The sequence below is a fragment of the Hydrogenophaga sp. ZJX-1 genome (assembly GCF_048590325.1).
GTDB lineage: Bacteria > Pseudomonadota > Gammaproteobacteria > Burkholderiales > Burkholderiaceae_C > Hydrogenophaga.
Genome location: NZ_JBMBRA010000001.1, coordinates 1 through 109,417, shown reverse-complemented (window position 1 = coordinate 109,417; position 109,417 = coordinate 1). Strand labels below are relative to the sequence as shown.

The window sequence follows — 109,417 nt, the reverse complement described above, 5'->3', positions numbered from 1 at the left end:
CACCAAGCCGTTGGCGTCGTACTTGCCGGTCAGCAGGCCGAAGCCCAGCGGCGAGTACGCCAGCAGCGACACGCCCAGGCGGTGGCAGGTTTCGTCGAGCCCGTTTTCGTAGCTGCGGTTGATCAGGCAATACGGGTTCTGCACCGTGGCCACGCGCGGCAGGCCGTGCTGCTCGGCCAGGCGCACGAACTCGTGCACGCCGTAAGGTGTTTCGTTCGACAGCCCCACCGCCCTCACCTTGCCTGCCTGTACCAGCTCGGCCAGGGCCTCCAGCTGCTCGTGCACGGAAACGCCGGGCTTGTCTTTGGCCGGATCAAAATACAGCGCGCCGAAGGCGGGCACGTTGCGCGCCGGCCAGTGGATCTGGTACAGGTCGATCACTTCGGTCTGCAGGCGGCGCAAGCTGGCCTCGCAGGCCTCGATGATGCCTGCCTTGCTCACCTCGGGGCGCAGCCAGGGCATGCCGCGGGCGGGTCCGGCCACCTTGGTGGCCAGCACGAGTTTTTCGCGCGCGCCCGGTCGCTTGGCAAACCAGTTGCCGAGAATGGTCTCGGTGGCGCCGCAGGTTTCGGCCCGGGCTGGGACGGAATACATTTCGGCCGCGTCGAGGAAGTTGACACCGCGCTCCAGCGAGCGGTCCAGAATCTGGTGGGCATCGGCTTCGCTGACCTGTTCACCAAAGGTCATGGTGCCGAGGCAGATGGGGGTGACTTGCAGGGCGCTGGCGCCCAGTGAAACAGTGTTCATGAAAAAGTGTGCAAATGCGTATGGTGTGAAACCGGAAGACCGAAACGGTCTATAAGTTTAGAGCCGCGGGAAAATCCCGTGTGTCGCCCGTGAACCCGCCCGCCCTGGAGTTGCCCCATGCACCGATTCAAGCCCCGGCACCTGCTCGCCGCCTTCGCCTTGTGCATCACCCTGACGGGTTGCGGCACACCCGACCGGGGCGGTGGTCCGCGGCCTGACCGGGCTGGCCCGGCCCCGGGAATGGTGCTCGAAGTGCCCGTCATGGAAGCGTTTGCCCCAGGGCGATCGGCCGTCAAACCCGCCCTCGCCCGCCAGCTCAACGGCCTGGCGCGGCGGCTGCAGGGGCAGGGCTATGCGCGCCTGCGCATCGTGGGTCCCGGCGACGAAACGGACCGCGCATCGTCCAACCGGATGCTGGCACTGGACCGCGCGCACAGCGTGCGCGACTACCTGATCGCGCGAGGTCTGTCGGTGACGCGGCTGCAAGCCGAGGGCCAGGCCAGCAACCGCAGCCTGGAAATCCACGTCACCGTGCCGCCGGGGCGCGGCGCCCGCTGAGGGTCTTCAAGACAACGCTCGGGCCCGCGCTTCCTCTTGCAGCCGCAGCACGCGGCGCTGCACCTTGCCGGTGGTGGTCATGGGCAGGGACTCGACGAATTCGATCTCTTTCGGATATTCGTAGGGCGCGAGCTTGCCCTTCACGTGGGCCTGCAACTCGGCTGTGAGACGTGCTTCGAACCCGGCATCACCCAGGCTTCGACCGGGCTGCGCCGTGAGGTATTCCTGCGCCAGCACCACATATGCCTTGACCACCGCACCGCGCTCGGCGTCGGGCTTGGGCACCACCGCCGCGTTGGCCACGGCCGGGTGTTTGACCAGGCAGTTTTCGATCTCACCCGGTCCGATGCGGTAGCCCGCGGCCTTGAACACGTCGTCGGCCCGACCCTGGTACCAGAGGTAGCCCTCAGCGTCGCGCACCGCGATGTCCCCGGTGCGGCACCAGCTGCTGGCCATGTCGCCGGTGAACTTGGCGCGCGTGGCAGCTTCGTTTTTCCAGTAGCCCAGAAAGAAGATCGGGTCGGGATCACCGTGCACATCGAGCCGGTGCACCGCCACATCGCCCGGCACACCGACCGGGCATTCGTGGCCTTCGTCGTCGATCACCGACACGCGGTGGCCGGGGTAGCCTTTGCCCATCGATCCCGGCTTGGCAGGATACAAACGAGCGCAGTTGCCCACGATGTAGTTGATCTCGGTCTGGCCAAACATTTCGTTGACCGTCACGCCCAGCTGTTTGCGGCAGTAGGCAAACACCGCGTCGCCCACGGCCTCGCCCGCGCTCATGATGGCCTGCAGTTGCACCCGGAACTGCTTTCGCGGCTGGGGGTAGGCTTTCATCATGGCCTTGAGCGCGGTCGGGAACAGGAAGGTGTGCGTGACGCCGTGGCGCTCCATCAGCTCAAACGCGGCCTGCGGACTGAAGCGGCCGTTGAAGGCCACGATCGGGCGGCCGAAATACAGCGAGGGCAGCAGCGCGTCCATCAGGCCACCGGTCCAGGCCCAGTCGGCCGGCGACCAGAACACCGCCTGCGAAGGCTTCGTCGCATCGAAGGGATCAAAGCCGAACCAGTTCTGGCTGCAGACAAACCCCGTGAGGTTGCCGATGAGCGCGCGGTGCGGAATCAGAGCGCCCTTGGGGTTGCCGGTGGTGCCGCTGGTGTAGATCAGCACCGCGGCCTCGTCCGCCAGCGTGTCCACCGCCTTGAATCGCGCCGGAGCCGAGGCCAGCAGATCGTTCCACACCCGCGCACCCGGCGCCGGCGCGTCGACCGCGATCAGGGCGCGCAGCTGCGGACAGTTGCCGCTGACCGACTGCACCGCGGTCAGCGTGCTGCCATCGCAGATGGCCGCTACGGCCTCGCTGTCTTGCAGACGGAATTCCAGCGCCTCGGGGCCGAACAGCTGCGACAGCGGCATGCCCACCGCGCCCATCTGCAGCACGGCCATGTAGGCCACCGCGGTCTCGAAGCGCTGCGGCATCACGATGGCCACCCTGTCGCCGCGCCGCACGCCGAGCGCCGTCAGGGCGCTGGACAGGCGGTTCGCCTGCTGCTGCAGTTCGGCGTAACTGTGGTGGCGGTCCGGTTGTCCCGGCGCGGTAGCGATCACCGCGGTCTGCTGCGCCGTGGCCGGATCGGTGGCCCAGCGGTGCGAGCAAACCGCCGCCATGTTGAAGCGGCAAGGCACCTGCCAGCCGAAGCGGCTGTGCAGATCGGCGTAGTGGTCGGGGGTGTCGCTGGCTTGACGCTGGCGCATGAAGGGTCTCCGTCTCGTCTTTATGATGAATCGAATGTACCAAGCCCTGAAAGCCTCGCGCAGCACGTTTGTGCCGATCCGCCACCTGCCCTACCACGTGCGTCAGTGGGGCGAACCGGTGCCCGGACAGGCGCCGCTGGTGCTGGTGCACGGCTGGATGGACGTGTCGGCTTCGTGGCAGTTCATGGTGGATGCGCTGAAGACCGATCGATGGATCATCGCGCCCGACTGGCGCGGCTTCGGCCTGACCCGCAGCGGCGACCCGGCCCCCGACAGCTACTGGTTCCCCGACTACCTGGCCGACCTCGACGCCCTGCTCGACCACTTCGCGGGCGAACAGGCGGTCGATCTGGTCGGCCACAGCATGGGCGGCAACGTGGTCATGATGTATGGCGGCGTGCGGCCGCAGCGCATCCGCCGGCTGGTCAACCTGGAAGGTTTCGGCCTGCCGGCCACGCGCCCGACCCAGGCGCCCGAGCGGTACGCCAAGTGGATGGACGAGATCAAGGCCCTGCACCGCGGCGAGATGGACCTCAAGCCCTACGACTCGGTCGAAGGCGTGGCCCGCCGACTGATGAAGACCAACCCGCGGCTGCTGCAAGACAAGGCCGACTGGCTGGCGCAGCACTGGGCCGCGCCCGATGCCCAGGGCCGCTGGCAGATCCTCGGGGATGTGGCCCACAAGGTGGTCAGCGCCCACCTCTACCAGGTGGAAGAAGCGCTGGCGATCTACCGCCGCATCAGCGCACCGGTGCTCAGCGTGACCGCCAGCGACGACAGCCTGAGCCAGTGGTGGAAGGGCCAGTTCACGCTGGCGCAATACCTGGAGCGCCTGCAGGCGGTGCCCAACCTGCAGAGCGCCGTGGTTCAGGACGCGGCCCACATGCTGCACCACGACCAGCCGGAAGAACTCGCCCGGCTGATCGAGAGCTTCCTGATCTGAGGCGATGTCGGACCCGCCGAACCAAGGGCCGGCGGACATGAGAAAATCAGGGATTGTGTCAACGGCGGCTTCCTGCCTGTCCGGCTGATTCCCATCCCCGAATTCCGATTGAGGCCCCATCATGGAAGCAGAACGCGTCAACACCATCCGTAGCCAGCTCGAAGACCTGACCACCCGCGTGGTCGAGTTACGGAGGTATCTTTGACTACGATGCCAAAGCATCCAAACTGAAAGAAGTCGAATCCGCGCTGGAAGACCCGACGGTCTGGAACGACCCCAAACGCGCCCAGGACCTGGGGCGTGAAAAGAAATCGCTCGAAGACGTGGTGCTGGTGCTCGACCGCCTCACCGGTGAGCTCTCGGACAACACTGAGCTGTTCGAGATGTCGAGCGAAGACGGTGACGACGCCGGGCTGATCACCATCGAAGGCGAAGCCGCCAAGGTCGCGGTCGAGGTGGAGAAGCTCGAATTCCGTCGCATGTTCAACAACCCGGCCGATCCGCTGAACTGCTTCCTGGACATCCAGGCCGGCGCCGGCGGCACCGAAGCCTGCGACTGGGCCAGTATGCTGCTGCGCCAGTACCTGAAGTACTGCGAGCGCAAGGGCTTCACGACCACCATCGAAGACGAGACCGCGGGCGACACCGCCGGCATCAAAGGCGCCACGATCAAGGTCGAGGGCGACTACGCCTTTGGCCTGCTGCGCACCGAAACCGGTGTGCACCGTCTGGTGCGCAAGAGCCCGTTCGACTCGTCGGGCGGGCGCCACACCTCGTTTGCCTCGGTGTTCGTGTACCCCGAGATCGACGACTCGATCGAGATCAACATCAATCCGGCCGACGTGCGCACCGACACCTTCCGCGCCTCCGGCGCGGGTGGCCAGCACATCAACAAGACCGACTCGGCCGTGCGCCTGACCCACATCCCCACCGGCATCGTGGTGCAGTGCCAGGACGGCCGCAGCCAGCACAGCAACCGCGACGTGGCCTGGAAACGCCTGCGCTCGCGTCTGTACGACTTTGAGTTGCGCAAGCAGCAGGAAGAGCAGCAGAAGCTCGAAGACACCAAGACCGACGTGGGCTGGGGCCACCAGATCCGCAGCTACGTGCTGGACAACAGCCGCATCAAGGACCTGCGCACCAACGTCGAAATCTCCGCCACGCAGAAAGTGCTGGACGGCGACCTCGACGCCTTCATCGAAGCGTCTCTCAAACAAGGAGTCTGAGCATGAGTTCACTGCGTGAAGGCCCCACCACCGTGGTCCGCCGGGAAGACTACACCGCCCCCGCCTACTGGATCGACACCGTCGAACTGAGCTTCGACCTCGACCCGGCAAAGACCCGGGTGCTCAACAAGATGCGCCTGCGCCGCAACCCGGATGTGGCCGCGCAGGCGCTGCGGCTCGATGGCGAAGACCTGAACCTGGCGCGCGTACTGGTCAACGGCGCGGGCTGCTCCTTCAAGATGGACGGCAACCAGCTGGTGCTGGAAAACCTGCCCGACGGCGACGCGCCGATCGAGCTCGAAATCTTCACCACCTGCGCGCCCGAGAAGAACACGCAGCTCATGGGCCTGTACGTGAGCCAGGGCACCTTCTTCACCCAGTGCGAGGCTGAAGGTTTCCGCCGCATCACGTATTTCCTCGACCGTCCGGACGTGATGGCGAGCTACACCGTGACGCTGCGCGCCGACAAGAAGCTCTACCCGGTGCTGCTGTCCAACGGCAACCTGGTTGAAGAAGGCGCGCTGCCCGATGGCCGCCATTTCGCCAAATGGGTCGACCCGCACAAGAAGCCCTGCTACCTGTTTGCGCTCGTGGCCGGCCAGCTGGTGGCGCGCGAGCAGCGCGTCACCTCGCGCAGCGGCAGCAACCACCTGCTGCAGGTCTTCGTGCGTCCCGGTGACATGGACAAGACCGAACACGCGATGAACTCGCTGATCGCCAGCGTGATCTGGGACGAAGCCCGCTTCGGCCTGCCGCTCGATCTGGAGCGCTTCATGATCGTCGCCACCAGCGACTTCAACATGGGCGCGATGGAGAACAAGGGCCTCAACATCTTCAACACCAAGTACGTGCTGGCCAACAGCGCCACCGCGACCGACACCGACTTCGCCAACATCGAGTCGGTCGTGGGCCACGAGTACTTTCACAACTGGACCGGCAACCGCGTCACCTGCCGCGACTGGTTCCAGCTCTCGCTGAAAGAAGGCCTGACCGTCTTCCGTGACCAGGAGTTCAGCATGGACCTGTGCGCCGAAGTGTCGGCGCGCGCGGTCAAGCGCATCGAAGACGTGCGCGTGCTGCGCACGGCCCAGTTCCCCGAAGACGCCGGCCCGATGGCGCACCCGGTGCGACCCGACAGCTACGTCGAGATCAACAACTTCTACACCGTCACCGTCTACGAAAAAGGCGCCGAGGTCGTGCGCATGATGCAGACCCTGGTGGGCCGTGCGGGTTTCGCCGCGGGCATGAAGCTGTACTTTGAGCGCCACGACGGCAGCGCCGTCACCTGCGACGACTTCGCGCAGGCCATGGCGGACGCCAACCCGGACAGCGACCTCGCCCGTCTGCTGCCGCAGTTCAAGCGCTGGTACAGCCAGGCCGGCACGCCGCTGGTGAGGGCCCGCGGTGTGTATGACGCGGCCTCGCGCAGCTACACGCTCACGCTCACACAAAGCTGTGCGCCCACGCCCGGCCAGGCAGCGAAAGAGCCGTTCGTGATCCCGGTCGCCATCGGCCTGCTCGACGCCCAGGGCAATCAGCTGCCGCTGCAGCTCGCGCACTGGACCCAGCCCGAAAACGGCACCCGCACATTTGTGCTGACGCAGGACAGCGAAAGCTTCACCTTCGTCAACGTGGACGCCGAACCCGTGCCCTCGATCCTGCGCGGCTTCTCGGCGCCGGTGGTGCTCGACGCCGAGTACACCGACGCGCAACTGCTGAGCCTGCTGGCCCACGACACCGACCCCTTCAACCGCTGGGAAGCCGGCCAGCGCCTGGCCCTGCGCCGCGCAATCGGCGCCATCCGCGCAGAAGGCCCGGTACCGCACGAGCCGCTGGACGCGGCCTACCTCGGCGCCATGCGTGACGTGCTGCGCCACTCCACGCTGGACGCGGCGTTCAAGGAACTGGTGCTCACGCTGCCCAGTGAAACCTACATCGCCGAGCAGCTCGACGTCGTGGACCCGCAGCGCATCCACGCGTTGCGCGAGACCATGCGCGAGCAACTCGCCGAAGCCATGCTCGACGACTGGGCCTGGGCCTATGAGACCCACAAGGATAACGGCGCCTACCGCCCCGACCCGTTGAGCACCGGCCGGCGCGCCCTGGCCGGCATGGCCCTGACCATGCTCTGCCTGGCCGCGCGCGAAACCGGCGATGCGGTCTGGCCCGGCAAGGCCTACCAGCGTTTCAAGGACGCCGGCAACATGACCGACCGCTTCAACGCGCTCTCGGCCCTGGTGGTCAGCGGCCAGCCGCTGGCGCAGGACGCACTCGCCCGCTTCCACGCCATCTTCCGCAACGAAGCCCTGGTCATCGACAAGTGGTTTGCCCTGCAGGCCGGCGCGCCCGACCGCGGCGGCAACGTATTGCCCGCCGTGCGCCAGTTGCTGAACCACCCGGACTTCAACCTGAAGAACCCCAACCGCGCGCGCAGCGTGATCTTCAGCTACTGCAGCGCCAACCCCGGTGCCTTCCACCGCAACGATGCATCGGGCTATGTGTTCTGGCGCGAGCGCGTGATCGAACTCGACGCCTTCAACCCGCAGGTCGCTGCCCGCCTCGCGCGTGCGCTGGACCGCTGGAAGAAGCTCGCCGAACCCTACCGCAGCGCAGCGCGCGAAGCCATCGCCCGCGTGGCCGCCAAGCCCGATCTGAGCAACGACGTGCGCGAGGTTGTCACCCGCGCTCTCGCCGACTAAGGAGGAACCATGACCAAACGAATCTCCCTCACCCGCTACCTCGTCGAACAACAGCGTGTCGACGGCCACATTCCCGGCGACCTGCGCCTGCTGCTGGAAGTGGTGGCCCGCTCGTGCAAGAGCATCAGCCAGGCCGTCAACAAGGGCGACCTGGGCGGCATCCTCGGCGCTGCCGAGACCGAAAACGTGCAGGGCGAGGTGCAGAAGCAGCTCGACATCATCGCCAACGAGGTGCTGATCGAAGCCAACGAATGGGGCGGCCACCTCGCCGCCATGGCCAGCGAAGAGATGGACAGCATCTATGTGGTGCCCAACCGCTTCCCGCAGGGCGAATACCTGCTGATGTTCGATCCGCTCGACGGCTCGTCGAACATCGACGTGAACGTGTCCATCGGCACCATCTTCTCGGTGCTCAAGAAGGGCAACGACGACCCCGACACCATCGAGCCGGTCAGCGAGCAGGATTTCCTGCAACCCGGCACCCAGCAGGTGGCCGCCGGCTACTGCGTCTACGGCCCGCAGACCACCCTGGTGCTCACCGTGGGCGACGGCGTGGCCATGTTCACTCTCGACCGCGAACAGGGCTCGTTCGTACTCACCCGGGAGAACGTTCAGATTCCGGCCGACACCAAGGAATTTGCCGTCAACATGAGCAACATGCGTCACTGGGCCGAACCCGTGAAGCGCTATGTGGACGAATGCCTGGCCGGCAAGGAAGGGCCTCGCGGCAAGGACTTCAACATGCGCTGGGTGGCCAGCATGGTCGCCGACGTGCACCGCATCCTCACCCGCGGCGGCGTCTTCCTGTACCCCTGGGACAAGCGCGAACCCGAGAAGCCAGGCAAGCTGCGCCTGATGTACGAAGCCAACCCCATGAGCTGGCTGGTCGAACAGGCGGGCGGCGCCGCCACCAACGGCCACCAGCGCATCCTCGACATCCAGCCGACCAAGCTGCACGAACGCGTCAGCGTGATGTTGGGCTCAAAGAACGAAGTCGACCGCCTGACCAGCTACCACAGCACGCTATAATCTTGGGCTACAAGCCGGTGTAGCTCAGTCGGTAGAGCAGCTCATTCGTAATGAGAAGGTCGGGTGTTCGATTCATCTCTCCGGCACCACTCTTAAAAAGCCCCTCGCTGTCATGGTGAGGGGCTTTTTCTATGTAGCTTGTGCGTAACCTCAAGAAATTATGAGGCACGGTACGCGCTCGCGCAATGTCTTTGCCGACAAGTAGCCGTGCTTCCCCCAACACCCGTCACACCATTTTCTTCGCTCATAATGAGCAGCCGCAGGGCATTTCACTCACTTCAAGGGAATTCGAAAATGGCAGAAAAAATGTCGGTTAGTGGTCCAGTTACCGTGCGCTCCGATAGCAAAGAACGGGTGGCATACGATCTGATGAACCTCATTGCTGGTTATGAACACTCCCCAAACATGCACGACCGCAACTACTGGTTAACGCTGTATCGCCAGTGCCAAAAAGCGGCTGACGGTCACTCATTGAAATCTGTCATCACGCAAGACTGACAGCTGATTTCGGACTTTTAACACCCCGGTGCAGCGCAGACAGCGCTTCATCGGGGTGTTTTCCTTGGTACTGAGAATATCTCTTGCTCTATTGAAAAATCCCGTGAGTTGCGACAGTCGCTCACGGTAACGACAATAGCTGGTCAATTCTGCTTGCAGCGAATGCCAGGCCCTCGGGGGCTATGTGTGCGTACCGCTCCACCATTGATTGCGTTTTCCAGCCCCCAAGCCGCTGAAGTTCGTGGGTTGGTGTTCCTGCCTCGCGGTGCCAGGACGCAAATGTGTGCCGGAGGTCATGCCAGCGGAAATCGACAATCTCAGCCCGCTCCAACGCTTTACGCCACGCCTTGGTGTTGACCTGAACAATAGGATTTCCCTCATAGGTAAATACATGCGTCGGGTGATGACCCTTTCGCTTGAGTAAAACTGCCATTGCGGCTTCATTCAATGGGACTGCATGAGCGCTTCCATTTTTGTGCTGATCAGCCCCCACCCAAAGATGGCGCCGCTCCAGGCTGATTTGGCGCCAATGCAGGCGGGTCACATTCGCCTGCCGCAAACCTGTAGCCACCGAAAACTGAGCCATATCTGCCAAGTGCTCGGGCAACTCAGCCAGCAAGCGTGTGAACTCTTCCCGCGTCAAAGAACGCAACCGACCGCCACTGTCTCGCATCATGCCGACCTTGGGTACACGGTCGAGCCACTCCCATTCATTGCACGCACGACGCAAGATTGTCCGAACCAGCGCCATGTAGCGATTGGCTGTCGCGGGTGCCATGCCCTTTGCCCGAACTGCTCTGACCTGGTCAAGAAGAGCCCGATTGATATCGACCAGGTCTTTCCCCCCTAGATGAGGGTGGAACCAGCGCAGCATCGACTTGTCCCATTCGTGGGTGCGCTTATGACTGGTCTCCTCCAAGAACTTCGTCGCTGCTTCGTCCCACGTCCGGCGAGGCTTCACGCCCAGCTTGTCTTGCTCCCATCGCTCCCCCTGCAGCTTGTCGTGGTACTGCTGCGCCTGGCGCTTGTTGGCAGTGCCAGTGCTTTGCATCAAGGCTTTCAGCTCCCCCTTGATCGGTGAAAACTTGACCCAGTAGTACGGCGAATCTTTGCGCTTGTAGAGGGTCATGACAACGCCCCGTTGAGCTGGTGATCCAGCATCATCGGATCTTGCCGAACGTGGTAGCTGTACGGCTCAATGCGCGTCGGGATGCCCGGTCGAATGAGTTGTTTGACTACCTCGGCATAGTCGCCACCAACCACGGCCAACATCAGGTTGACGATCTTGCCGCAGTGCAATTTGGCGTTTTCGACAGCACGGTCGTAGGCGATCTGCGCTGCCTTGGCTACCGTCTTGATGGTGGACTGCAATTCGTTGAGTACCACGAGGCAGGGGTAAGCGCCTGCGAGGTACTGCCCAGGACGAGTGAGGATGTCGTAAGGGATGTGACGATCTTGCGCACGCCATTCGACTTCTATGCGCGTCCACGAGCTCGCTGGATCGCCGAGTTGCTTTCCCTTCTCATAGCACCGTGCGTATTTGCCGCTGGCCCTCGAACCGATGCCGACTGTTCGTCCCTTTGTAGAGTCCTCACCATCGAGCCAATCCCCGAAGCATTCGGCACGCGGCTTGCGCCCACCAGCGTTGAAGCCATCGTTCTGATACTGCTCGACCGCCCAGGCGATGCTTACCAGCCTGCCCTCGTAGTCGTCATACGCGACGTCGGCACGTTTGATAGATGCCCGATGCTGCTCCAACCAGGACTGCAATGCCGGCCAGTCCTTGACCATTGAGCAGCCCTGCCCCATCAGCGAAAAGAACACCCGCCCGCGCTGACTTTCCCCACCCCAGGCCACCACACCCACCCCGTCGCCGATGCGCGCGGAATACCGAAAGCCGAACAGGCCTCTACGGTATTCGATGGTCTCGATTGCCAGGAACTGCTGCATCTGTTCCAGGACCCAGGTGTAGGACTTTTCATCGGGTGGGACGACCGAGAATGCGAGCGCATCGAGGAAGGCCACGTTCGCGGGTGCAGCGTCAACGGCATCAAGGTGTCGGGTGACGCGAACGCCCGATGGTCCACCGGCTTCAAGCTCTACCCGTTCACCGGTCCCGTAAATTTCACCGCTATCGACCGGATGCCTCTCGGCAACTTTCTTTCTCCCCGTGGTTACTACACGGGGCGCAACGCGCGACGCAGCAGCGGTCCCGCTCGTGCGAGCATCCGCTTCGCCCGGCTGGCCCGCCGCAGCGTCGCCATCTGAACATTCATCAATGGATTGTGTGGAAAACATGCGAACTCCGAAGATGGGGTTCGCTTGGGTGCATCCATGCAGCAGCGAACCCGGTTGAAGGGATTCGCAAACGCATAAGTAGCTAATCGTCGGCCTCAGGCATTTGTGCCACACGAGGAAGTTGTCGCGACGGGGCGTTTTGTGACCAGGACGCCAGACCCGTTATTTGCTACGTGGATGCTACGCGAACCACTCAAAGATGGTCAATCAGGTGTTGTCAAATCACGTCGGGACCGCGTCTGAATCACCTGGATCAACGTCTTCCGGTCCACGGAAGGAGTACGTCACACGCCGGGCTTCGGTGTCGTAGCTCACGACAACCTTGAAGCGAGGACCGATCAGGCGCAGCAGCATCGGATCATCCGAAAGCTGATCGGCAATGCCCATCACATACGGCTTTGCCCGATGAGGTGTGAGTGGAATCGAAGCCTTCTTTTTCATCTCACACACCCCGCGCCATCGATGCAGCGACCAGGTGCACGAAGCACTTTTTGTCGATCAAGGCGCGCAGCCACCGCCCGGACTCGCCACGTTTTCTCCACGCGTCCAGCACCCGAGAACGCTTCCACCGTAGTAGCCGCAGCGCTTCGCTTCATGGGGGCCACAGCCCCCATCCCCCCTATGCAAATCGCCATGCAAACATGTTTGATCATGCGTAACTCCATCGTTGCCAAGTGACAGCAAAAACGAGTCACGCGCTAGAGCCTCCGCTAGGAGGACCGCCGGGAGAGCCCTTCGTAATGAGAAGGTCGGGTGTTCGATTCATCTCTCCGGCACCACATAGAAACCCCGCACGCTGTCATGGTGTGCGGGGTTTTTCTTTTCGTGCTGCAGGTACGCGATTGGCAGGCAAATCGCGTCAAACCCGTTGTGTTTCCCCGGGTTGGGCGATCACCACGATGGGGGTGTTTTCAGGGCCAAAACACACGCTGTGTTCGGAGCAGGCCTCGCAGGTGGGCGAGCGGCAGATCGACAACTCTTCGCGCAGGCAGAGCTGCTTGTAGAGGAACTTCTTCCACCGCATGTGCTGCGTGTTGCGGGCCGCCAGGGCCGGGAACCAGTGGGCGATCAGCTGCGACAGGGCCTCGCGCGAGGGCAGGCCCATGTCCTGCCACAGGTGCCCATCGCCCAGCGTGGCACAGGCCATGGCCCACGACACCTGGCGCAGTTCGTCGGCCGGGCCCGCCGCCATGTCGGCGTGCTCCAGCAGCAGGCTCAAGACATCGTCGACCTCATCGCGCCGGCGTTGCATGCGCTCGGCCAATGCGCGCCAGTCGGGTCGGGGAGTGGCCAGCTCGGGCATGGGGGTTCAGGCCGGTGCGGCGGCGTGCGTGTAGCACTTCTTCGGGCAGATCTTCGAGCAGGCGGTGCAGCCGATGCACAGCTCCTGGTGCGCGATCGTCATGACCTTCTTTTCGTATTCCTCGTCGTCGTCATCGTCGTCGAGGTTGACCGAGATGCGCTCGCCTTCGTCGGTCAGGCCCACGAGTTCGAGCACGCCGCGCGGGCAGACCTTGAAGCAGCGACCGCAGCCGATGCATTTTTCTTCGTCCAGGGCGGCGACAAAGGACGGCGTCCAGGTGGCGCCGCTGGGCAGGGTGACGCTGAAATGTTCGCTCATGCGGTTCTCCTTCAGCTTTCAGCGGCCGCGGCAACGGCCTTGCGCAGGTCCATCAGCAGGGCGTGCGTATCGTGAGCGCGCTGTGCCACCGAGAGGATGTTTTCCCAGTTGGTGGGCAGCTCCTCGGACAGGTCGTGCAGGTCCATCTTGGCTTGCGTGGCCTGCGCGTTGGCCTTCTTCAGGCGCGCCTTGAGTTCGTCGGCTTCGGTGCTCATGGTCAGGCTCCGTACTGGGCGACTGCGGGAAACTCGCGGATCATCGCGACGGCTTCGGTCAGAAACTTGCTGCCGGCGTCGGACAGTTTGGCCAGCGACGGGAAACCGAAGCGGTGCACGTCGCGCAGCTGCTTGTTGACCACCACCAGGCGGCCGGCGATCAGCACCATGCGGCCAAAACCTTCGTGGCTCATCTTCATCATGGGCGAGACCATCTGGCCGGTTTCGCGCTCGATCGCAACCGCGATCGCGTTGTAGAAAATCTCCAGGTGCCACAGGGTCTCGGGGTCCGGGTCGCCGAGGATGGGCAGGGCGCGGCGCTCTTCGGCGGTGTGGATGAAGGGCTTGAGCAGCTGCAGGTCGGTCTTGCCTTCCCAGCTGCCGTGCGTGTCCTGCGCGCGCATCTGCTTGATCAGCTGCTGCACGAAGGGCGTGGAGAGAAAGGCCTCGTCGCTCTCGGGCGCGAGTTCGGGGGTGGCGGTGGCGTTCATGGGGTGACCTCGTCGTCTTCAAAATCGAATGCGCGTTCGCTGTCCTTGGCCATGGCCTTGCGCAGCCAGGGCGGCGGTGTGCCTTGCAGCACGACCTGCAGCTTGTCCAGAATCTCGGCGATGCTCTCGGGTTGCGGCACCTTGATCGGGTGGATCTTCATGGCCACGACGCGCGCCGCGCCCGAGCCGCCGATGGCGGCCACGTAGAGGATCGCGCAGTCCTTGATGGCTTCGAGCTTGGGCGCGAGCTTGTCCTCGTCGCCATCTTCTTCGAGCTTGTCGCCGAACTCGAAGCTCTCGACGAAGTGGTGGCCGGCGGCTGATATCTCGTAGACATCGATGCTCTTGGCCCAGCCGAAGTGCGCGTCCACGCGCTCCTTGTCCTGGGTGGCGAAGGCGATCTTCATGACGTTTCTCCTTGTGATGACAGAGGTTCCGGAATGCAGTCAGCCGCCCAGAGCACCCGTGGAACCGGCTTTGCCGGGCCACTGGGTGCGTCCCCCTGCAAGGGGGAAGACGCGAAGCGGCGCAGGGGGTTTTTCATGCTTCAGGCGCTGGCAGCTGCCAGCGGGGTGGGTGGGAGGGGCTCGTGGTGGTCCGTGCGCCTGGTGGCGAGCTGCGCTTCGGGCGTGAGCGGCCAGTCGCCCGCGTGGTGGTGGGCGATGCGCTCGATCATCAGGTTGGCGATTTCAAAGATCAGGTTCATGGTGCCGCGGTAGCCCACCGACACCTTGTGCGCGTTGCCGATGCGGTCGAACACCGGAAATCCCACGCGCAACAGCGGCTTGTTCAGGCGCTCGGCGGCCTGCCGGCCGTGCGAGTGCGTGACCAGCAGGTCGCAGTCCTTGCCCGCGGTCTCCAGGTCTTCCAGGTCACCGAGCAGCACCTGCTCGGCCGGCAGCAGCTCGTGGGCTTTGGATTGCGTGGTGCTGATGCAGCACTTCAGCTCGGCACCCATCTCGTGCAGCAGGCCGCCCAGGGCCAGCATCAGGTCGGGCTCGGCGGCGATGGCGACCTTCATGCCACCGGTGTAGAAATGGCCGTCGAGCATGGCGTCGAGCAACTGGCTGCGCTGGCGCCGGTACTTGGCCGGAACGGGTTTGCCCGAGAGCAACGAGAGGCGCTGCAGGAAGCGGTCGTTGCTGGCCAGGCCGGTCAGCCGCTCGAAGATCTCCAATGGCGTGCCGGCAATGGCCTCCAGCGCCTCGGCACCTTCGCGCGTCTGCTCGCCGATGCCCAGCGTGAAAGCCGAGGCGCCCGCGGCGCGGATCTGCTCCAGCGTCGTACCGCCCAGCGTGGTGCCGCGCCAGTCGGGCGCGATGTGACCGTCGAGCGAGCCCGAGACGTCGGGCAACACGATGGGATTCAGGCCAAACGCCTGGATGGTCTCGCGCAGCTCGTCGATGTCACTCGGCGTGAGGTGACTGCCGGGCAACAGCGTGACCTGGTCGGCCACCACCGGCAGCGGTTTCACCTGCGACTTCACGATGGCGGTGATGGCGTGTTTGAAACCGTCTTCGAACGCACCCACGTAGTCGGGCGTGGACACGTAGATGATCTCGGTGTCGGCCAGCTCGGGGTGGCGCTTGCGCGCGGTGACGAGGTAGCCGTCGACGTCGTCGCCCTTGGTTTCGGTCAGGCCGGTGGAGCAGATCGCGATCACCTTGGGCGCCGCGCGCTTGCGGATGTTGAGCAGCGCCGCCTCGATGTTTTCGTAGCCGCCGAGGATGGTGGTCACCTCGTTCATGGCCGTGGTCTGCAGCGGGATCGCTTCCTTGAAGTGGCGCACCAGCAGCACCAGACCGAAGGAGGTGCACCCCTGCGAGCCGTGCATCACCGGCATGCAGGCGTCCAGCCCGAGGAATGCAAAGCTCGCGCCCAGCGGCTGGCTCATCTTGAGCGGGTTGACGGTGCAGGCTTTCTTGGATTCGACGACGCGGGCCATGGTGGTTTCCTCAGAGTGGCGTCAGACCGGGATTTCTTCGGGCTCCAGGCCCATGGCGTTCGCGGCCACCGCGCTGAGGTGGTCGGTTGACGAGGCCGTCACGGTGGGCGTGACCGCGCCCAGGGTTTCGCCGTCGTCGCCCCAGGGTGCGGGAATGCGCACCTGCTGCCACACTGGGTTGAAGATCGCACGATCGATCTCGTGCACCAGCTCGACCATGCCTTCGTAACCGCCGTAGGGGTGGTGGCGTTCCTGGTTGATGTCGAGCCAGGGCATGCGCGCCTTGAGCGCCACGAACTGCGAGCGGCCGCCGCTGAGCATGATGTCGGCGCGCGCTTCTTTCAGCATCGCGTACATCTCGCGCGGCGTCATGTCGTCGATCATGTGGGCGTCGGCGCCCTCGCCCATGATCTCCTTGATCTTTTCCTTGTCTTCCTTGGTGCTCTTCTTGACGCTGGTGCCGACGATTTCCATGCCGCCTTCCTGCAGCGCCGCCACCACCGACCAGGACTTCACGCCGCCCGTGATCAGCAGCACACGCTTGCCCTGCAGGCGCTTCTTGTATTCGGCGATGCGCTTGTAGGCGCGCGCTTCTTCGACCTCGATCAGGCGCTCGGTGCGTTCGATGAGTTCGGCGTCGGCGCCCTGCTTCACCAGCAGGCTGGCGATCTGGCGCAGGGTCTCGCTCATGTCGCTGATGCCGTAGAACGAACCTTCGAAATACGGGATGCCGTAGCGCTGCTCCATCTTGGTCGCGATGTTGATCATCGACTTGGAGCAGACCATCATGTTCACCTTGGCGCGGTGGGCGCTGGCGATCTCGTTGTAGCGACCGTCACCCGAGATGCACGAGAGGATGCGGATGCCCAGGGCGTCAAGCAGCGGCTTGACCTGCCAGAGCTCCCCGACCAGGTTGTATTCGCCAATGATGTTGATGTCGTAGGCGGTGGTGAACTCGGGTTCGACGGTGCCGATCACGTAGTCCAGCAGGGCCTCGGCGCCGAGCTTGTTGCCCAGGTTCTTGGGGCCGGCGAAGCCGGGTGCGTTGACCGGGATCACCGGCTTGCCGAACTTCTCTGCGGCGCGCTTGCAGACGGCTTCGATGTCGTCACCGGTCAGCGCGGTGACGCAGGTCTGGTAGACGAAGACCGCGGGCGGATCGTACTTTTCGATGATCTCGCGGATGGACTTGAAGAGGCGCTTTTCACCGCCGTAGATCACGTCGAGTTCGTTGATGTCGGTGGTGAAGCCGCTGCGGTAAATGGTGGAGCCCGACGAGGCGCTGTGGCGGTTGTCCCAGGAGTTGCCTTCGCAGGCGATGGGGCCGTGCACCAGGTGGGCCACGTCGACCACGGGCTGCAGCGCGATCTTGGCGCCGTCGAAGGCGCAACCGCCCGCGGCCGCGCCGGGTGAGAGCTGCTTGGTGCAACCCTTCTTGCGCTCCTTCTCGCTCTTGCCCTGGTTGATGTCGCAGCCGGGTTCCTCGAACACTTCAGCGATCTTGGCCTTGAGCGATACAGACATGGCGGACTCCAGACAATGCAGAGGGTGGTTGTGAGCCTCTTTGCAAGTTGGGTGCCAGGCCTTTTTCAGCCGATTCAGGCCCTTTTTCGCTGAGCTGTGGCGGGTTTGAAGGGAATGTCGCGGTGGCTTTCCGACACCTGGCTTTCAGGGCCCGCCATCGCCGCACGAAGGGCAGCCAACCCAAGGGCACCGCCGGGCCGGCTTCGCCAGACGGCCAGTGCCGCCCCCACGGGGGGTGACGCGCAGCGGCGCAGGGGGGGCCTTACTTCTGCATGGGCAGCTTGGCGCCGCTGCGGTGCAGCTCGATCCAGCGTTCCAGCTCGGCCACATGCTGGGCCTCTTCTTCCACAAACTCTTTGGCCAGCACCTTGATCTCGGGGTCGGTGGTGGTCTGCAGCACGTTGTCGTAAAAAGCCAGGCCGGCGCTTTCGGCGTCGAGCGCCACCTGCAGGGCCTGCTCGATGCCGATGAACGGATCGGCGGCCCAGATCGCAGCAGCCTCGGGGCTTTCGATGTCGGGCCACTGGTAGTCGGCCTCGGCCAGCGTCGGCAGGTTGCGGTAGCCGGCGCGCTCGCGCGCGTCGCCCAGGTGCAAGAGCGAGTAGTCCGCGAGCTGACGGAACAGCTGGGCCACCTCGGTGTTGCCGGCCGTGCGCATGGCGTCAGCGAGCTGACCGAAACGCAGCGCGGCTTCGTTCTCCAGCTGGATGGTGTGGGCCAGAAATTCTTCTACGGAGTCCATGTCAATCTTCCTTCGGTCAAAAATCCAGTTCGAACCAGGCCGGCTCTTTCTGGCGCAGCTTGGCGATCAGTTCCAGCGTGGCCGGCACCAGGGCGTGGATGCCATACCAGACCTCTTCGCGCCGCGGCTGGCCGTCGCTCTCCAGCAGGCCCTGCAGCCGGCCCCAGCCGTGCCAGTCGAGCTGGACCAGGCGCAGGCGCAGCGGCTCGGGCCAGTGCGCCAGGGTCTGCGCCATGCGCAGCAAATGCATCTCCACACAGGCCAGGGTGTTGGCGCTGGCGAAGAGCTCCTCTTCGCCCTGCAGCTCGGCGAGCAGGCGCGCCATGACCTCGCCGCTGTTCTGCAGGATCAGGTACTGCATGCGGGCGATCATGGTGTGCTCACCGGGTCGAGTCCACGGAACATCGCGCAGCGCAAAAACACCTCGCGGCTCGCGCCGACCTGCTTGTGCCGGCAGTACTTGGCGACCAGCTTGGCCAGACCCTTGATGTCACGCCCGGTCGCGGCCGGGAACAGATCGGCCAGCATCTGCGGCGTGCCGGGCGCCAGCGCCAGCGCGAATTGCTCGCCCATCACGCCCCAGATCCGCGCACGCGCAGCGGCATCGGGCGCGTGGTAGCGGATCAGCGCGATGCAGCGTGAGACGATGGCCTCGTCGATGTCGTCGACGCGGTTGGTGGTCAGGAACAGCAGGCCGTTGAAGTACTCCAGCACGCGCAGGAAGACACCGACCACGGCGTTCATGGTCAGGTTGTCGTCGCGCTTCTTGATATAGACGTCGGCCTCGTCGATCAGCAGCACCGCCCCCCAGCGCTGGGCGCGCTGCAGCACGTCTTTCAGCGCCGTCTCCATGGTGGCAACGTTCAGGCCCAGCTGACCCGAGTGCACGCGGTAGAGCGGGCGCTGGATGATCTCGGCATACACCTCGGCGGTGAGCGTCTTGCCGACGCCGGGCGGGCCGGCGCAGAGCACCGTGGTGCCGCCGGACTTGCCAGCGATGATGTCGTCCATCAACACGTCCATCTCGGCGGTCAGGATGTCGATCAGGTCGGTCTGCTCGGGCGGCAGCACCAGCAGCTGCTTGAGCTGGGGCTGGTAGGCATAGGGTTCGAGGTCGTCCACGTGCACCCACACATGGTGGTGCAGCTCCAGGTGGAACATCAGGATCAGCGGGTGTACCGGCAACTGGCGGAACAGGCTCGGCCGATCTTTCAACGCGGCCTTCAGGGCCAGCACGTCCTGCTCGGCGTCGTACTGGCTGCTCTTGGCGGCCTTGTTCAGGTAGTTGGTGAGCAGCTCGCCGGGGGTTTCCAGACTGGTGTCGCGCTGCTGCAGCACGGCCTCGTCGTTGACCAGGCGCGCCGCTTCGCCCTGGGCCGAGAGGATCACGATGTCCTTGCGCAGCCAGTCGCTGTCGCGGTGGGTGGCGCTCGGGTCGGGTGCGTGAAAGGCCAGCCCGCGGCCGAGGAACTGGGCACCGCTCTGCGCACGCCAGTCGAAGTAGGTGGCCACCGACGTTTCGTACGCGCGCAGCAGTTCGGGCGTCTCGCGCACCAGGCCGCGCGCGAGCAGCAGCTCGGCCACGCTGCGGCCGATCACGTCGTTGCCCGAGAGACGCAGGGTCTGGTTGAGCAGGCCACCCTTGGCGTTGGCCTTGAGGTCGATGTAGACCTTGCCGGTTTCGTCGTTCGAGGGCGGCGTGTAGTCGATGCGCGTCGGGCACCAGGCCAGCGGCACGCCATCGGTGTCGGCGCTGAACAGCCAGCCGTGGGTGCTGCCCTCGGCCAGGTAGGCCACCAGAGCGGGCACCACGTCTTCCAGCGTGTCTGCGGTGAAGCGCTGGGCGCCGGGCACACCGAGCAGGTCGCGCAGCGAACGCAGCTGCACGGCGCGGCGCTGCTGGGCCGGGCCGCCCGCGTCCCAGAGCTGGTCGAGCCGGTCCAGCACCGGCGCACTGAGCAGGCGCAGCCGGGTCTCGGCGTGCTGCCCGAAACGCAGCTGGTCCGTCAGGCCGGCGAGCTCGGGGAATTCCTCCGCCAGGGTCTGGGCATGGGTGCGTTCGATGCGCAGCTTCATGGCCGTGGATGGGTGGGGATCAGTTGTCGTCGGCCAGCACTTCCAGCGCCACCAGCTGTTCGTACAGGGCGCGCCGCGCGTGCCAGTTGTCTTTGCCGGCGATGCGCGGGTCGGCTCCTTCAAACGCGCCGATGGCGTCGCGGTCGCCGCGGTAGACACAGGTGAGTCCGCCGCGTGCGGCCAGCGCGGCCTCCAGCGCCGCGGCCTCGCTCACCGGCTCGGCGCTCAGCACGCCGCTGCCGAGCAGGTGGTCAGCGCGGTACAGGGCCGTGTCCCAGCCGTGGCTGTCGCCGAGCGCGCAGATGGCCGGGTAGCGTTCGCGCGCCAGCGCATCCACCTCGGCGTGGCCGATGTCTTCGAGCAGGCCGCGCGCGGTCAGCTGGTCGTGGATCTCCCAGGGCTCCAGCGGATCACCGGCCGCGACCTTGCGCGCGAAGTCGGCCTCGTCGTAGGCGAACCAGGCGCGCGGGGCGGCTTGTTCGGGCACTTCCACCACATAGATCATGGTTTTCTCCGTGGGCCGCAGCCGGTTTTCAACGCCAATTCACCTTTACCAGTCACCGGAGCGCGGCCCCTATGTCTGAGGGGGCGTACCCCAGGGCACCGCCGGGCCGGCTCCGCCGGACGGCCAGTGCCGCCCCCTTGAGGGGGTCGCGCGCAGCGCGGCAGGGGTGGGCCATGTCACTCCACGCCTTCGGCGGCGGACTTCGCCCAGACCGCCTTGCGCAGGCGCTGGGTGATGCCGGCCGGACTGGCGTCAAACTGCCGCTGCGCAATCGAAAGAGCGCCCTGGGCCACAGCGGCTTCGGGCAGGGTCAGGGGCAGGCGACCGGCCACATGGGTGGCACCGGGCACCGCCTTGGCGATCGCCTGGCGGTTCGGGTGTTCGTCCATGGCGATCAGGTTGTCCGCCTCGCGCACACCACCCAGACACACCCAGCCGTCGATCACTTCAACCTTGCGGCCGTCCTGCGTGGTCTTGATGTAGACCGCCTCAAGGGCCGTGCTTCCCGAATCATCGAGAGCCGGTGCTGTGGGGGTGGCGGGCGTGTTCATGATCAGAACTTCACGACGATGTCTTCGTTGCGCACGATGAACTGGCAGGCCAGACGCCATGGGGGCGGCAGGTCCTTGGTCTCGGCGTCGGCGATCTGCTGCGCCGTGATCTTGCCGGCCAGCTTCAACACCGTCTTCTCTTTTTCGGTCAGCGCCACACCGTGCGGCGTGTTGCCCGAGAGCACGGTCACCTGCAGCTGGCAGGAGCCGCACTCGCCGTTTTCGCACTCGAAATCCAGCGGAATGTTGTTGGCCTTCGCCACCGCCAGCAAGGTCTTGGTGTCACCCGCGATGGCATAGACCGTGAGGTCCTTCTTCATGCGCGGAGAACTGAATGTCACGTTGGCCATAAAGCACCTCAAAAAATGAAATATCCCCGCACTCCAACCGAGCCACCGGGGAAAGGGAAGTCCACCCCAGGTCGCCGCGGAACCGGCTTTGCCGGGCCGCCAGCGGCGCCCCCTGAGGGGGAGCGCCGCCAGGCGCGCAGGGGGGAGCCTTACCTGATGATGTCGTAGCTGTAGTCCGTCTTGCCCGGAACAATCGTGTTGGCATCCAGCGTCTCGAAGAACTCGTCGAGCAGGGTGACCAGCACGCGCATGCCGCCTTCGTAGCCCCAGGTGGGGAAACGGTGGTAGTGGTGGCGATCGAAGATCGGGAACACCATGCGCACCAGCGGGGTCTTGGTATCGCGCTCCAGGTACTTGCCGTAGGTGTTGCCGATCAGGAAGTCCACCGGCTCGGTGAACAGCAGCGAACGCAGGTGCCACAGATCGCGCTTGGGGTAGACCTTGCAGCCGGCGCCGTAGGGCGACGAGTCGAACAGTTTCTGCACCTTGGCGGCCCAGGTTTCGGTGCCGTTGGTGGCCAGCACGTGCGAAGGTTCGGCACCGAGTTCCAGCAGGAACTGGGCGTAGCCGAGCATCTGGTCCGGGTCGCCGTAGAGGGCGTAGCGCTTGCCGTGCAGGTGGGCCTGGCTGTCGGCCATGGCGTCGACCAGTTCGCCGCGTTCTTTTTCCAGCTCGGCCGGGATCGGCTTGCCGGTCAGGCGCGAGATTTCCATCAGGAACTGGTCGGTGCCGGCGACGCCGATCGGGGCGTTCAGCGTGACCACTTCCTGGCCGTGTTCGGCGATGAACTTGCTGGTCTTCTCGCAGCAGAATTCCTGGAACACGATGGTGGCCTTGGCGTGCAGCGCGGCAACCACTTCTTCTTTCGAGGTGCCACCGGCGTACATGCGGAACTCGCCATCGGTGGGCGTGTTCCAGTTGCCGGACGGGTCACAGATGATGTTCACCTGCACACCGAACAGATCGAAGATGCGGCGGATTTCCTTCATGTTGCCGACGACGTAACCGTCGAAGCCACCGATGAAGTTGATGCTGTCGTTGGGTACGCGCACCAGGGGTTCGGTGGTCTTGGCCTTGCCGTCCCAGAAGTGGCGCAGGATGCCCAGCAGCGCGTTGTCGTAGCCGGTGATGTGGCTGCCGACGAAGGCCGGGGTGTGGGCAAAGGGCACGTCGAACTCGTCGGGCACGCTGCCTTTCTGCTTGCTGGTCTTGATGAAGGCGTCGACGTCGTCACCGATCACTTCGGCCATGCAGGTGGTCGAGACGGCGATCATGTCGGGCTTGTACAGGCTGTAGGCGTTGGCCAGGCCGTCGACCATGTTGTTCAGGCCACCGAACACGGCGGCGTCTTCCGTCATCGAAGAGCTCACGCAGGACGTGGGTTCCTTGAAGTGACGGCTGAAGTGCGAACGGTAGTAGGCCACGCAGCCCTGGCTGCCGTGCACGAAGCTCAGCGTCTTCTGGAAACCGTTGGCGACGTAGACGGCGCCCAGCGGCTGGCAGGCCTTGGCCGGGTTCACCGACAGGGAATCGCGGGCGAAGTTCTTCTGCTTGTAGTCTTCGGTCTTGGTCCACTCGACGATCTGCTTGATCGATTCGTCGCTGTGGTTGAACTCGAATTCCGCCTTCTTGTTGCGGAAGATGTCCTGGTACTCGGGCTCACGGAACAGCAGTTCGTGGTCGAGGATCTTGTCGGCTGATTGGGGCATGGTGCTCTCCAGAGGATGTTGAGAATTCAAGGAGCGGGCGACCGGCACAAGCCAGGCCGCCCACGGTCTTTAGGCTGCTTTTTTCCAGGGAGCCTTGGTCAGGCCCCAGATCGGAGAGCTGATCGCCATGTCCATGTCACGGGCGAAGATGGCAAAGCCGTCGTAGCCGTGGTAGGGGCCGGAGTAGTCCCAGCTGTGCATCTGGCGGAACGGCACGCCCATCTTCTGGAACACGTACTTTTCCTTGATGCCGGAGCCGACCAGGTCGGGCTGCACCTGCTCGACGAACTTCTCGAACTCGTAGCCGGTCACGTCGTCATAGATCAGCGTGCCGTCTTTCACGTAGTGCGTGGTGCGCTGGTAGTCGTCGCCGTGGCCGAATTCGTAGCCGGTGCCGACCACGTCCATGCCCAGGTCTTCGTAGGCGCCGATCACGTGGCGCGGACGCAGACCGCCCACGAACAGCATGACCTTCTTGCCCTGCAGGCGCGGCTTGAACTTGTCGATCACGGCCTGCATCAGCGGCTTGTACTTGGCGATGACCTCTTCGGCCTTGGCCTTGATGCTGTCGTCGAAGTGGCTGGCAATTTCGCGCAGGCTCTTCTCGATCATGGTCGGGCCGAAGAAGTTGTATTCCACCCATGGAATGCCGTACTTCTCTTCCATGTGCCGGCTGATGTAGTTCATCGAGCGGTAGCAGTGCAACACGTTGAGCTTGGCCTTGGGCGTGTTCTCGATCTCGGCGATGGTGCCGTCGCCGGACCACTGGGAGATCACGCGCAGACCCATTTCTTCGAGCAGGATGCGGCTGGACCAGGCGTCGCCACCGATGTTGTAGTCGCCGATGATGGCCACGTCGTAGGGCGTGGAGACGAACTCGGGGCGCTTGTTCGGATCGGTGCGGTCGAACACCCAGTCGCGGATCGCGTCGTTGGCCAGGTGGTGGCCGAGCGACTGGCTCACGCCGCGGAAACCTTCGCAGCGCACGGGCACGATGGTCTTGCCTTCGTATTCCTTGCTCTTCTTCTTCGACACGGCTTCGATGTCGTCGCCGATCAGGCCGATCGGGCACTCGGACTGGATAGAGATGCCCTTGTTCAGCGGGAACAGCTCTTGAATCTCATCGATGATCTTGTCCAGTTTCTTGTCGCCACCGAACACGATGTCCTTTTCCTGGAAATCGGAGGTGAACTGCATCGTGACGAAGGTGTCGATGCCGGTGGTGCCGATGTAGTAGTTGCGGCGCGCGGCCCAGGAGTACTGGCCACAACCCACGGGACCGTGGCTGATGTGGATCATGTCCTTGATGGGGCCCCACACCACGCCCTTGGAACCGGCGTAGGCACAACCGCGGATGGTCATGACGCCCGGCAGGGACTTGATGTTGGATTTGACGCCGCAGTCCGGCTTGCCTTCTTCGAACGAGCCCAGGTGCTTCGCCCTGCGCTTGGCCATCTTTTCGGGATAGGCCTTCAGCACTTCATCGATCAAGGCTTTGTTCGTGGCCTTGCGGTCTTCAACTGTGGCAGTCATGGGTAACTCCGATGGATATTTGGTTTGCTTGGGTGATCAAGACCGACCCGCCGGCACAAGCCAGGCGGATCGGACTTGCGGGGCCGTTCAGGCGGCGGCCAGGGCGGCGGCGGCCGCAGCGGCCTTGCCGACTTCGGACTCGTCGATCTGCTGCATGATCCCGAACTCCATCAGCATGTCTTCCAGCTGGTCCATCGTGATGGGGGTGGGGATGGTGCCGTTGCCAGCGTTGTTGTGGATCTTCGAAGCCAGGGTGCGGTACTCGGCGGCCTGCTTGGAATCGGGTGCGTACTCGATCACGGTCATGCGACGCAGCTCGGCGTGTTGCACGATGTTGTCGCGCGGCACGAAGTGGATCAGCTTGCTGCCCAGCATGCCGGCGAGGGCGTCGGCCAATTCGAGTTCCTTGTCGGTCTGGCGCTCGTTGCAGACCAGGCCACCCAGACGCACACCACCCGAGTTGGCGTACTTCAGAATGCCCTTGGAGATGTTGTTGGCCGCGTACATGGCCATCATCTCGCCCGACATCACGATGTAGATCTCTTGCGCCTTGTTTTCGCGGATGGGCATGGCGAAACCGCCGCACACCACGTCACCCAGCACGTCGTAGGACACGTAGTCCACGCCGTCGTAGGCGCCGTTTTCTTCCAGGAAGTTGATCGAGGTGATCACGCCGCGGCCAGCGCAGCCGACGCCTGGCTCAGGGCCACCGGACTCCACGCAGCGGATGTCCTTGTAGCCGATCTTCATCACGTCTTCGAGCTCCAGGTCCTCCACCGAACCGGCTTCAGCGGCCAGCGAGAGGATGGTGTCCTGTGCCTTTGCGTGCAGGATCAGGCGGGTCGAGTCGGCCTTGGGGTCGCAGCCGACGATCAGGATTTTCTGGCCGAGGTCGGACAGAGCAGCCAGGGTGTTCTGGGAAGTGGTCGATTTACCGATGCCGCCTTTACCGTAAAAGGCGATTTGCCGAAGTTTGGCCATTGCAGTACTCCATTCAGGAAAGTTAAAGAACCTAAGCAAGCGTTGCCGCGACTTTGGGTCAGCCTTCCGTGCCTGTTGGTCTTATTGCTCTAGGTTCACGTCGGCCGGACTGGTGTCCGCGCAGCCTCCTCTTTGCAGCTTCCGTGCCATGTTGTTTGGCCTCTGTTTTGTCGCTCTTGAAACAGGGCCGCTACAGAGGGAAAAGCGCACTTTTCGGGGCTCGCGACGGGCGCCGAAAGGGCTTTGTCCTGTTCCCGACAAAACGGCGAAATCCGTCGCACACACATCGCGTCGAAGGGTCGCCGCGGCGGCTTTGTGTCGCATTTGATGGCCGCGGGTGGACAAATCCGCCTGGTACGGTCATTGCTCTTTAGAGAGGCATGAACCTGCCCCACGCGCTCACCACCGAACCGGTCGCTCCGCCCTCGCACTTTGAAGCGATCGGTGGCCAGGCGGCGGTGGACCGCCTGGTGAACGCCTTCTACGCGCAGATGGACAGCCGGCCCGATGCCACTGTCATCCGCGCCATGCACGAGCCCGATCTGGGCCACACCAAGGCCGTGCTGCGGCTGTACCTGGCCGAGTGGCTGGGCGGCCCCAAGGACTACACGGCGCAGCGCGGCCACCCGCGCCTGCGCATGCGCCACGCGACTTTCCCCATCGGCGTGCCCGAGCGCGACGCCTGGCTCGCCTGCATGGACGCCGCGATGCAGCAGACCGGCGTGCCGGCGGACCTGCACCGCGTGCTGATGGCGGCCTTCTTCAAGACCGCCGACTGGATGCGCAACACCCCAAACCCCCCGGCAATCCCTGCCACCAACCCGAAGGAAGCTCCATGACCGCCACCCTGGCCACCAAAGAGATCGACGACACCGCGTTCGCCCGCCTGGACGACGAAGGCCGCCTGCTCAACCCCCTGCTCAAGGGCAGCACCAACAAGTTCGGCCGGGTCGGCTTTCGCGGCGAACTCGCGCTGCGTTTTGCGCCCAAGCTGGCCGACGAAGCGCGTCCGCCCGAACTGCTGTGCGGCCAGACCATGGCCGTCGGCACCGTGGGCGAGAAGACCCTGTCCTTCTTCGCCGGCTACCTGCTGAGCTTCGAGTACCTGAAGGACGTGGCCGAGGTGCTGGGCGACACCCTGAGCGCGGGCGGCAAGTACTTCCTGTTCTGCAACAACATCGACCTCTCGAAGAAGTACCAGGTGCCTTACAAGGGCGCGATGTTCTACGTGCTGCCGATCGACGAGGCCACGGTCTACAACGAACTGCTCGACCTGTTCTACCTGGAAAAGGGCGACCTGAAGAAGAAGGACACCGCGGGCAAGCTCGACGCCATCGCCGACGCCGCGCTGAAGTTCGACGTCACCTTCGACACCATCACCTACGACGAAGGCCTGACGCTGATGGGACCGGTTCGCAACCCGAACGAAAACCGCCCCGTCTGATCCGACCTCCTGAGCCGGCCGTGGCAAGCGATGAAGGCTTTGATCAGCCCCAACGCTGGACCAGCACCAACCTGGTGGGGGTGTCCACGGCCTGGCTGGCCAGCACGGGTTTCAACCAGCGTGCGCCCGAGCTGCACATCGCCGGCACGCGCGAGACCCAGCCGGGTCTCTTCGCGCTGCTGGACCGCTGCAACGACCTGACCCAGGCGCGCGAGGTCTTTGTGCACTACCTGTCCATCGCCTTCGGTCTGCAAGCTCCCGAGAAGTCCGCCAACGGCAGCGCGGCATCGGCCGGGCCACGGCGCTGGCGCGGCAGCTGGCGCCGCCTGCTGCAGGGCTGGGGCATGGACGCCAACGGTGTCGCGGGTGCGGTGCTCAAGGGCTGGGTCGAAAGCCGCTTCGGCCTCGTGCCCACGTTCCACAAAGCGCCGCTGGCGCATTTCCCTTCACCGGCCTGGGTGGCCTACCTGGAAGAAAAAACCAGCAGCCGCCACCACAGCAACAACATCCACCAGCAGCTCGACCTGCTGTACGAGTTCTGCCAGTGGGCGCTCGCCCGCTTCCCACTGCCCGCGCCCCAGATGCAGGGCCCCCACGTGCGGCTCTGGCGCGGCAGCAACCGCGTGGAAGAGCAGCTGCTGCAAGGCACGCTGCGCGAACGCCGTTGCCGCGTTCGGCTCAACAACATCGTGTCCTTCAGCCTCAGCCCCGAAGAAGCCTCGTGTTTTGGCGACTGGGTGTTCGAGCTGCTCGTGCCGCGCAGCAAGCTGCTGGTGTTTCCCGGCCTGCTGCCCGGCCAGGTGCTGCAGGGCGAGCAGGAAGTGATCGCCCTCGGTGGCGACTACGACGTGGTGGCGCGCTATGACTGATCGTTTTGACCAGGTGCTCGGCGCCTACCTCGGTCTGGCCATCGGCGACGCCCTGGGCGCCACGGTGGAATTCATGCGCCCGCGCGAGATCGCCCTGCAATACGGGGTGCACCGCGACATCGTGGGCGGCGGCTGGCTCAAGCTCGCGCGCGGCCAGGTCACCGACGACACCACCATGTGCCTCGCCCTGGGCGACGCCCTGCTGAAGGCTGGCCCTGCCGGCCTGCAGAACTTTGTGGCCCACGGTGACGAAACCCTGGTCCGCGGCATCGCCGAGGCCTACGTGGGCTGGTGGCGCGGCAAGCCGGTGGACTGCGGCAACACCTGCCGCCGCGGCATCCTGCGCTTCCTGCAGGATGGCAGCCTGTCCGGACCCTACAACGACGGCGACGGCGGCAACGGCGGCCTGATGCGCAACCTGCCCGCCGTGCTCGCCACGCTGGGGGACGACGCGGCCTTTGAGCGCCTCGCCATCGCCCAGTCGCGCATCACCCACCACCATGCCCTGTCCGACGCGGCCGTGCTCGGAATCGGCCGTCTGCTGCGCGGTTTGCTGGCGGGCGATGACCAGGCCGAGCTGCAGGCCAGGTCGGCGCGCTGGGTGGCGGCCGAACCGGTCTTCCGCTTCAGCCCCTACCGCGGTCGCGCCACGGCCTATGTGGTCGACACGGTGCAGACCGTGCTGCACTTCGTGGGCCAACACGAAGATTTTGAAGAAGCCCTGATCGCGACCGTGAATCAGGGCGACGACGCCGACACCACCGGCGCCCTGGTGGGCATGCTGGCCGGCGCACGTTGCGGCGCGGCGCGGCTGCCCCAGCGCTGGCTGCGGCGGCTGCAGCCCGCCACCGTGCGCGCCATCACCGACCAGACCAGCGGCCTGCTGGCCCTGGCGCAGAGCCGGGAGGACCTGGCCCATGCCTGAAGCCACCCTGGCCGTTGCGCACGACGCCGCCGTGGTGCAGGGCTACCACGCGCGCACCCGGCACCACCTGAACGGCTATGCCGCCGGCCCCGACACCCTCGACTGGGACGCCCAGCCCGATCCGTTTCGCCGCTTTGCCGGCTCGGCGCTCACCCCCCTGCCGCTGCCGGCCGACGGCGAGACCTTGCCCTGGACCGCGCTGTTCGCCGCTGGCGGCCCGGCCCCCCGCGCGGCCACGCTCGACCACCTGGGCCTGCTGTTCGAACTCTCCTTCGCGCTGTCCGCCTGGAAGGCGTTCGGCCCGGACCGCTGGGCCCTGCGCATCAACCCGTCCAGCGGCAACCTGCACCCGACCGAGGTCTACCTGATCGTGCGCGGGTTGCCCGGCCTGGACGACGGCGTGCACCACTACGCCCCGCAGGCGCACGCGCTGGAGCAGCGCGCCCGCTACGCACCCCGGCCCGGCCCCCAGCCGACCCAGTTGCTGATCGGCTTCAGTTCCATCCACTGGCGCGAGGCCTGGAAATACGGCGAACGCGCCTTCCGCTACTGCCAGCTCGACATGGGCCACGCCATCGGCGCGCTGCGTTATGCCGCCGCGGTGCTCGGCTGGCGGATGCGCGCGCTCGGCCTGACCCACGCCGACACCGCGGCGGCGCTCGGCCTGGACCGTGCGGGCGACTTCAGTCCCGCCGAACACGAAGAAGCCGAAGCCCTGTTCGAACTGCTGCCCGGCGCGACCGACGCAGCCCCGGCCGACCCCGTGCACTGGCTGCCCGGTGCCACCTGGACCGGCCTGGCCAACCGGCTGGACCCGCGCCCCATGTACCGCTGGCCCGTGATCGACGCGGTGGCGCAGGCCTCACGCCGCGGCGTGCGCCGGCCCGTCAGCGCCCTGCCACCGCTGGGCGCGCGCCAGCTCCTGCCCGCCACCCAGGCCACGGCGGCCGACCTGATCCGCGGGCGCCGCAGCGCCCAGCGTTTTGACCGCCAGGCCCGGCTCGGCATCGATGCCTTCTGGCCCCAGCTCGCCGCCCTGATGCCCGCGTCCGCCGCGGACGGTGCTGTCCCGCTCCCCTGGGACGCGGGCGGCGCGGAAGATGGGCCGGCCGTGCACGCGGTGGTCTTCGCGCACCGGGTCGACGGCCTGGCGCCGGGCGCCTACCTGCTGCCCCGCAACACCACGGCCCAGCCCGCGCTGCAGGCCGCCCTGCCCCACCTGAGCTGGCGCCCGGTGCCCGACAGCCCGCCCGACGTGCCCCTGCTGGAGCTGGCCCTCAACCCGGCGCTGGCCGGCACGCTGCGCACCCTGAGCTGCCACCAGGCCATCGCCGCCGACGCGGTGTTCGTGGTGGCGCTGCTGGGTGAGTGCGGCAGCGCGCTGGCCGGCAGACCCTGGCTGTACCGCGAGCGCCTGCGCGAAGCCGGCCTGATCGGCCAGGTGCTCTACCTCGAGGCCGAAGCCGCCGGCCTGCGTGGCACCGGCATCGGCTGCTTCTTCGACGACCCGGTGCGCGAGCTGCTCGGCCTGGGCGCCCCGGGCACCGAGGCCTGGCAGGTGCTCTACCACTTCAGCGTCGGCCTGCCGGTGACGGACGCGCGCATCGCCAGCACCCCCCCCTACCCGGAGCCCCGCCCATGAAAGGCCAACGTGTCTTCCGCCGTCTCACCGTGGCCGAGCTTGGCCCCTGGTGCGCGGCCCACCCCAACGCCCTGCTGCTCGACGCGCGCGACGCCGCCAGCCATGCCCGCGACGGCTGGCCCGGTGCCGTGCGGCTCTGCAGCGACAACCAGGACACCCTGCTGCTGCGCACCGCCCGCACGCGCCCGGTGCTGATCTACTGCTACCACGGCAACGCCAGCCAGACCTGGGCCCAGATGTTTGCCGACTTCGGTTTCACCGAGGTCAGCGACCTCATCGGCGGCCAGACGGCCTGGGTCACGGCGCAGAACGCACCGGCCCCAGCCGCGCCACCGCCGGCACCGCCCGCGCCGCCGCGCAAACCACCCACGCAGGCGCTGTCGGACTGGCTGCGCGCCGAAGGCTTCGACGACCCCGATGCGCGCGGCGCACACGGCAACACGCCCCTGATGCTCGCGGCCTGGCGCGGTGACGCCGCCATCGTGAACGCGCTGATCCAGCACGGCGTGACGCTGGACGCGGTCAACCGCGACGGCAACAACGCACTCTGGCTGGCCTGCGTGCACGGCGATCTCTCGGGCATTGAGCGCCTGGTGCGCGCCGGCGTGCCCATTGACCAGACCAACACCACCGGCGCCACCGCGCTGATGTACGCCTCCAGCAGCGGCAAGGCCGCCGTGTTGCGCCAGCTGCTCGCCCTCGGCGCCGACGCCAGCCTGCGCACACAGGACGACTTCAGCGCGCTCGACATGGCCGCCAGCATGGAATGCCTGCGCCTGCTGCGCCCGGCGCGCCAACCCACCCCCAGCGAAAGCCCCACATGAGCCACCTTGTTTTTTTTGAAAAGCCCGGCTGCGGCGGCAACGCGCGCCAGCGCGCCGCGCTCCTGGCCGCCGGCCACACGCTGGAGCGGCGCAACCTGCTGACCGCGCACTGGACACCCGAGGCCCTGCTCGAGTTCCTCGCGCCGCTGCCTATCCCCGAGTGGTTCAACCGTGCCGCGCCGCGCATCAAAAGCGGCGAGGTGGTGCCCGAGGCACTGGACGCCGAGGCCGCCCTGGCCCTGCTGATCGCCGAGCCGCTGCTGATCCGCCGCCCGTTGATGCTGAACGCCGCCGACGACAGCCGCCACGTCGGCTTCGACACCGCGGCGGTGACGGCCTGGATCGGCCTCGAACCCTCGGCGCAACGTCCGAACTCGCTCGAAGGCTGCGCCTCGCCCACCGAATCCTGTCACCCCCCCACCGGAGGCCAACATGCCCATGTTTGACTACCACTGCAAGGCCTGCCAGGCCGACTTCGAGCTGCTGGTGCGCGCCAGCACGGTGCCCACCTGCCCGCACTGCGCGAGCACGGAGCTGGAGAAGTGCGTCTCGCGCATCGCCCCGGCCGGCAAGATCGAAGCCATCCGCATGTCCAACCGCCGCCTCGCTGCGGCACAGGGCCACTTCAACAACTACAGCCCATCCGAACAGGCGCGGCTGCTCAAAGGAAAGCGAGTCTGATATGGATCTGGTCTACAAAACGACGATGCTGACCCAGGGCGGTCGCGGCGGACAGGTGCAGAGCGAAGACGGCAGCTTCAAGCTCAAGCTCGCGGTGCCCAAGGAGATGGGCGGCAGCGGCGAGGGGCCGAACCCCGAGATGCTGTTCGCGGGCGCCTTCGCGGCCTGTTTCGAACACTCGATCCGCCACATCGCCAAAGCCGACAAACTGCCGCTGCGCGGCTGCTACGTCGAGGCCACGCTGTCGATGTACGTGAACTTCGAAGGCGCCTACCGCATGGCGCTCAGCCTCACGGCCACGCTGGCCGGCCCGCTGGACCAGGTCACGGCCGACAGCCTGATGGAACGCGCCAAGGGCATCTGCCCCTACGCCGACGCGACCAAGAACAACATGAGCCTCAACCTCAAAGCGGTGCTCGACACCCCCATCACGGCATGAGCACAGACGCGGGCTTCTTCATGGACTGGGACGGCAACGTGCGCCGCACCGACGACCCGGGTGGCGGCTACCGCTGCGATGTCGACCGCGGCGCGCGCTACGTCGGTGTGCTCTCGAAGTCGGGCGCGCTGGTGCACGAAGCCACCTTCTACAAAGACCAGGCGGCGCTGGACAAAGCCGGCATCAAGGGCACGCTGGTGCCGGGCAGCCACCCCTGGGGCAAAGAGGGCGCCATTTAAGACAACACCCGGAGACAGAGACCATGAACGACGCGGCCGACCACGGCGCCGAAGCCTTCTTCCGCGAGCAACGCGGTGCCTTTGAAAGCACGCTCGCCACCGGCGGCCCCGAGGCCGCGCTGCTGCAGGCCTGGGACAGCTTCGACGGCAACGTGGCGATCCAGTGCGAGGGTCAGCCGCCGGTGGCCTGCGGCAAGGGCTGCGCCAGCTGCTGCGAGCTGCGCGTGACCGCGCTCGCGCCCGAGGTGTTCGTGCTGGCCAACTACCTGCGCGCCACCGCGCCCACGCTGGCGGGCCACGGCATTCACCTCATCAACGCCGTGCGCGAGATCGACGCCACCACCCGGGGGCAGGACGAAACGGCGCGCGTGGCGATGCACCGGCGCTGCGCCTTCGTGGTGAAAGGCGTGTGCCTGATCCACCGCGCGCGGCCGCTGGCCTGCCGGGGTCACGCCTCGCACGACCGGCGCGCCTGCGTGGACGCCGCGGCCGGGCGCGTGAGCGAGGTGCCGTTTTCCGGGCCGCACCGGATGGTGCGCATGCTGCTGCAGTCGGCCTTGCAGGCCGCCCTGCGCCAGCAGGGCCTGGCCTGGGGCGCCTACGAACTGAACCACGCCCTGGTGCTGGCGCTGGACGCACCGGATGCGCAAGCCGACTGGTTGCAAGGTGCCGACCCGCTGGCGGAGGCGGCGGTGGACCTGGACCAGCGCGAGGCCATGGCGGCGGGGTTTGACGACATCCCCCGTTGAGTCGGGTATGCGGGTGCCGACTGGGCAGATTTGGCGGGCTGCGACAGTCTTTTGCAGACCCGATTGAGTCTTTCAACACCACTGCTGTCCGCCCGTTTTGCAGCGATTGCCGTCGGTCGCGGTCGGGAGCTGGGCTCACTCTACCTGGCACGAAGCCGTCACCCGCTCATCCGATAGCGAGGCGGAATCCATGACCGGTTTCAGTGCCAAGCTGACCGTCACACCCACGGCACCGTCGTCAAATTCAAATCACAACTTTATGCGCTACATCTATATGCAACAGAAATTTAATAGATGTCCACAATGGTTTGCGTTTCCCGTTGCCGTACCACTAGATGCTGGACGCCTGATCGCACTTTTTGCTAGTGGACGCCGCTCGAAAACTGAGGAATCGCTCTGGTCCTTTCCCTCGTTCCGTGCGAACGACGGGCAGAGAAACGCATCCACTCTACGCTGGGATTCTTGATCCAGCTGATTGCGTCTGGCATCGTGAACCGCCCCGGGGCGGTTCACACTTCGTGATCAGACCACCGACGTTGACAGTCCGTCGTTGGGCTCGTGAGCATGTGGGTCGTCGGGTGCGGCACTGACGATGGAGGTCAGCGGTGGTTCGCTCGGCCGCAGGCTGCCGATGTCGGGGCGCGGACGGCGCAGCCGCACATCTCCTTCGAAGGCCTGTTCCATGGACTGCGCCGCATTCAGCAGCGCCAGGTCGGCACGGAAGGGCGCCACCACCTGCAGTCCGAACGGAAGGCCGCGCTCGTCCAGACCACAGGGCAGGCTCAGGGCCGGGTGGGTGGTGAGGGTCACCAGGTAGGTCAGGGCCAGCCAGCGGTAGTAGTTGTCTTGCGCATGGCCGTCGATCTCGGCCGCGTGCGACTGCGTCCAGGGGAAGGGCGACACTGGCGTGGTGGGCGAGAGCACCAGGTCGTAATCGGCAAACACCCGCTGGAAGCGGCCAATGATGCGGGTCTGCTCGGATTGTGCCCAAGCGCTGTCGAGCAAGGTCATGCGCACGCCCATTTCGTAGTTGGCACGCGGGTTCGGTCCCAGGCTGGAGGGATCTTTTTCGTAGGTGGTGCGCATGCCTGCCACGAAGGCTTCGGCGCGCAGCACATCGAAACAGCGGTGGACCTCGCCAAGGTCGAAGCGGACCTCGTCGCAGGCCGCGAACAGGTGGCGCATGGCGCCGATCTTCTCGCGCATAGCGCGGCGGACCACCGGGTCGACATCGCACTGGCCGAAGTCTTCCGTCCACGCCACGCGCAGGCGCGAGAGGTCGACCCGCGCCGGCCGCAGAAAGGCCTGCGCGTCGAGCGGATGGCTCAGGGGGTCGCCCGGGTGGGGCCCGGCGGTGGCGGCCAGCTGAAGGCAGGCGTCCTCCACCGTGCGTCCCATGGGGCCGACCACCGATATCGGCGACCAGCCCAGGGGCTTGCGCACGCTGGGCACCACACCCGGGGACGGGCGCATGCCGACCACCCCGCATTTGGCGGCCGGTATGCGCAGCGAGCCACCGGTGTCCGACCCGGTGCACAGCGGCAGCATGTCCAGCGCAAGCGCGGCCGCCGATCCGCCCGACGATCCCCCGGCGTTCAGACGCGGATTGAAGGGATTCCCAGTGGCGCCCCAGACCGGATTGCGGCTGTTGGCACCCGCGCCCATCTCGGGCACGTTGGTCTTGCCCACCACGATGGCACCGGCGCGACGCAACCGGGCCACGAGTTCGATGTCGGCCGACGGGACGTGGTTGCGCATGGACGGCGTGCCCAGGGTGGACAGCAGGCCCGCGGTCGGTTCGAGGTCCTTCACGCCCAGCGGCAGGCCATGCAGCAGGCCCAAGGGATCGCCTTTCATCACGGCCTGTTCGGCTGTCCGGGCCTCCGCACGGGCGCGCTCGAAGCAGGTGGCGGTGACGGCGTTGACCAGCGGATTGACCTGTTCAATGCGTGCGATGCACGCCTCGAGCAGTTCAACGGGGGAGAGCTGGCGGGCGCCGATCAGGCGCCGCAGCTCGACCGCGCTCAGTCTGGTGAGCGCGTCGGAGGAAGGAGTCGTCATGTCGGCGGGCGGCGTTCAGTCGGACTGGATGTTGGCGCGCTGAGCGACGGCGCGCATCAGGGGCAACTCGCTCTCAATCTGTGCCGCGGTCGCGCTGCTGCTGCCAAAGCGCGGTTCCACGCCTAGCGCCTGTAGGTTGGCGCGGGTCTCGGAGCTGGCGACGATGGTCGCCAGCGTCTTCTCCAAGCGGGCACGGATTGGTGCCGGCGTACCCTTGGGCGCAACCAGGGCGATCCAGGTGTCGAAGTTCACGGAGGCATATCCCGACTCGGCGAAGCTGGGGACATCGGGCAGTTGGGATGAGCGCTGGGCGGTGGTGACGCCGATGGCCTTGACCTTGCCGGCCTTGAGCTGGGGAATGGCGGCGGTCACGGTGTCCACCGAGAACGTGACCTGCCCACCCATCAGGTCGGTCATGGCCGGCGCGCTGCCTTTGTACGGTACGTGCAGGATGCGGCCGCCCACGGCCTGCAGCAGGATCTCGCCGGCAAAGTGGGAGGTGGTGCCTGTGCCGAACGATGCGTAGTTGTATTTTTCGGGGGCTGCCTTGATCGCCGCCACGAACTCCTTCACGGTGTTCACGGGCACGTTCTTGTTGGCCAGCAGGATCAGCGGGATGCGACCCACGATGGCCAGTGGGTCGTAGCTCTTGACCGGGTCGTAGGGCAGGTTGCTGCGGATGGCCGGATTGGCGGTGAAGGTCGAGCCCGAGCTGATGAACAGGGTGTAGCCGTCCGCAGGGGCCTTGGCCACGTAGGCGGCGGCCACGGCCGTGCCGGCGCCGGGCCTGTTGTCGATCACGACGGGCTGGCCCAGCAGTTCGGTCATCTGCTTGCCCACGATGCGACCGATGGTGTCCGAGCTGCCGCCGGGTGGAAAGGGCACCACCAGCGTGATCGGGCGCGTGGGAAAGCTGTCCTGGGCTTGTGCGGCAAGGGGTGCCAGGGCCGCCAGACAGGCGGCGCTGGCCAGGACCAGGTGGCGACGGGAGAACTGTGTGGACTTGTGCATGGCGGTTGGGGCGGTGGTGGGTTGAGAAGGCAATGCCATGCTAGGAACCCACGAGGCCATCAGCAATGACAATGATGTCAAAGTATCGTTGCGTAAATCGCAATTTGCGGCTAGGCTGAATCCATGAGCACCGCTTCACCATCGACCACCTCCCCGCCAGCGCTGGCACCGCGCAGGGTGCTGAACCAACGTGTGCTACAGGAAGTGGCACTGCGCTATTTCATGGAGGTGGTCCACGCCGGATCGGTCACCGAGGCCGCGGCCCGCCTGGATGTGGCGCCGTCAGCGGTGAGCCGCCAGGTCGCCCGGCTGGAGCGCGAACTCAACACCCTGCTGTTCGATCGCCGCGCGCGGGGCATGGTGCTGAACTCGGCCGGTGAACTGTTGGCCGCCCACGCGCGCCGCGCGTGGCTCGACATCGAGCAGGTGGCTGAAAACATCCTCGCACTGCGCGGGTTGCGCATGGGGCAGGTTCGCCTTGCAGCCACCGAAGGTTTTGCCTATGAGTTCCTTCCCACCCTGGCCGCGCAGTTCCAGGAACAGCGTCCGGGCATCGTGTTCTCCTTGCGCATGGGGGTGCAGTCCGAGGTGCTGCGCCTGGTGCGGGAGGGTGAGGTTGACCTGGGGGTGACCGTGAGCCTGGCTTCCGAACGGGGCGTGGCCGTGGAGCTGCGGCACCCGTCGCCCGTGCTGGCAGTCATGGCGCCGGGGCATCCGCTGGCCACGCGCCGGCAGGTGTCTCTGGCGCAGGTCCTGGCCCACCCACTGGCCCTGCCCACACAGGCGTCCACCCTGCGCCAGTTGCTGGACATCAGCTGCAGCCGCCAGGGGCTCACGCTCGAAGCGGTGTTTGCCAGCGACCACCTCTACCCGCTGGTGAGCTATGTCGCTGCCACACAGGCCATCACCTTCTGCGGCGAGACGGCGCTGCGCCAGCACCTGCACGCAGGACTGGTGACCGCCGTTCCGCTGCGCGACCGAGAGATGAATGAGCGCCATTTTGAGGTCCAGTCCATGGCCGGGCGTCAGCTGACCGATGCGGCGCGCGCTTTCGTCGCCCACCTGAGGGGTGGCCTCATCCACTGATCACCGTGGTTCGACATTCATTGCGAAAAACGCAACGAAACGTTCGCTTCGGCTCCTTGATGCCGGGTCATCGGTCAGGAAATAATTCCGGCCGTTCTTTACCCCGCGCACCATGAGCACCGCATCCACCCTGCCTTTTTCCAAAATCCGCCCGGCCGCAGGCCTGCTGTTCCTGGCCGGCGAAATGCCGATCGCCACCGATGGCGGCGTTCCCGAAGGCATCGAAGCACAGACCGCTCTGACCCTGGACCGCATCGCGGCGACCTTGGCGGGCGAGGGGCTGAGCCTGGACGATGTGGTCTCGATGACCGCCTACCTGACCGATCCCGCCGACTTTCCGGCCTTCAATCGCGTCTACGCCGCGAGGTTCAAGACGCCCTACCCGGTTCGTACCACGGTGCGGGCAGACCTGATGCTGCCGGGTGCTCGACTGGAACTGACGGCGGTGGCCCGGTTGCGGGCATGAGCCGTGATGTGATCGTCCTCGGGGCCGGCATGGTCGGCACCTGCACGGCCCTTGCACTGGTGCTCCGCGGTCACCGCGTGACCCTGATGGACCGGCGCGAGCCGGGTCGGGAAACGTCCTATGGCAATGCCGGCATCATCCAGTGCGACGCGGTGGAACCGTATCCGTTTCCCCGGGACATCTCGACCTTGTTGCGTGTGGCCGGCAAGCGTGGTGCCGATGTCAACTACCACATCTCGGCGCTCCCCGCGCTAGCGCTGCCGCTGATGCGGTACTGGCGCAACTCGGCGCCCCACCGCCATGCCCGGCTGGCCCAGGCCTACGCCGCCCTCTCCCAACGCAGCGTGGGCGAGCACGAGCACCTGATCACACTGACCGGGACCGAAGACCTGGTGCGGCGCGAGGGCTATCGCTTCGTGTACCGGCAGCGCGCGACCCTGGAGAAGGCCGCCGCCCAGGCACGCGAGACCGATCAGCGATTCGGTGTGCCGCATCGGGTGATGGATGCGGACGAACTGGCCCAGGCCGAGCCCGCGCTGCGCGGCCGTCTGGCGGGCGCCATCCATTGGCTGGAGCCGTGGTCGGTGTCCGATCCGGGCGCTCTGGTCTCGCGGTACGCACAGCTGTTTCTGCAGCGTGGTGGTCGGCTGGTGCGCGGCGATGCCTTCACCCTGCGGGCGCGAGGACAGGGGTGGCAGGTGCACACCGACGAGGGCGAGCTGAGCGCGCCCCATGCTGTGGTGGCGCTCGGCCCGTGGTCCGACCGGCTGGTGCGTTCCTTGGATTACCGCTACCCGCTGTTCGTCAAGCGCGGCTACCACCGCCATTTCCAATGTGCTCAGGCGCCCCGGCTGGCCCTGCTGGACGCCGACCGTGGTCTGGTCGTCGCGCCCATGCGCCAGGGTGTGCGACTGACCACAGGGGCGGAATTTGCCGCGCTGGATTCACCTCCGACACCGGTGCAGGTCGCCCGCGCGCAACGGCTGGCCAACGAGCTGCTGGAACTGGGGCCGCCGGTGGAGACCGAGCCCTGGGTCGGCGCCAGACCCTGCACCGGTGACATGCTGCCGGTGATGGGCGCCGCGCCGCGGCACCCGGGGCTCTGGTTCAATTTCGGGCACGGTCACCAGGGTTTCACCATGGGGCCCGTGGCGGGCCGGCTGCTGGCGGAACTGATCGAAGGCACGCCACCCGTAGTGGACGCGGCGCCCTATGCACCGGCGCGATTCGATTGACGAGCGTTGGCTTGAAGGTCGCGGACAGGACCTGATTGGGGGAACGTCTCGAATCAGGGATTTCAAGTTACCGCTGTCTCGAACTCCTTGGTCACATTTCCGCAGCACCTGGGTTCTGTCAACCAACTGCCGCAATTGCTGCGTTGAGCGGTGATGCCATTGGCATGCCACGGCGATTCCAGTGCGTCGAACCTGGGCGTTTGGATGGTGACCAAGATGCCGTGCGGCTGTGTGCCGCCGCGCTAGGCTGGCATGGGGAAGCTGCTGAAGTAGTGCGCAGCTTCAGCGGACGAGACCAGCACCCTCAGGTAGCCAAACCGCGGCCGGCTCAACGCAATGTCCCGGATGCGCTGGCGCAGCGCACTTTGGTCCCGTGCCTCACTCTTGGCGTACCAGGTCGAGCGCTGCAGCAGCGCCAGTCGGCACGAGCGGTGCACGCTGACCTTGAAACGCTCCTGCATCCAGGCTGCCAGCTCGCGGCGCTTGACAGCCCTCAGAGCTTTTTTTGACGACCTCCTGCAGGACCTGTTTGTCCAGCGTCAGATCGGCCACGATGCGTCGCAAGCGCGCGTTCTCGTCTTCAAGCTGCCTGGGCTTGCGCAGCTCGCTCACGCCCAGCTCGCCGTACTTCTTCTTCCACGTGTAGAACGTGGCATCTGATATGCCGATCTGGCGGCACACGTCCACCACCGGCGTGCCGCCGTCGGCCATTCGCAGCGCATAGGCGATCTGCTCTTCGCTGAATCGGGACTTTTTCATCGCTTCTCCTGCCCCTTTGGGGGCCTTGGGAAGCAACCGTACCTCTAGTTTTGACCTGTCGCGGCTTTCCGGGGGAACGTCAGAAACGAAGGCTGTAAACCGCCGCCTGGCCACGTATGGGCGTCTATGTCTACTTTCAGATTGCGTTGCACCCTAGGACCTCCCAAGCCTTCTTGTAAGTGCTTATGTTAGTCAGCTCTGGGTATTCGCTCTGCGCAGACTCCGGTTTTGCGCGCAAGACCTCAACGGAGAGACATGCAGACTTTCCCACGACTGGTAGTTTGTGGCTACTTCAGCCTTCATCTGACCGTCGAACATCGGAGGACGGCAGTGCAGCGATTGGAGCCGGTCACTGGCGGCGGGCGTACTCACGCTGACCCGTACCAAGCAGTCGATGTGCCCAGCGACAGGCGACGGCCTGCGTGGCGGCTGTACGAGGTACTGCAGTCATAGGGCAATCGCGACCCAGCTGGCGCCAAGCCATCGACCGCTTTCACACCCGCGGGACTGGCGGTACCGACCCAGAAGAGCGAGTGGCGGATTTCCGAACGAGCGACCGGTCAACCTTGGTACTTGACCTACGCCGCAGCCATGGAGAGATGATGAGGCACAACTCGGATGCACGGTGTTGATTCATTTCCAAAAATGAGCCATTGGGGGTGCAGATGAATCAACAAGGGTCTCCAGGGCGTTCAAGTACCGCAGAAAGTTCTCCTCGATCTGGTGCAGGCGCTTGTCGATCTTGCCAGGGGTGAAGTTGCGGTGCCGCGTGTTGACTGACCGAAAGCAATCGGGCTTCGGACAATCTTGTTTGCCTGAAGCCCGATTCAGTCTTTCAACAGTCGCCTGCGCAAGTAGTCAGCGCCCCCCAGGCGGAGACCAACCCTGAATCAGTTACCCATGCTGGTGAAATCCAGGTCGGCGTGAGGTGTGTCTGACACGTTTTCATCAATCATCAGATAGATCAATTCATCGACGATGTCCTCAGCCGGGTGGTGGGCAAAAGCAGAAACTGAGGCCAAGGCCAGAAGGGATGCGACAACGGTGGATTTTGCGAAGCTTTTCATGATGCGTTCCTCAAATGAAAGTGGGAGTTCATAGGATTTCACCAGCTTGAAGGTCTTGTCCTATTGGACGGCACCTGTCTCACTGATAAGTCTCATGGTAGGCAGGCAATGTGTCCGAAATCTGGCCGCTTCGTGTTAGCGTGTGGCAATGTGTGGCAGTTCAGGTTGCCTGGCAACGAGGCTGGCGGACGTTGAAGTTGGTTCGCACAGAATCCGAATGCACGCTGATGCGCAAACGCCCGCTTTTGTCACTTCCGGCTTTTTTGGCCGCGTAGGCGAAGGTCACGTCCAGGGCGGAGGAAGCGTTCGGTGGCGTGGAGCCAAGCGGTTCTCGTAAGCCCTATGACACTGGTCGCTCGACCGAGGTCCCCAAATGGGGCGGGTCGTGGATCCGGGTGGGAAATAGGAATTCGTCTGTCTTCAGCGCAGCCTGCTTGATCCACGCCTGCAGGGATTCACGGGTTGCTGCCGCGATCTCGAACTGTACTGGGCACTGGGTCTTGAACTGCATGACGATGGCGCGCGTGGCCATCTGGTCTCCATGGCACACGTCGCGGACATTGAGGGCTACGAGGTCGCATCCGCGCAGCTTGCTGTCGATGCCGAGGTTGAAGAGCGCGAGATCGCGGACTCGACCTTCCATCTGAAGGCGGACGCGCAACGCCCAGATGTCCTTGACCTTAAAAGGGGGCCTTCTGTCCAACGATCTTTCCCTTGTTCCAGGGCTCGTGATGAACGGCATTGCTTGAGGCGGGAGCCCTGCCTGGATACAGGAACAGCAGCTCGAAAAGAAGGCGCTGTGCCCCCATCGTTGTCGTGACTCTCCCTGACCACTCGGCCTGGTTCAGGGATCGCCTGCGATGTCGCGCGCAGGCTTGCTCCTTCTAGATGCTCAGACGCCGGGAACGCACGCCATCGCGATGCTGGCCCAGACGCCGAAGCTGAAATAGGGCGTCAGCCAGAGGGCATCGGCCTTCCATGCGACCCAGCTGCCGCTGCGCACACGGCGGTGCCACGCATCGTGCGCGCCCTGGTCGAGACGCATGTAAGACTGCCCGCGCTCGCGCGCGTGTCGGTAACGGCGCCAGTACATCGGCGCGTCCACGACCAGAACATAGGCCACGAAGGCCATCGCGCAGAGAATCCCAAAGATCGCCAACGAGTTGACCCAGCCACTGCTGTCGAGTGCGATAACGCCCAGCAAGGCCGCCATCCAGGAAAAGCCCGCTGCCCAGAGCATGGACTCGACGGCCTGTGTGATGTGATTCAGGGTCAGCACGCTGTGCCAGCAGAAACCCTGTGCCACCACCATGAAGATCGGGATCGCCCAGGCGGCCCTTTGCACCCACGGCATGCCGGCATGCACGCCCAGCTGCTGGACCAGCAGCCCCAGCTGCATCGCGAAACAGATCTCGGCGATGGTGGCTGCGGCGCGGCCGAGGAAGATGCTGGACAGACGCGTGTCCACGACCACGAGCCGTTCGAGGTCCACCCGGGGAAGCACCGAGCGGTAGGCGCACACCATCACGTAGACGCCAGACAACGCGAGCTGCAGACCACCGTGGACACCGCTGACAAGCCCAAAGTGCCATACGGCCAACCATAGACACACGTTTAGTGCGGCAAGCGCACACAGCGCCCGCCACCACGACCGCACGTTCGCGTCTGCATCAGCGAGGCCTTGCGCAATATTGTGGCGAAATGATGACATCAGGCTGCAAGCTTACCCAAGTGACGATCGCATGGACAAGCGCTTTTGAGGGCTCTTCGTGGTGCTGTCGAACTGCGGACGTTCGCGCCAGCTCCCTTCAATTGAGTGATGTCGTTCAACCTCGATCGTGGTCCCATCAGCAGTTGCCGCCTGCAAACGACTGGAGTTGCAAAGCTCGATTTTTTCGGCATGTTCGGTGCATGAATGCGTCCAAAGTCGACCTGTCGTTCTCGAAGAAAACCTCCGCTGGCTCCTCTGGGTCGAGCACAGACGCTCACCTCGGGCGCGAGGAGCCGTTCTCGATGCATGATCAGGCTGGCATGTGTTGAGTGGCCGGTGACGGCGGTGCAGCGGTCGATCGACTCCTCCATCCTCAAAAGACAGGTGACTGCGGCGGCCGACATTCAGGCGTGCTTGGTCACCGGCTGCAACCAGCCTACTGCAGGTATACGGTCAGCCATCTCGACGGACTGCTCGTCGAAGGTCAGCCTACTGGCGCGACCTCATACTCACACTGTCAACCAGGCGCGGCCAATCATCAGTCGCAGAAACGGGGGTTATATGTAAAGCTCCATGGATTGCCGGACCAGCATGCGAAGCGCTGCTGAGTGAACGTCGGTCTATCGGAGGAGCGCGTCTTTGAGACGGCAACATTTACCGACTACCGAACAAGGAATGACGGATTTTCGACGTTGCACCTGATGTCCGCTGCGGGCTAATGGCTGCGACACGGCACGGGGGGCAAGGTGCACGCAGAGTCCGCCTGCGGTGTGTCGGGACGCTCAGGAATGCCGCGTCCCTGCGTGCCGCCGAAGCGATGTTGATGGCAGTTCGTTGAAGCGTTGCTGGAACAGTTTCGCAAAGTACCCCAGGTTGGAGAAGCCCCAGTCTGCAGCGATCGACTGGACGGTGGCGCAGGGCCGGGCCAGCAGCAACTCCGCTCGAACACCCTGCAGGCGTTGTTCCCGCAGCGCTTCCATGGGCGTGCAGCCCCTGTACTCGCGAAAGGCCTGACCGAGCGAACGCACACTCACACCCGCCACTGCTGCTAGTTCGCTCAGCGTGGGCGCATGTCGCGCGTTTTCGCGGATGTGCCGCTCCGCGGCCAGAACGTGGCGCGGTGCGAGCCGATATTCGCTTTGTGCTGCGGGTTGGTCCAGGTGCGTGCGCCACTGTGTGAGCAGGTGCACGCCGATCATTTCCTCCAGGTGCTTGCCCAGCGGGCCGGCCTGCACCGCTTCGGGCAGGTGCGTGATGCACTGACACACATAGCTCAGCAGTCCGATCCAGGGTGAGCCCGAACCGCCCAAGCGGAAGGTGCGCAGCCACAGGCGCTCATCGGCCGGCTCGCCAAACCAGCGCTCGTACAGTTGGGACAGCGCGTCGTGCTCAAAGGTCAGGTTCACCTGCAAATGGTTGTGATCGAAATCCACCCAGTAGTGGGTGCGCGAGTTGTCCACCACGAAGGCATCGCCCACACCGGTATCGCTGAATGTTCGCAGCTCACTCCAGTGCCGGGCCGATCCGCGCAGCGTGGTCAGCACCATTCCGGTACCGGCTTCGGGTGAGAAGTCCTTGATGTTCACCGGGATGCCGTACTTGAAACGGCTCAGTGTGAAGTGCCCGATCCGCGTTGCGTCGAGCACCGAATCCGGTCTCCTGGCCTTGCCGATGGGCGTGACGTCGTACGGCATGTACACCTTGTCCGACCACTGGCGAATATCGTCCCACTCGCTGGAGGCCACCAGCCGGTGGTTCGTGCTCGGGTGCCCACTGGCGTCGTGGACCAGCACATTGCGGATGGCTTCCATGGGTTCGTCTCCATCGCTGATGTCATTGCACGCCGGGCAACCCGACCCGGCGTGGCCTCAGATCGGCTCAGCGGTGATGGTAGACCGCTGTCTCGAATTCCACAAACCCGGGGTAAGACGCTGCGTCCTGGAACGGGAGTATCTGAGTACCCCAATAGCCGCCGATGCCATTCTTGCGATCAATCCAGTAAAAACAGTTGGCCAGACCCGCCCACATCAGCGAGCCGGCAGGCCGCCCGCTTGGCGTGTCTTCACGGTTGGTCATGAAGGTGTAGCCCCAACCCTTGTCGGTGCCCGGGAAGAACTCGCCCGTGTTGCTGAGCGAGGGGACGGAGGTCGTCCAGCCGCCAGCCGACAACCCCATGTCGGCCAGTCCGTCCTTGCACATCGCGGCGACCGTCTCGGCCTTGAGAACACGGCCGTTCGGTCCAGCCCCATCGTTGAGCATCATGCGGATGAACTTCATGTATTCGCCCACCGTGCCATACAGGCCATGCCCGCCGCAGTCCATCTCGGGCGGCTGCGGCAAGGCCAGATCGGGCAGCGGTGTGAGCTTGCCGTCGATCGCGCGGTCGTGGATGGTCGCGCGGCGCTGCACCATGGAGTCGCTCATGGTGAAGGCCATGTCCTTCATGTCCAGCGGTTCGAACACCCGCTGACGCATCACATCGCCCAAGCGCTTGCCACGGAGGTTCTCGATGATCAATCCAACCCAGTCCATGTTCACGCCGTAGGTCCAGGCGGCTCCGGGGTCGTGCAGCAGCACCGTGCGAATCGACGCGTGCGTGCACGACACCACAGTGGGGATGCCCTTGGCGGCACGGAACTTCAGGTCGTCGTTGCTGAAGAACTCGTAGCAGAGGCCGGACGTGTGCAGCATCAGGTCGTTGATGGTGATGCGCCGCTTGGGCGGACGCGTTCTGGGCTGGCCCGCGACATCAAAACCGTCCAGCACCTGCAGTTCATCGATCTCCGGCACGTACGCTCCAGCAGGGTCGCCCAGGCTCACCTTGCCCTCCTCCACCAGTTGCATCAGGCACACGCCGGCCAAGGCCTTGGTGGTGGAAAAGAGGGCGAGCACCGAATCGGTGGTCATGGCGCCATCCTTGCCCAGCTCGCGCGAGCCGGCAGCGCCTTCATAGAAATTCCCTTGCCGATTGGTCGCCATGGCCACCACGCCTGGGGATCCACCGTGGCGTTCCACGTTCTGCTTGAGCACCGCGTCCAGCGCGGTCTTCAATTGGGTCGTCGTCATTCTTTGTCTCCATTGCGCGGTTGTATGGATAAACCACAGTGGTCCGCAGCTCACCAGTCTGTGGGCCTGATGGAGTCTAGGATTTGGCGACCCGAATCCCTGTTCGGATCTGGCAGCCGAGTATCTGAGTCTGGCAATTTGCGGCGAGATGGGAGGCTCCGATCTCCAGGCTGTCGATGCACCTCCCCATCTCGTGCGAAACCAGGGGGTAATCTGCAGCCCCGAGGTCAACACCTGCCTGATTCATTCCACCGGCAGACCAAAAATCCTCGGGCGCGAGGAGTCATTCTTAAAGCACGGTCAGGCTGGCATATGTTGAGAGGCCGGTGACGGAGGTACAGCGGTCGTTCGACCCTTCCATCCTTGAATGACAGGTGACATTGGCTGCTGATATTCACACGAGCAAAGTCACTGGCAGCACCCAGCCTCAAACAGTCGATCAGACCCCCATCGAAATTTCCACTCATGGCTGACCGCCGATGGCGTTATCAACAGGCACCGTCTCCACTGCTTTCCGACGCTGCGTTCGGCCATACCAGCTGCGTGCCGAATTTTGCGCACAGTGCGAACCACCCTCCCGCACTCACCCGCAGCACTTCTTGAACTTCTTCCCGCTGCCGCAAGGGCAAGCATCGTTGCGCCCCGGCGCGGCCGCAGCGTGTTTCACCGTCTCGACGCGCGGGCCCAGGCGTTGCCAGGTTTCGCGCAGGTTGTAGACCGCCCAGATCGCGTCGCCCACGGCTTTCATGCGCGCCGCGCTCACGCGGGGCGGGCCTTGCTGGTCTTGGTAGGCATGCAGGGTGGGCGCGCCGGTGTCGGGCAGCGTGAGCGCGCGCAACAGCTTCAGCGCCGCCTCGCGCCATTGCTGCGCCTGGGCGTTGCGCGGGCCGGCCCACTCCTCGGGCCAGGCGGCCACGGCGGCCATGAAGCCTTGCGCCCAGCGCTGGGCGAACGCATCGTCGCTCTCGCCCAGCTCGGGCTGGTAAGCCGCAGGGTCGTCGAGCGCGCTCACGCGGGTGTCCAGCGCCTGTTCCACCAGCGCCCAGCGCCGCGCCCACAGGGATGACACATTGGCGGGCACGGCGTCGGCGGCCAGACCCAGCAACCGGGGCCAGTATTCGCTGGGTGCGATGGCGCGGCGGCAGCAGACCAGGGCTGCCATGAAGCCTTCGCAGAACTCCCAGTCCGGCGTCTCGGGGAAGGACTGGCGCCGCACGCTGAGCCAGACCTCCAGCGCGGTGAAGTCCTCGGCACTCAAGGGCAAGTGTTCGGTGGCAACGGTGTTCATGGAGCGGTTCCTGCTTGTTCAAACAGCGCCAGCAGGCGGCGCAGCACCGCCGTCTCGCGCTGGCCATGGGCTTGCAGCGCGGCCCGGCAGGCCGCACGCACGGCGGCGCTTTGTCCGGGTTTCTGCATCAGCGCAAACACCGCCCGCGCCGAGCGCCCGGCGCCCGCGTCCAGCGCAGGGTCGAGCACGACGTCCATCGCCAGCCCGGGCGCCACGGCGCGCGCCATGGAGCGGAACGACCAGGAGCCGGCCATGACCGGGTGGTAGTAATGGCCGCGCGCGATCTGGAACAGATCGACGATGCGCGGCAGGATCGACTCCAGCGCGGGCGCGAGGTCGTCGAACCACTGCGCGAGCTCGCGGATGCGGTTGCGCTCGAAACCGGCGTTGTAGGCCAGCACCGCGCCCGAGGTGCCGAGCACGCCCAGCAGCGACAGCGCAAAAGCGCGGCGCGGGTCACCGCCCTGCCCTTCGGCCAGGAAGTGGTGCTCGCTCCACGCGCCGTCCGCCGTCTGCACCGCGCAGCTCCACTGGAACGGCAGCGTCTGGTAGGGCCGGGTGCCGGGCCAGATCGGCACGGCCAGGCCGATGGTGTCAAAGCGCAGGCAGTGGCGCGGGTAGGGCCAGGCGCGGGCCAGCGCGCCCACCTCGGGCTCCAGCAGCGGCGCGCCCTGCTGCACCGCGCGCACGGCGCGGCGCTGGCGCGGCGGCGCGATGTCTTCGGGGCGCAGGCTCATCACGTCGTGGTGGCCGGCGGCGCGCCATTCGGCCGCGGCCTCGCGCCCGAGGATGTCGAGGCTGGTTTCGGCATGGTCGGCCGCCGCCGGCAGCACACAGACCTTGCAACTCGCCGCGAACTCGCAGCCGCTGCCCTGGTGGCAATGCACTCCGGGCCTGGCCTCGGGTTCGGAGCCGCGCTCGCACTGGCGCATGGCCTCCAGCCATTCGGCGACCGGGCGCGAGCCGAGCACCGGCCCCAGGTCCACCTCGCGGAACAGGCCGGCGTAACAGCCGTGGCCGGGGTAGACGAAATCGGTGTCCACCAGCAGCAGGCCCACGCTCTGCACCGCAAAGCCGCAGCGTGCGGCCACGTGGGTCCAGAGCGCGACATCGTCCACGTCGCTGTCGTCGCCCACGGTCGCGTAGCGCACCTTGAACAGGCGCAGGCCGTGTTCACCCGCGGTCAGCACGTCGATGCGCACCTGGGCGCGGTCTTCGCTGGTCAGGCAGGCGCCCAGGACGGCCCAGCCCTCGGGCGGCTCGGCGTCGCTGTCCAGACAGTTCAGGGTGTGGCGCACCGCCTGCAGCCACTGCGCAGGGCTCTGCGGCGCGGCCACCGTGTCGGCGTGCGGGAACGAGGCGCGCAGGGCCACGTCCAGGCCCGTGGCGGGCGCCGGCTCCGGTTCGGTGGGCGTCGCTCCCGGCACGGGCACGCCGCGCTGCAGCTGGCGGCGCGAGAGCCAGAAGCGGCGCTCGCAGCTGCGCCAGCGGCGCAGGTCGTCGGTGTTGAGGGGCGGAGCAAAAACCATGGGCACTATCAGACAAAGCCGACACAGGACCGGACGGGAACCGGCACAAAGACCACAGGGAACCGGGCGCGACAGGCCCTTTCCAGGTGGTGTGCAGCTGTTTAGCAAGCCGCGTGCAAGCCCTGCCCGCCTGAGACGGCGTGGCGCGCGTCTTGCAAACCGGCCACGCATGACCCTCCAGTTCCACATGACGCCCGGCTCCTGCACGACCGGCATCCACATCCTGCTCGAAGAGCTGGAGCTGCCGTTCCAGGTGAACATCGTCAACCTGCCGGCGGGCGATCACCGAAAACCCGCCTACCTGGCGATCAACCCCAAGGGCACGATCCCGACCCTGGTGCTCGACGACGGAAGCGCCCTCACCAGCTTCCCGTCCATCGCCTACTGGCTGGCACGGCGCCACCCGCGCAAGCGCCTGCTGAGCGACGACCCGCTGCTGGCCGCGCACACGCTGGAGCTGATGGACTACGCGGTGGACACGGTGCACGGTCAGGGCTTCACGCGCATCTTCACCACCGAGCGCTACCTGCCCCAGGGCCTGAGCACACCTGACACCGCGCAGTGGACGGCCGCGATCACGGCGGAAGGCAGGCGCATCGTGCGCGAAGCCTTTGCCGTGGTCGAAGCCGGCCTGCCGGAAACCGGCTGCGCCATGGGTGCCGACTTCACGATCGCCGACGCGGCCCTGTTCTATGTGTTCTTCTGGGCCAGCAAGACCGACATCGCCCTGCCGCCGCGCTGCCAGGCCCTGTTCGAGCGCCTGCGCGCACGCCCGGTCGTGCACCAGGTGCTGCGCGAAGAAGGCTACCGCTGAAGCCGCCCGACGACCTTCCACCCAACCGACCGGACACCCCATGAGCAAGACAGAACTGCTGAGCCGCAACCGCGTGATCCTCTGCCACTTCGACGACTACAGCCACGCGCTGCTGTTCCCCAGGTGGGTTCAGGGCATGCTCTGGCCGCAGGCCCTGCCCGAGGGGGCCGAGCCCATGGCCGCACCCGCCACCGATATCGCGGGGCACGAGGCGGCGGCCATCAAACAGGCCGTGGTGCAAGACACCGGACTGAACCCCGACGAGCTGGAAACCGTGGACGACTATCAGGCCTGGTTCCAGACGCCCGGCGGCCCGCTGCGTGTGCACCTGCTGCGCTTCAACACACCCGACGCACCCAAGCCTGCAATCCATGCAATGGGCGGCACGTTCAAGGCCTTGAGCGAACTGCGCGGCGGTGCCATGGCCGAGCTGCTGTTGCTGCGTGAGGCGTTCACGCTGGTGGGTGGTGGCAAGGGCTGAAGGCGGGTCAGCCGGTCAGCGACGTCGCGCTGATGTCCTGCGCGCACATGGGTCTATTCAACCTCCGGAGTTCCACCATGTTCATTGCCATGAACCGTTTTCACATCGCACCCGGTCGCGAGTCCGACTTCATCGAGGTCTGGCGACTGCGCGACAGCCGCCTCGCCGGGGTGCCCGGCTTCCAGTCGTTCCACCTGTTGCAAGGCCCCAGCAGTGAACAGGCCACGCTGTTCGTCTCGCACTCCACCTGGGACAACGCCGCCGCCTTCGAGGCATGGACCCGTTCCGAATCGTTCCGCGCCGCTCACGCCAATGCGGGCCAGCAACGCGACCTGTACCTAGGACCACCGCAGTTCGAGGGATTTGACGTGGTGCTGTGAGGCGCCGCTGGCGGTTGGTCTTCAGCGACCCGCAGCCCGTGGCAGCGGGGCTTTAGCGAGAACACCAACCAATCGGGAGGTACTGAATACCTACCCGATCAAAGCCACCGCCTTGATCTGCGCCCACACAGCCTGACCCGGCTGCAGATCAAGCGCCGCCGCCGAGCGCCGCGTCAACCGCGCAAGCAGCGAAGACGAAGTCCCCACCTGCAAACGGCACAGGGCCAGCGCCGGGTGGCTGTCGTCGGCCAGCTGGTCGACCACCACGGGCAGGCTGTTGAGCAGGCTCGTGTCGGTCGCGGGCGAGAGCGCCAGGCTCACGTCGCGCGCCAGGATGCGGACGCGCACCGTGGCACCTTTCGCCTGCCCGCCGTCGCGCACCCAGAGGCAGCCGCCCGGGAACGCCACCCGGGCCAGGCTCCAGGCCGGATCGCGCTCCACCACCACGCCCTCCAGCACCACGCCCGCGTCTTCGCCCAGGCGGATCGGCAGATCGACGCGCGACAACACCTCGGCCAGCGGGCCCGAGGCCAGTGCCCGGCCCGCCTCCATGGCCACGATGTGGTCGGCCAGGCGCGCCACCTCGTCGGGTGCGTGGCTCACGTAGACCACCGGGATGTCGAGCTCGCGGTGCAGGCGCTCCAGGTAGGGCATGAACTCGTTCTTGCGCGCCAGGTCCAGCGCGGCCAGCGGTTCGTCCATCAGCAGCAGGCGCGGGCTGGTGAGCAGCGCGCGCGCGATGGCGATGCGCTGGCGTTCGCCGCCCGAGAGCCCGGCGGTGCGGCGCTCCAGCAGGTGGCCAATGCCCAGCAGCTCGATGGCCCGGTCCCACGCCACCTGCTGGGCTGTGCCCGCGGCGCGCGAGCGGCCGTATTGCAGGTTCGCGCTCACGCTCAGGTGCGCAAACAGCTGGGGCTCCTGGAACACGTAGCCCAGCGGCCGCTGGTGCGTGGGCAGGGCCAGGGCGCCGTCCTGCCAGACCTCGCCGTTGACCACGCAACGGCCGCTGGGCGCAGCGTTCAGGCCGGCGATGCAGCGCAGCAGGGTGGACTTGCCGCAGCCCGAGGGGCCGAACAGCGCGGTCACGCCGCGGCCGGGCAGGCTCAGGTCCACGTCGAGCGTGAAGCCGGGGAAGCTCTGCAGGAAGCGGATGTCTATGCTCATGACGAACGGTTCCAGCCCCGACTGTTCAGAAGCAGCAGCACGGCGAAAGAGAACACCAGCATGCCGCCAGCCAGCCAGTGCGCGTTGTCGTACTCCATCGCTTCCACGTGGTTGTAGATCGCCATGGACAGCACCTGGGTCTTGCCCGGGATGTTGCCGCCGATCATCAGCACCACGCCGAACTCGCCCACCGTGTGCGCAAAGCCCAGCACCGCCGCGGTGATGAAACCCGGCCGCGCGAGTGGCAGCGCCACGGTGAAAAACGCGTCCATCGGCGAGGCGCGCAACGTGGCCGCCGCCTCCATGGGCGCGCGGCCGATGGCGGCAAACGCCTGCTGCAGCGGCTGCACCACGAAGGGCATGGAATACAGGCACGAGGCGACCACCAGACCGGCGAAGGTGAACGGCAGCAGGCCCAGGCCCAGCGCCTGCGTGAGCCGGCCCACCGGTCCCTGCGGCCCCATCAGCACCAGCAGGTAGAAGCCCAGCACCGCCGGCGGCAACACCAGCGGCAGCGTCACCACCGAACCCACCAGGCCCTTCAACCGCGAGGGCGTGCGCGCCAGCCACCAGGCGACCGGTGTGCCCAGCGCGAGCAGCAGCACGGTGGTGAGGCCGGCGAGCTGGACCGTGAGCCACACGGCAGCGAGGTCGTTGGGGGAGAGCATGGGGCGTCCTTCAGCGCTGGAAGAAATGAACCTGCACGTCGCGCGGTGGCGCGGCGAACGGTGCCGAAGTCACCAGCAGGTCCGCGCCTGCGGCCACATGGGCGGCGGCGTTGTCGGCCCGCACGCCACCGGCGGAAGCCAGCAGGGGCCGGGTTGGCAGGGTGTCGATCTCGCGGCGGCAGTCGGCCACCGCAGCGGGGCTGAACTTCTCCAGCTGCAACACATCGGCCCCCGCCCGCGCCCAGCGCAGCGCCTCGGCCCCGTCGCCCACCTCGACCACGATCTTCTTTTCCGGCTGGGCGCGGCGCAGACGCGCGACGGTCTGCGCCGGTGCTTCGTCCAGAAAAAGGCGGTGCTCGGCGAACAGCAGCAGGGTCTCGGACAAACCCAGCCGGTGCATCACGGCGCCGCCGGCCTTGACCGCTTTCACCGACATGGCCTTGGTGCCGGGCACGTTCTTGCGCGTGCAGGCCACGGCCACGCCACCGGACTCGGCCACGATGGCCGCCGCCGAACTGGCGATGCCGCTGGCCCACTCCGCCAGGGTCTGCGCGGTCTTCCAGGCGCGGTGCAGCTGGGTGGCGCTGCCTTCGGCGATGAGCAGCTTCTCGCCCGCGACCAGCGCGGTTCCCGAGCCGGCCTGCAGGTGCACGCGCGCGCCGGCCAGTTCGAACAACCGGGCCGCCTCTTCCGTGCCACACACCACCATGGGCGCGCGGGCGGCGAAGTCCAGGCGACCCGCCGCCGCACCGATGGCCAGGCTCTCGGTGGTGAGGTCGCCGCAGGGCGCGTCGTCCTGCAGCAGGCGGCTCAACTCGTCGTCGCTCAGCGCGGTCGGCATGGCGCTCACTGGCCCAGCTCGTAGCCGTAGGACTTGATCACCGCCTGGGCCTTGGTGCTCTTCAGGTACTTGAGCAGCGCGACCGCACCGGCCTTGTCTTTGCCCGGTGTCAGCAGCAGCGCATCCTGCCGGATGGGGGTGTAGAGGTTCGCTGGAACCACCCAGGCCGAGCCCGGGATCTGGCTGTCTTTGAGCACCTGCGACAGCGCCACGAAGCCCAGCAGGCTGTTGCCGCTGCTCACGAACTGGTAGGCCTGCGCGATGGTTTCGGCGGTCACGAACTTCGGCGCCAGGCTGTCGTGAACGCCCATGGCTTTCATGGTCTCCATCGCCGCCGCGCCGTAGGGCGCGAGCTTGGGGTTGGCCAGCGCGATGTGGTCGAAACCGCCGCCCTTGAGCACCTCACCCCTGGCGTCCACCACCGCGGGCTTGGCCGACCAGAGCACCAGCTTGCCGATGGCGTAGCTGACCTGGCTGCCGGCCACCCCGGCGCCTTCCTTGATCAGCTTGACCGGGGTTTCGTCGTCGGCCGCGAGCAGGATCTCAAACGGCGCGCCGTTCTTGATCTGCGCGTAGAACTTGCCGGTGGAGCCGAACGACGACACGACCTTGTGGCCGGTTTCCTTTTCGAACTCGGCCGCGATCTTGTTGAAGGGCGCGGTGAAGTTGGCGGCCACGGCCACCGGGATGTCGTCGGCGCGGGCGGCCGTGGCCGCCAGCAGCAGGCCGGCGAGCAGTGAAGAAACCAACGGCTGGATGTTCATGGAAACACTCCGGGAATGAAAGAAAGAAAACTCAATGGCGCGAAAACAGGTCGCGCACCTTGCACAGTGCGGTGGTGACGTCGAAGCGCGTGTCGGGCAGCGCCTCGCCGGCCAGCACTTTCTGCAGCGCGGCGCGCGGGTCGGTCTCGCCGGTCAGCAGCACCTGTGCGCCCCAGCCCGCCATGTGGCGCAGAAAGCCGTCGCCCGCGCTGCCCGCGATCAGCAGGTCCACACCGTGCAGGGGGTGCGGGCCGTCGTCCTTGAAGTGGTGCGGCAGTTGTTCCTTGCTGAGCGCAATGCGTTGCGGCTCGGGCAGCGGCTGGCCGCTCTGGCAATCGAACAGCAGCCACTCGCGGGCCTGGCCCGCGTGGCCGCTGACCTGGCTCCCGTCTTTGTGGGTGGCGATGGCGATTTTCATGAAGGGTCCTTGGTTCTTGGTTCTTGGAAAGAGGGCGCTCAATCTGTGGAGACGAGGAAGACGCTGGATGCCTTGAAGATCGCCGTCACCGGCTGGCCCACCGCCAGGCCCAGGCGCTCCACGCTCTGGTCGGTGACCACGGCGGTGAGCACGTGGTGACCACCGGGCAGGGCGAGCGTCACCTCGGCGTTGACGGGGCCGTGGTGGATCTTCTGCACCAGGCCACGGAAACGGTTGCGGGCCGAGATGCGCGCGCCCTCCTCTTCCACCATCAACACGATGGACGAGGCCTTGACGAAGGCCAGCACATCGCGGCCTTCGGCCAGACCGAGGTTCTGCACCGACTCGTTGGTGACAATGGCCGTCAGCTCCAGCGATGGCCCCAGCTTCAGGACGACCTCGCTCTCGACCACGCCAGAGCGGATGGAGCCGATGGGGCCGGCGAACTGGTTGCGGGCACTGGTTTTCATGGTGAGCCTCCGGAGGACCTGTCGGAATTCGGCGATGTCGGGTTCACCGTGCTGCGCCAGCTGGCCGCTCAGGCGCGCGAGCGCGGCCTGCGATTCCTGCTCCAGCGCGCGGTAGAAGGCGATCAGGCGGCGGCCAAAGGCGGTGAGCTCGCTGCCGCCGCCGTGGCGCCCGCCGGTGGCGCGCAGCACCAGCGGCTCGGGCGCCACGTTGTTCATGTCGTCCACCGCATCCCACGCGGCCTTGTAGGCCATGGGCACGGCCTTGGCGGCCTGCAGGATGGAGCCGTGCAGGGCGATGGCTTCGAGCAGGCGGATGCGCTTGTCGCCGAGGAAGCTGCCCATGGCGGTGTCGATCATCAGCTTGCCCATCAGGGGCTGGCTGGCCAAGTTCATCGCGGCATGCCCCGGCTGAGCGAAAGCCGGGGAATGACCGCGCCGGCACCGAAGCGGTCAATCACCTTGTGGCTGGCGAGCCAGCGGTTGTCGGGCAGGCGCCAGGCGGTCACGGTTTCCGCGTAGACAGGGGCCTCGTAAAAGATCTCGTCGTCGTCCGAGCGCAGCGCCGTCTGCACATAACGGAAGGCACAGAAGCAGGCCTGGCCTTCGGCATCGAGGCCGAGGCTGCGGTCGGCCACGATCTCGTGTTCCTGCTCGACGGCAAAGCTCACCGGCGCCACCACCAACCCGATCAGATCGGAGGGCAGTTCCTCCATCCACGCCACCGCTTGGCCGCGCGCGGGGCAGGCGTTGGGTGGCGGGCTGTACAACGGTTGGGACATGACGGGCTCCTGTATCGATCACGACAGAACGGACGGGTCTTGCGACAGCGTTGTGTGCTTTGCTACACAACGTCCACGCCTGCGTGGCTTGAGAGCCTTGTTTGCAAAACGTGGGCCAACTTTTGGAGGAGAACGCTTGTTTCTTTCTCTGTGCTTTTTTTGGGTAAACACAAATCTCGTTCGTTGCACCTCGCGATGCCAAGGCGTGTGCGCTCAGGCCACAGCGCTTGGGTGAGGCGGTCGGCGCTGTGCGCCGACTTCCCTGCGATGCTCGCGACCGTGGCCCGTCGCACAACTCGCTGCGTTCGCTGCGCTCTCTCCGCTCAGACAAGTGCGACAAGTCAGTTGACGAAGCGCGCTGCGCGCGCGGCCACAGCCACTGCGCTTCTCGGCGCCTCACACGGCGCGCTGCGGCCTGAGCGCACACGCCTTGGCAGAAAGGGGGTTAGCGCGCTACCGGTGAAGAGCCACTTCATTTCTGCTGCGGCAGGCGCGAGGTGTTGCACCTGCAAGGTCCCCCCGCACACCACAGTACGGTTCAGATCCTCAAGCCAGACTCATGCGAAACAGATCGGGCTGGCTCTGCCGGTACACCCGCAGCCACAGCAGCGTCGCGGGCACCAGCGACTGGCTGGCAAACCACAGGGCTTCGTCCAGCGTCTCGCCGGGTGGACCGGCGAGTTGCACTTGCATCAGCGCCCAACCCGACCAGTCGAGCTCGGGCATGGTGGCGCGCTGGTCCGGCTCGATCTGCGCCACGCTGGCGGCCAGGGTGGCGAGCTGGCGCTGCACCTCGGCGCGCGTGAGGCGCGAACGCATCAGCTCCTCGCGCGGCAGCTGTTCGACCAGGATCAGCACCGATTCGCAGGCGCCCTGGATCAGGCCCAACAAGGCGCTGTGCAGCATGGGTTGGCTCATGCTCTTTCAGGCGCCAAGCGCTGCGGGCTCGGCCTGCAGCAACCGGGCGTTGAGTTCGATGGCGAACTCGCGCCAGGCGGCGGCCAGGTCGAGCGTGATGGCGCGCTGGGTCTCGGCGTCGGGCATCTGGTCTTGTGCGAAGTTCGACAAGGCGCACGAGCCGGCGTTGAAGGCCAGTGCGGCCTGCATCAAACCCTTGTTCCAGCCCGCGAACGGTGCCAGCAGCTGCGGCGTGAGCGCGTGCTGTCCTTGCCCCACCACAGCGTCGGCGGCGTCGAGCGCTGGCAACAAATCGTCGATCTGCGCCAGGCTCTCGCTGTAGACGCGGTCCACCGTCGCCAGCAGGGCGCGCTGCGTGAGCAGCTCGTGTTGCTGGCTGGAGAGCAGGCGCGTGAGGTGGCGGCGGTACTGGTCGGGTGCGGCGGCGGCGCGCGCGGCCACGCCTTCGGCAAAGGCCTGGAGCGCTGCTTCGCGGTCCTGGGCCACGGGCGCTTGGGTGGTGGCGGTGGGCGCCTTCTGGCGCAGCAGCGCGTGGGCGATGCGGTCGGCCGCTTCGAGCGCGCCTTCCATGTGCCCGGCGCCATGGGCCGCCGTTTCACTGCCACCCAGGAACACCCGACCGCTCCACAGCGGCTGGCGCAGCAGCGGGTCGGCCAGCGGCGGTTCGGGCGGCGTGGCGCGGTCGGTGTCGCTGCAGGTCCAGGGCTCCAGCGACCAGTCCTGCAGTTGCAACCGGCCACTCTGCGCGGTCTGGCCGTAGAGCTGGGCGAGCTGGCTGTCGATCAGCAGCGGCAGGCCGCGCTGAAAGTGCTCGCGCTGCACCGGGTTCAGCGCCACGAAGCCGCCCAGCGCAGCGCCCCGGGCTTCGTCGCAGGCGTCGAACACCTCACCCAGCACGGCCTGCGCATGGCGAACGAAAGCGTTGCCCGACTGCCCGGCTTCTCGCCAGAAGGCGTGGTCAAAAGCGACCAAGGCCTTGGCATGGGTCGCCATCCAGGTGGCGGTGTTGTCCATCGCGTCCCACACCGTTGCCGGCGGGGGCGGGTCCAGCAGCATGCGGCCGTGCACCAGGCGCGGCGGCAGGGCCAGCACGACCTGGCGCGCGCGCAGCGGTGCGCCGGTTTCCAGCAGGATGTCGATGTGGGAGCCGCGGTCGCGCAACACGCGCACGGGCTTGCCCAGCCGCAGGCAGCCCGCGGGCAGATCGGCGGCGAGCGCATCGGCCAGCCGGGCCGCGCCACCCTGGATGCGCCGTGCGCCGGCGTGCACACCACCCTCTTCCTGCCGCCGTTCGGGTTGGCGGTTCGGGTCGGTGAGCCAGAGCGCGTCGCCCGGGTCGTGCTGGGCCAGCGTGGCCAGACCCAGCTCGCCCAGCAGCGCACTGATGCGCGGTTCGGTCTCGGGCCAATACCAGGTAGCACCCAGGTCGAGCGCCTGGCCGGTCTGCTCATCGGTGCGGGTCAGCACCCGGCCGCCGATGCGATCCCGCGCTTCGAGCAGGGTCACGCTCAGGCCGCGTGCGACCAGGCTGCGGGTGAGCGCCAAGCCACACAGGCCCGCGCCGACCACCACGACGTCGGCCACCTGGTGGGTGGGCAGATGGAGCAAGGCGGCCATGGTGGGTGCGCCCTGGGGCTCAGCTCGTCATGAGCAGTTCAATGGTCACCGGGTCTTCGCCGAGCACCGCCTGGCAGGCCAGGCGCGAGGCCGATCCGATGCCGACCATGCCGTCGAGCTTTTCGTTTTCCAGCGGCTGGATGCGCGACAGGCTCTTGCGGCCGCTGGTGACGAAAACGTGGCAGGCCTCGCACTTGGCGTTGCCGCCGCATTTGCTCATGACCGGCTCACCCACGCCGAGCAGGGCTTTGAGGAGGGTGGTGCCGGCGGCGACTTCGTAGAATTTGCCGGAAGGAAGAACGGTGATCGTGGTCATGGTTGTGGCCTCATGGCTGGTTGGAAAAAGGGAACCGGAAAGGGTCAGGCGAGCGCGGGTTGCATGGCGTCGATCAGCGCCGCCGAAAAATCGGCCAGCGGCATGTTGATGCGGGTGATGCCCTGCTCTTCGAGAAAACGCGCTTCCATGCGGGTGGGCTCGTTGGGCAGCACGGCCCAGTGCAGGTCGCTGGAGCGCTTCATGATCTGGCGCGCGAAGCAGCGCGTGAGCTGGTCGTCGAAACGGCAGCCGAGGAACAGGAAGCTGCGGCCGGTGCGCCAGGCCTGCACCGCGGCGGGGATGGGGGTCTGGATGTCGATTTCGGTCAGCACCTCGACGTAGTCGCTGTCGGACACGAGGTAGTTGCTGGCCGGGCTGTGGCCGCCCCAGGGCTTGTAGTGCGTGGGCGCCACCGGCAGGGTGTCGAGCGCCTGGCCCTGGGCGTCGTAGGCGCCGGTCCACTGGCCGAAATGTTCGGACTGCGACAGGCCTTGCACCTGGTTCCAGCCGCTGCCGCCGCGCACGCGGGTCAGCGCGTTGAGCATGGTGTCGTCGTACCAGGTGTCGACCCAGAGGCCGGCGTTGCTGCCCGCCAGGGCCAGCTGCAAGGCCGACGGCTCGGGCGAGCTGGCAAAGGCCTCGTTCATCAGGTGCACCACCGACTTGCGGTGCTTGAAGTTCTCGATGAACTGGGCCGCCTGCGTCAGGCGGTTGCGCACCTTGTGCGGCACGCTGACCTTGGCCGTCATGAAGGTCGCCAGGTCCAGCGGCGTGGCCGGCACCTTGCCGGGTTCACACAGCGACAACATGTCCGGGCCCATGTAGGGGATGACGCTGCCGGCGTCGAGGCGGCGGGCGATGTCTTGGATCAGGTCGGTCATGGGGTTTCCTTAGAGATAAATGGCGGCACCGGCACCCACATTGGTGGCGGTGTCCTTGAGCGTGGTCACGATGTACTGCACCTGGACCGCGTCCATCTGGGTGTGCAGCGGCAGGGCCAGGGCGCGGTCGCCGATGCGGTCGGTGTCGCGCAGCAGGCCGCGCTGCTGGCCGATGGCCGCCGCCGCGTTCATGTAATAGAACTGCTGGTGCAGCGGGTGGCTGTAGGCGGCGGTCTCGATGCCGCTGGCCGCCAGGTCGTCCACCATCTGGGCGCGGGCACTCGCGGTGAAACGTTTGCCGAGGTGCACGACGTAGAGCATCCAGTGCACCTCGTCGACGTTCTCGGCCAGGTAGGGCGGCTTCACGCCCTCGAAGCTCTGCATCTGCTCGTGGTACCAGAGCTCCACCTGCTTGCGCTCCACCAGCCGGTCGTCCAGGCTGGCGAGCTGGGCCAGGCCAAGGGCGGCGGTCATCTCGCTCATGCCAGCCTGCAGCGGCACGCGCGAACCGACCGAGACCGAATGCCGGTCGCTCACGCGGCGCTGGCGCAGGTAGCGCAGCTCGTGCACCAGCGCGTCGTCGTCGGTGACCAGCATGCCGCCCTCACCGGTGCACAGCGCCGAGGGCTGCGAGAAGTCGAACACCGACACGTCGCCAAAGCTGCCGACCGTCTGGCCCTTGTAGCGCGAGCCCAGCGCTTCGGTGCTGTCTTCGATCAGGGGGATGCCGTGCGCTTTCGCGAGCGCACGCAGCGGGTCCCAGTCGGCCGGGTGGCCGTTGGTGTTGCCGGCCAGGATGGCGCGGGTCTGCGGGCCGATCTTGAGCGCGGCTTTCTCCGGGCTCAGGCAGCCGGTCCAGTAGTTGATGTCGGCGAACACCGGCGTGGCGCCCGCGAGCGTGATGGCCTGCGCCACCTGGTGCCACGAATGGCTGCTGCAGACGACCTCGTCGCCCGGGCCGATGCCGTAGGCGCGCAGGGCGATCCAGGTGCCCAGGGTGCCGCTGCCCACCGCGACCGCATGGCGCCGCCCGGCCCAGCCGGCGAAGGCACGTTCGAACGATTCCAGCATGGGGCCATCGCCCCAGCGGGCCGATTCCAGCACGGCGGTGACGAGCTGGATCTCGCGCTCGCCGCACGCGGGCTCGTAGAGGGAGATGGCATCGATTTCCATGGGGTGCCCGATCAGTCTTGGGTGAGGATGAGTGCGTCGGCTTCTTCGGGCAGCTCGGTCACGCTCCAGCAGTGGCCGTTGGAGGTGGCGAGGTAGACCTTGCGGGCGCCCAGCATGAGCGCGGGCTTTTCGTCGCGCATGTCCATCGCATCGACCAGCACCACCTTCATCTCGGGGTGCTGGGAACGCCAGATCGAGGCCGCGTCGCGCAGGGTGGTGGCGGCGCCCACGAGTTCGCCGGCCGCGCGCAGGTGTTCGGTGCTGATGGACATGGCGGTCAGTCCTCGGAGACCGAAGAGGCCAGGCGGCGCGCTTCGACCGTGATGGGCAGGGTCGTGCCTTCGGGCATGACCGGCAGTTCGAGCTGCCAGCCGTTGGCCAGCGTGACCAGCCCACCCCACATGCCGGGATTCACCATGTCGACGATGGGCTCCTCCAGGTCCTTCTTGGGCACATAGGCGCTCAGCACACCTTTGGCATCGCGGCGGATCATCACTTTCATCATCGGCTCCAGTCAGACAAACACAAAAAAAATCAGGACCCAGCGGCAACACTGAGCAAGGGTTCGAGCAAGGCGGGCAGGCTGTTGAGCAGCAAGGCAATGTCTTCGGCGCGGGTTTCATCGCCGAGCGAAAAGCGGATGGCGCACAGGGCCTCGTCGCGCGGCACGCCCATGGCGGTCAGCACGTGCGAGGGCTCGCTGCCGCCAGAGGAGCAGGCCGCGCCGCTGGACGCCGCCACGTTCAGGCGCGAGAGGCGCTGCAGCACGACGTCGGCGTCCACCATGCCAAATCGCAGGTAGCTGGTGCCGGGCAGGCGTGGCACGCCCTGGCACCACACGTGCAGGCCCGGCAGCTCGGCCAGGCCGCGTTCAAGTGCGTCGCGCAGGCCGGCCACCTGTTCGGCCTGTGCCGTCAGGTCGCCCAGACGCTCCAGCGCCGCGGCCAGACCGACGATGGCCGGCAGGTTCTCGGTGCCGCCGCGGCGTCCGCGCTCCTGGCTGCCCGGCACCGGCGGCGCGAGGGCCCGGCCCTGGCGCAGCAACAAGGCGCCCGCGCCCTTGGGGCCGTGGAACTTGTGGGCCGAGAGCGAGACCGCGTCGGCCGGGTGGTCGGCAAAGGAAAACGGCAGCTTGCCGATCCACTGCGTGGCGTCCACGTGCATGGCGGCGCCGGCCGCGTGGGCCATCGCGGCGACTTCCGTCACCGGCATCAGCGCACCGGTTTCGTTGTTGGCCGCCATCAGCGAGACCAGGGCCAGGTCCGGCCCCATCAGGGCTTCGGCGGCGATGAGGTCGATGCGGCCGTCGCACGACACGGGCATGACGTCCACCGGCACGCCCTGCTCCGCCAGTGAACGCGCCAGGCGCAGCAGGGCCGAGTGTTCGACCGCGCCGATCAGCAGGCGGTTGCGGCCCTGGGCCTTGGCCGCCGCCAGCAGGCCGGTCAGGGCCATGTGGTTGGCCTCGGTGGCGCCGCTGGTGAAGATGAGTTCGCTGGTCTTGCAGCCCAGGGCCTTGGCCGCCGTGGCGCGTGCCGCACCGAGCACGCGCTTGGCGTCCTGCCCCGGCCCGTGCTGCGACGAAGCGTTGGCCCAGGCGGTGACAAACACCGGCCCCATCGCATCCAGCACCTCGGGCGCGGGCGGCGTTGTCGCGTTGTGATCCAGGTAGATCATGGCGAGCTTCTCCCCCAACCCAGGGCACCGCCGGGCCGGCTTTGCCGGACGGCCAGTGCCGCCCCCTGGGGGGTAGCGCGAAGCGCTGCGGGGGGTGTCATGGTCTTCATGGCCAGAACTGCCGCTCGCTGTCCAAACACAGGAGGTCGAGCAAGGGTTCGATCTGGTCGGCCCGCTCCTTCTCCACCCAGGCCTGCTGCTGGTGGTCGCGCGCGCACAGCGTCCAGCAGGGGTGCTCGCCCACGGGCGGCTTCAGCAAGGCAATGGCGATCGTGCCGCCGCTCGGGTCCACGTTGCGCGAACAGCACGGGCTCTCGACCCGGTAGCCATCCTCATCCATGAAAACCTGAGGCTGCACGAAGCGGTAGCGCACGCGTTCCTTCAGCGCCCGCTCCAGGCGGTGCAGCGTCAGGTCACGCGGCGCGACAGCGTTCATGCGGCGCCGTCCTCGGTCTCGGGCAAGAGGCCGGCGGGAGCGGGCACGAGCTCGATCTCCATGCAGCCGACCACGCAGCCCGGGAACTGCACCAGGTAGACCGGTTCGTTGAGTTCCTGCGCGTGGCCGATGTTGACGATCTCGCCCACCGTGCCGCGCGCGGCGAGCAAGGCGTCGGGTTCGCGCTCGGGGTAGCTGCCGTCGTTGACGAGGTCGTCCAGCGCGATCACGCGCTGGCCCCAGGCGTAGACGGGTTCGCGGGGTTCGATGCCGTTCATGTGCTCTCCTGAGAAGGTTGTGCTTGACCGAGGGTGGTGATGGAAGCCGCCTTCTCGCCGAGCTGCGCCAGCACCTCGTCGGGCAGGTTGTCCAGGGTGCAGAGTTCTTTGGCGCGCATGCCGACGCGGTGGCCGGATTCGACGAAGTCGACGGCGTAGATGTAGAACTGCTGCAGGAAGGTGTTGATGTTGATGACGTAGCCGATCTCACCCTTGTTCACCAGCACCTCGCCGATGTCCTTGCCGTTGTAGGTGCCGTCGTTGCGCACCACGGAGCGCGCGATCACGCGTTCGCCGTACTGGAAACGCGGGGGAAAGGCGAGTTCGATTTCGGCGTCGTCGCGGTTGATGTCAGCCATGGGGCACTCCCGGTACCAGTGAAAGGGCCTGGCGCGTGTCCTGGCGTTCGAGCACGCACTGGCGCACCAGGGGGTCGTCGTCCTCGCGCAAGGGGTCGAGCAGGGACGGGTCGGCGCGCTGCGCCACTTCCCAGCGAACGCGCCAGTCGGTGTCGGCCATCAGGCGCGGCAACAGCGGCGCGGGCAGGCGCTCGGCGACCGTGCGACGCACCTCGGGCGACCTGTCGCTGAGCAGGATCAGCAGCGCCGGCATCTCCAGGCGCTGCGCCACGATCAGGCGCACGGCGCGGTCGGGGTCGCGCGCCATGGTGGGCAGCAGCGCCAGCGGCAGGCGCCGCGCCACCCATTCGCGCACGCCGTAGTCGCTGTCGTTGCGCATGGCGGCGAGTTCGGCGGTTTCCAGGCGCTGGGCGACGCGGATGCGCACCTCGCGGTGCGGGTCGTGCGCCATGCGGCCGAGCAACTGCTGCGGCAGGCGCAGCGCGATCTGCAGGCGCACGGTTTCGTCGGGGTCGTCCATCAGCGAGGCCAGGCGGAACACGTTGGCGTGGCGCGCGGCGATGGCGCGCACCTCGAAGTACGGGTGGCCGAGCTGGCGGTCGCCCTGCTCCGGGTGCCAGCGGAAAAAACGGTCGATGCGGCGCGCGTACACGTCCTGCATGCAGGCATGTCCCGGTTCACAGCCTTGTTCGCCTGGGCGGTCGCGCAGGGCCGCGTATTCGCAGGCGCTGCAGTCCACCGGGCCGCCCTGCCAGTGCGAGGCTTCGATGTCACCGGCGGGGGCGCGGGTGGCCTTGAACTCGCTCAGCGCGTTCACTGGATGACCTCCGCCCTGCGGGCTGCGGTGCGAGCTTGCTTGGGAACGGCCCGGCGCGTCGCTCATAGCTTGGCCCCAGTTCCGCTCCAGCCGCGCACCGGGTAGGCGCTCAGCGGGTCCACCGCGTCGGGCGTGTCGGCCGCTTCTCGACGCGCCAGCACGTGCGAAAGCAAGGCACCACCGAGGTGGTCTTTCGGGTCGAGCTGGCGCAGCGCGGCCAGCATGAGGCGCGCTTCGTCGAAGTCGCCCAGGCGCAGGTTCAGGTAGGCCAGGCCCTTGAGCGTGAACAGGTAAAAGCGCACGGCCGGGTCGTGGCGCAGGGCGTCGTCGTCGGGCGGCTGGTCGCCGAAGTTGGGGCCGAGCGCGCTGCGCGCAATCGCCAGCGCGTCTTCACCGACCGCGCGGGCCTTGTCCAGCGCATGACCATAAAAATGAAAGCGGTAGAGCGCGATCAAGGGCCCGGGGTGGCTGGGTGCCAGGGCGCGCGCCTGCTCCAGCAAGGCCAGGGCTTCGTCGCCCTGGTCTCGCTGCAGGCCCGCCTTCCTGATCAGCGCATCGACCTCGGGGCTGACCGCGCCGCCGATCGCACCGGCGCCGAACGCGTCGAGCGCGTCGTCCAGCCCCAGGTTGACGACGGCGGCGTTCATGGCCGGCGCTCAGGAGGCCAGCGAGGCCGGGCGACCGCGCCCGATGGCGCCGATCTCGATCTTGGTCACACCCACCACCGGCGCCGGGCTCTCGCTGGAAGCGCTGCTGCAGCCGCAGGCGGCCTGGTTCGGGTTGGTGAAGGTCAGACCCGACTGCGTCGGCGTATCGGCGAAATCGACGATCACACCTTCGAGCATCAATCGGCTCTCGGCGCCAAGGAACAGGCGCAGACCTTCGATCTCCAGCACCTGCTCACCGGGGCCGGGCGCGGCTTCGGCGCTGAATTCCGAGCTGTAGCCCGAGCAGCCGCCCGGGCTGACCGCCAGACGGAAACCCGCACCCGCCGGCAGGCCGGAGAAGCGCACGATGCGCGAAATGAACTTGACGGCGGCGGGCTTGAGGACGATGTTGGGCAGCATGGTGGTGGTCTCAGGTTGTCTCAATGAATCGGTGTGACAGCAATGTTTCGGGCGATGCCCGAAGCGAGTTGCAAGCCCCAGGGTGAGCGAAGCGAAGCCCCCACCAGGGCACCCGCGGAACCGGCTTTTCCGGGCCGCCAGGTGCGCCCCCTTGAGGGGGGATGCGGCTACGCGCAGCGAGCAAGCAACGGGGGTGCTTCAGATCTTGACGATGCAGCCGTCCACAGGGCACACCGCGACGCACTGCGGCTCGTCGTAGTGGCCTTCGCAGTCGGTGCACTTCTTGGGGTCGATGACGTAGGTGCCGCCTTTTTCGCGGATCGCGACGTTCGGGCACTCGGGTTCGCAGGCCGAGCAGGCGGTGCAGGTGGAAGCGATGATCTTCATGGGCATGGTGGCTCTCCTTCTGGGGGACGTCGTGGGGGATGGGTTGTTGGTGTCAGGCGGCTTCGGCGAGGCCGCCGGTGAAAGCGCCCTGGCGGATCTGCGCGTCGCCGCGCGGCTGGTGCGTGATGGCGCCGCTGGCGATGCGGCCGCGGTAGTCGTTGAACCACTCGAGCGCGGCCTTTTCGATGAACTCGCCGACGTACTGGTCCACCGGCTCGACACCGGCGGCCAGCAGTTCGTCGCGCGGGCAGGCACCGATCTTGGCCACCAGCACGGCGTGGCAGTCGTTGATGGCGTTGACCACCGAAGGCAGCTGCTCGTCGTCGCCATGGCCGCCCTGGCAATACAGGTCGACACGGCGGTGGCCGACGAACAGGGCCTGCGCGGCCGAGACCTCAAACACCTGGAACTCGGTGACGTGGCCGAAGTGCTCGTTGACCCGGCCGCCGCCCTTGGTGGCGACCGCGACCAGCACCTTGAGGTCGTCGTCCACACCGATGGCGGTGGCCGCGGCCAGGGCTTCGTGTTTGGCGGCCTGTTGGGCCTGGCGCTCGACCTCGACCTTGTCCTGGTAGCTCTTGCGCTTGTCCAGGTCGTAGACCACTTCCATCTGCTCCAGCTTGTCGAGCGTGAACTCTTCCGAGCGGTCTTCGCCCAGCAGGCCCACCGCATCGGCGCGGCACTGGCGGCAGTGGCGCATCAGGTTGGCGCCGCCCATGCAGGCGTCCTGCACGGCCTTCAGTTCGGACGCGGTCGGGCCACGCTGACCGGTCAGGCCGAACACCGTGCCGTGTTCGGCTTCGGAGATCAGCGGCATGATGTTGTGCAGGAAGGCGCCGCGCTTCTTGACTTCGCGGTTCACTTCGATCAGGTGCTCGTCGTTGATGCCGGGGATCAGCACCGAGTTGATCTTGGTGAGCACGCCGCGCGCGGTGAGCATTTCCAGGCCGAGCATCTGGCGCTCGTGCAGGATCTTGGCGGCCTCGTAGCCGGTCACGCGCTTGTGGTTCCAGAAGATCCAGGGGTAGATCTTCTCGCCCACGGCCGGGTCCACCATGTTGATGGTGATGGTCACGTGGTCGACGTTGTATTTGCAGATCTCGTCGACCTGATCGGGCAGCGCCAGGCCGTTGGTGGACAGGCAGAGCTTGATGTCGGGTGCCTGCTCCTGCAGCATGCGGAAGGTCTCGAAGGTCTTGGCCGGGTTGGCCAGCGCATCGCCCGGGCCGGCCACGCCGAGCACCGTCATCTGCGGAATCTCGCTGGCCACGGCGACCACTTTTTTCACCGCCTGTTCGGGCGTGAGCTTCTGCGAGACCACGCCGGGGCGGCTCTCGTTGCTGCAGTCGTATTTGCGGTTGCAGTAGTTGCACTGGATGTTGCAGGCCGGCGCCACGGCGACGTGCATGCGCGCGTAGTGGTGGTGGGCTTCTTCGGAATAGCAGGGGTGGTTCTTGACCTTGTCCCAGACTTCCTGGGGCATGTCGTCGGGACCGTCGGACGTGCCACAACTGGCTTTGCCCTCACCACCGGAGGTGCCACAACCACCACCGGTGGCGGGCAGTTCGGGCGTGGCGCCCAAGGATTTGATCTGGCCGATGCCGATGTAGGTCTTGGCCGGCAATGAACCACTGGCTGCGCTGGTTTGCATGGGAACCCTTTTCGCGTCCGACACTTGGCCGCATGGGGGACCTATAGCCAAATCCGTGCCACCGGAAATCTTGTTTTAAATCAAGGAACTGATGTCTTTTGTCGGTTGTCGCAGATGCCACAGGAGCCACATTTTTTTGGATGTATCGCGTCTGGCTTGCGACAAAGGCCACACTCTGGTTTTCTGTGAACTGGCGCCACTCGGCGGTGTGGGCAAGGCCGGCGCTTGTGAGGGCCGTTCTCCGGCTCAGGCTCGCGGGCGGCTGTGGGGGTTCGCCGGCATCACGGCATCAACAACGGGCTTGTTGGCGGGCTCTGTGGCCACCGCGAATGTAGCCTGCGCCCGACCCTCCCAACCACCGACCTTGATCAGCATCCATGTGCAAGAGGGAAGTCAAACGTTGGTTCCGCCCACCCGTTCGCAGACGTGTCGGGTGGCTGCGGCGGGGCGCCGAAGAGGATTCGCGCATGCCACCGAGCCTCGACCACCAGCCCGGTGTTCACGCAAGCCCTCCGGCCTGAGGACAAGCATCTGCGCGAGCGCGAAGGCGACCCGCCGCGGACGCCCGGCGCGTGGCCCAGGTCAACGGGTGGCGCCAGCAACCCCTACAACGATTTCAAAACTTCCGAACCTCGATGCCATGCTTCTGCAAGGCATAGCCCATCTGGCGCGGTGAAATCTTCAGCAGGCGCGCCGCCTTGGCCTGCACCCAGCCACTGCGCTCCATCGCCCAGACCAGGCGCTCGCTTTCGCCTTCGGGCTTGCCATCGGCGACAGCGGTCGGCGCGGCGACGGCAACCGGCTCGGGAGAGACCTCGCTGGGCGCAGGCAAGGCCGCATCGGCCCCGGCGGGACCCATCGGGCGCTCCTGGATCGGAATCTCCGTCAGGCGACTCGGCCGTACCGCGTCTTCGCGGTCGATGTGGTGCAACACCTGGGTCAGGCAACGGTTGCCCTGGCAAGGGAAGGCCAGGTCGGTGATCACATCGCTGTGCGCCATGGTCGCGGTGCGTTCCACGCAGTTCTCCAGCTCGCGCACGTTGCCCGGCCAGTAACAACTGCTCAGCACCCGCATCGCCGCCGGGCTGAACTGGGTGGTGCGTGCGTTGTCGCGGTTGAACCGGTCGAGAAAATGTTTGGCCATGGCCGGGATGTCTTCGCGGCGCTCGCGCAGCGGCGGCAGCTGGATGCTGACCACGTTGATGCGGTAGTACAGGTCGGCACGGAACTCGCCCGCCTTCACCATGCGTTCCAGATCCCGGTTGGTGGCGAGGATCAGGCGCACATCCACCTTCACCGCCGTCGACCCCCCGACACGCTCGAACTCGCGCTCCTGCAACACGCGCAGCAGCTTGGCCTGGAACGAGGCCGAGATGTCACCGATCTCGTCCAGGAACAGGGTGCCGCCGTGCGCCATTTCGAAGCGGCCCTTGCGCTGGCCCTGGGCGCCGGTGAACGAGCCCTTTTCGTGGCCGAAGAGTTCACTCTCCAGCAGCGACTCGGTCAGCGCCGCACAGTTGACGCAGACAAACGCTTCACGCTTGCGCGGCGACAGGCTGTGGATGGCTCTGGCGATCACTTCCTTGCCGGTGCCGCTCTCGCCACGCAACAGCACAGTGGTGCGCGCCGGCGCCACCTGGTGCACCTGGTCAAACACCTCCAGCATGGGCGCCGAGGTGCCCACCACGTGTTCGATCTTGTTGCCGCTCTTGAGCGCCTTGGACATGCGGCGCACCTCGTCCTGCATGCTGTCGTGGGCCGCGCTGACACTGCGGTGCAAGAGCAGCGCCTGACCCATCAGCGTGGACACCATCTTGAGCAACTGCAGGTCGTCACCGAAGTGGCTGCGGGTCTGCGGATTCAGGTAGTCGACCGCCAGCACGCCCACCGTGCGCCGGTCCGCCCGGATCGGCGTGGCCAGCATGGCGACACAGGCGCCCGGGCTCTGGTCGGCGCCCCCGGTGCGGTTCAGGAACAGCGGCTCGGCTCGCAGGTCGGGCGCAGAAAACGGCATGCCCGTGGCGTAGACCCGGCCCACGATGCCCTCACCCGGCAGGAACTTCAGGCGCTGGCTTTCTTCGAGGCTCAGACCGACAGCGCACAGGCCGTGCAACTCGGCGGAGCCCGGTTCGGACAGCACGACAAAGGCACGTCGCCAGTCCATTGCCTGCAACAAATAGTTAAGGGCTTCACGAAAAGTTTTGTGGACGTCGAGCGAGGTCGCGAGCGTCTTGCTGATCTCGTAGATCACGTTCAGTTCGCGCCGCGCTGCGGTCATCTGTGTGTTCATCACCATGGTGCGCTCCGGGTAGGTGCAAGGCAGGACCTGATACAGGGCAGCGCCGCCCCTGGCGTGGCCGGTGAGCACCAACGCAGGGATTTCTGACGCAGAAAAGCCACCTCCTGACGCGCTCTCATGCAAGAAATGAACCAATAACTTGATGGTGTGCGCCGTTGATCGTTTGGCTTCACGCTTTCCGACAAACCGGACAGTGCTGTTCGATGACACGGCGGATGGCGCGAACAAAACCAACAAAGCGGGCCGAAAAACGTCGCGAACAGGCAACAAATGGCATGGCACCGAAATTGCGGAAAGCGCTGCGGTCCACCCAATTTTCTGGAGTCTTCCATGTCGCTCAGCAGCCGAGATCCCGCCCCCGCCCGTGCCGCCGCCAGCGTCTACCTCGACTACGCCGCCACCACCCCGGTGGACCGCCGCGTGGCGAACAAGATGATTCCGTATCTGACGGAGCTGTATGGCAATCCGGCGAGCCGCTCGCACGCGTTTGGCTGGGCCGCCGACGAGGCGGTGGAGCTGGCGCGTGAACAAGTGTGCTCGCTGATCAACGTCGACCCGCGCGAGATCGTCTGGACCTCGGGCGCCACCGAATCGAACAACCTCGCGATCAAGGGTGCGGCGCATTTCAACCGCGCCAAAGGCAAACACCTCATCACGGTCGCCACCGAACACAAGGCGGTGCTCGACAGCATGCGCGAGCTGGAGCGCGAAGGCTATGAGGTCACGGTGCTGCCGGTGCTGCCCAGCGGCCTGCTCGACATCGCGGTGTTCGAAGCCGCGCTGCGGCCCGACACCGTGCTGGCCTCGGTGATGATGGTCAACAACGAGACCGGCGTCATTCAGGACATCGCCGCGCTCGGCGCCATCTGCCGCGCCAAGGGCGTGGTCTTCCATGTGGACGCCGCCCAGGCCGCCGGCAAGGTGGTGATCGATCTGGATGTGCTGCCGGTTGATCTGCTCTCACTGTCCGCCCACAAGATCTACGGCCCCAAGGGCATCGGCGCCTTGTACGTGCGGCGCAAACCACGCGTGCGCATCGATGCGCAGATGCACGGCGGTGGCCACGAGCGCGGCATGCGCTCGGGCACGCTGGCCACGCACCAGATCGTCGGCATGGGTGAAGCCTTCTGGCTGGCGCGCGAGAACATGGCCGCCGACAACGCCCGCATCAAGACCCTGCGCGACCGCCTCTGGGCCGGCTTCCAGAAGCTGGACTGCGTGGTGCTCAACGGCGACGAGAGCCAGCGCGCCGTGCAGTACCTCAACTGCAGCTTCAACTACGTCGAAGGCGAGTCCCTGCTGATGGGCATCAAGGGCGTGGCCGTGTCGTCGGGCTCGGCCTGCACATCGGCCAGCCTGGAGCCGAGCTACGTGCTGCGTGCCATGGGCCGCAGCGACGAACTCGCGCACAGCTCGGTGCGGTTTTCCATCGGCCGTTTCACCACCGCCGAAGAGATCGATTTCACGATTGCCCAGGTCACCGAGGTCGTGAACCGCCTGCGCGCCATGAGCCCGCTGTGGGACATGGTGCAGGCCGGCATCGACCTCAGCACCATTCAATGGTCTGAACACTGATCTGGCCCCCATTCGTTTTGTCACACACCCACCCGGAGAAGCACCATGGCCTACAGCGAACAAGTCGTCGATCACTATGAAAACCCGCGCAACGTGGGCGCCTTTGACGCCAACGACGCCAGCGTTGGCACCGGCATGGTCGGCGCGCCGGCCTGCGGCGACGTGATGCGCCTGCAGATCCGCGTCAACGCCCAGGGCGTGATCGAAGACGCCAAGTTCAAGACCTATGGCTGCGGCTCGGCGATCGCGTCGAGCTCGCTGGTCACCGAGTGGGTGCGGGGCCGCACGCTGGACGAAGCGCTGGCCATCAAGAACTCGCAGATCGCCGAAGAGCTGGCCTTACCGCCCGTGAAGATCCACTGCTCCATCCTGGCCGAAGACGCGATCAAGGCGGCCGTGGCCGACTTCCGCTCGCGCCAGGCCACCGGCGAAGCCGCCACCCTGGTGTCGGAGCAGCCCGCCTGCGCCTCCAGCACGCGCTGAATCCCCACCCCTGTCACACACCACCGGAGTCACCACCATGCAAGTCGCTGCCGCTGCCTCAACCCCCGCCGACCCCATCGCCATGCCGCCCATGCTGGAGTTCACGCCAGCGGCCGCGGCCAAGGTGGCCGAACTGATCGTCGAAGAGGGCAACCCCAACCTCAAGCTGCGCCTGTACGTGACCGGCGGTGGCTGCTCGGGTTTCTCATACGGCTTCGCCTTTGACGACCAGGTCAACGAAGACGACACCCTGACCGTGACCGCCGGCGTGGCCCTGGTGGTCGACGCCATGAGCCAGCAGTACGTGCTGGGCGCACGGGTCGATTTTGAAGACGGCCTGGAAGGCTCGCGCTTCGTGATCCACAACCCCAATGCCGCAACCACCTGCGGCTGCGGCAGCTCTTTCTCAGTCTGAACCCTCAGGAGATTTCCATGCAGGTCAGTCTCACCCCTGCCGCCGCGCGGCACGTTGAAAAATCGCTGGCCAAACGCGGCAGCGGCATCGGTTTGCGCCTCGCGGTCAAGACCAGCGGCTGCTCGGGCTTCGCCTACGCGCTGGAATTCGTCGACGTGCTCAACCCCGACGACCAGTGCTTCGAGACTTCCGGCACCAAGCTCATCGTCGACGCCAAGAGCTTGGCCATGCTGGACGGCACCGAGCTCGACTTTGTGCGAGAAGGCCTGAACGAAGGCTTCAAGTTCAACAACCCGAACGCGAAAAACAGCTGCGGATGTGGCGAGTCCTTTGCAGTGTGAAAGCACCCCTCACGCCGGGTTTCGTTTTTTTGTTGGTTGTCTTTCTTCTTTCGCTCTAACCAAAGATCACCATGGCTTTGCTTCAAATCGCTGAACCTGGACAAAGCGCTGCGCCTCACCAGCACCGCCTGGCCGCGGGCATTGATCTGGGCACGACCAACTCCCTGATCGCCAGCGTCAAGAGCGCGGTGGCCGAGTGCCTGCCTGACGAACACGGCGCCATGCTGCTGCCGTCGGTGGTGCGCTACCTGGAAGACGGTGCCACGGTGGTCGGGCGTGAAGCCCAGGCCCAGCAGGCCATCGACCCGCACAACACCATCGTCTCGGTCAAACGTTTCATGGGCCGCTCGCTGGCCGATCTGAAAGACGCCGCTGCCCTGCCCTACCAGTTCAAGGACGGGCCGGGCATGGTGGGCCTGCACACCGTGGCGGGTGAACGCTCGCCGGTGCAGGTGTCGGCCGAGATCCTGAACACGCTGCGCCAACGCGCCGAAGCCTCCTTGGGTGGTCCGCTCTCGGGTGTCGTGATCACCGTGCCGGCCTACTTTGACGACGCGCAACGCCAGGCCACCAAGGACGCGGCACGCATCGCCGGCCTGAACGTGCTGCGCCTGCTCAACGAACCCACGGCCGCGGCGATTGCCTACGGCCTGGACCAGCAGGCCGAAGGCACGTTCGCGGTCTACGACCTCGGCGGCGGCACCTTCGACATTTCCATCCTCAAACTCACGCAAGGTGTGTTCGAAGTGCTGTCCACTGGCGGCGACTCGGCCCTGGGTGGCGACGACTTCGACAGCGCCATCGCGGCCTGGTTCTGCGCCGAACACGGTTTGAACGGCGTGGCCGCGTTGCCGCCTTCGCAACAGCGCGCCCTGCTCACGGCAGCGCGCGCGGCGAAGGAAAAGCTCTCCAGCCACGACAGCGCCGAGCTCTGCCTCACGCTGGCCGACGGCCAGTCGCTGGCGGCCATTCTTTCGCGCGCGCAGTTCGCCACGCTCGGTGCACCGTTGATCGCACGCACGCTCAGCGCCACCAAACGCGCGCTGCGCGATGCGCAGCTCTCCACCGCCCTGATCACCGGCGTGGTGCTGGTCGGCGGATCGACGCGCATGCCGATCGCGCGCGACGCGGTGCGCGACTACTTCGGCCTCGAACCCCTGGCCGATCTCGACCCCGACCAGGTGGTCGCCATCGGCGCGGCCCTGCAGGCCAACGTGCTCGCCGGCAACGGCAGCGGCGACCAGTGGCTGCTGCTCGACGTGTGCCCGCTCTCGCTCGGCATCGAGACCATGGGCGGCCTGGTGGAAAAGGTGATTCCGCGCAACTCCACCCTGCCAACCGTGCGCGCGCAGGACTTCACCACCTTCAAGGACGGCCAGACCGCCATGTCGCTGCACGTGGTGCAGGGCGAACGCGAATCGGTGGCCGACTGCCGTTCGCTGGCGCGCTTCGAGCTGCGCGGCCTGCCCCCCGCCGTGGCCGGTGCGCTGCACATCCGCGTGAGTTTCCAGATCGACGCCGACGGCCTGCTCTCGGTCAGCGCACGCGAACAGAGCAGCGGCATCGAGGCGCACATCGAAGTGAAGCCGAGCTACGGACTGGGCGACGAGCAGATCGCTTCCATGCTGCAGGACGCGATCGCAGCCTCGCAGTCCGACATGCGGCTGCGCGCGCTGCGCGAGGCCCAGATCGACGCGCGGCGGCTGCTGGACGCGACCGAAAGCGCGCTCGCGGAAGACGGCGGTCTGCTCAACCCCAGCGAAACTGAAGCCATCCGCAAGGCCATCTACAGCGTGGCCGACAGCCTGGAGACCGAGGCTCCGGTGGAAGCGTTGCGCCTGAGCACCAACGCGCTGTCTGCTGCCACCGACGCCTTTGCGGCGCGGCGCATGAACGCGTCGATCCAGAAAGCACTGGCGGGCCGCGCCATGGACAGCTTGATCCCCTAGGAACCAGGAACCCCATGCCCAAAGTCCGCCTGCTGCCGCACCCCGACCTCTGTCCCGAAGGGCGCGAGATCGAACTGCACAAGGGCGAGTCCCTGTGCGAGGGCTTCCTGAACCACGGCATCGCCATCGAACACGCCTGCGAGATGGTGGCCGCCTGCGCGACCTGTCACGTCTATGTGCGCGAAGGTGGCGCCTCCTTGTCCAAACCGAAGGACGACGAAGAAGACCAGCTCGACCACGCCTGGGGGCTGGACGCACAGTCGCGCCTGGCCTGCTGCGTCAAGCTGCGCGAGGCCGATCTGGTGATCGAGTTTCCGCTGCATACGCGCAACCATGCGCGGGAGCACTGACAGGTCAACCGCTGATCTCGGTCGTTGCACCTCGCGAGCCAAGGCGTGTGCGGGCAGGCCGCAACGCTTCGGTGAGGCGGTGGGCGCTGCGCACCGACTGCCCTGCGATGCTCGCGGCCATGGCCCGTCGCACAACTCGCTGCGTTCGCTGCGCTCTCTCCGCTCAGACAAGTGCGACAAGTCAGTTGACGAAGCGCGCTGCGACCTACCCACCCACACCTTGGCAACAAGGGTTTGGGCGCTCCAACGGTGGAATACCCAACCACTTCCTGCTGCGGCAGGCGCTGTCCGGTGGGGGCGATTTTCCGGGTTGGCTGTGTTCGCCCGTCTGGGGTCGGGCGCGCAAGTGCGCGCATCGTTGACTGACTCGCGGCCACTGTTTGAGCGGAGAGAGCGCAGCGAACGCAGCGAGTTTGGCCGCGCCGGCCCCGGACGGGCGAACACAGCGAAGTCGGCGCAGCCGACCACCCCGGATGAGCCCCACCGGACAGCGCCTGCCGCAGCCGCGAGGTGCAGCCCAAGAGAACCAGATCTGTGCTGTTCGAAACAACACATTTCCGACAGAGGCCAAACATGGGCAGAACACGCCCAGCAGACCAGATCCGACAAACCCGCCCCATGCGACGCGGAAAAGCCGGTTTTGAAGGCCCCAAACAGGTGGCACGGTGCTTGCGATCAAGCCCGGCAAAGGATGCCGCTCACATGCCACGCAATCTCATCATCAACGACACCACGCTGCGCGACGGCGAACAGACCGCCGGGGTGGCGTTCACGGTGTCCGAGAAATGCGCCATCGCCACGGCCCTCTCGGCTGCGGGTGTGCCGGAGATGGAGATCGGCATCCCGGCCATGGGCGAAGAAGAGATCGCCTGCATCAACGCCATCGCCGCGCTGAAGCTGCCGGCGAAGCTGATGATCTGGGGCCGCCTGACCGAGACCGACCTGGCCAGCGCGCTGCGCTGCGACGCGCAGATCGTGCACCTCTCGATGCCGGTCTCCGACATCCACCTGCAATACAAGCTGCGCCAGTCGCGCGAATGGGTGCTGGAGCAGGTCACGCGTCTGATCAGCAAAGCCGCTCAAAGCGGTCGCCAGATTTCGTTCGGCGCCGAAGACGCGTCGCGCGCCGACAGTGCCTTCCTGATTGAAGTCGCGCGCCGCGCCCAGGCCTGTGGCGCCAGCCGCATCCGCTTCGCCGACACCCTGGGTGTGCTCGACCCCTTTGCTACCTATGACGCCATCGCCCGCTTGCGCGACGCGGTGGACATGGACATCGAGATGCACGCCCACGACGACCTCGGCCTCGCCACCGCCAACACCCTGGCCGCCGCGCGCGCCGGCGCGACCCACGCCAACACCACCGTCAACGGCCTGGGCGAACGCGCCGGCAACGCCGCGCTGGAAGAAGTGGTGATGGCCGCGCGCCATCTGCAGCAAACCGACACCGGCGTCGACACCCACGCCCTGCTCGGCATTTCGCAGCTCGTGGCGCGCGCCTCGGGGCGCTCGGTGGCCTTCAACAAGAGCATCGTCGGCGAGGCCGTGTTCACCCACGAGTCGGGCATCCACATCGACGGTCTGCAGAAGCACCCTTCGACCTACGAAGGTTTCGACCCGGGTGAACTCGGTCGTGAGCGCCGCACCGTGCTGGGCAAACACTCGGGCTCGCAGGCCGTGCGCCTGGCTTTCGGCGCCATGGGCCTGGCCATCGAAGACGATGCGCTGACCGAACGCGTGCTGGCGCGCATCCGCGAACACGCCATGCGCGTGAAGCAGGAAGCCACACCCGAAGAGCTGCGCGGCTTTTTGATGGACGCGCACAACATGGCCCACGTGGCTCCGGCCTGGGGACGGGCATGAACGCACAGGGCAGCAGCGACACCACAGCTACCGGCGCAGCAGCGCCCGCAGGCTGGTGGAGCCTGCTGCGCGAAGACGCCCGCTGCGTGCTCACCCGCGACCCGGCCGCGCGCAGCCTGATCGAAGTCTGGACCATCTACCCCGGCCTGCAGGCCATCGCCCTGCACCGCCTGGCCCACGCGCTGTGGACCCGCGGCTGGCGCTACCTGCCACGATGGCTGTCGTTTGTGTCGCGTGCGCTGACGCAGATCGACATCCACCCCGGTGCCCGTATCGGCGCCCGCTTCTTCATCGACCACGGCACCGGTGTCGTCATCGGTGAAACGGCCGAGATCGGTGACGATGTCACGCTCTACCACGGCGTCACGCTGGGCGGCACGAGCTGGCGCGCCGGCAAGCGCCACCCGACCCTGGGCCACCAGGTGGTGGTGGGCGCGGGCGCCAAGATCCTGGGCCCGATCAAGGTGGGCGACGGCGCCCGGGTCGCGGCCAATTCGGTGGTGATCGAGGCCGTGCCGGCCGGTGCCACCGTGGTCGGCATCCCGGGCCGTGTCGTCGCCCCCGCGCGCCGCACCACGCACGGTTTCGACCTCGAACACCACCTCATTCCCGACCCGGTGGGCAAGGCCATTGCCTGCCTGCTCGACCGCGTGGCCCAGCTGGAGCGCAGCCTGGCCCACAGCCAGGGCCTGGCCAGTGCCGACAACGCCTGCGGCGTCTGTGACGATCAATGTGCCGAACCGGGGTTCGCGACCGCGAAACCCCATCTTCAACCCGCGACCGTGGAGTAACGCCCAATGGAAAACTTTGTTCAACAGCTCAAGGCCCTGTCATCGGCCGAGGATTTCCTGCAGTACTTCGGCGTGCCGTTCGAGCAGTCGGTGGTCAACGTGAGCCGGCTGCACATCCTCAAGCGCTTCTTCCAGTACATCCGCCAGCAGACCCTGCCTTCAGCCGACGACGAGCTGGCGCTCTACACGGTCTACCGCGAACAGCTGGTCAAGGCCTACGCCGATTTCGTGAAGTCCACGCCGGCGCAGGAAAAGGTGTTCAAGGTGTTCCAGGACGTCGGCGGCAAACAGCACGTCACGCTGGACAGCTTGAAAACATCGCTGCCGCAACGCGCTGTCGCCTGAACCCCGAAACGGAGAAAACCATGCACATCGTCGTCTGTATCAAACAGGTGCCGGACTCGGCACAGATCCGGGTCCACCCGGTCACCAACACCATCATGCGCCAGGGCGTTCCGGCCATCGTCAACCCCTACGACCTGTTCTCGCTCGAAGAGGCGCTGCGGCTCAAGGACAAGTTCGGCGGCAAGGTGACCGTGATGTGCATGGGCCCACCACAGGCCGAAGAGGCGCTGCGCAAGTGCATCAGCTTCGGTGCCGACGACGCCGTGCTCGTGACGGACCGCGCTTTCGCTGGCGCCGACACGCTGGCCACCTCGTACGCGCTGGCCGCGGGCATCCGCCAGATCGCCAAGGAGCAGGCGGTGGACATCGTCTTCACCGGCAAGCAGACCATCGACGGCGACACCGCCCAGGTCGGCCCGGGCATCGCCAAGCGCATGGGCCTGCAGCTGCTGACCTATGTGTCGCGCATCGTCGAGACCGATCTGGACGGCCGCACGATCACGGTCGAGCGCCGCGCCGAAGGTGGTGTGCAGGTTCTGAAGACCGCACTGCCCTGCTTGATCACGATGCTGGAGAACACCAACGAGATGCGCTTCGCCAACCTGCCCGCCATGATCCACGCCGCCGCCTACCCGGTGCGCAAATGGAGCAAGGAAGACGCCGCCATCGAGGACCTCGACAAGATCGGCCTGAAGGGTTCGCCCACCGTGGTGAGCAAGGTCTTCGGCCCATCGCCGCGCACCGAGAAGGTGGAGATGCTGGACCTGGAAACCTCCAACCTGCGCGACATCTCGCTGAACCTGCTGCAAAAGGTGTTCACGCGCCACCCCACGCTTGAAGCCGATCTCTTGATGAAGGAAGAAGCATGAACGCCCCCACCACCCCCGCGGCACCCGCCAAGCGCCCCGCCGGCCGCGGCCGCAACCTCGAACTGTCGGAAGAGCTCAAGGCCTACAAGGGCGTCTGGGTGTTTGTCGAACACGACCGCGGCCACGTGCACAGCGTGTCGTGGGAGCTGCTGGGCGAAGCGCGCAAGCTCGCCGACACCCTGGGCAGCCCGGTGGGCGCGGTGCTGCTGGGCGGCGCCGACGAGCACCTGGACAAGTTCGCGGCCGAGGCCATCAGCTTCGGCGCCGACACCGTGTACATCGTGACCGATCCGGTGCTCAAAGGCTACCGCAACGAGCCCTTCACCAAGGGCCTCACCGATCTGGTCAACAAGTACAAGCCCGAGATCCTGCTGCTGGGCGCAACCTCACAAGGTCGCGACCTCGCGGGTTCGGTGGCCACCACGCTGCTCACGGGCCTCACCGCCGACTGCACCGAGCTCAACATCGACCCGGTGTCCAAGGCCCTGGCCGCCACGCGCCCCACCTTCGGCGGCTCGCTCTACTGCACCATCATGACCCTGGCCTACCGGCCGCAGATGGCCACGGTGCGCCCGCGCGTGATGCTGATGCCCAAGGCCGACAGCAGCCGCACCGGCACCCTGGTTCACGACACCCTGGGCATGGTCGAGACGCAGATCGTCACCAAGCTGCTCGACTTCATCGCCGACGCCCACAGCAACAAGATCAACCTGCCCTACGCGGACGTGATCGTGAGCGGTGGCAAGGGCCTGAAGAACCCCGACAACTTCAAGCTGGTGTTTGAACTGGCGCGGGTACTCGGCGGCGAGGTCGGCGCCACGCGGCCTGTGGTGCAGGCCGGCTGGGTCGAGGCCGAACGCCAGGTGGGCCAGACCGGCAAGACGGTGCGGCCCAAGCTCTACATCGCCGCCGGCATCTCGGGCGCGGTGCAGCACCGCGTGGGCATGGAGGGTTCGGACGTGATCGTCGCCATCAACACCGACCCGAACGCCCCCATTTTCGAATTCGCGCACTACGGCATCGTCGGCAACGCGATGCTGGTGCTGCCCGCGCTGACCAAGGCGTTCGCCGAACACCTGTCCAAGCGCAGCGCGCTGGTTGCCTGATCCCGTCCACCACCTCTGGGGAACGCCATGAAAAAACCCTCTCAATTCGACGCCATCGTGGTGGGCGCGGGGCCCTCGGGCAACGCCTGCGCCTACACCCTGGCCAAGGCCGGCCTCAAGGTCCTGCAGATCGAACGCGGCGAATACCCGGGTTCGAAGAACGTGCAGGGCGCGATCCTCTACAGCGATGCGCTGGAGAAGATCATTCCCGACTTCCGCGACGACGCGCCGCTGGAGCGCCACATCATCGAGCAACGCGTCTGGGTGCTCGACGACAACAGCTTCGTCGGCACACACTACCGCAGCGATGACTACAACAAGCCGCCCTACAACCGCTACACCATCATCCGCGCGCAGTTCGACAAGTGGTTCAGCTCCAAGGTGCGCGAAGCCGGCGCGCTGCTGATCTGCGAGACCACGGTCAACCACCTCATCATGGACGGCGACCAGGTGGTGGGCGTGCAGTGCGACCGCGAAGCCGGCGACGTCTACGCCGACGTGGTGATCATGGCCGACGGCGTGAACAGCACGCTGGCGCGCAAGGCCGGTTTCCACGGCGAGATCAAGGACAGCAACGTCGCGCTCGCGGTGAAAGAGATCCTCTTCATGCCCGAAGACACGATCCGCCAGCGCTTCAACATCGGCGAAGAAGAAGGCGTGGTGATCGAGATGGTCGGCAAGATCACCGACGGCATGATGGGCACGGGCTTCCTGTACACCAACAAGGAATCCCTCACCATCGGCATCGGCTGCATGCTGGGCGACTTCAAGGGCAGCGTGAACAAGACCAGCCCCTACGCCCTGCTGGAAAAGCTCAAGCAACATCCCTCGATCGCCCCACTGATCCAGGGCGGCGAGATGAAGGAATACGCGGCCCACCTGATCCCCGAAGGCGGCTTCTACGCCATCCCCAAGGTGTATGGCAACGGCTGGATGATCGTGGGCGACTCGGGCGGCTTCGTCAACGCGGTGCACCGCGAAGGCTCCAACCTGGCCATGACCACCGGGCGCCTCGCGGCCGAGACCGTGATCGCCGCCAAGGCCGCGGGCAAGCCCATGAGCGAAGCGGTGCTCAAGTCCTACAAGACCGAGCTCGACAAGAGCTTCGTCATGAAGGACCTGCACAAGTACCGCGACATGCCCGAGGTCTTCCACAAGAACAACCAGTTCTTCACCACCTACCCCGAGCTCGTGTCCAAGGCCGCGCACAAGATGTTCACGGTCGATGGCGTGGACAAGAAGACCAAGGAACGCGAGATCTTTTCCAGCTTCCGCACCTCGCGTTCGCTCACCGGCCTGGTGGGTGACGCCGTCAAACTCTGGAGGGCCTTCCGATGAGCGCCGTTGCCGTGAATGTCGAAGAGAAACTGTTTCAGAACCGCTACCGCGTCGACGCGGGCCGGCCCCACATCCAGATCAAGGACCCCGAGATCTGCGCCAACGACTGCGCCCAGAAGTCCTGCACCTACGTGTGTCCGGCCTCCTGCTACAAGGCCGAAGGCAACGGCAGCGTGACGCTGATCACCGACGGCTGCCTGGAGTGCGGCAGCTGCCGCATCATCTGCTCGGAGTTCACCAACGTGAACTGGGAGTACCCGCGCGGCGGGCACGGCATCCTCTTTAAATTCGGCTGAAGGAGCGAACGCCATGCCCCGTCCTCAACGCCATGTTTTCGTCTGCACCCAGAACCGGCCGCCGCAACACCCGCGCGGCTCGTGTGCCAGCAAGGGCGGCACCGCCGTGCTGCAGGCTTTCTGGGCCGAGCAGCAGAAGCGCCAGGCCTACGACCAGCTCTCGATCACCTACTCGGGCTGCCTCGGTCCCTGCGACCAGGGCGCCAACGTGCTGGTCTACCCGGAAGCGGTGATGTACCGCAACGTGACCGACGCCGACGTGGCCGAGATCTTCAACAGCCACCTCGAGGGCGGTGTGCCGGTCGAGCGGCTGCTCGCGCCTAAGGCCGTCTGGTGAACCTGCTCACCGGAGCCGAATCCACCGAGCTGTTTGGCGGCGAGGTCTCGCCGACCATCCAGCACCTGGTTGACCGGGCGCGCCAGGCACCGCGCGAGGAAGCCGCCGCGATCCTGTGGACCGCGTGCGTGAGCGCACCGCAAAGCCTGCCGGTGTACTACCTGCTGTACAAGCTGCATGCGGGTCTGGGTGAGCTCGATCAGGCCGAACAGGCGGCCAGCAAGGGCCTGGCGGCGGCTGCGCGGGCCGCGGGTCTGCCCACCGACTGGCAGGCCGTTCAACCGGGTCAGGCGGACTTTGCTGCGCCGGGTGCCGCGCGCTTCTGGCTCTTCACGCTCAAGGCCCTGGCCTTCGTGCAGCTGCGCCGTGGCGAGCGCAGCATCGCGCAGGCTCTGGTGGAGCAGTTGGCCCGGCTGGACCCCGGCGACCAGATCGGTGCCAGCGTGGTTCGCGCGCTGCTGGCAGAGAGCCAGGCTCAGCCCCGCCCCTCCTGACAGTGCCGTCCGGACAGCACCGGAGCGCCACCCGCAACGCATGAAACAGCCCAACCCAGGGCACCGCCGGGCCGGCTTTGCCGGACGGCCAGTGCCGCCCCCTTGAGGGGGTCGCGCGAAGCGCGGCGGGGGTGTTTCATCTCAGGCGGGCGTGAGCTTCTCCATGCCTCCCATGTAGGGCCGCAGCACCTCGGGCACGGTCACGCTGCCGTCGGCATTCTGGTTGTTCTCCAGCACCGCCACCAGCGCGCGGCCGACCGCCAGGCCGGAACCGTTGAGCGTGTGCACCAGTTCGTTCTTGCCCTGGGCGTTCTTGAAGCGCGCCTGCAGGCGGCGCGCCTGGAAGGCTTCGCAGTTCGACACCGAGCTGATCTCGCGGTAGGTGCCCTGCGCTGGCACCCAGACTTCGAGGTCGTAGGTCTTGCTGGCGCCAAAGCCCATGTCGCCGGTGCACAGGCTCATCACGCGGTACGGCAGACCCAGCTTCTGCAGGATGGCCTCGGCGTGGCCGGTCATGGCCTCCAGCGCCTCATAGCTTTTTTCGGGGTGCACGATCTGCACCATCTCGACCTTGTCAAACTGGTGCTGACGGATCATGCCGCGCGTGTCGCGCCCGGCGCTGCCAGCCTCGGAGCGGAAGCACGGGGTGTGGGCGGTCATTCGGATCGGCAGGTCGGCTTCGGCCAGCACGGTGTCGCGCACCACGTTGGTCAGCGTCACCTCGCTGGTGGGGATCAGGTAGAGCGCCTGCGTGTCCGGCATCTCCTCGCCTTCCTGTCCGCCCTTCTTGACGGCGAACAGGTCGGCTTCGAACTTGGGCAACTGCCCCGTGCCGCGCAGCGTCTCGCCGTTGACGATGTAGGGCGTGTAGCACTCGGTGTAGCCGTGTTCCTGCGTCTGCACGTCGAGCATGAACTGGGCGAGCGCGCGGTGCAGGCGAGCAATCGGGCCGCGCATGAAGGTGAAGCGCGAACCGGCCAGCTTGACACCGGTGTCGAAGTCCAGGCCCAGCTTTTCGCCGAGGTCCACATGGTCGCGGACCTCGAAGTCATAAGCACGCGGCGCGCCCCAGCGGCGCACTTCCACGTTGCCCTCCTCGCCCGCGCCCACCGGCACGCTCTCGTGCGGCAGGTTGGGCACGGCCAGCAGCAGGTTCTGCAGCTCGGCCTGGAGGACTTCCAGCCGTGCGGCGGAGCTTTCCAGCTCGGCCTTCATCGCGCCCACCTGCGCCATCACCGCATCGGCCTCGGCGTGCTGGCCCTTGCCCTTGAGCATGCCGATCTGCTTGGACAGGCTGTTGCGCTGGCTCTGCAGCTCTTCGGTGCGCGTCTGCAGCGTCTTGCGCTCCGATTCGAGCGCCTGGTAGGCGGGCACGTCCAGGAAAGCCTGGGGCTGTTTGCGGGTTTCCAGGCGCGCCACCACGGCGGCCAGGTCTTTGCGGAGGAGAAGGATGTCTAGCATGGAGAGATTGTAGGTTTGGAGCAGGGATGGAACAGCGCCAAGGACGCCAAGCCCAAGTCAGCGCGGAACCGGCTCTGCCGGGCCGCTGCTGACGCCCCCTGGGGGGTGACGCCGCAGGCGGCGCGGGGGGAGGAACAATCCCTGAGGCGCAGGGGGAGTCAATGAAGATGCTGCAGCGGCGCCACCTCGCCGCCGTCGATCTTCAGGCCCTTGGGCAGCGGGAACTTGACCGTCTCGGTCAGGCCGTCCATGGTGCGCACGGAGATCGCGCCCAGCGCCTTGATGCGGTCGATCACCTGGCGCACCAGGATCTCGGGCGCCGAGGCGCCGGCCGTCAGGCCCACGCGGGACCGGCCTTCGAACCACTCGGCCTGCAGCTCGTCGGCGCTGTCCACCATGTGGCTGGGCGTGCCGAGCTTGAGCGCGACCTCGCGCAGGCGGTTGCTGTTGGAGCTGGTCGGGCTGCCGACCACGATCACCACGTCCACCTGCGGGCTGAGCAGCTTGACGGCGTCCTGCCGGTTCTGCGTGGCGTAGCAGATGTCCTGCTGCTTGGGCTCGCGAACGCTGGGGAAACGCGCCTTCACTGCGGCCAGGATGCCCGCCGCGTCGTCCACCGACAGCGTGGTCTGCGTCACCACCGCGAGTTTCTGTGTCTGGGCCGGCGTCACACGGGCCACGTCGGCCGCGTCCTCGACCAGGTGGATGCCGCTGTCGAGCTGGCCCATGGTGCCCTCGACTTCGGGATGCCCCTTGTGGCCGATCATGATGAACTCGAAGCCTTCCTTGTGCAGCTTGGCCACCTCCACGTGCACCTTGGTCACCAGCGGACAGGTGGCATCGAAGATGCTGAAGCCGCGCGCCTGCGCTTCCTCCTGCACGGCCTTGCTCACACCGTGGGCCGAAAACACCAGCGTCGAGCCCGGGGGCACGTCGGACAGCTCTTCGATGAAAATCGCGCCCTTGGCCTTGAGGTCGTTGACGACGTAGGTGTTGTGCACGATCTCGTGGCGCACATAGATCGGCCGGCCGAACTTGGCCAGCGCGCGCTCGACGATCTCGATCGCGCGGTCCACGCCGGCGCAGAAACCGCGCGGCTCGGCCAGGATGACTTCTTTCGGCTCGTCCATCACAGCACCCCGATCAGCTGCACTTCAAAACGCACCGGCTGGCCCGCCAGCGGATGGTTGAAGTCGAACAGCACCGCGCCGTCTTCGCGCACCTCCACGGCCGAGCCGGCGAAACTGCCCAGGCCGTCGGGAGTTGGGAACTGCACCACGTCACCGGCTGCGTACTGCTCGTGCGGATCACCCAGCTTGTTGAGCAGCTGGCGCGCCACCCACTGCACCATGTCCGGCTGGCGCTCGCCAAAGGCCTCGCCCTCGTCCAGATCGATCACGGTGCGGGTGCCCTCCTCCAGACCGATCAGGTGCTGCTCGATCGCGGGCGAGAGCTGACCCGACCCCAGACTCAGCGTGGCGGGCTGGCCTTCAAAGGTGTCGATGATCACCTGGCCCTGCGGACCGGTCATGCGGTAGTGCAGGGTGAGAAAGGAACCTTCTTGGACTTGGGACATGGTGTTCAGACGGGGGTTCGGGGTGGTGAATACGGTGAATCGGCGTGCCGGGCATCACGGCGGCGGAAGCGGCAACGCGCCGATGAGAACCCCGTATTGTAAAAAGCAGGCTGGATCAGGGAGAAAAACATGAATGGCCTTGCCGGAACCGGGCTGAAAAGCCTGCCCCACGACGCGCGTCCGCGCGAAAAACTGCTCGCACGCGGGCCCTCGGCGCTCAGCGACGCCGAACTGCTGGCGCTGCTGCTGCGCACCGGCATCCAGGGCAAACACGTGGTGCAGCTCGCGCAGGAGCTGCTGAACACCTTCGGCGGTGTCGGCGGCCTGCTGCACACCGGGGCCGAGGCGCTCAAGGTCGTCAAGGGCCTGGGGCCGGCGAAACGCGCCGAGGTGGTCGCCGTGCTCGAACTCGCGCGCCGGGCGCTGGCCCAGGAGCTGCAGCAGAAACCCCTGTTCGACAGCCCGAAGGCGGTGCGCGAATACCTGCAGCTGCAACTGGGCGCCCGCAACCACGAGGTGTTTGCCGTGCTGTTCCTCGACAGCCAGAACCGGCTGATCGCGCTCGAAGAGCTGTTCCGCGGCACGCTCACGCAGACCAGCGTGTATCCGCGCGAGGTCGTTCTCAGGGCCCTGCACCACCACGCCGCCGCCGTGGTGCTGGCGCACAACCACCCCAGCGGCGAGGCCCGCCCTTCGCGCGCCGACGAAGCGCTCACGCATTCGCTCAAGGCCGCGCTGGCGCTGGTGGACGTGCGCGTGCTGGACCATTTCATCGTGACGCGCGAGCAGGCCACGTCGATGGCCGAAATGGGCTTGATCTGATCGGGACAAGCCCCCTGCGCGACAATCCCGCGCATGAAAGTCAACGCCCTGGCCGACCTGAAAGCGCTCAAGCGCGCCATGGCCGACCGCGCGGCGGCGCTGGCGGCCCAGCACGAAGCCGCACGCGCAGCCCATGTGCGCCGCGACCGGGAACGCCGGCTGTTTGAACTCGCGGTCGGCCCGGTGCGGCCCATCGCCGACCCCGGCCGGGTCGCACACCACCGTGTTGGCGTCGACCCCTTGCCGCGCCAGCGCCAGCTGGACGAAGCGTCCGTGATGCGCGAGGCGTTGTCCGACGACTTCGACGTCGAAACCCTGCTGCACACCGACGACCAGCTGAGCTTTCGCCGCCCCGGCCTGGGGCCCGACGTGGTGCGCAAGCTGCGCGAGGGCCGCTGGAGCATCCAGCGCCAGATCGACCTGCACGGCCTGCGCATCGACGAAGCGCGCGAAGCGCTCGGCCGCTTCGTGCGCGAGGCGCACCAGCACGGGCTGCGCTGCGTGCGCGTCGTGCACGGCAAGGGTCTGGGCTCGCCAGGCCGCATGCCCGTGCTCAAGGGCCGGGTGCAGCGCTGGCTGGTGCAGAAGAACGAGGTGCTGGCCTTCGTGCAGGCGCGCCCCGCGGACGGTGGGGCGGGGGCCATGGTGGTGCTGCTGCGCCCGGCCTGAGCGGGTTCAGCGCGGCAAGAGACGCATCTCGCCTTGCAGGATCTGGATATCGAAGCGCGAGAGAAAAGCCTGCCCCAGCAGCGCCTGCCCACCGTCTTCACCCACCAGCCCCACGGCCACCGTGGTGCCCGGCAGCCCGAGGTGCGCCGCCTGCACCGGCACGTTGCGCAGCAGCCGCCCGGGCAGCGGGCCGTTCGCGGTCTGGAACGTGACGCTCTGCCCGCCGTCCAGCCCGGCACTGCGGGCAAAGGCTTCGCTCACCGTGACCGAGCTCGCTCCGGTGTCGATCAGGAACTCGACCGGCTGGCCGTTGACGCGGCCGGCCACGCGGAAATGGCCGTCCGGCCCGCGCGGGATCACCAGCTCGCCGTCACCGCCTTCATGGGCCGCATAACTGGCCTGCTGACGGCGCTCCAGCTGGTCAAAGCCCAGGTAGAACACGCCCATGAGCGCGAGCCAGAACAGCGTGATGCCCAGCGCGCCGCGGCGCGTGGTCCGTGCCACGCTGGTGTCAGGCTCGCTCATGACGCTCTGCTTTCAGACGCCGCCGGCCCGGTTGCGCATCCAGTCGGCGGTCTTGAAGAAGCTCTCGCGCAAGCGCGCACGCAAGTCTTCCGGCACACCGGTTTCTCCCATGGCCTGGTCCATGCAGGCCAGCCACTGGTCGCGTTCCTGAACGCCAATGGCAAACGGCATGTGCCGCTGGCGCAGGCGCGGGTGGCCGAAGCGGTCTTCATAGTGCGAGGGGCCACCGAGCCAGCCACAGAGAAACCAATGCAGCTTCTGGCGCGCGTCGTCCAGCGTGCTGCCGTGGGCCACGCGCAGCTCGTGGTAGGCGGGCTCGATGTCCATCAGGTCGTAGAAGCGGTCCACCAGCGCGCGCACGCGCGCTTCGCCGCCGATCCATTCAAAGGGCGTGGTGGGAGAGACAGGAGATTCAGGGGTGTTCATCGGTGTCATACAGCGGCTCGGCGCAAGGTTTCAACCACAGGCGTTTTCAGGATGCTGCGCAGACCCCACCAGCCCGCCATCAGGGCCAGCAGGCCACCGGCCACGCTGCCCACCAGCGGCACCAGTGGCGAAGGCTGCCAGCTGAACTGGAAGGCGTACTTCGCCAGCGCCCAGCCCACGGCCATGGCCACCAGCGAAGCCAGGTAACCGGCCAGCAGGCCCACGCCGAGCAGCTCGATGCGCTGCACGTTGCGCAGCAGCTGCGAGCCCGCGCCCACGGCGCGCAGGACCGCGAATTCGCGCTCGCGCTCGCCGCGCGTGGCGGTGATGGTGGCGAGCAACACGATCAGGCCCGCCGCCAGCGCAAAGGCGAACAGGAACTCCACCGCCTGGATCACCTGGCCCAGCACGCGCTGCACCTGCGCAATGGTCTGGCTCATGTCGACGTTGGTGATGTTGGGAAACTGGCGCACCAGCGCGTTGTCGAACTGCGCATTGCCCTGCGGCGCCTGGAATGCGCTGATGTAGGTCACGGGCACGTCGGGCAGATCGGCCACCGGGAAGATCACGAAGAAGTTCACGCGCATGGAGCCCCAGTCCACCTTGCGCAGGCTGGTGATGCGACCCTGCACCGGCTGGCCGGCGATGTCGAAGCCGAGCAGGTCACCGAGCTTCAGGCCCAGCTCTTCGGCCAGGCCTTCTTCCACGCTCAGGCCGCCCGCTTCGTCTTCGGTCCAGCGCCCTTGCGTGACCTCGTTGTGCGTTGGCCGTTGCGCCGTGTGCGACAGGTTGAACTCGCGCTCCACCAGGCGCTGCGCCCGGTCGGTGGCGTAACTTTCGGGCGCCACGGGTTGCCCGTTCACCAACACCAGGCGGCCTCGGATCATGGGGTACCAGTCGAAGCGCTGCACGCCCGCCTGGCGCAGCGCCTGCTGGAACGGTTCGCCCTGCTCGGGCTGCACGTTGATGACAAAACGGTTGGGCGCGTCGGGCGGCGTGGCGTTGCGCCAGCTGGCGATCAGGTCGGTGCGCAGCAGCACCAGCAGCACCAGCGCGAGCAGGCCCACGGCCAGCGAACTGATCTGCACCACCGCGTAGGCCGGCCGGGCCGAGAGCTGGCGCGTGGCCAGCACCAGCGCGCGCGGCGCCGTGGCCTCGTTCACGCTGGCGCGCAGCAGGCGCACCGCGCCGTAGCTGGCGAGCGCGAACACGGCCACCGCGGCGGCGAAGCCGCCCACGGCGATCAGCCCCAGCATCAGGTCGCGGCTGGCGGCGAGCAGCAGCGCGGCAAAACCCGCCACGCCCAGGCCCAGCACAGCCAGCGTGGCCGGCTTGAGCTGGCCCACGTCGCGGCGGATCACGCGCAGCGGCGGCACCTGGGCCAGCTGCAGCACCGGCGGCAGGCCAAAGGCCAGCATCAGCGTGAGCCCCATGCCCAGGCCGAGCAACACCGGCCAGATGCTGGCCGCCGGCAGCGCCGACTCCACCAGCCCGGCCAGCAGCAAGACGAACACGTGGTGCAGCGCAAAGCCCAGCACCACGCCCAGCACGCTCGCGCCCAGGCCGACCAGCACGAACTCGAAGGTGTAGGCGCGCGCCATGGTGCCCTGCGACAGGCCGAGCACGCGCAGCATGGCGCAGTCGTCCAGGTGGCGCTGCGCAAAACCGCGCGCCGCGATCGCCACCGCCACCGCCGACAGCAGCGCCGCGAGCAAGGCCACGAGGTTGAGGAATTTTTCGGCGCGCTCCAGCGTCTGCTGCATGGCGGGCTGCCCGCCTTCGAGCGACTCCAGCCGCAGACCGCGCACACCGGGCATCTCGATCTGCGCCTGCGCCCACTGCACGAACTGCTTCACTGCCGGGTCGCTGCCGGCCACGGCGAGGCGGTAGGTCAGGCGGCTGGCGGGCTGCACCAGGCCGGTGGCAGGCAGGTCGGCGGCGTTGATCATCACGCGCGGCGCAAAGGTCAGGAAGCCCGCGCCCCGGTCCGGTTCGACCACGATCACCTTGTCGATGCGAAACTGGCTGTCGCCCATCAGCAATGGCGAGCCGACCTGAAGGTCCAGCGCCACCAGCAAGGCCGCGTCTACCCAGGCGGTGCCGGGCGCGGGGATGTCGCGCGTGGGCGCATCGGGCGCCTGCGGCCCGCCGGCCACGCGCAGGCTGCCGCGCAAGGGGTAGCCGGTGTCCACCGCCTTCAGCGCCACCAGCTTGGCGGCGCCGCCGTCTTCGTCGCGCGCGCGGCCCATGGTGGGGAAACCCAGCGTCTGCGTGGTCTGCAGCCCCAGCGACTTGGCCTGCTGCTCGAACGCGGGCGGCGTGGCGTTGTCGCTGCTGATCACCGCATCGCCCCCGATCAGTGCCCGCGCGTCGCGCGCCAGCCCGCCCTGCAGCCGGTCGGCGAAGAAGCCCACCGCAGTCAGCGCCGCCACCGCCAGCGTCACCGCGACCAGCAGCAGCCGCAGCTCACCCGCGCGCCAGTCGCGCGTCAGCGAACGCCAGCCCAGGGACCAGAAGGAGACAGGAAGAGGAGCGGGTGTGACGGCCATGCCGCGACCTTAACGCAAGCCGATCAACCGCGTAGCGTTGGGCGGTTTGGGAGGGAACGCGACGAATGGTCGACCGAAGCACTTCGCGCTCCCAGCCCTCACCCCAACCCTCTCCCAGAGAGAGAGGGAGTGGAGCCATGGCGCGCCGAGTGAGGCCACCGGAGCGCGATGCCCAAAACCCAGAACGCGGCGGAACTGGCTCTGCCAAGCCGCTCGCGTTGCCCCGCGTCCGGAGCGAGGTGCACAAAACCCAGAATGCCGTGGGTCCGGCTCCGCCGGCCCGCAGACATTGCCCCTTGAGGGGCGGAGCTGGCTACACGCAGCGAGCCAGCGATGGGGGTGGGCGTCACTTCGTGCCGAAGATCCGGTCGCCCGCGTCACCCAGGCCGGGCACGATGTAGCCGTGTTCGTTCAGGCCGCGGTCCACCGCCGGGGTGTAGACCGGCACGTCGGGGTGGTGGTCGTGGAAGGTCTTGAGGCCTTCGGGGCAGGTCACGAGACAGACAAAACGGATCGACCGAGGGTTCGTCTGCTTGAGCCGGTCCACCGCGGCCACGGCGGAGTTGCCGGTGGCCAGCATGGGGTCGAGCACGATCACGTCGCGCTCCTCCATGCCGCTGGGCATCTTGAAGTAGTACTCCACCGCCTGGAGTGTCTTCGGATCGCGGTAAAGGCCGATGTGGCCCACGCGGGCGCCGGGAATGACCTGCAGCATGCCATCGAGAAAGCCGTTGCCCGCACGCAGGATGGAGGCGAGCACCACCTTCTTGCCGTCGATCACGCGGGATTTCATGGTCTCCAGCGGGGTCTCGATCTGAATCTCGTGCATGGGCATCTCGCGCGTGATCTCGTAGGCCAGCAAGGCGCTGAGTTCGTGCACCAGCTCGCGGAAACTCTTGGTGCTGGTGTCCTTGCGGCGCATCAGCGTGAGCTTGTGCTGGACCAAAGGGTGATCGATGACGTGGACGTCGCGGCTCATCGGCGGGCTTTCAAAAAAATCGGGGATGAAAGGGGCATGGCCGCAACGGGCCTGCCGGACAGGGGAGTTTATGCCCGTTGCACGCCCTGCCGGACGCGGTTGGTGGACCGCGTCCCGGCCTTCAGACGACGGCGGCCACCGGCGCCGCGCCCAGCGGCGAGGGCACGGCATCGAACACGATGCGCTCAGCGTGCGAGTAGCACAGGAAGCGCTTGTGGGTGGCACGCCCGATGGCGCACAGGCCCACGCGCAGGGCGACTTCGAGCCCCATCTGGGTGATGCCGCTGCGCGAGATCACCACCGGCACGCCCATCTGCGCCGACTTGATCACCATCTCGCTGGTCAGGCGGCCTGTGGTGTAGAACACCTTTTCGCCATCGGGGAGGCTGTCCTGCATGGACATCCAGCCGGCGATGGTGTCCACCGCGTTGTGGCGCCCCACGTCCTCGACGAAGAACTGCAGTTCGCCGCCGACAAACAGCGCGCAGGCGTGCACCGAACCCGCCACCTTGTAGGTGGTGTCACGCAACCGGATGGTGTTGACGATGTCGTAGAGGCTGGACTGGCGCAGTACCGCGTCGGGCGGCAGGCGGATGCTGTCAACGTCGTCCATCAGGTGACCGAACACACTGCCCTGGCCGCAGCCGGTGGTGACCACCTTGTGCGCGGTCCGGTCCTCGATGCGGTGAATGCCGTGGCGGGTCTTGACCGATGCGGCGCCCACGTCCCAGTCCACGGTGATGGATTCGATGTCGTCCACCGACGCCACCAGCCGCTGGTTGAGCAGGTAGCCCAGCACCAGCCACTCGGGATGGCCACCCAGGGTCATCAGCGTCACCAGCTCGCGCTTGTCGACGTAGACGGTGAGATCGCGCTCAGCCGGAATCGAGACCGAGCCCGCGACACCGAACTCGTTGGTCACGGCGACCTCGCAGGTCAATGCGGCACGGGCCTGCGTCAGGCGGGGCAGCCGACGGACCACGGCGGCGGTCGGCTCACCGGTAGCCGGGTGCACGCGTTCTGGAAAGGTCATGGGTTCGGCGAGTGACATGAAAGAAAGATCTCACCCTGAGTGTCGCTCAAGCTTCAATTCCGCAAGCGGGCGGGGGCCAAAGGGCCGGGCGGCAGACAAACAAAAAGGCCCGAAGGCCTTTCTGTCGGCGCGGCCTCAGGCACCGTTGCCCGCATCAGGACTTCTTGGCCGGCGCCGCAGGGGCCGCGGGAGCGGCCGGCGCAGCAGCGGCTGCTGGAGCCGGCCAGACAAAGGGCCCCGGATCGGCACAGGCGGGCGTTGCCTGCGCTGGCTTGACGGCCTTGCCCATGGTGGCTGCGGTCTTGAAATAGCTGGCCGCGGCGCGGTCCATGGACAGGCAGAGCTTGTAGGCGTTCACCTTGCCGGCGTGTGCGGTCTTGGCCTTGTCTTCCTCGGCCTTGGCCTTGGCGGCGTCGTCCAGCACCGGCGCGGGCAGCTTGGCCATGACGCTGGCCGAACCGGCAAGCAACAGGGAGATCAGCAGGAATCGTTTCATCGCAAATGTCCTTGAAAGCTTCAGGCTTCGGCCACCGCGTCGACCGGCGGGGTCGACTGGGCGGGCTGGCTGCGTTGGGCCGGAATCTTGCCGGCCTTGACGTCGTCGTACCAGAGCTCGTGGTGTTCCTTGGCCCAGGCTTCGTCCACGTAGCCCGTGCGCATGGCGCCGTATGCGCCCTTCACGCCGACCGTGCCCATGTAGATGTGACCCATGATCAGCGCCATCATGATCAGCGCGCCCACGATGTGCAGCATGTGCGCGATCTGCATGTCACCACGCAGGTACAACATGCCGGGAATCAGCTTGTCGAGGAACAGGCCAGAGCCCACCACCACGAGGCCGGGGATGGTCACACCCCACCAGAACAGGCCTTTTTCACCCGCGTTGAAGCGGTGCGAAGGCACTTCCTTGTCGCCCAGCATGCCGCCCAGTTTGGACAGCCACACGAAGTCGGCAGCGCTGGCGATGTTGTCCTTGATGAAAGTCACGACCACGATCAGCAGCGACACGGCGAACAGCGGGCCCATGAAGTTGTGCGCGTTCTTCAGTGCGAAGGTGAGCCAGCCGAACAGCGTGGTGCCAATCACCGGCAGGATGAAGAATTTCCCGAAGGCCATCACGATGCCCGAGATGCCCAGCACCACGAAGGCGATGGCGTTCGACCAGTGGGCAGCTCGCTCCAGGGGCGTGAAACGTTCGATCTTGCGTCCGGTGTCCTTCAGGTGCCCGCCCAGCGGACCCTTGGTCATGTAGAAGATGGCCAGCGCCAGCAGCACGATGAACAGCAGCGCCCCGCCGTAGGGGATCAGCCAGTCGTTGCGCACCTGGCGCCAGGCTTCACCGGCGTTGGTCAGGCGCGAACCCGGGTACTGCACGAAGGGCTGGATCAGGTTGCCGGCTTCCGGCGCCTGGCTGACGGGCAGGCTGCTGTAACCGGTCACGCCTTTGCCCACATCACGCCACATGGGCGCGTTGTTGCCGGGCTGCACCTGCCGGCGCTGCGCGTTGGTCTGGTTGGCGTAGTCCGGGTCCTTGTTCGCGTCGGGCGCGATCTCGAAGATGTTGGCGCTCTTGATGCCACCCACAGCCGCGGGTGCGGTCTGGGCGGCGGGCGGTGCCGGATCGTCGGGCACGGGAGGGTTCGGGGCGGTCTGGGCGCTGGCCCAGCTGGTGCCCAGCGCCAGCAGGGCGGCGACGCCCCAGCCACGCCAGGCTGCGGGGTTCAGGATCGGGTGCCGGTTCATGGCTGTCCCTTCAAGGCTTGGCGCCCATGCGGGTGTAGTCGTTCTGGCCGTACTGGGCACGGGTCTTGAGCTGCTGTTCCCAGCTGCCCTTGTCGCCGGCTTTCCACCCGGCCTGGGCGTACTGGCTGTCGCCCACGCCCTGGAAGGGCGCATCGTCCTGCTTGATGCCACTGCCGGTCATGTCCTGCGGCTGCTCGCCACAGGCCGCCAGCCCCAGCACCGCTGTCAAGGCCAGCAGACGGAACACCATGGTGGTTTTCATCATGACTTTTTCTCCTGAGCCGTGCCGTAGGCGGTGCCCCAGCCCCAGACTTCGGCGCCCTTGCCGCGGCGCAGCACCCGGGTGCGGAAGATGTCGGCCACCACGTCGCCGTCGCCGGCGATCAGGGCCTTGGTCGAACACATCTCGGCACAGGCCGGCAGCTTGCCTTCGGCCAGGCGGTTGCGACCGTATTTCTCGAACTCGTCCTGGCTGCCGTGCTCTTCCGGGCCGCCGGCGCAGAAAGTGCATTTGTCCATCTTGCCGCGCACGCCAAAAGTGCCTTCGGAAGGAAACTGCGGTGCGCCAAACGGGCAGGCGTACGAGCAGTAGCCGCAGCCGATGCAGACGTCCTTGTCATGCAGCACCACACCTTCGTCGGTGCGGTAGAAGCAGTTGACCGGGCAGACCGCCATGCAGGGTGCGTCGCTGCAATGCATGCAGGCCACCGAGATCGATTTTTCGCCCGGCACGCCGTCGTTGAGGGTGACCACGCGGCGGCGGTTCACGCCCCACGGGACTTCGTGTTCGTTCTTGCAGGCCGTGACGCAGCCGTTGCACTCGATGCAACGCTCGGCGTCACAGATGAATTTCATTCTCGCCATGGTGTCTCCTTATGCCCGCTCTACGTTGCAGACCGTGGTCTTGCTCTCTTGCATCATCGTGACGATGTCGTAACCGTAGGTGGTGGCGGTGTTGATGGCTTCGCCACGCACCACCGGCATCGCCCCTTCGGGGTAATACGGCTTCATGTCTTCGCCCTGCCAGCGTCCCGAGAAGTGGAACGGCAGGAACACCGTGTCGGGGCCCACGCGATCCGTCACCAGTGCCTGCACATTGATGCGCGCACCGGTCGGTGTGCGCACCCAGACACGCTCGCCGTTGCGGATGCCGCGCTCGCTCGCCGCGGCCGGATTGATCTCGACGAACATCTCCTGCTGCAGTTCGGCCAGCCAGGGGTTGGAGCGGGTTTCCTCGCCACCGCCCTCGTACTCGACCAGGCGGCCGCTGGTCATGATCAGCGGGAATTTCTCGTGGACCTTGTCGTCCACGTTCTTCTGCTGCAGCGATTTGTAGAGCACCGGCAGGCGCCAGCGGGTTTTCTGGTCATCGTGGCTGGGGTACTTGGCCACGAGGTCCGGACGGGTACCGTAGATGGGCTCGCGGTGCTGCGGAATTGCATCGGGGAAGTTCCACACCACGGCGCGCGCCTTGGCGTTGCCGAACGGATGGCAGCCGTGCGCCATGGTCACGCGCTGGATGCCGCCCGAGAGGTCGGTCTTCCAGTTCTTGCCTTCGGCGGCGGTCTTTTCGGCCTCGGTCAGGTCGTCCCACCAGCCCAGCTTCTTCAGCAGCACGTGGTCGAACTCGGGGTAGCCGGTGGTGATCTCGGAACCCACCGAGTACGAGCCGTCTTCGGCCAGCAGGCTCACGCCTTCACGTTCCACGCCGAAGTTCGCGCGGAAGTTGCCGCCGCCATCCATGACGTGCTTGGAGGTGTCGTACAGGTTGGGCGAGCCCGGGTGCTTGATCGCGGCGGTGCCGTAACACGGCCAGGGCAGACCGAAGTAGTCACCGCTCATGTCGTAGCCGGTTTCCTTGTCAACCACTTTGCCCTTGCACTTGAGCGACTTCACATCGAAGGCGCCCATGTTGCGCATGTGAGCCTTCAGGCGCTCCGGGCTCTGGCCGGTGTAGCCGATGGTCCAGACCGAGGCGTTGATTTCACGCAGGATGTCTTCGGGCACGGGCTCGTCCATGCCCTTGATCTTCTGCATCTTGTAGTTCTTCGACAGCTCGGCGGCGAAGCCCAGCTTTTCGGCGAACTGGTGCATGATCATGTGGTCGCTGCGGCTCTCCCACAGCGGCTCGATCACTTTTTCGCGCCACTGGATCGAGCGGTTCGACGCCGTGCACGAACCGCTGGTTTCAAACTGCGTGGCCGCCGGCAGCAGGTACACCGCGCGGTCCGGGTTCAGGTCTTCGGGCTTGCCGGGCATGGCCGCCATCGACGCGGTGGCCGAGGGGTACGGGTCCACCACCACCAGCAGATCGAGCTTGTCCATCGCACGCTTCATCTCCAGACCCCGCGTCTGCGAGTTGGGCGCATGGCCCCAGAAGAAGACACCGCGCAGATTCGGGCCCTGGTCGATCAGCTCGTTGTTTTCCATCACGCCGTCGATCCAGCGCGAAACGGTGATGCCGGGCTTTTCCATCATGCCTTCGGCGTACTTGGACTTGATCCAGTCGTACTCCACGCCCCAGACCTTGGCGAAGTGTTTCCACGAGCCGGCGGCCAGGCCGTAGTAGCCCGGCAGCGAGTCGGGGTTGGGGCCGACGTCGGTCGCACCCTGCACGTTGTCGTGGCCGCGGAAGATGTTGGTGCCGCCGCCGCTCTTGCCCACGTTGCCCAGTGCCAGCTGCAGGATGCACGACGCACGCACCATGGCGTTGCCGATGGTGTGCTGCGTCTGGCCCATGCACCACACGATGGTGGCCGGCTTGGCCTCGGCCAGCATCTTGGCGACCTTGAACATCTGGTCTTCCTTGACGCCGCAGGCCTCTTCAACCTTGTCCGGCGTCCATTTGGCCAGCACGTCTTCACGCACCTTGTCCATGCCGTAGACCCGGTCGTTGACGTACTGCTTGTCTTCCCAGCCGTTCTTGAAGATGTGGTGCAGCAGACCGAACAGGAAGGGAATGTCGGTGCCCGAGCGGATGCGCACGTACTCGTCGGCCTTGGCCGCGGTGCGCGTGAAGCGCGGATCGACCACGATCATCTTGCAGCCGTTTTCCTTGGCGTGCAGCATGTGCAGCATGGACACCGGATGGGCTTCTGCGGCGTTGGAGCCGATGTACAACGCGCACTTGCTGTTCTGCATGTCGTTGTACGAGTTGGTCATCGCACCGTAACCCCAGGTGTTCGCGACGCCCGCCACCGTGGTGGAGTGGCAGATGCGCGCCTGGTGGTCGCAGTTGTTGGTGCCCCAGAAGCTCACGAACTTGCGCAGCAGGTAGGACTGCTCGTTGTTGTGCTTGGAGGAGCCGACGAAGTACACCGAGTCGGGGCCGCTGGCTTCTTTCAGCGCGTTCATCTTGGCGGTGATTTCTTCCAGCGCGGTGTCCCAGCTGATGCGCTGGTACTTGCCGTTGACCAGCTTCATCGGGTAGCGCAGGCGGTACTCACCGTGACCGTGCTCGCGCAGGGCGGCACCCTTGGCGCAGTGGGCGCCGAGGTTGATGGGGGAATCAAACACCGGCTCCTGGCGCACCCAGACGCCGTTTTCAACGATGGCATCGGTGGCGCAACCCACCGAGCAGTGGGTACAGACGGTGCGCTTGACCTCGATCTTGCCGGTGCCGTCGATGGACTTGCCTTCGGCGGCCTTGGCCTTCTTCACCAGCGTGAGCTGCGTGGCCGCCAGGCCCACACCGACCCCGAGGCCGGAGCGGCGAAGAAAGCCGCGGCGGTCCATGGTGGGCAACGCGGCCGACAGGCCCCTCTGCAGGCTGTGGACGAACGAGGTTTGAGCGCGGGTGCCATGAGCGCCCGACGTGGAGGATTTTTTGGTCAGCAACATGGGGTTCTCCTGCTGGCTCAGATCTGGGTGGTCTTGTAGTACTGCTTGACGTGGGCCGACAAGCTGTAACCACCGCCTTTTTCGGGCGCTGGCCGGGCCGCAACCTCGGCCGGTTCTTCGGTGTGCACGCGGGGCAACAGGGTGGCCGCCGCCGCCAGGGCCCCCACGGTGGAAGCGCCGGCGAACAGCCGGCGGCGGTTCAGGCGGGTGCGGCCTTCACTGGCCTCGGGAAGGGGCTTGCTCATGCGTGTCTCCTGGTTGATCGAAAGCCCTTCGGAATGTGCTCGGACACCCCTTGTGGACTTTTTGCATAGCTGGAATCTAACGCGCGCACCTTCACTGTGCAAGAGAGATATGACACCGTAAAGATGGGTTTGCCCGCGTTCGGTCCATCGCTTGGCTTGCGGCATTGCAGCATGAAGCACTGCTCGCGATTTAATAGCCAAAAGCGTGCCATCAGTGTTCACTTATGGAACGACGCCATGCCCTGGACGGGGCACCCCGCGCCAGCGCCTGTCACCATGGGGGTGACTGCCTGGCGATGCTTCGTGAAGCGCGGGATAACCCGCATGTCCATGGTGACCTTGAACGGCGCGGCGCGCCAGCTTGTCGCCGCCCTTTGCGACAACTTGTCGCGATGAAACCGTCAGCGCCAGGAACCCAGCCCTCTGCCGCGGTGTTGGATTGCGGCCAATACCCCAGTGAATTTGTAGACTTCATCCGTAGAATGCGAGCCGGTGGAACCCACCTCATTCACCCCATTCCCCGAAAAGAACCTCGAAGGCTGGCCCGACTGGTCGATCCTGATCGTCGACGACGAACAGGGCATGCTCAACTTCCTGGTCAAGACCCTGGCCCCGCGCTGCCAGTTCGTGATGAGCGCGAGCAGCGCCGAAGAAGGCGCGGAATGGTTGCGTGGCCACCACGCCGATCTGGTGATCCTCGACATTTCCCTGCCCGGCAAGAACGGGGTGCGCTGGCTCAAGGAGCTGCGCGAGCAAGGCTTCACTGGCGAGGTGATCCTGATCACCGCGTTCGCCGATCTGGACACCGCCATCGAGGCCCTGCGCGCCGGTGCCTCGGATTTCATCCTCAAGCCTTTCCGGGTGCCGCAGATCCTCAACGCCGTGAAACACTGCTACGAGCGCTCGCGCCTTCGCCGAGAGAACTTCGTGCTCAAGCGCGCCGTGGCGCCTCTGGCCGTGGACGGTCAGGCGCTGGTCGGCGATTCCGCCGCGATGCAGCAGCTGCGCGCTGCCATCGCCCGCGTGGCCCCGGTGAACAGCACGGTGCTGCTGCAGGGCGAATCGGGCACAGGCAAGGAGCTCGTGGCGCGCGAGCTGCACGCACAGGGTCCCCGCGCGGCCGGCCCCTTCGTGCCGGTGAACTGCGCCGCCGTCTCGCCCGAGCTGATCGAGAGTGAACTCTTTGGCCATGCCAAAGGCGCGTTCACCGGCGCCACCCGCGCACGCGACGGCCTGTTCCACTACGCGCAGGGCGGCACGCTGTTCCTCGACGAAATCGCCGAACTGCCGCTGCCCATCCAGGCCATGCTGCTGCGCGCCATCGAAGACTTGCAGGTCCGCCCGGTGGGCAGCGAACAGCTGATGCCGGTGAACCTGCGCATCATGGCCGCGACCAACCGCCGCCTGGCCGACGAAGTGGCGGCCGGCCGCTTTCGCAAGGACCTCTTCTTCCGTCTGCAGGTGGTGGACCTGACACTCAAGCCGCTGCGCGAGCACAAGGACGACATCGCCCCGCTGGTGGAGCACTTCATGGGTCAGCTCGCGCCCGCGCTCGGCGTGGCACCGCTGCAGATCAGCGAGCCGGAAATGGACTTCCTGCGCCAGTACGACTGGCCCGGCAATGTGCGCGAGCTGCGCAACCTGGTCGAACGTTCGCTGATCCTGGGCTCGCTCAACGTGTCCGCGCTCTACCCGGGCGACACGCCCCGGCAGGCCGTCGCTTCCGGCGCGGGCCCGACCGACCTGCACACGCTGGAGAAGCGCCACATCCTCGCGGTGCTGGATTCGGTGCAGGGCGACAAGACACGCGCCGCGCAGCTGCTGGGCGTCTCTCGGCGCACGCTGGAGCGCCGCGTGGCCGAATGGAACGCTTTGTGAAGACACCCCCGCCGCGCTTCGCGCGCCCCCCTCAAGGGGGCAACCCGATGTGGCCCGGCAAAGCCGGTTCCACCGGGTTCCTGGATGGGGCACTTCGCCCCGGAGTTGACCCGGCATGATCCGCTACACGCCCCGCTGGCTCGCCACCTCGGTGCGCAACAAGCTGCTGGCGATGGCGCTGCTGCCGCTGCTAGTGGTTTTCCCGCTGCTGGTGCTGGCCATCGCGGTCTGGAGCAACTTCACCTACGACCGGCTGCTCATCACCAAGGTGCGCAGCGACCTGGCCGTGGCACGCGGCTATTTCGACCAGGTTCTGATCGAGGTCGGCAGCGGCACGCGTGGCGTAGCCGGTTCGCAGCGGTTGCTGAGCGCCATGCAGCCGCAGGACACTGTCAACAAGCATCCGGTCGATGCGGCGTTGCGCGAGCGCCTGAGTGAGGCCCGGCGAGAACTGCGGCTGGACTTCCTGCTGCTCTACGGCACCGACGGCCAGCCGCTCGGCAGCGCCGAAGACAACGGCCCGCACGCCGCCCTGCCGCTGGAGCTCCAGCGCCTGGTGCCCGAAGCCACCTTGGGACCCGGATCGCGATCGGCGCGCCTGATGCGCCTCGACACCATGGCCATCGCCCGCATGGCGCCGCAGCTGATGCCCCGCCTGCACATCCCGCTGGTGCCCACGCGCAACGCCGCTCCCGACGCGCGCACCACCGAAGACCGCGCCATGGTCGTGATCTCGCTGCAACCGGTGCGCAATGCCGCGGGCCGCACCACCGCCCTGCTGGCGGGCGGTTTGCTGCTCAACCAGAACATCGATTTCATCGACCACATCAACCGCATCGTCTACCCCGACGGTGCCCTGCCCTTTGGCAGCGAAGGCACGGCCACGCTGTTCCTCGACGACGTGCGCATCACCACCAACGTGCGGCTGTTCCAGGACCAGCGCGCCATCGGCACCCGCGTCTCACAGACCGTGCGCGACCGCGTGCTGGGGCAGGGTCAGACCTGGCTGGACCGCGCCTTTGTGGTCAACGACTGGTATGTGTCGGCCTACGACCCGCTGCTCGACGCCACCGGACAGCGCATCGGCATGCTCTACGTGGGCTACCTCGAATCGCCCTTCCGTCTCGTGCGCCTGGCCATGATCGGCGTGATGGGGCTGATCTTTCTCGCCGTCATGGCGGTGTCGGCCTGGTTCTCGGTGCGCTGGGCGCGCAGCATCTTCAAGCCTGTGCAACAGATGAACCTCACCATGCAACGCGTGGAGGACGGCGAGAACCGCGCCCGCGTCGGCGCCCTGCCCGCGCGCGACGAACTCGGTGCCCTGGCCGGCCACCTGGACCAACTGCTCGACGTGATCGACGACAAGACGCACGCGCTGCAGCGCTGGGGCGAAGAGCTCGACGGCAAGGTGGCCGAACGCACGCGCGAACTGGAGATGAGCAACGCCTCGCTGCAGCAGGCGCAGCAACAGCTGGTGAAAAGCGAAAAGCTCGCCGCCATCGGCCAGCTCACGGCCAGCATCGCGCACGAAATCAACAACCCCATCGCGGTGATGCAGGGCAACCTGGACCTGATGCGCGACACGCTGGGCGAGCACGCGCAGCCGGTGAAGGCCGAACTCAAGCTGCTCGACGAACAGGTCGAACGCATGCGCCTGATCGTCACCCAGCTGCTGCAGTACGCGCGGCCCACCGAATACGCGGGCTACGTGGAAACGCTGGACCTCAACCGCACGGTGGACGACAGCCTGGTGCTGGTGGCACACCTGCTGGCGCAAACCCGCATCACGGTGCAGCGCTCGCTGCTGGCCACGCAGCGCGTGGGCTTCAACCGCCAGGAACTGCAACAGGTCATCATCAACTTGCTGATCAACGCCATCCAGGCCATGCCGGAAGGCGGCACCCTGCACCTGTCCACACAGGACTGGGCCGATCCACGTGGCGCACGCGGCGCGCTGCTGCAGGTGCAGGACTCTGGCGCGGGCCTGGCACCCGGCGTCGCCGAACGCCTGTTCCGCCCCTTCTTCACAACAAAGAACGACGGCAACGGCCTGGGCCTGTGGATCAGCCTGGGGCTGGTGGAACGTTATGGCGGCGGCATCAGCGCAGGCAACCGGGACGACGGCCAGAGCGGCGCGGTGTTCAGCGTGCGCCTGCTGACCGAGCCGCAGGCGCCGGCGGCGGTGAATACGAGGGATGGACGGCCTGGTGGGTGAGAGTGGTGGGGTGCATCAGCGCCAATTCATCAGATTCAGGGCAGTTGACGTTCAGCCGACTTCACCATCCAGAACAACCGCAACGAACCCACATCCTCACACCATCAAATCAAACCCCTGCGTCTCCACGCTGATGAACGCCGCCGTGAACGCCGCCAGCGCCGCATAGAAGCGTGCCCTGGGGTGGGCAGCGATGGCTTCGCACAGGGCTGGCGCCCAGCTCTGCACGTGGGCGCTGAAGAACTTCTGCTGCTGCGTGAGGTTGGCGACTTCCACATCGTCGCCGGCGATCAGGTAGCGCATGACTTCGCAGACGCAGGCAAAGTGGTCTTCGGTTTCGTTCATCGACTCGTCGCGCGCCAGGCCCAGGGCGGCCAGGTCGCCGCGCAGCGCGGCCAGGGGCTTCTCGTTGAGGAAGCCGCTGAGGTACCAGGAGCCGAACAGGTAGAGCTCGGGCTTGCCGACGCCGCCGAACAGCGCGTTGTACTCGGCGACCACTTCGGCGTCGGTCAGTTCGCGCACGGTGCCCACGAACTGGCGCCAGGGCTCTTCCAGAAAGCCGCCTGCCGCCGGCGCTTCGGTCACGGCCACGCGCAGCTGGGCCAGCAGATCGGGGCTGGGCGGCGCGTAGAACAGCGCGGCCAGCAGGCCGTACACCTCGGCGCGGGCGGTTTCTTCGTCGAGCGCGGAAGAGACAAGAATCGGGTCGTTCATGGTCAGAGGTCGGTGATGCGGGTCTCGCCCGGGTTCGAATAGATGTCCACCACGCGGCAGTCGCCGCACATTTTCAGGCGCTCCAGCGCCTCGCCCTGGAACATGGCGTGGCCGCTGAGCTTGGCCAGCATGACCTCGATGCCCTTGAGCGTGCCGAAGGGTTTGCTGCAGCGGATGCACCGATACGGCTGCGCTTCGTTGAGCACGCGCAGCTGTTTGCGTTGCTCGCCGAGCAGCAGGCGCGGTTGCAGGCTGATGGCTTTTTCGGGGCAGGTCTTTTCGCACAGGCCGCACTGAACGCAGTTCTTCTCGATGAACCGCAGCTGCGGGCGTTCGGCGTTGTCCTGCAGCGCGCTGGCCGGGCAGGCACTGACGCAGCTCAGGCACAGGGTGCAGGTGTCCTTGTTGACGCTGATCGTGCCCAGCAACGAGGCCGCGGGCAGCGCGATGGCTTCGGCCGTGCGGGGGCGGGCGGCGCTGTCCTGCAGCAGGTGGTCGATGGCGAGTTCCACTGTGGCGCGCTTCTCGGCCTGCACGGCAAAGCTGGCCCGGCGTTGCACACCCTGGGCCGGCGCTTCGCCCAGCTCGGCGTCGAGCCCCATCAGGTCGCGCGCATCGCGGGCCTCGATGAGCTTGAAGTGGCGCCCGCTGTAGCCCAGGCCGCTCACGATGGCCTGCGCGACCGCCATCTGTTCGCGCAGTGCATCGCGGTACTGCGGCGCTTCTTCGCCGGTCATCAGCACCCAGACCTGCGAGGCGCCGTAGGCGAAGGCAGTGAGCCACACATCGAGCCCGGTGGAGGCGGTGTGCCACAGCGGCAGCGGGATCACGCGCGCGGGCACGCCGCGCACCGACTTGTCGAGCGCGGCGGCGCGGCCCAAGTCACCGATCAGCGCGGCGCCGGCTTCCTGGCTGTGCAGCAGCAGGGCCGCGTCCTTGCCACCGGCTTTGGCGTAGGTGGCCAGCAAGGTGCGCAGTTTCACGCCCTGCTCGCTGGCGCGCGGGTAGGCGTAGCTCAGCGCGCCGGTGGGGCAGACGGTGGTGCAGGTGCCGCAGCCCACGCAGAGGTTGGGGTTGACGACGATCTGGTTGCGCTTGAGGTCGCTGCTGATGGCCGATGCCGAGCAGATGTCGACGCAGGCGCTGCAGCCAACTTTCTCGTTGCGGCCGTGTGCACAGAGCTTCTGCTTGTAGGTGAAAAACCGGGGCTTCTCGAACTCGCCCACCAGGTCACGCAGCTGGATCAGCGCCTGCAGGGCGGTGGCATCGCCGAGGCCACCCGGCAGGTGGGTATAGCCCTGTGGCAGCGCGTGCTGGCTGAAGGCCGGGGTCTTGCGCAGGTCCAGCACCAGGTCGAATTGGTCGCTGTGCGTCTGCGGCTCGCGCTGGAAGTTGATGGCCCCCACCGCTTCGCAGGCCTTGACGCAGGCGCGGTGCGAGCGGCAGCGGTCCATGTCGATCTGGTAGTCCAGGCCGATGGCGTCTTCTGGGCAGGCGGCGATGCAGGCGTTGCAGCGCGTGCAGAGGTCGAGGTCGATCGGGTTGCGGGTGGTCCACTGCACGTCAAAGGCGCCGAGCCAGCCCGTGATGTGCGGCGAGTCCCCGCCGATGACGGGGTAGCGGCGCGCCTGCATGCCCGCACCGCCCACGGCCATGAGGGTGACGTCCAGCGCATCGCTCACCAGCCCGGCGGCTCTTTCGGCATCTTCCAGCGCCCCGATGATCAGCAGCCGCCCTTCGCTGGTGTAGGTCACCGTGGGCACGGGCTCGGCGTCGGGCAGGCGGGCGGCGGCGAGCAGCGCGGCCATCTTGGGCGTGGCCATGGTGGCCTCGCGGCCCCAGCCACCGGTCTCGCGGATGTTGACGAAACGGATGGGGCGCACATCGAGCGACACCGCGCCCTCGGTCTGCTCCGAGAGTTCGGCGAACAGCCGGCTCTCCTGCGTGCAGGCCACCACCAGTTCGTCGCTGCTGCGGCAGGCCTTCTGGAAGGCGGGCGCATCGCGGCGGCACAGCGTGGTGTGCAGGGTCAGGTCTTCATCCAGCGCCTCGCCCAGGGCCTGGGGGTTCAGGGGCATGGTCTGGTTGCAGTTGCAGATCAGCGTGGTCATCGTGGGTTTCTTGTGGTTCCGGCTGGGCGACCTGTTCGGGCGCATCGGCCTGGGGTGCCTGGGCCTCGTCGGGCTCTGCGGCGTGTTCTTGGGCGGCGGTAACGGGCGCTGGCGCTGGGGTTTTCACCTCGTTGGGATCGTCCACCAGTTTCAGGAATTGCGCGCCGACCATCTTGGCCATTTCGGCGGCGGACAGCGGGCTGGGTTTCGAATAATCGTCGATGTAGATGTCGAGCCCGTCCATCACGTTGTAGTGCGGATCGGTGAAGAGCTTTTTCACGGCGGCGTTGCGCACCTCGGCCGGCACGCCGCGCGCCACGAAGGGCTTGAAGTCACCGTCCAGCGACAGGCGGGCCACGTCGTCCAGCGTGGGTGCAGGCGCAGGCTCTGCCGGCTCGGCGGGCAGCGTGGGCGGCAACCCGGCCGGGGCCAAGCCTTCGACGGCGCCTGGCGCAATGACCTGAGCAGCGACCGGAGCAGCGACCGGTGCGACGGCCACAGGCGGCTCGGCGGGCAAGGTCTGCCCGGTGCGCACCTGCACCTTGCGGCGCGACCAGCGCGAGAAAAAGTTGTCGTCTTCGTCGGACTTCATGATTGCACAGACAGGGGCACGCCGGGATGCACCACGGTCGCGCCACTCTGGTGGCGGTCCGCTCGCGCACGCGCAGCACGCAGAAAATCCATCATCATCGGACCGCTGTCGAGCAGCCCCTGCATCTCTTCGCCCGGCGTGAGGTGGAACTCGGGGTGCCACTGCACGCCGAGCACATAGCCCGGCCCGGTGTGGCGGATGGCTTCGATGATGCCGTCCTTCGAGCTGACGGCTTCCACCGCCAGGCCCGCGCCCAGGCGGTCCACACACTGGTGGTGGATGCTGGTGACGCAGTGGGGCGCACTGTTGCCATACAGCCGCTGCAGCGAAGACCCGGTTTCGAAGTTCACGTCGTGCATCAGCCGGTCGTAGCGCGTGGTGTCCTGGTGGTGGACGGACCCGGGACGCTGCGAGGGGATGTCCTGCACCAGGCTGCCACCGAAATAGACGTTGATGAGCTGCGCCCCGCGGCATATGCCGAGCACCGGTTTGCCCGCCTCGACAAACCCGCGCAGGAGGTTGAGCTCGTAGCGGTCGCGCACGGCATCGCCGGCCCAGGCCGGGTCGCGCAGCGTGTCACCGTAGGTTTCCGGACAGATGTCGATACCGCCCTGCAGGACCAGGCCGTCGAGCAGATCGACGAGTTCGGTCATGGGCGCGCGGTTGGCCGACAGGGGGCTGTCCTCGTCGATGAAGGGGACCATCAGCGCAATCGCCCTGTGGGCCATGATCCAGTGCGCCATGGAGCTTTCCAGGAACTGCAGCCGTTTCTGCGGCAGACCCAGACCGGGTGGCGGATCGTGCAGCAAGCGTGCGCTGATACCGATGCGGAGTGTCATCGTCGGGGTCCTGTGCCGTTTTTTTCGGTGGATATGCGGACCGGCTGACCGAACCGGTCGGTCAGCGGCTTGAAACTGTCGGGCCGCTTGCGGCGCTTGGGCTCGGGCTGGTAGGTGGCATCGACGAAAGTGCGCAGCCAGTCCACCACCTCGTCGGCCGCCGCGACCTGGTCCACCCGCTCCTGTGCGTCGAGCCAGCGCCCGGCGTCGTGGTAGCTCAGCGTCACGATCTGCGGCACCGCCATGGGCTCGCCATCGAGCAGCCGCTCTTCATCGGCGCGCCAGAACACCCAGAAACAGGGCTGGGGACTGTTCAGGTTGAGAAAGTAGCCTTCGGCGTCATCGCGGAAGAGTTCAACGCGAAAGCGCGGAAACAGCCAATGGGTGGACGCGGTGTCGGCCGCCGGCTGCAACGGCTCGACGGCCTGCGGCTCGTGGCTGGTGTCGGGATTGACGGATCCGGTGTCTTCGGGATCGCCGCAGGGCAGCACATCGGCGAGCACCCAGCGCCAGGACTGCCAGCGGCTCATGGGACCACTGACCGGTTCGCGGCGCATGACGACGTCCACCTCGATGGCGGGACGGCGCGGAGCAACGGGCGCGGTATGTTCGGATGTCATAGGTAGCCCGCAATGTAAGCCATCCCATGGCAGGCATCCATCCGCCACCCGGTTCACCCTGACCTTCACCGTGTTTTCCGGGGCCAGGGTCGGTGGGCGACCCGTTGCGCCGTCAGTAGGTTTCCAGATGCAGGCGCCCTTCGCGCTTGAGCGCCGCGCCGATCTGCTCCCAGCTCAACCCGGCCTGGGTGGCCACGTCGCGCAGCGCCAGCACCACGCCCTCTTCCATGCTTTTGAGGCCGCACACATAGAAGTAGGTGTTCGGGTCCTGCAGCAGCACGGCCAGGTCGGCCGCGCGTTCGCGCATCGCGTCCTGCACATAGCGCTTGGGCTGGCCCGCCGTTCGGCTGAAAGCGAAGTGGGTGTCGATGAAGTCCTTGGGCAGGTTCTGCAGCGGGCCGAAGTACGGCAGTTCTGCCTGCGTGCGGGCACCAAAGAACAACATGAGCTTGCCGCCTTCGAACTTGCCCGACTGCCGCAGGCGGCGGCGCCACTCGGTCATGGCCCGCATCGGCGCCGAACCGGTGCCGGTGCAGATCATCACGATGTTCGATTTGGGGTGGTTGGGCATCAGGAAGCTGGTGCCGAAGGGGCCGATGACTTCGACCGTGTCGCCCACCTGCAGGTCGCACATGAAGTTGCTGGCGACCCCACGCACGGGCTGACCGCTGTGGTCTTCGAGCACGCGCTTGATGGTCAGCGAGAGGTTGTTGTAGCCCGGGCGTTCGCCGTTGCGCGGGCTGGCGATGGAGTACTGGCGGGCGTGGTGCGGTTTGCCTTTGGCGTCGGTGCCGGGCGGGACGATGCCGATGCTCTGGCCTTCGAGCACGGGGAAGGGCATGCTGCCGAAGTCCAGCACGATGTGGTGGGTGTCGTAGTCGTGGCCGGCCTGTTTGCCGACTTCGGTCACGCGCACGTTGCCGGTGACGGTGGCGGTGACGCTCTTGTGCGCGGCCTTGGGGCCGTAGAGGTTGGTGTAGGCGTGGGCGGCGCTCCAGGGGGGAATGGTGGCACCAAAGGCGGCGGACTTGAAGGCTTCCTGGCCGGTCGGGTCGGCCGTGGTTTCTGCGGTGGCTTCGGTCTCGGCCTCGGCTTCGGTCTCGGCGCTGACCACATCGGCCGCTTCATCACCCACCAGTGCGGCGCGTTCGGCCGCCGACAGCTCGACGGGCAGCGTGTCCCAGGTGAGCTGCTCGGCCAGCGAATAGGCCTTGATGCGCGGCATGGTGCGGTAGTTGTCGATGGAGCCGGTGGGGCACGGCGAGATGCAGTCGTTGCACCAGTTGCACTTCTCGGCATCGACCACATAGTTGCGCGAGTCGTGCGTGATGGCCTGCACCGGGCAGATGGATTCGCAGGTGTTGCAGCGGATGCAGATTTCCGGGTCGATCAGGTGCTGCTTGATGACGGCGGCTGCGGCAGGCGCGTTCATGGGGTGTCTCCGTGGGGGTGTTCTTTGGGCAGTGTAGGTCGGGGGGTTTGGCCTGGTTCGGGGGATTGCTTTTGCCTTGGGTTTCTGCGTTGGGCTCTTTCTGGCTTCTGGGTTGGCGTTGGCCTGGCGCCGCGCGACACGGTGCGGCCGACTCCGTTCGTGTCCCCCGCCGGCCTGCGGCCGGCTCCTCCTTGACCTCACTGCGCCAGCCACACCGCGTCGCGCTCGTGGGCGCTCGCGCGGAGAGAAGGGACAGACCCCCACTTGCGTGAAGTCTGTCGCCACCCCGGAGCCCGTGCCCCCACCGAGGATGCGGTGGAACCGGCTTTGCCAAGCTGAGTCTCCGGCGCGCGTCCCCCAACCAAGGATGCCGCGGAACTGGCTGTGCCAGGCCGCAGGCATCGCCCCGTGGGGGGTGACGCGCCCTTAGGCGCGGCGCGGGGGGTCAACAGTTCAACCAAACCTTACGTATTCGAAGTCCACCGGCTGGCGGTTGATGCCCATGACCGGCGGCGCGATCCAGTTGGCGAACTTTCCGGGGTCGACCACGCGGCCCATCAGGCTGGCGACGAAGGCGCGGTCGCCTTCGCTCGGGAGCCAGTTGTCGCGGTTGGCGGCCCATTCGGACTCCGACACCACGCGGCCGTCGGGCGCGACCTTCACGCCCTTCAAGAGGCCGATGTTGCGGTGGAAGGCCTTGTGCGGCACGGTGAGGCGGAACGGGATACCGGCCTTCTCGATGACCTTGTTCCAGCGCTCCACGCCACCGATGCTGTCCTTGATGTAGTCGTCGCGCAGCACTTCGTTGAGCGCGTTGAGCATCGGCACTTCTTTTTCGACGAGCTGGCCGTTCT

General features: G+C 66.4%; 116 protein-coding genes, 1 tRNA gene and 2 pseudogenes (1 of these 119 cut by a window edge). 43 read left to right on the top strand and 76 right to left on the bottom strand.

Annotation, left to right across the window (positions count from 1 at the left end; all coding sequences use genetic code 11):
- Positions 1-747: the 5' portion of an aldo/keto reductase gene (locus tag ACN5W5_RS00595; RefSeq protein WP_420046674.1), read on the bottom strand. The gene continues 297 nt to the left of window position 1, outside the view; 747 of the gene's 1,044 nt are visible here — the first part of the coding sequence; it begins with the start codon at positions 745-747; its stop codon lies off the left edge, out of view.
- 117 nt (positions 748-864) lie between these two features.
- On the opposite strand from ACN5W5_RS00595, the gene ACN5W5_RS00590 reads away from it, so the two are divergent.
- Positions 865-1,305, top strand: a complete 441-nt coding sequence (locus tag ACN5W5_RS00590; protein ID WP_420046673.1) for an OmpA family protein — start codon at positions 865-867, stop codon at positions 1,303-1,305.
- A gap of 6 nt (positions 1,306-1,311) precedes the next feature.
- Here ACN5W5_RS00590 and ACN5W5_RS00585 read toward each other — a convergent pair whose 3' ends face one another.
- Positions 1,312-3,063 (bottom strand): acyl-CoA synthetase, encoded by a 1,752-nt coding sequence (locus ACN5W5_RS00585; RefSeq protein WP_420046672.1) that lies wholly within the window; start codon positions 3,061-3,063, stop codon positions 1,312-1,314.
- Between the two features lie 34 nt (positions 3,064-3,097).
- On the opposite strand from ACN5W5_RS00585, the gene ACN5W5_RS00580 reads away from it, so the two are divergent.
- The 6 genes from ACN5W5_RS00580 (at position 3,098) to ACN5W5_RS00555 (ending at position 9,458) form a co-directional block, all read left to right on the top strand.
- Positions 3,098-4,006, top strand: coding sequence for an alpha/beta fold hydrolase (locus ACN5W5_RS00580; RefSeq protein ID WP_420046671.1), 909 nt, complete (start codon positions 3,098-3,100; stop codon positions 4,004-4,006).
- A 121-nt stretch (positions 4,007-4,127) separates the two neighbouring features.
- Positions 4,128-5,232 (top strand): peptide chain release factor 2 gene (prfB, locus tag ACN5W5_RS00575; protein WP_420046670.1). Its coding sequence is split into 2 segments (ribosomal slippage): positions 4,128-4,208 and positions 4,210-5,232, totalling 1,104 coding nucleotides; the frame shifts between segments, so codons are not numbered across the junction.
- A 2-nt stretch (positions 5,233-5,234) separates the two neighbouring features.
- Entirely contained in the window at positions 5,235-7,931 is a 2,697-nt protein-coding gene (gene pepN, locus ACN5W5_RS00570; RefSeq protein WP_420046669.1) for an aminopeptidase N, read from the top strand.
- Between the two features lie 9 nt (positions 7,932-7,940).
- Positions 7,941-8,960, top strand: coding sequence for a class 1 fructose-bisphosphatase (locus ACN5W5_RS00565; RefSeq protein WP_420046668.1), 1,020 nt, complete (start codon positions 7,941-7,943; stop codon positions 8,958-8,960).
- 13 nt (positions 8,961-8,973) lie between these two features.
- Positions 8,974-9,049: transfer RNA gene (locus ACN5W5_RS00560), tRNA-Thr, on the top strand.
- A gap of 205 nt (positions 9,050-9,254) precedes the next feature.
- The gene (locus tag ACN5W5_RS00555; RefSeq protein WP_420046667.1) at positions 9,255-9,458 is read left to right on the top strand and encodes a hypothetical protein; all 204 of its coding nucleotides are present in this window, start codon (positions 9,255-9,257) and stop codon (positions 9,456-9,458) included.
- A 121-nt stretch (positions 9,459-9,579) separates the two neighbouring features.
- Here ACN5W5_RS00555 and ACN5W5_RS00550 read toward each other — a convergent pair whose 3' ends face one another.
- From ACN5W5_RS00550 to nifH, 19 genes are all read right to left on the bottom strand, one after another.
- Positions 9,580-10,587 carry a tyrosine-type recombinase/integrase gene (locus tag ACN5W5_RS00550; RefSeq protein WP_420046666.1) on the bottom strand — a complete coding sequence of 336 codons (1,008 nt, stop codon included), beginning with the start codon at positions 10,585-10,587 and terminating at the stop codon, positions 9,580-9,582.
- Entirely contained in the window at positions 10,584-11,756 is a 1,173-nt protein-coding gene (locus ACN5W5_RS00545) for a replication initiation factor domain-containing protein (protein ID WP_420046665.1), read from the bottom strand. The genes ACN5W5_RS00550 and ACN5W5_RS00545 overlap by 4 nt, the downstream gene beginning before the upstream one ends.
- Before the next feature lie 222 nt (positions 11,757-11,978).
- Complete coding sequence (locus ACN5W5_RS00540) at positions 11,979-12,197, bottom strand: hypothetical protein (RefSeq protein WP_420046664.1); 219 nt, start codon at positions 12,195-12,197, stop codon at positions 11,979-11,981.
- Positions 12,198-12,615: 418 nt separating this feature from the next.
- Positions 12,616-13,059 carry a nitrogen fixation protein NifQ gene (locus ACN5W5_RS00535; protein WP_420046663.1) on the bottom strand — a complete coding sequence of 148 codons (444 nt, stop codon included), beginning with the start codon at positions 13,057-13,059 and terminating at the stop codon, positions 12,616-12,618.
- 6 nt (positions 13,060-13,065) lie between these two features.
- On the bottom strand, positions 13,066-13,377 hold the full coding sequence (gene fdxB / locus ACN5W5_RS00530; RefSeq protein WP_210825824.1) for a ferredoxin III, nif-specific: 312 nt from the start codon (positions 13,375-13,377) through the stop codon (positions 13,066-13,068).
- A gap of 11 nt (positions 13,378-13,388) precedes the next feature.
- On the bottom strand, positions 13,389-13,592 hold the full coding sequence (locus ACN5W5_RS00525) for a CCE_0567 family metalloprotein (RefSeq protein ID WP_420046662.1): 204 nt from the start codon (positions 13,590-13,592) through the stop codon (positions 13,389-13,391).
- Between the two features lie 2 nt (positions 13,593-13,594).
- Positions 13,595-14,083, bottom strand: coding sequence for a NifX-associated nitrogen fixation protein (locus tag ACN5W5_RS00520; protein ID WP_226465549.1), 489 nt, complete (start codon positions 14,081-14,083; stop codon positions 13,595-13,597).
- Positions 14,080-14,490, bottom strand: coding sequence for a nitrogen fixation protein NifX (nifX, locus tag ACN5W5_RS00515; RefSeq protein WP_420046661.1), 411 nt, complete (start codon positions 14,488-14,490; stop codon positions 14,080-14,082). Before nifX ends, ACN5W5_RS00520 begins: the two co-directional genes overlap by 4 nt.
- Before the next feature lie 140 nt (positions 14,491-14,630).
- Positions 14,631-16,028, bottom strand: coding sequence for a nitrogenase iron-molybdenum cofactor biosynthesis protein NifN (gene nifN / locus ACN5W5_RS00510; protein ID WP_420046660.1), 1,398 nt, complete (start codon positions 16,026-16,028; stop codon positions 14,631-14,633).
- Between the two features lie 21 nt (positions 16,029-16,049).
- A complete protein-coding gene (gene nifE, locus ACN5W5_RS00505) occupies positions 16,050-17,552 on the bottom strand; it encodes a nitrogenase iron-molybdenum cofactor biosynthesis protein NifE (protein ID WP_420046659.1) in 1,503 nt (500 codons plus the stop codon).
- A gap of 262 nt (positions 17,553-17,814) precedes the next feature.
- Positions 17,815-18,294: a ferritin-like domain-containing protein gene (locus ACN5W5_RS00500; RefSeq protein ID WP_304922331.1), complete on the bottom strand. Its 480-nt coding sequence runs from the start codon at positions 18,292-18,294 to the stop codon at positions 17,815-17,817.
- A 16-nt stretch (positions 18,295-18,310) separates the two neighbouring features.
- Positions 18,311-18,667, bottom strand: a complete 357-nt coding sequence (locus ACN5W5_RS00495; RefSeq protein WP_420046658.1) for a hypothetical protein — start codon at positions 18,665-18,667, stop codon at positions 18,311-18,313.
- Complete coding sequence (locus tag ACN5W5_RS00490) at positions 18,664-20,370, bottom strand: AAA family ATPase (protein ID WP_420046657.1); 1,707 nt, start codon at positions 20,368-20,370, stop codon at positions 18,664-18,666. Before ACN5W5_RS00490 ends, ACN5W5_RS00495 begins: the two co-directional genes overlap by 4 nt.
- 19 nt (positions 20,371-20,389) lie before the next feature.
- Positions 20,390-20,875, bottom strand: a complete 486-nt coding sequence (locus ACN5W5_RS00485; RefSeq protein ID WP_177138447.1) for a hypothetical protein — start codon at positions 20,873-20,875, stop codon at positions 20,390-20,392.
- 176 nt (positions 20,876-21,051) lie between these two features.
- A complete protein-coding gene (locus tag ACN5W5_RS00480; protein WP_420046656.1) occupies positions 21,052-21,426 on the bottom strand; it encodes a hypothetical protein in 375 nt (124 codons plus the stop codon).
- Between the two features lie 2 nt (positions 21,427-21,428).
- On the bottom strand, positions 21,429-21,776 hold the full coding sequence (locus ACN5W5_RS00475; RefSeq protein WP_177138451.1) for a 2Fe-2S iron-sulfur cluster-binding protein: 348 nt from the start codon (positions 21,774-21,776) through the stop codon (positions 21,429-21,431).
- A 149-nt stretch (positions 21,777-21,925) separates the two neighbouring features.
- Entirely contained in the window at positions 21,926-23,485 is a 1,560-nt protein-coding gene (gene nifK, locus ACN5W5_RS00470) for a nitrogenase molybdenum-iron protein subunit beta (protein ID WP_420046655.1), read from the bottom strand.
- 69 nt (positions 23,486-23,554) lie between these two features.
- Positions 23,555-25,018, bottom strand: coding sequence for a nitrogenase molybdenum-iron protein alpha chain (gene nifD / locus ACN5W5_RS00465; protein ID WP_177138453.1), 1,464 nt, complete (start codon positions 25,016-25,018; stop codon positions 23,555-23,557).
- A gap of 87 nt (positions 25,019-25,105) precedes the next feature.
- Complete coding sequence (nifH, locus tag ACN5W5_RS00460) at positions 25,106-25,999, bottom strand: nitrogenase iron protein (protein ID WP_177138454.1); 894 nt, start codon at positions 25,997-25,999, stop codon at positions 25,106-25,108.
- Between the two features lie 380 nt (positions 26,000-26,379).
- On the opposite strand from nifH, the gene ACN5W5_RS00455 reads away from it, so the two are divergent.
- From ACN5W5_RS00455 to ACN5W5_RS00405, 11 genes are read left to right on the top strand one after another with little or no spacing between them, the layout of a single operon-like run.
- Positions 26,380-26,838: a group II truncated hemoglobin gene (locus tag ACN5W5_RS00455; protein WP_420046654.1), complete on the top strand. Its 459-nt coding sequence runs from the start codon at positions 26,380-26,382 to the stop codon at positions 26,836-26,838.
- Entirely contained in the window at positions 26,835-27,443 is a 609-nt protein-coding gene (locus ACN5W5_RS00450) for a hypothetical protein (protein WP_420046653.1), read from the top strand. Before ACN5W5_RS00455 ends, ACN5W5_RS00450 begins: the two co-directional genes overlap by 4 nt.
- 20 nt (positions 27,444-27,463) lie before the next feature.
- Positions 27,464-28,312: an NAD(+)--dinitrogen-reductase ADP-D-ribosyltransferase gene (locus ACN5W5_RS00445; protein WP_420046652.1), complete on the top strand. Its 849-nt coding sequence runs from the start codon at positions 27,464-27,466 to the stop codon at positions 28,310-28,312.
- Positions 28,305-29,237: an ADP-ribosyl-[dinitrogen reductase] hydrolase gene (gene draG / locus ACN5W5_RS00440; protein ID WP_420046651.1), complete on the top strand. Its 933-nt coding sequence runs from the start codon at positions 28,305-28,307 to the stop codon at positions 29,235-29,237. Before ACN5W5_RS00445 ends, draG begins: the two co-directional genes overlap by 8 nt.
- On the top strand, positions 29,230-30,879 hold the full coding sequence (locus tag ACN5W5_RS00435; protein ID WP_420046650.1) for a nitroreductase: 1,650 nt from the start codon (positions 29,230-29,232) through the stop codon (positions 30,877-30,879). The genes draG and ACN5W5_RS00435 overlap by 8 nt, the downstream gene beginning before the upstream one ends.
- Positions 30,876-31,703: an ankyrin repeat domain-containing protein gene (locus ACN5W5_RS00430; RefSeq protein ID WP_420046649.1), complete on the top strand. Its 828-nt coding sequence runs from the start codon at positions 30,876-30,878 to the stop codon at positions 31,701-31,703. The genes ACN5W5_RS00435 and ACN5W5_RS00430 overlap by 4 nt, the downstream gene beginning before the upstream one ends.
- Positions 31,700-32,149, top strand: coding sequence for a hypothetical protein (locus tag ACN5W5_RS00425; protein WP_420046648.1), 450 nt, complete (start codon positions 31,700-31,702; stop codon positions 32,147-32,149). The genes ACN5W5_RS00430 and ACN5W5_RS00425 overlap by 4 nt, the downstream gene beginning before the upstream one ends.
- Positions 32,136-32,384: an FmdB family zinc ribbon protein gene (locus ACN5W5_RS00420; protein ID WP_290968306.1), complete on the top strand. Its 249-nt coding sequence runs from the start codon at positions 32,136-32,138 to the stop codon at positions 32,382-32,384. Before ACN5W5_RS00425 ends, ACN5W5_RS00420 begins: the two co-directional genes overlap by 14 nt.
- Position 32,385: 1 nt before the next feature.
- Positions 32,386-32,823, top strand: coding sequence for an Ohr family peroxiredoxin (locus tag ACN5W5_RS00415; protein ID WP_420046647.1), 438 nt, complete (start codon positions 32,386-32,388; stop codon positions 32,821-32,823).
- Positions 32,820-33,062 carry a hypothetical protein gene (locus ACN5W5_RS00410; protein ID WP_420046646.1) on the top strand — a complete coding sequence of 81 codons (243 nt, stop codon included), beginning with the start codon at positions 32,820-32,822 and terminating at the stop codon, positions 33,060-33,062. Before ACN5W5_RS00415 ends, ACN5W5_RS00410 begins: the two co-directional genes overlap by 4 nt.
- Before the next feature lie 23 nt (positions 33,063-33,085).
- A complete protein-coding gene (locus ACN5W5_RS00405) occupies positions 33,086-33,811 on the top strand; it encodes a YkgJ family cysteine cluster protein (RefSeq protein WP_420046645.1) in 726 nt (241 codons plus the stop codon).
- A gap of 522 nt (positions 33,812-34,333) precedes the next feature.
- Here ACN5W5_RS00405 and ACN5W5_RS00400 read toward each other — a convergent pair.
- Both ACN5W5_RS00400 and ACN5W5_RS00395 read right to left on the bottom strand, forming a co-directional pair.
- Positions 34,334-35,872: an amidase gene (locus ACN5W5_RS00400; RefSeq protein WP_420046644.1), complete on the bottom strand. Its 1,539-nt coding sequence runs from the start codon at positions 35,870-35,872 to the stop codon at positions 34,334-34,336.
- 15 nt (positions 35,873-35,887) lie between these two features.
- Positions 35,888-36,883 (bottom strand): Bug family tripartite tricarboxylate transporter substrate binding protein, encoded by a 996-nt coding sequence (locus tag ACN5W5_RS00395; protein WP_420047414.1) that lies wholly within the window; start codon positions 36,881-36,883, stop codon positions 35,888-35,890.
- Between the two features lie 123 nt (positions 36,884-37,006).
- Here ACN5W5_RS00395 and ACN5W5_RS00390 point away from each other — a divergent pair, with 123 nt between their 5' ends.
- From ACN5W5_RS00390 to ACN5W5_RS00380, 3 genes are all read left to right on the top strand, one after another.
- The gene (locus ACN5W5_RS00390; RefSeq protein WP_420046643.1) at positions 37,007-37,969 is read left to right on the top strand and encodes a LysR family transcriptional regulator; all 963 of its coding nucleotides are present in this window, start codon (positions 37,007-37,009) and stop codon (positions 37,967-37,969) included.
- A gap of 112 nt (positions 37,970-38,081) precedes the next feature.
- Complete coding sequence (locus ACN5W5_RS00385) at positions 38,082-38,435, top strand: RidA family protein (protein WP_420046642.1); 354 nt, start codon at positions 38,082-38,084, stop codon at positions 38,433-38,435.
- Positions 38,432-39,670 (top strand): NAD(P)/FAD-dependent oxidoreductase, encoded by a 1,239-nt coding sequence (locus tag ACN5W5_RS00380; protein WP_420046641.1) that lies wholly within the window; start codon positions 38,432-38,434, stop codon positions 39,668-39,670. Before ACN5W5_RS00385 ends, ACN5W5_RS00380 begins: the two co-directional genes overlap by 4 nt.
- Before the next feature lie 378 nt (positions 39,671-40,048).
- Here the strand turns inward: ACN5W5_RS00380 and ACN5W5_RS00375 are convergent, their stop codons facing one another.
- The 8 genes and pseudogenes from ACN5W5_RS00375 to ACN5W5_RS00340 all read right to left on the bottom strand — a co-directional run bounded on the left by ACN5W5_RS00375 (position 40,049) and on the right by ACN5W5_RS00340 (position 49,090).
- On the bottom strand, positions 40,049-40,429 hold the full coding sequence (locus tag ACN5W5_RS00375; protein ID WP_420046640.1) for a transposase: 381 nt from the start codon (positions 40,427-40,429) through the stop codon (positions 40,049-40,051).
- Positions 40,430-41,319: 890 nt separating this feature from the next.
- The gene (locus ACN5W5_RS00370) at positions 41,320-41,496 is read right to left on the bottom strand and encodes a hypothetical protein (protein ID WP_420046639.1); all 177 of its coding nucleotides are present in this window, start codon (positions 41,494-41,496) and stop codon (positions 41,320-41,322) included.
- Between the two features lie 364 nt (positions 41,497-41,860).
- Positions 41,861-42,305: pseudogene (locus tag ACN5W5_RS00365) on the bottom strand (hypothetical protein); the annotation flags it as partial.
- A gap of 83 nt (positions 42,306-42,388) precedes the next feature.
- Positions 42,389-43,039: a hypothetical protein gene (locus ACN5W5_RS00360; protein ID WP_420046638.1), complete on the bottom strand. Its 651-nt coding sequence runs from the start codon at positions 43,037-43,039 to the stop codon at positions 42,389-42,391.
- 950 nt (positions 43,040-43,989) lie between these two features.
- Positions 43,990-45,018: an AraC family transcriptional regulator gene (locus ACN5W5_RS00355; protein ID WP_420046637.1), complete on the bottom strand. Its 1,029-nt coding sequence runs from the start codon at positions 45,016-45,018 to the stop codon at positions 43,990-43,992.
- Positions 45,019-45,085: 67 nt separating this feature from the next.
- On the bottom strand, positions 45,086-46,273 hold the full coding sequence (locus ACN5W5_RS00350; RefSeq protein WP_420046636.1) for a serine hydrolase domain-containing protein: 1,188 nt from the start codon (positions 46,271-46,273) through the stop codon (positions 45,086-45,088).
- A gap of 583 nt (positions 46,274-46,856) precedes the next feature.
- Entirely contained in the window at positions 46,857-47,561 is a 705-nt protein-coding gene (locus tag ACN5W5_RS00345; RefSeq protein WP_420046635.1) for a UPF0149 family protein, read from the bottom strand.
- Positions 47,558-49,090 carry a DUF2779 domain-containing protein gene (locus tag ACN5W5_RS00340; protein WP_420046634.1) on the bottom strand — a complete coding sequence of 511 codons (1,533 nt, stop codon included), beginning with the start codon at positions 49,088-49,090 and terminating at the stop codon, positions 47,558-47,560. The genes ACN5W5_RS00345 and ACN5W5_RS00340 overlap by 4 nt, the downstream gene beginning before the upstream one ends.
- 169 nt (positions 49,091-49,259) lie before the next feature.
- On the opposite strand from ACN5W5_RS00340, the gene ACN5W5_RS00335 reads away from it, so the two are divergent.
- The 3 genes from ACN5W5_RS00335 (at position 49,260) to ACN5W5_RS00325 (ending at position 50,765) form a co-directional block, all read left to right on the top strand.
- Complete coding sequence (locus tag ACN5W5_RS00335) at positions 49,260-49,904, top strand: glutathione S-transferase family protein (RefSeq protein WP_420046633.1); 645 nt, start codon at positions 49,260-49,262, stop codon at positions 49,902-49,904.
- A gap of 40 nt (positions 49,905-49,944) precedes the next feature.
- Positions 49,945-50,385, top strand: a complete 441-nt coding sequence (locus tag ACN5W5_RS00330; RefSeq protein WP_420046632.1) for a hypothetical protein — start codon at positions 49,945-49,947, stop codon at positions 50,383-50,385.
- A 77-nt stretch (positions 50,386-50,462) separates the two neighbouring features.
- A complete protein-coding gene (locus ACN5W5_RS00325; RefSeq protein WP_420046631.1) occupies positions 50,463-50,765 on the top strand; it encodes an antibiotic biosynthesis monooxygenase family protein in 303 nt (100 codons plus the stop codon).
- Positions 50,766-50,855: 90 nt separating this feature from the next.
- Here the strand turns inward: ACN5W5_RS00325 and modC are convergent, their stop codons facing one another.
- The 24 genes from modC to nifA all read right to left on the bottom strand — a co-directional run bounded on the left by modC (position 50,856) and on the right by nifA (position 69,739).
- A complete protein-coding gene (modC, locus tag ACN5W5_RS00320) occupies positions 50,856-51,929 on the bottom strand; it encodes a molybdenum ABC transporter ATP-binding protein (RefSeq protein ID WP_420046630.1) in 1,074 nt (357 codons plus the stop codon).
- Positions 51,926-52,597 carry a molybdate ABC transporter permease subunit gene (gene modB, locus ACN5W5_RS00315; RefSeq protein ID WP_210825758.1) on the bottom strand — a complete coding sequence of 224 codons (672 nt, stop codon included), beginning with the start codon at positions 52,595-52,597 and terminating at the stop codon, positions 51,926-51,928. The genes modC and modB overlap by 4 nt, the downstream gene beginning before the upstream one ends.
- Positions 52,598-52,607: 10 nt before the next feature.
- Positions 52,608-53,438 (bottom strand): ModD protein, encoded by an 831-nt coding sequence (gene modD, locus ACN5W5_RS00310; RefSeq protein WP_420046629.1) that lies wholly within the window; start codon positions 53,436-53,438, stop codon positions 52,608-52,610.
- A gap of 5 nt (positions 53,439-53,443) precedes the next feature.
- Complete coding sequence (gene modA, locus ACN5W5_RS00305; RefSeq protein WP_420046628.1) at positions 53,444-54,202, bottom strand: molybdate ABC transporter substrate-binding protein; 759 nt, start codon at positions 54,200-54,202, stop codon at positions 53,444-53,446.
- Positions 54,203-54,233: 31 nt separating this feature from the next.
- Positions 54,234-54,620: a NifB/NifX family molybdenum-iron cluster-binding protein gene (locus tag ACN5W5_RS00300; protein ID WP_420046627.1), complete on the bottom strand. Its 387-nt coding sequence runs from the start codon at positions 54,618-54,620 to the stop codon at positions 54,234-54,236.
- Positions 54,621-54,658: 38 nt separating this feature from the next.
- Positions 54,659-55,483 (bottom strand): TOBE domain-containing protein, encoded by an 825-nt coding sequence (locus tag ACN5W5_RS00295; RefSeq protein WP_420046626.1) that lies wholly within the window; start codon positions 55,481-55,483, stop codon positions 54,659-54,661.
- Positions 55,480-55,869, bottom strand: coding sequence for a hypothetical protein (locus tag ACN5W5_RS00290; protein WP_420046625.1), 390 nt, complete (start codon positions 55,867-55,869; stop codon positions 55,480-55,482). Before ACN5W5_RS00290 ends, ACN5W5_RS00295 begins: the two co-directional genes overlap by 4 nt.
- 546 nt (positions 55,870-56,415) lie before the next feature.
- On the bottom strand, positions 56,416-56,787 hold the full coding sequence (locus ACN5W5_RS00285; RefSeq protein ID WP_420046624.1) for a hypothetical protein: 372 nt from the start codon (positions 56,785-56,787) through the stop codon (positions 56,416-56,418).
- Between the two features lie 6 nt (positions 56,788-56,793).
- Complete coding sequence (locus tag ACN5W5_RS00280) at positions 56,794-58,404, bottom strand: flavin monoamine oxidase family protein (RefSeq protein ID WP_420046623.1); 1,611 nt, start codon at positions 58,402-58,404, stop codon at positions 56,794-56,796.
- A gap of 19 nt (positions 58,405-58,423) precedes the next feature.
- Entirely contained in the window at positions 58,424-58,720 is a 297-nt protein-coding gene (locus ACN5W5_RS00275) for a 2Fe-2S iron-sulfur cluster-binding protein (protein ID WP_420046622.1), read from the bottom strand.
- Between the two features lie 44 nt (positions 58,721-58,764).
- Positions 58,765-59,601, bottom strand: coding sequence for an SIR2 family protein (locus ACN5W5_RS00270; RefSeq protein WP_420046621.1), 837 nt, complete (start codon positions 59,599-59,601; stop codon positions 58,765-58,767).
- A 9-nt stretch (positions 59,602-59,610) separates the two neighbouring features.
- Positions 59,611-60,774: a DegT/DnrJ/EryC1/StrS family aminotransferase gene (locus ACN5W5_RS00265; protein ID WP_420046620.1), complete on the bottom strand. Its 1,164-nt coding sequence runs from the start codon at positions 60,772-60,774 to the stop codon at positions 59,611-59,613.
- Between the two features lie 11 nt (positions 60,775-60,785).
- Positions 60,786-61,046, bottom strand: coding sequence for a hypothetical protein (locus tag ACN5W5_RS00260; RefSeq protein ID WP_420046619.1), 261 nt, complete (start codon positions 61,044-61,046; stop codon positions 60,786-60,788).
- A gap of 5 nt (positions 61,047-61,051) precedes the next feature.
- Complete coding sequence (gene nifT, locus ACN5W5_RS00255) at positions 61,052-61,276, bottom strand: putative nitrogen fixation protein NifT (RefSeq protein WP_291096782.1); 225 nt, start codon at positions 61,274-61,276, stop codon at positions 61,052-61,054.
- Positions 61,277-61,308: 32 nt separating this feature from the next.
- Positions 61,309-62,451, bottom strand: a complete 1,143-nt coding sequence (locus ACN5W5_RS00250; protein ID WP_420046618.1) for a cysteine desulfurase family protein — start codon at positions 62,449-62,451, stop codon at positions 61,309-61,311.
- Between the two features lie 106 nt (positions 62,452-62,557).
- On the bottom strand, positions 62,558-62,887 hold the full coding sequence (locus ACN5W5_RS00245) for a hypothetical protein (protein ID WP_420046617.1): 330 nt from the start codon (positions 62,885-62,887) through the stop codon (positions 62,558-62,560).
- A complete protein-coding gene (locus ACN5W5_RS00240) occupies positions 62,884-63,165 on the bottom strand; it encodes a nitrogen fixation protein NifZ (protein ID WP_420046616.1) in 282 nt (93 codons plus the stop codon). The genes ACN5W5_RS00245 and ACN5W5_RS00240 overlap by 4 nt, the downstream gene beginning before the upstream one ends.
- Positions 63,162-63,524, bottom strand: coding sequence for a nitrogen fixation protein NifZ (locus ACN5W5_RS00235; protein WP_420046615.1), 363 nt, complete (start codon positions 63,522-63,524; stop codon positions 63,162-63,164). Before ACN5W5_RS00235 ends, ACN5W5_RS00240 begins: the two co-directional genes overlap by 4 nt.
- Complete coding sequence (locus tag ACN5W5_RS00230; RefSeq protein ID WP_420046614.1) at positions 63,517-64,407, bottom strand: 4Fe4S-binding leucine-rich repeat protein; 891 nt, start codon at positions 64,405-64,407, stop codon at positions 63,517-63,519. Before ACN5W5_RS00230 ends, ACN5W5_RS00235 begins: the two co-directional genes overlap by 8 nt.
- Complete coding sequence (locus tag ACN5W5_RS00225) at positions 64,404-64,988, bottom strand: hypothetical protein (RefSeq protein ID WP_420046613.1); 585 nt, start codon at positions 64,986-64,988, stop codon at positions 64,404-64,406. Before ACN5W5_RS00225 ends, ACN5W5_RS00230 begins: the two co-directional genes overlap by 4 nt.
- A gap of 9 nt (positions 64,989-64,997) precedes the next feature.
- Positions 64,998-65,408 (bottom strand): HesB/IscA family protein, encoded by a 411-nt coding sequence (locus ACN5W5_RS00220; protein ID WP_420046612.1) that lies wholly within the window; start codon positions 65,406-65,408, stop codon positions 64,998-65,000.
- 198 nt (positions 65,409-65,606) lie between these two features.
- Entirely contained in the window at positions 65,607-65,801 is a 195-nt protein-coding gene (locus tag ACN5W5_RS00215; protein WP_177138544.1) for a 4Fe-4S binding protein, read from the bottom strand.
- A 46-nt stretch (positions 65,802-65,847) separates the two neighbouring features.
- Positions 65,848-67,446 (bottom strand): nitrogenase cofactor biosynthesis protein NifB, encoded by a 1,599-nt coding sequence (nifB, locus tag ACN5W5_RS00210; RefSeq protein WP_420046611.1) that lies wholly within the window; start codon positions 67,444-67,446, stop codon positions 65,848-65,850.
- 616 nt (positions 67,447-68,062) lie between these two features.
- On the bottom strand, positions 68,063-69,739 hold the full coding sequence (nifA, locus tag ACN5W5_RS00205) for a nif-specific transcriptional activator NifA (protein ID WP_420047413.1): 1,677 nt from the start codon (positions 69,737-69,739) through the stop codon (positions 68,063-68,065).
- Positions 69,740-70,075: 336 nt separating this feature from the next.
- On the opposite strand from nifA, the gene ACN5W5_RS00200 reads away from it, so the two are divergent.
- The 15 genes from ACN5W5_RS00200 to ACN5W5_RS00130 all read left to right on the top strand — a co-directional run bounded on the left by ACN5W5_RS00200 (position 70,076) and on the right by ACN5W5_RS00130 (position 82,294).
- The gene (locus ACN5W5_RS00200) at positions 70,076-71,320 is read left to right on the top strand and encodes an IscS subfamily cysteine desulfurase (protein ID WP_420046610.1); all 1,245 of its coding nucleotides are present in this window, start codon (positions 70,076-70,078) and stop codon (positions 71,318-71,320) included.
- 45 nt (positions 71,321-71,365) lie between these two features.
- Positions 71,366-71,803: a Fe-S cluster assembly scaffold IscU gene (gene iscU / locus ACN5W5_RS00195; protein WP_177138556.1), complete on the top strand. Its 438-nt coding sequence runs from the start codon at positions 71,366-71,368 to the stop codon at positions 71,801-71,803.
- 37 nt (positions 71,804-71,840) lie between these two features.
- A complete protein-coding gene (erpA, locus tag ACN5W5_RS00190) occupies positions 71,841-72,218 on the top strand; it encodes an iron-sulfur cluster insertion protein ErpA (RefSeq protein ID WP_177138558.1) in 378 nt (125 codons plus the stop codon).
- A gap of 17 nt (positions 72,219-72,235) precedes the next feature.
- The gene (gene iscA, locus ACN5W5_RS00185) at positions 72,236-72,559 is read left to right on the top strand and encodes an iron-sulfur cluster assembly protein IscA (RefSeq protein WP_420046609.1); all 324 of its coding nucleotides are present in this window, start codon (positions 72,236-72,238) and stop codon (positions 72,557-72,559) included.
- A gap of 71 nt (positions 72,560-72,630) precedes the next feature.
- A complete protein-coding gene (gene hscA, locus ACN5W5_RS00180) occupies positions 72,631-74,508 on the top strand; it encodes a Fe-S protein assembly chaperone HscA (protein ID WP_420046608.1) in 1,878 nt (625 codons plus the stop codon).
- Positions 74,509-74,522: 14 nt separating this feature from the next.
- Positions 74,523-74,858, top strand: a complete 336-nt coding sequence (fdx, locus tag ACN5W5_RS00175) for an ISC system 2Fe-2S type ferredoxin (protein ID WP_420046607.1) — start codon at positions 74,523-74,525, stop codon at positions 74,856-74,858.
- 702 nt (positions 74,859-75,560) lie between these two features.
- On the top strand, positions 75,561-76,718 hold the full coding sequence (gene nifV / locus ACN5W5_RS00170) for a homocitrate synthase (protein WP_420046606.1): 1,158 nt from the start codon (positions 75,561-75,563) through the stop codon (positions 76,716-76,718).
- Positions 76,715-77,509: a serine O-acetyltransferase gene (cysE, locus tag ACN5W5_RS00165; RefSeq protein ID WP_420046605.1), complete on the top strand. Its 795-nt coding sequence runs from the start codon at positions 76,715-76,717 to the stop codon at positions 77,507-77,509. Before nifV ends, cysE begins: the two co-directional genes overlap by 4 nt.
- Before the next feature lie 6 nt (positions 77,510-77,515).
- On the top strand, positions 77,516-77,854 hold the full coding sequence (gene nifW / locus ACN5W5_RS00160) for a nitrogenase stabilizing/protective protein NifW (protein ID WP_177138567.1): 339 nt from the start codon (positions 77,516-77,518) through the stop codon (positions 77,852-77,854).
- A 20-nt stretch (positions 77,855-77,874) separates the two neighbouring features.
- On the top strand, positions 77,875-78,723 hold the full coding sequence (locus ACN5W5_RS00155) for an electron transfer flavoprotein subunit beta/FixA family protein (protein ID WP_420046604.1): 849 nt from the start codon (positions 77,875-77,877) through the stop codon (positions 78,721-78,723).
- Positions 78,720-79,829 carry an electron transfer flavoprotein subunit alpha/FixB family protein gene (locus tag ACN5W5_RS00150; protein WP_420046603.1) on the top strand — a complete coding sequence of 370 codons (1,110 nt, stop codon included), beginning with the start codon at positions 78,720-78,722 and terminating at the stop codon, positions 79,827-79,829. The genes ACN5W5_RS00155 and ACN5W5_RS00150 overlap by 4 nt, the downstream gene beginning before the upstream one ends.
- A 27-nt stretch (positions 79,830-79,856) precedes the next feature.
- On the top strand, positions 79,857-81,167 hold the full coding sequence (locus ACN5W5_RS00145; RefSeq protein WP_177138573.1) for an FAD-dependent monooxygenase: 1,311 nt from the start codon (positions 79,857-79,859) through the stop codon (positions 81,165-81,167).
- Positions 81,164-81,463 (top strand): ferredoxin family protein, encoded by a 300-nt coding sequence (locus ACN5W5_RS00140; RefSeq protein WP_177138575.1) that lies wholly within the window; start codon positions 81,164-81,166, stop codon positions 81,461-81,463. The genes ACN5W5_RS00145 and ACN5W5_RS00140 overlap by 4 nt, the downstream gene beginning before the upstream one ends.
- Positions 81,464-81,476: 13 nt before the next feature.
- Complete coding sequence (locus ACN5W5_RS00135) at positions 81,477-81,800, top strand: (2Fe-2S) ferredoxin domain-containing protein (protein ID WP_420046602.1); 324 nt, start codon at positions 81,477-81,479, stop codon at positions 81,798-81,800.
- On the top strand, positions 81,797-82,294 hold the full coding sequence (locus tag ACN5W5_RS00130) for a hypothetical protein (protein ID WP_420046601.1): 498 nt from the start codon (positions 81,797-81,799) through the stop codon (positions 82,292-82,294). The genes ACN5W5_RS00135 and ACN5W5_RS00130 overlap by 4 nt, the downstream gene beginning before the upstream one ends.
- Positions 82,295-82,435: 141 nt before the next feature.
- Here ACN5W5_RS00130 and serS read toward each other — a convergent pair whose 3' ends face one another.
- The 3 genes from serS to ACN5W5_RS00115 all read right to left on the bottom strand — a co-directional run bounded on the left by serS (position 82,436) and on the right by ACN5W5_RS00115 (position 85,331).
- Entirely contained in the window at positions 82,436-83,755 is a 1,320-nt protein-coding gene (gene serS / locus ACN5W5_RS00125) for a serine--tRNA ligase (RefSeq protein WP_420046600.1), read from the bottom strand.
- Between the two features lie 158 nt (positions 83,756-83,913).
- Positions 83,914-84,885: a 4-hydroxy-3-methylbut-2-enyl diphosphate reductase gene (ispH, locus tag ACN5W5_RS00120; protein WP_420046599.1), complete on the bottom strand. Its 972-nt coding sequence runs from the start codon at positions 84,883-84,885 to the stop codon at positions 83,914-83,916.
- A complete protein-coding gene (locus ACN5W5_RS00115; RefSeq protein WP_420046598.1) occupies positions 84,885-85,331 on the bottom strand; it encodes an FKBP-type peptidyl-prolyl cis-trans isomerase in 447 nt (148 codons plus the stop codon). The genes ispH and ACN5W5_RS00115 overlap by 1 nt, the downstream gene beginning before the upstream one ends.
- A gap of 129 nt (positions 85,332-85,460) precedes the next feature.
- Here ACN5W5_RS00115 and radC point away from each other — a divergent pair, with 129 nt between their 5' ends.
- Entirely contained in the window at positions 85,461-86,153 is a 693-nt protein-coding gene (radC, locus tag ACN5W5_RS00110) for a RadC family protein (protein WP_420046597.1), read from the top strand.
- 33 nt (positions 86,154-86,186) lie between these two features.
- Complete coding sequence (locus ACN5W5_RS00105) at positions 86,187-86,822, top strand: Smr/MutS family protein (RefSeq protein WP_420046596.1); 636 nt, start codon at positions 86,187-86,189, stop codon at positions 86,820-86,822.
- A gap of 6 nt (positions 86,823-86,828) precedes the next feature.
- Here the strand turns inward: ACN5W5_RS00105 and ACN5W5_RS00100 are convergent, their stop codons facing one another.
- The 11 genes from ACN5W5_RS00100 to ACN5W5_RS00050 form a co-directional block, all read right to left on the bottom strand.
- Positions 86,829-87,347, bottom strand: a complete 519-nt coding sequence (locus ACN5W5_RS00100; RefSeq protein ID WP_420046595.1) for a retropepsin-like aspartic protease family protein — start codon at positions 87,345-87,347, stop codon at positions 86,829-86,831.
- Between the two features lie 12 nt (positions 87,348-87,359).
- Positions 87,360-87,773, bottom strand: a complete 414-nt coding sequence (locus ACN5W5_RS00095) for a group II truncated hemoglobin (RefSeq protein ID WP_420046594.1) — start codon at positions 87,771-87,773, stop codon at positions 87,360-87,362.
- A 5-nt stretch (positions 87,774-87,778) separates the two neighbouring features.
- The gene (locus ACN5W5_RS00090; RefSeq protein WP_420046593.1) at positions 87,779-90,322 is read right to left on the bottom strand and encodes an ABC transporter permease; all 2,544 of its coding nucleotides are present in this window, start codon (positions 90,320-90,322) and stop codon (positions 87,779-87,781) included.
- 346 nt (positions 90,323-90,668) lie between these two features.
- Positions 90,669-91,301 carry a uracil phosphoribosyltransferase gene (upp, locus tag ACN5W5_RS00085; RefSeq protein WP_177138597.1) on the bottom strand — a complete coding sequence of 211 codons (633 nt, stop codon included), beginning with the start codon at positions 91,299-91,301 and terminating at the stop codon, positions 90,669-90,671.
- A gap of 121 nt (positions 91,302-91,422) precedes the next feature.
- Positions 91,423-92,334, bottom strand: coding sequence for a formate dehydrogenase accessory sulfurtransferase FdhD (locus tag ACN5W5_RS00080; protein WP_420047412.1), 912 nt, complete (start codon positions 92,332-92,334; stop codon positions 91,423-91,425).
- 154 nt (positions 92,335-92,488) lie between these two features.
- The gene (locus tag ACN5W5_RS00075; RefSeq protein ID WP_420046592.1) at positions 92,489-92,830 is read right to left on the bottom strand and encodes a hypothetical protein; all 342 of its coding nucleotides are present in this window, start codon (positions 92,828-92,830) and stop codon (positions 92,489-92,491) included.
- Positions 92,831-92,850: 20 nt separating this feature from the next.
- The gene (locus ACN5W5_RS00070; RefSeq protein WP_420046591.1) at positions 92,851-94,077 is read right to left on the bottom strand and encodes a formate dehydrogenase subunit gamma; all 1,227 of its coding nucleotides are present in this window, start codon (positions 94,075-94,077) and stop codon (positions 92,851-92,853) included.
- 10 nt (positions 94,078-94,087) lie between these two features.
- Complete coding sequence (locus tag ACN5W5_RS00065; protein WP_420046590.1) at positions 94,088-94,342, bottom strand: hypothetical protein; 255 nt, start codon at positions 94,340-94,342, stop codon at positions 94,088-94,090.
- On the bottom strand, positions 94,339-94,941 hold the full coding sequence (gene fdh3B, locus ACN5W5_RS00060; RefSeq protein ID WP_226465481.1) for a formate dehydrogenase FDH3 subunit beta: 603 nt from the start codon (positions 94,939-94,941) through the stop codon (positions 94,339-94,341). Before fdh3B ends, ACN5W5_RS00065 begins: the two co-directional genes overlap by 4 nt.
- Before the next feature lie 9 nt (positions 94,942-94,950).
- Positions 94,951-97,917: a formate dehydrogenase subunit alpha gene (locus ACN5W5_RS00055; protein WP_420046589.1), complete on the bottom strand. Its 2,967-nt coding sequence runs from the start codon at positions 97,915-97,917 to the stop codon at positions 94,951-94,953.
- Positions 97,918-97,934: 17 nt separating this feature from the next.
- On the bottom strand, positions 97,935-98,162 hold the full coding sequence (locus ACN5W5_RS00050; protein ID WP_210824811.1) for a formate dehydrogenase: 228 nt from the start codon (positions 98,160-98,162) through the stop codon (positions 97,935-97,937).
- Positions 98,163-98,654: 492 nt separating this feature from the next.
- Between ACN5W5_RS00050 and ACN5W5_RS00045 the strand changes: the two genes are divergently transcribed.
- Positions 98,655-100,040, top strand: coding sequence for a sigma-54-dependent transcriptional regulator (locus tag ACN5W5_RS00045; protein ID WP_420046588.1), 1,386 nt, complete (start codon positions 98,655-98,657; stop codon positions 100,038-100,040).
- 115 nt (positions 100,041-100,155) lie between these two features.
- Positions 100,156-102,255, top strand: a complete 2,100-nt coding sequence (locus tag ACN5W5_RS00040) for a sensor histidine kinase (protein WP_420046587.1) — start codon at positions 100,156-100,158, stop codon at positions 102,253-102,255.
- Positions 102,256-102,351: 96 nt separating this feature from the next.
- On the opposite strand, the gene ACN5W5_RS00035 is transcribed toward ACN5W5_RS00040, so the two are convergent.
- The 7 genes and pseudogenes from ACN5W5_RS00035 to ACN5W5_RS00005 form a co-directional block, all read right to left on the bottom strand.
- Positions 102,352-102,969, bottom strand: coding sequence for a TorD/DmsD family molecular chaperone (locus ACN5W5_RS00035; RefSeq protein ID WP_420046586.1), 618 nt, complete (start codon positions 102,967-102,969; stop codon positions 102,352-102,354).
- 2 nt (positions 102,970-102,971) lie between these two features.
- Complete coding sequence (locus ACN5W5_RS00030; RefSeq protein WP_420047411.1) at positions 102,972-105,047, bottom strand: 4Fe-4S binding protein; 2,076 nt, start codon at positions 105,045-105,047, stop codon at positions 102,972-102,974.
- The gene (locus tag ACN5W5_RS00025) at positions 105,007-105,672 is read right to left on the bottom strand and encodes a DUF3306 domain-containing protein (RefSeq protein WP_420046585.1); all 666 of its coding nucleotides are present in this window, start codon (positions 105,670-105,672) and stop codon (positions 105,007-105,009) included. Before ACN5W5_RS00025 ends, ACN5W5_RS00030 begins: the two co-directional genes overlap by 41 nt.
- A complete protein-coding gene (locus tag ACN5W5_RS00020) occupies positions 105,669-106,511 on the bottom strand; it encodes a gamma-glutamyl-gamma-aminobutyrate hydrolase family protein (protein WP_420046584.1) in 843 nt (280 codons plus the stop codon). The genes ACN5W5_RS00025 and ACN5W5_RS00020 overlap by 4 nt, the downstream gene beginning before the upstream one ends.
- Complete coding sequence (locus ACN5W5_RS00015) at positions 106,508-107,131, bottom strand: DUF3305 domain-containing protein (protein WP_420046583.1); 624 nt, start codon at positions 107,129-107,131, stop codon at positions 106,508-106,510. The genes ACN5W5_RS00020 and ACN5W5_RS00015 overlap by 4 nt, the downstream gene beginning before the upstream one ends.
- Before the next feature lie 112 nt (positions 107,132-107,243).
- Positions 107,244-108,563 carry a benzoyl-CoA 2,3-epoxidase subunit BoxA gene (gene boxA / locus ACN5W5_RS00010; protein ID WP_420046582.1) on the bottom strand — a complete coding sequence of 440 codons (1,320 nt, stop codon included), beginning with the start codon at positions 108,561-108,563 and terminating at the stop codon, positions 107,244-107,246.
- Positions 108,564-109,016: 453 nt separating this feature from the next.
- Positions 109,017-109,417: pseudogene (locus ACN5W5_RS00005) on the bottom strand (benzoyl-CoA 2,3-epoxidase subunit BoxB); the annotation flags it as partial.

Coding starts and splice junctions, on each gene's coding strand:
- ACN5W5_RS00200 (WP_420046610.1), top strand. CDS start 70,076: ATGTCGCTCAGCAGCCGAGATCCCGCCCCCGCCCGTGCCGCCGCCAGC.
- nifD (WP_177138453.1), bottom strand. CDS start 25,018: ATGACTGCCACAGTTGAAGACCGCAAGGCCACGAACAAAGCCTTGATC.
- ACN5W5_RS00145 (WP_177138573.1), top strand. CDS start 79,857: ATGAAAAAACCCTCTCAATTCGACGCCATCGTGGTGGGCGCGGGGCCC.
- ACN5W5_RS00410 (WP_420046646.1), top strand. CDS start 32,820: ATGAGCACAGACGCGGGCTTCTTCATGGACTGGGACGGCAACGTGCGC.
- fdxB (WP_210825824.1), bottom strand. CDS start 13,377: ATGAGCGAACATTTCAGCGTCACCCTGCCCAGCGGCGCCACCTGGACG.
- draG (WP_420046651.1), top strand. CDS start 28,305: ATGACTGATCGTTTTGACCAGGTGCTCGGCGCCTACCTCGGTCTGGCC.
- ACN5W5_RS00090 (WP_420046593.1), bottom strand. CDS start 90,322: ATGGCCGTCACACCCGCTCCTCTTCCTGTCTCCTTCTGGTCCCTGGGC.
- iscU (WP_177138556.1), top strand. CDS start 71,366: ATGGCCTACAGCGAACAAGTCGTCGATCACTATGAAAACCCGCGCAAC.
- ACN5W5_RS00435 (WP_420046650.1), top strand. CDS start 29,230: ATGCCTGAAGCCACCCTGGCCGTTGCGCACGACGCCGCCGTGGTGCAG.
- ACN5W5_RS00115 (WP_420046598.1), bottom strand. CDS start 85,331: ATGTCCCAAGTCCAAGAAGGTTCCTTTCTCACCCTGCACTACCGCATG.
- ACN5W5_RS00245 (WP_420046617.1), bottom strand. CDS start 62,887: ATGAACGCTGTCGCGCCGCGTGACCTGACGCTGCACCGCCTGGAGCGG.
- ACN5W5_RS00270 (WP_420046621.1), bottom strand. CDS start 59,601: ATGACCGACCTGATCCAAGACATCGCCCGCCGCCTCGACGCCGGCAGC.
- ACN5W5_RS00430 (WP_420046649.1), top strand. CDS start 30,876: ATGAAAGGCCAACGTGTCTTCCGCCGTCTCACCGTGGCCGAGCTTGGC.
- ACN5W5_RS00075 (WP_420046592.1), bottom strand. CDS start 92,830: ATGAAACGATTCCTGCTGATCTCCCTGTTGCTTGCCGGTTCGGCCAGC.
- nifT (WP_291096782.1), bottom strand. CDS start 61,276: ATGAAAGTGATGATCCGCCGCGATGCCAAAGGTGTGCTGAGCGCCTAT.
- ACN5W5_RS00385 (WP_420046642.1), top strand. CDS start 38,082: ATGAGCACCGCATCCACCCTGCCTTTTTCCAAAATCCGCCCGGCCGCA.
- ACN5W5_RS00545 (WP_420046665.1), bottom strand. CDS start 11,756: ATGTTTTCCACACAATCCATTGATGAATGTTCAGATGGCGACGCTGCG.
- ACN5W5_RS00550 (WP_420046666.1), bottom strand. CDS start 10,587: ATGACCCTCTACAAGCGCAAAGATTCGCCGTACTACTGGGTCAAGTTT.
- iscA (WP_420046609.1), top strand. CDS start 72,236: ATGCAGGTCAGTCTCACCCCTGCCGCCGCGCGGCACGTTGAAAAATCG.
- ACN5W5_RS00590 (WP_420046673.1), top strand. CDS start 865: ATGCACCGATTCAAGCCCCGGCACCTGCTCGCCGCCTTCGCCTTGTGC.
- ACN5W5_RS00220 (WP_420046612.1), bottom strand. CDS start 65,408: ATGCTGCCCAACATCGTCCTCAAGCCCGCCGCCGTCAAGTTCATTTCG.
- nifW (WP_177138567.1), top strand. CDS start 77,516: ATGGAAAACTTTGTTCAACAGCTCAAGGCCCTGTCATCGGCCGAGGAT.
- ACN5W5_RS00540 (WP_420046664.1), bottom strand. CDS start 12,197: ATGAAAAAGAAGGCTTCGATTCCACTCACACCTCATCGGGCAAAGCCG.
- ACN5W5_RS00100 (WP_420046595.1), bottom strand. CDS start 87,347: ATGAGCGAGCCTGACACCAGCGTGGCACGGACCACGCGCCGCGGCGCG.
- serS (WP_420046600.1), bottom strand. CDS start 83,755: ATGCTAGACATCCTTCTCCTCCGCAAAGACCTGGCCGCCGTGGTGGCG.
- ACN5W5_RS00030 (WP_420047411.1), bottom strand. CDS start 105,047: ATGCCCCTGAACCCCCAGGCCCTGGGCGAGGCGCTGGATGAAGACCTG.
- ACN5W5_RS00260 (WP_420046619.1), bottom strand. CDS start 61,046: ATGTCCATCAGCACCGAACACCTGCGCGCGGCCGGCGAACTCGTGGGC.
- ACN5W5_RS00230 (WP_420046614.1), bottom strand. CDS start 64,407: ATGAGCGACGCGCCGGGCCGTTCCCAAGCAAGCTCGCACCGCAGCCCG.
- ACN5W5_RS00040 (WP_420046587.1), top strand. CDS start 100,156: ATGATCCGCTACACGCCCCGCTGGCTCGCCACCTCGGTGCGCAACAAG.
- ACN5W5_RS00050 (WP_210824811.1), bottom strand. CDS start 98,162: ATGAGCAAGCCCCTTCCCGAGGCCAGTGAAGGCCGCACCCGCCTGAAC.
- ACN5W5_RS00375 (WP_420046640.1), bottom strand. CDS start 40,429: ATGAAAAAGTCCCGATTCAGCGAAGAGCAGATCGCCTATGCGCTGCGA.
- ACN5W5_RS00565 (WP_420046668.1), top strand. CDS start 7,941: ATGACCAAACGAATCTCCCTCACCCGCTACCTCGTCGAACAACAGCGT.
- ACN5W5_RS00020 (WP_420046584.1), bottom strand. CDS start 106,511: ATGACACTCCGCATCGGTATCAGCGCACGCTTGCTGCACGATCCGCCA.
- ACN5W5_RS00025 (WP_420046585.1), bottom strand. CDS start 105,672: ATGAAGTCCGACGAAGACGACAACTTTTTCTCGCGCTGGTCGCGCCGC.
- ACN5W5_RS00215 (WP_177138544.1), bottom strand. CDS start 65,801: ATGCCCATGAAGATCATCGCTTCCACCTGCACCGCCTGCTCGGCCTGC.
- ACN5W5_RS00235 (WP_420046615.1), bottom strand. CDS start 63,524: ATGGCTGACATCAACCGCGACGACGCCGAAATCGAACTCGCCTTTCCC.
- ACN5W5_RS00380 (WP_420046641.1), top strand. CDS start 38,432: ATGAGCCGTGATGTGATCGTCCTCGGGGCCGGCATGGTCGGCACCTGC.
- ACN5W5_RS00035 (WP_420046586.1), bottom strand. CDS start 102,969: ATGAACGACCCGATTCTTGTCTCTTCCGCGCTCGACGAAGAAACCGCC.
- radC (WP_420046597.1), top strand. CDS start 85,461: ATGAATGGCCTTGCCGGAACCGGGCTGAAAAGCCTGCCCCACGACGCG.
- ACN5W5_RS00345 (WP_420046635.1), bottom strand. CDS start 47,561: ATGAACACCGTTGCCACCGAACACTTGCCCTTGAGTGCCGAGGACTTC.
- ACN5W5_RS00080 (WP_420047412.1), bottom strand. CDS start 92,334: ATGACCTTTCCAGAACGCGTGCACCCGGCTACCGGTGAGCCGACCGCC.
- nifX (WP_420046661.1), bottom strand. CDS start 14,490: ATGAAGATCGCCTTCGCCACCCAGGACAAGGAGCGCGTGGACGCGCAC.
- ACN5W5_RS00265 (WP_420046620.1), bottom strand. CDS start 60,774: ATGGAAATCGATGCCATCTCCCTCTACGAGCCCGCGTGCGGCGAGCGC.
- ACN5W5_RS00325 (WP_420046631.1), top strand. CDS start 50,463: ATGTTCATTGCCATGAACCGTTTTCACATCGCACCCGGTCGCGAGTCC.
- modB (WP_210825758.1), bottom strand. CDS start 52,597: ATGCTCTCCCCCAACGACCTCGCTGCCGTGTGGCTCACGGTCCAGCTC.
- ACN5W5_RS00450 (WP_420046653.1), top strand. CDS start 26,835: ATGACCGCCACCCTGGCCACCAAAGAGATCGACGACACCGCGTTCGCC.
- ACN5W5_RS00335 (WP_420046633.1), top strand. CDS start 49,260: ATGACCCTCCAGTTCCACATGACGCCCGGCTCCTGCACGACCGGCATC.
- ACN5W5_RS00480 (WP_420046656.1), bottom strand. CDS start 21,426: ATGAACACGCCCGCCACCCCCACAGCACCGGCTCTCGATGATTCGGGA.
- cysE (WP_420046605.1), top strand. CDS start 76,715: ATGAACGCACAGGGCAGCAGCGACACCACAGCTACCGGCGCAGCAGCG.
- ACN5W5_RS00425 (WP_420046648.1), top strand. CDS start 31,700: ATGAGCCACCTTGTTTTTTTTGAAAAGCCCGGCTGCGGCGGCAACGCG.
- ACN5W5_RS00555 (WP_420046667.1), top strand. CDS start 9,255: ATGGCAGAAAAAATGTCGGTTAGTGGTCCAGTTACCGTGCGCTCCGAT.
- nifN (WP_420046660.1), bottom strand. CDS start 16,028: ATGGCCCGCGTCGTCGAATCCAAGAAAGCCTGCACCGTCAACCCGCTC.
- ACN5W5_RS00495 (WP_420046658.1), bottom strand. CDS start 18,667: ATGATCGCCCGCATGCAGTACCTGATCCTGCAGAACAGCGGCGAGGTC.
- ACN5W5_RS00490 (WP_420046657.1), bottom strand. CDS start 20,370: ATGAAGCTGCGCATCGAACGCACCCATGCCCAGACCCTGGCGGAGGAA.
- ACN5W5_RS00070 (WP_420046591.1), bottom strand. CDS start 94,077: ATGAACCGGCACCCGATCCTGAACCCCGCAGCCTGGCGTGGCTGGGGC.
- ACN5W5_RS00370 (WP_420046639.1), bottom strand. CDS start 41,496: ATGAAAAGCTTCGCAAAATCCACCGTTGTCGCATCCCTTCTGGCCTTG.
- ACN5W5_RS00355 (WP_420046637.1), bottom strand. CDS start 45,018: ATGGAAGCCATCCGCAATGTGCTGGTCCACGACGCCAGTGGGCACCCG.
- ACN5W5_RS00350 (WP_420046636.1), bottom strand. CDS start 46,273: ATGACGACGACCCAATTGAAGACCGCGCTGGACGCGGTGCTCAAGCAG.
- ACN5W5_RS00500 (WP_304922331.1), bottom strand. CDS start 18,294: ATGGACTCCGTAGAAGAATTTCTGGCCCACACCATCCAGCTGGAGAAC.
- pepN (WP_420046669.1), top strand. CDS start 5,235: ATGAGTTCACTGCGTGAAGGCCCCACCACCGTGGTCCGCCGGGAAGAC.
- ACN5W5_RS00250 (WP_420046618.1), bottom strand. CDS start 62,451: ATGATCTACCTGGATCACAACGCGACAACGCCGCCCGCGCCCGAGGTG.
- erpA (WP_177138558.1), top strand. CDS start 71,841: ATGCAAGTCGCTGCCGCTGCCTCAACCCCCGCCGACCCCATCGCCATG.
- boxA (WP_420046582.1), bottom strand. CDS start 108,563: ATGAACGCGCCTGCCGCAGCCGCCGTCATCAAGCAGCACCTGATCGAC.
- ACN5W5_RS00280 (WP_420046623.1), bottom strand. CDS start 58,404: ATGGCCGCCTTGCTCCATCTGCCCACCCACCAGGTGGCCGACGTCGTG.
- ACN5W5_RS00275 (WP_420046622.1), bottom strand. CDS start 58,720: ATGACCACGATCACCGTTCTTCCTTCCGGCAAATTCTACGAAGTCGCC.
- nifK (WP_420046655.1), bottom strand. CDS start 23,485: ATGCCCCAATCAGCCGACAAGATCCTCGACCACGAACTGCTGTTCCGT.
- upp (WP_177138597.1), bottom strand. CDS start 91,301: ATGAGCCGCGACGTCCACGTCATCGATCACCCTTTGGTCCAGCACAAG.
- ACN5W5_RS00105 (WP_420046596.1), top strand. CDS start 86,187: ATGAAAGTCAACGCCCTGGCCGACCTGAAAGCGCTCAAGCGCGCCATG.
- ACN5W5_RS00300 (WP_420046627.1), bottom strand. CDS start 54,620: ATGAAAATCGCCATCGCCACCCACAAAGACGGGAGCCAGGTCAGCGGC.
- ACN5W5_RS00415 (WP_420046647.1), top strand. CDS start 32,386: ATGGATCTGGTCTACAAAACGACGATGCTGACCCAGGGCGGTCGCGGC.
- ACN5W5_RS00475 (WP_177138451.1), bottom strand. CDS start 21,776: ATGGCCAACGTGACATTCAGTTCTCCGCGCATGAAGAAGGACCTCACG.
- ACN5W5_RS00065 (WP_420046590.1), bottom strand. CDS start 94,342: ATGATGAAAACCACCATGGTGTTCCGTCTGCTGGCCTTGACAGCGGTG.
- nifV (WP_420046606.1), top strand. CDS start 75,561: ATGCCACGCAATCTCATCATCAACGACACCACGCTGCGCGACGGCGAA.
- hscA (WP_420046608.1), top strand. CDS start 72,631: ATGGCTTTGCTTCAAATCGCTGAACCTGGACAAAGCGCTGCGCCTCAC.
- ACN5W5_RS00290 (WP_420046625.1), bottom strand. CDS start 55,869: ATGTCCCAACCGTTGTACAGCCCGCCACCCAACGCCTGCCCCGCGCGC.
- fdh3B (WP_226465481.1), bottom strand. CDS start 94,941: ATGGCGAGAATGAAATTCATCTGTGACGCCGAGCGTTGCATCGAGTGC.
- ACN5W5_RS00295 (WP_420046626.1), bottom strand. CDS start 55,483: ATGAACTTGGCCAGCCAGCCCCTGATGGGCAAGCTGATGATCGACACC.
- ACN5W5_RS00390 (WP_420046643.1), top strand. CDS start 37,007: ATGAGCACCGCTTCACCATCGACCACCTCCCCGCCAGCGCTGGCACCG.
- ACN5W5_RS00535 (WP_420046663.1), bottom strand. CDS start 13,059: ATGCCCGAGCTGGCCACTCCCCGACCCGACTGGCGCGCATTGGCCGAG.
- ACN5W5_RS00055 (WP_420046589.1), bottom strand. CDS start 97,917: ATGTTGCTGACCAAAAAATCCTCCACGTCGGGCGCTCATGGCACCCGC.
- ACN5W5_RS00405 (WP_420046645.1), top strand. CDS start 33,086: ATGAACGACGCGGCCGACCACGGCGCCGAAGCCTTCTTCCGCGAGCAA.
- ACN5W5_RS00285 (WP_420046624.1), bottom strand. CDS start 56,787: ATGAGCCAACCCATGCTGCACAGCGCCTTGTTGGGCCTGATCCAGGGC.
- modA (WP_420046628.1), bottom strand. CDS start 54,202: ATGAACATCCAGCCGTTGGTTTCTTCACTGCTCGCCGGCCTGCTGCTG.
- ACN5W5_RS00095 (WP_420046594.1), bottom strand. CDS start 87,773: ATGAACACCCCTGAATCTCCTGTCTCTCCCACCACGCCCTTTGAATGG.
- fdx (WP_420046607.1), top strand. CDS start 74,523: ATGCCCAAAGTCCGCCTGCTGCCGCACCCCGACCTCTGTCCCGAAGGG.
- ACN5W5_RS00155 (WP_420046604.1), top strand. CDS start 77,875: ATGCACATCGTCGTCTGTATCAAACAGGTGCCGGACTCGGCACAGATC.
- ACN5W5_RS00330 (WP_420046632.1), top strand. CDS start 49,945: ATGAGCAAGACAGAACTGCTGAGCCGCAACCGCGTGATCCTCTGCCAC.
- nifB (WP_420046611.1), bottom strand. CDS start 67,446: ATGCAAACCAGCGCAGCCAGTGGTTCATTGCCGGCCAAGACCTACATC.
- ACN5W5_RS00140 (WP_177138575.1), top strand. CDS start 81,164: ATGAGCGCCGTTGCCGTGAATGTCGAAGAGAAACTGTTTCAGAACCGC.
- ACN5W5_RS00015 (WP_420046583.1), bottom strand. CDS start 107,131: ATGACATCCGAACATACCGCGCCCGTTGCTCCGCGCCGTCCCGCCATC.
- ACN5W5_RS00520 (WP_226465549.1), bottom strand. CDS start 14,083: ATGAACGCCACCGCCACCCCCGAACTCGCGCCCGAGAGCGACGAGGCC.
- ACN5W5_RS00420 (WP_290968306.1), top strand. CDS start 32,136: ATGCCCATGTTTGACTACCACTGCAAGGCCTGCCAGGCCGACTTCGAG.
- ispH (WP_420046599.1), bottom strand. CDS start 84,885: ATGGACGAGCCGAAAGAAGTCATCCTGGCCGAGCCGCGCGGTTTCTGC.
- modD (WP_420046629.1), bottom strand. CDS start 53,438: ATGCCGACCGCGCTGAGCGACGACGAGTTGAGCCGCCTGCTGCAGGAC.
- nifE (WP_420046659.1), bottom strand. CDS start 17,552: ATGTCTGTATCGCTCAAGGCCAAGATCGCTGAAGTGTTCGAGGAACCC.
- ACN5W5_RS00150 (WP_420046603.1), top strand. CDS start 78,720: ATGAACGCCCCCACCACCCCCGCGGCACCCGCCAAGCGCCCCGCCGGC.
- ACN5W5_RS00455 (WP_420046654.1), top strand. CDS start 26,380: ATGAACCTGCCCCACGCGCTCACCACCGAACCGGTCGCTCCGCCCTCG.
- ACN5W5_RS00485 (WP_177138447.1), bottom strand. CDS start 20,875: ATGATCTATGTGGTGGAAGTGCCCGAACAAGCCGCCCCGCGCGCCTGG.
- ACN5W5_RS00340 (WP_420046634.1), bottom strand. CDS start 49,090: ATGGTTTTTGCTCCGCCCCTCAACACCGACGACCTGCGCCGCTGGCGC.
- ACN5W5_RS00395 (WP_420047414.1), bottom strand. CDS start 36,883: ATGCACAAGTCCACACAGTTCTCCCGTCGCCACCTGGTCCTGGCCAGC.
- ACN5W5_RS00400 (WP_420046644.1), bottom strand. CDS start 35,872: ATGACGACTCCTTCCTCCGACGCGCTCACCAGACTGAGCGCGGTCGAG.
- ACN5W5_RS00585 (WP_420046672.1), bottom strand. CDS start 3,063: ATGCGCCAGCGTCAAGCCAGCGACACCCCCGACCACTACGCCGATCTG.
- modC (WP_420046630.1), bottom strand. CDS start 51,929: ATGAGCATAGACATCCGCTTCCTGCAGAGCTTCCCCGGCTTCACGCTC.
- ACN5W5_RS00580 (WP_420046671.1), top strand. CDS start 3,098: ATGTACCAAGCCCTGAAAGCCTCGCGCAGCACGTTTGTGCCGATCCGC.
- nifH (WP_177138454.1), bottom strand. CDS start 25,999: ATGGCCAAACTTCGGCAAATCGCCTTTTACGGTAAAGGCGGCATCGGT.
- ACN5W5_RS00240 (WP_420046616.1), bottom strand. CDS start 63,165: ATGAACGGCATCGAACCCCGCGAACCCGTCTACGCCTGGGGCCAGCGC.
- ACN5W5_RS00525 (WP_420046662.1), bottom strand. CDS start 13,592: ATGAGCACCGAAGCCGACGAACTCAAGGCGCGCCTGAAGAAGGCCAAC.
- ACN5W5_RS00225 (WP_420046613.1), bottom strand. CDS start 64,988: ATGAACGCCGCCGTCGTCAACCTGGGGCTGGACGACGCGCTCGACGCG.
- ACN5W5_RS00135 (WP_420046602.1), top strand. CDS start 81,477: ATGCCCCGTCCTCAACGCCATGTTTTCGTCTGCACCCAGAACCGGCCG.